General features: G+C 35.1%; 88 protein-coding genes and 1 tRNA gene (2 of these 89 cut by a window edge). 65 read left to right on the top strand and 24 right to left on the bottom strand.

Features of this window, described 5'->3' with window-relative positions:
- The 12 genes from QL232_RS24290 to QL232_RS24235 form a co-directional block, all read left to right on the top strand.
- Positions 1-678, top strand: the 3' portion of a protein-coding gene (locus QL232_RS24290) for an alanine racemase (protein ID WP_281616123.1). The gene continues 708 nt to the left of window position 1, outside the view; 678 of the gene's 1386 nt are visible here — the last part of the coding sequence; its start codon lies beyond the left edge, outside the window; it ends in the stop codon at positions 676-678.
- A gap of 99 nt (positions 679-777) precedes the next feature.
- Positions 778-2886 carry a CehA/McbA family metallohydrolase gene (locus QL232_RS24285; protein ID WP_281616122.1) on the top strand — a complete coding sequence of 703 codons (2109 nt, stop codon included), beginning with the start codon at positions 778-780 and terminating at the stop codon, positions 2884-2886.
- A gap of 13 nt (positions 2887-2899) precedes the next feature.
- Positions 2900-4534, top strand: coding sequence for an MFS transporter (locus tag QL232_RS24280; protein WP_281616121.1), 1635 nt, complete (start codon positions 2900-2902; stop codon positions 4532-4534).
- Positions 4535-4616: 82 nt separating this feature from the next.
- A complete protein-coding gene (locus QL232_RS24275; RefSeq protein WP_281616120.1) occupies positions 4617-4826 on the top strand; it encodes a hypothetical protein in 210 nt (69 codons plus the stop codon).
- 50 nt (positions 4827-4876) lie between these two features.
- Entirely contained in the window at positions 4877-5647 is a 771-nt protein-coding gene (locus QL232_RS24270) for an NAD kinase (protein ID WP_281616119.1), read from the top strand.
- 3 nt (positions 5648-5650) lie between these two features.
- A complete protein-coding gene (locus QL232_RS24265) occupies positions 5651-7111 on the top strand; it encodes an alginate export family protein (protein WP_281616118.1) in 1461 nt (486 codons plus the stop codon).
- The gene (locus QL232_RS24260) at positions 7111-7680 is read left to right on the top strand and encodes a hypothetical protein (RefSeq protein ID WP_168882053.1); all 570 of its coding nucleotides are present in this window, start codon (positions 7111-7113) and stop codon (positions 7678-7680) included. Before QL232_RS24265 ends, QL232_RS24260 begins: the two co-directional genes overlap by 1 nt.
- Positions 7681-8781, top strand: coding sequence for a BamA/TamA family outer membrane protein (locus tag QL232_RS24255; RefSeq protein ID WP_281616117.1), 1101 nt, complete (start codon positions 7681-7683; stop codon positions 8779-8781).
- 84 nt (positions 8782-8865) lie between these two features.
- Entirely contained in the window at positions 8866-10614 is a 1749-nt protein-coding gene (locus QL232_RS24250; RefSeq protein WP_281616116.1) for a glycoside hydrolase family 9 protein, read from the top strand.
- A gap of 136 nt (positions 10615-10750) precedes the next feature.
- Positions 10751-11221 (top strand): hypothetical protein, encoded by a 471-nt coding sequence (locus QL232_RS24245; protein ID WP_281616115.1) that lies wholly within the window; start codon positions 10751-10753, stop codon positions 11219-11221.
- 37 nt (positions 11222-11258) lie between these two features.
- Positions 11259-11726, top strand: a complete 468-nt coding sequence (locus QL232_RS24240) for a hypothetical protein (RefSeq protein ID WP_281616114.1) — start codon at positions 11259-11261, stop codon at positions 11724-11726.
- 175 nt (positions 11727-11901) lie between these two features.
- Positions 11902-13293, top strand: coding sequence for a PKD domain-containing protein (locus QL232_RS24235; protein WP_281616113.1), 1392 nt, complete (start codon positions 11902-11904; stop codon positions 13291-13293).
- 41 nt (positions 13294-13334) lie between these two features.
- Here the strand turns inward: QL232_RS24235 and QL232_RS24230 are convergent, their stop codons facing one another.
- Positions 13335-14489, bottom strand: coding sequence for a BamA/TamA family outer membrane protein (locus tag QL232_RS24230; protein WP_281616112.1), 1155 nt, complete (start codon positions 14487-14489; stop codon positions 13335-13337).
- A 331-nt stretch (positions 14490-14820) separates the two neighbouring features.
- On the opposite strand from QL232_RS24230, the gene QL232_RS24225 reads away from it, so the two are divergent.
- Entirely contained in the window at positions 14821-15318 is a 498-nt protein-coding gene (locus QL232_RS24225) for a GNAT family N-acetyltransferase (protein ID WP_281616111.1), read from the top strand.
- Between the two features lie 59 nt (positions 15319-15377).
- Here QL232_RS24225 and QL232_RS24220 read toward each other — a convergent pair whose 3' ends face one another.
- On the bottom strand, positions 15378-18656 hold the full coding sequence (locus tag QL232_RS24220) for an AsmA-like C-terminal region-containing protein (protein WP_281616110.1): 3279 nt from the start codon (positions 18654-18656) through the stop codon (positions 15378-15380).
- Between the two features lie 268 nt (positions 18657-18924).
- On the opposite strand from QL232_RS24220, the gene QL232_RS24215 reads away from it, so the two are divergent.
- The 17 genes from QL232_RS24215 (at position 18925) to QL232_RS24135 (ending at position 45297) form a co-directional block, all read left to right on the top strand.
- Positions 18925-19644: a hypothetical protein gene (locus tag QL232_RS24215; RefSeq protein WP_281616109.1), complete on the top strand. Its 720-nt coding sequence runs from the start codon at positions 18925-18927 to the stop codon at positions 19642-19644.
- Between the two features lie 147 nt (positions 19645-19791).
- Positions 19792-20775 carry a nitronate monooxygenase gene (locus QL232_RS24210; protein ID WP_281616108.1) on the top strand — a complete coding sequence of 328 codons (984 nt, stop codon included), beginning with the start codon at positions 19792-19794 and terminating at the stop codon, positions 20773-20775.
- A 164-nt stretch (positions 20776-20939) separates the two neighbouring features.
- Positions 20940-21308, top strand: a complete 369-nt coding sequence (locus QL232_RS24205) for a DUF423 domain-containing protein (RefSeq protein WP_281616107.1) — start codon at positions 20940-20942, stop codon at positions 21306-21308.
- A gap of 1 nt (position 21309) precedes the next feature.
- Positions 21310-23010 carry a single-stranded-DNA-specific exonuclease RecJ gene (gene recJ / locus QL232_RS24200; protein ID WP_281616106.1) on the top strand — a complete coding sequence of 567 codons (1701 nt, stop codon included), beginning with the start codon at positions 21310-21312 and terminating at the stop codon, positions 23008-23010.
- Between the two features lie 41 nt (positions 23011-23051).
- On the top strand, positions 23052-23855 hold the full coding sequence (locus tag QL232_RS24195; protein WP_168882040.1) for a rhomboid family intramembrane serine protease: 804 nt from the start codon (positions 23052-23054) through the stop codon (positions 23853-23855).
- A gap of 249 nt (positions 23856-24104) precedes the next feature.
- The gene (locus QL232_RS24190; protein ID WP_281616105.1) at positions 24105-25025 is read left to right on the top strand and encodes a rhomboid family intramembrane serine protease; all 921 of its coding nucleotides are present in this window, start codon (positions 24105-24107) and stop codon (positions 25023-25025) included.
- A gap of 233 nt (positions 25026-25258) precedes the next feature.
- Entirely contained in the window at positions 25259-26719 is a 1461-nt protein-coding gene (gatB, locus tag QL232_RS24185; RefSeq protein ID WP_281616104.1) for an Asp-tRNA(Asn)/Glu-tRNA(Gln) amidotransferase subunit GatB, read from the top strand.
- A gap of 46 nt (positions 26720-26765) precedes the next feature.
- The gene (locus QL232_RS24180; protein WP_281616103.1) at positions 26766-27869 is read left to right on the top strand and encodes a TlpA disulfide reductase family protein; all 1104 of its coding nucleotides are present in this window, start codon (positions 26766-26768) and stop codon (positions 27867-27869) included.
- A 222-nt stretch (positions 27870-28091) separates the two neighbouring features.
- Positions 28092-33275 (top strand): T9SS type A sorting domain-containing protein, encoded by a 5184-nt coding sequence (locus QL232_RS24175; RefSeq protein ID WP_281616102.1) that lies wholly within the window; start codon positions 28092-28094, stop codon positions 33273-33275.
- 305 nt (positions 33276-33580) lie between these two features.
- Positions 33581-39316, top strand: a complete 5736-nt coding sequence (locus QL232_RS24170; RefSeq protein ID WP_281616101.1) for a fibronectin type III domain-containing protein — start codon at positions 33581-33583, stop codon at positions 39314-39316.
- A 128-nt stretch (positions 39317-39444) separates the two neighbouring features.
- Complete coding sequence (locus QL232_RS24165; RefSeq protein WP_168882034.1) at positions 39445-39816, top strand: hypothetical protein; 372 nt, start codon at positions 39445-39447, stop codon at positions 39814-39816.
- A 69-nt stretch (positions 39817-39885) separates the two neighbouring features.
- Complete coding sequence (locus tag QL232_RS24160; RefSeq protein WP_168882033.1) at positions 39886-40794, top strand: bifunctional enoyl-CoA hydratase/phosphate acetyltransferase; 909 nt, start codon at positions 39886-39888, stop codon at positions 40792-40794.
- Positions 40795-40796: 2 nt separating this feature from the next.
- Positions 40797-41876 (top strand): butyrate kinase, encoded by a 1080-nt coding sequence (buk, locus tag QL232_RS24155; RefSeq protein ID WP_281616100.1) that lies wholly within the window; start codon positions 40797-40799, stop codon positions 41874-41876.
- Between the two features lie 65 nt (positions 41877-41941).
- A complete protein-coding gene (locus tag QL232_RS24150) occupies positions 41942-43135 on the top strand; it encodes an SAM-dependent methyltransferase (RefSeq protein ID WP_281616099.1) in 1194 nt (397 codons plus the stop codon).
- Positions 43136-43148: 13 nt separating this feature from the next.
- Positions 43149-43403: a hypothetical protein gene (locus QL232_RS24145; protein ID WP_168882030.1), complete on the top strand. Its 255-nt coding sequence runs from the start codon at positions 43149-43151 to the stop codon at positions 43401-43403.
- A gap of 151 nt (positions 43404-43554) precedes the next feature.
- Positions 43555-44019 (top strand): peptidylprolyl isomerase, encoded by a 465-nt coding sequence (locus QL232_RS24140; RefSeq protein ID WP_168882029.1) that lies wholly within the window; start codon positions 43555-43557, stop codon positions 44017-44019.
- Between the two features lie 255 nt (positions 44020-44274).
- Entirely contained in the window at positions 44275-45297 is a 1023-nt protein-coding gene (locus QL232_RS24135; protein ID WP_168882102.1) for a phenylalanine--tRNA ligase subunit alpha, read from the top strand.
- An 89-nt stretch (positions 45298-45386) separates the two neighbouring features.
- Here the strand turns inward: QL232_RS24135 and QL232_RS24130 are convergent, their stop codons facing one another.
- The gene (locus tag QL232_RS24130) at positions 45387-45920 is read right to left on the bottom strand and encodes an acyl-CoA thioesterase (protein ID WP_168882028.1); all 534 of its coding nucleotides are present in this window, start codon (positions 45918-45920) and stop codon (positions 45387-45389) included.
- A gap of 209 nt (positions 45921-46129) precedes the next feature.
- Here QL232_RS24130 and QL232_RS24125 point away from each other — a divergent pair.
- The 7 genes from QL232_RS24125 to QL232_RS24095 all read left to right on the top strand — a co-directional run bounded on the left by QL232_RS24125 (position 46130) and on the right by QL232_RS24095 (position 55561).
- A tRNA-Cys gene (locus QL232_RS24125) sits at positions 46130-46200 on the top strand.
- Positions 46201-46805: 605 nt separating this feature from the next.
- Positions 46806-48056, top strand: a complete 1251-nt coding sequence (locus QL232_RS24120) for a c-type cytochrome (protein WP_281616098.1) — start codon at positions 46806-46808, stop codon at positions 48054-48056.
- 60 nt (positions 48057-48116) lie between these two features.
- The gene (locus QL232_RS24115; protein WP_281616097.1) at positions 48117-51335 is read left to right on the top strand and encodes a TAT-variant-translocated molybdopterin oxidoreductase; all 3219 of its coding nucleotides are present in this window, start codon (positions 48117-48119) and stop codon (positions 51333-51335) included.
- Between the two features lie 67 nt (positions 51336-51402).
- Complete coding sequence (gene nrfD / locus QL232_RS24110; protein WP_168882025.1) at positions 51403-52830, top strand: NrfD/PsrC family molybdoenzyme membrane anchor subunit; 1428 nt, start codon at positions 51403-51405, stop codon at positions 52828-52830.
- A gap of 13 nt (positions 52831-52843) precedes the next feature.
- Positions 52844-53458: a DUF3341 domain-containing protein gene (locus QL232_RS24105; RefSeq protein ID WP_168882024.1), complete on the top strand. Its 615-nt coding sequence runs from the start codon at positions 52844-52846 to the stop codon at positions 53456-53458.
- A 26-nt stretch (positions 53459-53484) separates the two neighbouring features.
- Positions 53485-54180: a c-type cytochrome gene (locus QL232_RS24100; protein ID WP_281616096.1), complete on the top strand. Its 696-nt coding sequence runs from the start codon at positions 53485-53487 to the stop codon at positions 54178-54180.
- Positions 54181-54214: 34 nt separating this feature from the next.
- Complete coding sequence (locus QL232_RS24095) at positions 54215-55561, top strand: quinol:cytochrome C oxidoreductase (protein ID WP_281616095.1); 1347 nt, start codon at positions 54215-54217, stop codon at positions 55559-55561.
- Positions 55562-55634: 73 nt separating this feature from the next.
- Here QL232_RS24095 and QL232_RS24090 read toward each other — a convergent pair whose 3' ends face one another.
- The 8 genes from QL232_RS24090 to pbpC form a co-directional block, all read right to left on the bottom strand.
- Complete coding sequence (locus QL232_RS24090; RefSeq protein ID WP_168882021.1) at positions 55635-56234, bottom strand: hypothetical protein; 600 nt, start codon at positions 56232-56234, stop codon at positions 55635-55637.
- Between the two features lie 87 nt (positions 56235-56321).
- Positions 56322-56987, bottom strand: a complete 666-nt coding sequence (locus tag QL232_RS24085; RefSeq protein WP_281616094.1) for a hypothetical protein — start codon at positions 56985-56987, stop codon at positions 56322-56324.
- Positions 56988-57099: 112 nt separating this feature from the next.
- On the bottom strand, positions 57100-58239 hold the full coding sequence (locus QL232_RS24080; protein ID WP_281616093.1) for an alpha/beta hydrolase-fold protein: 1140 nt from the start codon (positions 58237-58239) through the stop codon (positions 57100-57102).
- Between the two features lie 85 nt (positions 58240-58324).
- On the bottom strand, positions 58325-59980 hold the full coding sequence (locus QL232_RS24075; protein ID WP_281616092.1) for a hypothetical protein: 1656 nt from the start codon (positions 59978-59980) through the stop codon (positions 58325-58327).
- Positions 59981-59997: 17 nt separating this feature from the next.
- A complete protein-coding gene (locus QL232_RS24070) occupies positions 59998-61293 on the bottom strand; it encodes a hypothetical protein (protein ID WP_281616091.1) in 1296 nt (431 codons plus the stop codon).
- Positions 61277-62008, bottom strand: coding sequence for a type III pantothenate kinase (locus QL232_RS24065; RefSeq protein WP_281616090.1), 732 nt, complete (start codon positions 62006-62008; stop codon positions 61277-61279). Before QL232_RS24065 ends, QL232_RS24070 begins: the two co-directional genes overlap by 17 nt.
- Before the next feature lie 115 nt (positions 62009-62123).
- Complete coding sequence (locus QL232_RS24060) at positions 62124-63944, bottom strand: sodium:proton antiporter (RefSeq protein WP_281616089.1); 1821 nt, start codon at positions 63942-63944, stop codon at positions 62124-62126.
- 55 nt (positions 63945-63999) lie between these two features.
- Positions 64000-66336, bottom strand: a complete 2337-nt coding sequence (gene pbpC, locus QL232_RS24055) for a penicillin-binding protein 1C (RefSeq protein WP_281616088.1) — start codon at positions 66334-66336, stop codon at positions 64000-64002.
- 252 nt (positions 66337-66588) lie between these two features.
- Between pbpC and QL232_RS24050 the strand changes: the two genes are divergently transcribed.
- Both QL232_RS24050 and QL232_RS24045 read left to right on the top strand, forming a co-directional pair.
- The gene (locus QL232_RS24050) at positions 66589-68181 is read left to right on the top strand and encodes a hypothetical protein (protein WP_281616087.1); all 1593 of its coding nucleotides are present in this window, start codon (positions 66589-66591) and stop codon (positions 68179-68181) included.
- 136 nt (positions 68182-68317) lie between these two features.
- Positions 68318-69589: a Glu/Leu/Phe/Val dehydrogenase gene (locus tag QL232_RS24045; RefSeq protein WP_168882012.1), complete on the top strand. Its 1272-nt coding sequence runs from the start codon at positions 68318-68320 to the stop codon at positions 69587-69589.
- Between the two features lie 38 nt (positions 69590-69627).
- On the opposite strand, the gene QL232_RS24040 is transcribed toward QL232_RS24045, so the two are convergent.
- On the bottom strand, positions 69628-70794 hold the full coding sequence (locus tag QL232_RS24040; RefSeq protein WP_281616086.1) for a DUF4421 family protein: 1167 nt from the start codon (positions 70792-70794) through the stop codon (positions 69628-69630).
- Between the two features lie 131 nt (positions 70795-70925).
- Between QL232_RS24040 and QL232_RS24035 the strand changes: the two genes are divergently transcribed.
- From QL232_RS24035 to QL232_RS24025, 3 genes are all read left to right on the top strand, one after another.
- A complete protein-coding gene (locus QL232_RS24035) occupies positions 70926-71549 on the top strand; it encodes a peroxiredoxin-like family protein (RefSeq protein ID WP_168882010.1) in 624 nt (207 codons plus the stop codon).
- 32 nt (positions 71550-71581) lie between these two features.
- The gene (locus tag QL232_RS24030; protein ID WP_168882009.1) at positions 71582-71920 is read left to right on the top strand and encodes a hypothetical protein; all 339 of its coding nucleotides are present in this window, start codon (positions 71582-71584) and stop codon (positions 71918-71920) included.
- A gap of 82 nt (positions 71921-72002) precedes the next feature.
- The gene (locus QL232_RS24025) at positions 72003-72752 is read left to right on the top strand and encodes a cytidylate kinase family protein (RefSeq protein WP_281616085.1); all 750 of its coding nucleotides are present in this window, start codon (positions 72003-72005) and stop codon (positions 72750-72752) included.
- Positions 72753-72813: 61 nt separating this feature from the next.
- Here QL232_RS24025 and QL232_RS24020 read toward each other — a convergent pair whose 3' ends face one another.
- The 4 genes from QL232_RS24020 to QL232_RS24005 are packed head-to-tail and all read right to left on the bottom strand — an operon-like array spanning position 72814 to position 74867.
- On the bottom strand, positions 72814-73227 hold the full coding sequence (locus QL232_RS24020) for a cytochrome c maturation protein CcmE (RefSeq protein ID WP_168882007.1): 414 nt from the start codon (positions 73225-73227) through the stop codon (positions 72814-72816).
- An 11-nt stretch (positions 73228-73238) separates the two neighbouring features.
- Positions 73239-73490: a CcmD family protein gene (locus QL232_RS24015; protein WP_281616084.1), complete on the bottom strand. Its 252-nt coding sequence runs from the start codon at positions 73488-73490 to the stop codon at positions 73239-73241.
- A gap of 12 nt (positions 73491-73502) precedes the next feature.
- Positions 73503-74168: a cytochrome c biogenesis protein CcsA gene (ccsA, locus tag QL232_RS24010; protein WP_281616083.1), complete on the bottom strand. Its 666-nt coding sequence runs from the start codon at positions 74166-74168 to the stop codon at positions 73503-73505.
- A gap of 24 nt (positions 74169-74192) precedes the next feature.
- Positions 74193-74867 (bottom strand): heme exporter protein CcmB, encoded by a 675-nt coding sequence (locus QL232_RS24005; RefSeq protein ID WP_168882005.1) that lies wholly within the window; start codon positions 74865-74867, stop codon positions 74193-74195.
- Positions 74868-75064: 197 nt separating this feature from the next.
- Here QL232_RS24005 and QL232_RS24000 point away from each other — a divergent pair, with 197 nt between their 5' ends.
- Entirely contained in the window at positions 75065-76033 is a 969-nt protein-coding gene (locus QL232_RS24000) for a hypothetical protein (protein ID WP_281616082.1), read from the top strand.
- A 126-nt stretch (positions 76034-76159) separates the two neighbouring features.
- Here QL232_RS24000 and ccsA (QL232_RS23995) read toward each other — a convergent pair whose 3' ends face one another.
- The 3 genes from ccsA (QL232_RS23995) to QL232_RS23985 all read right to left on the bottom strand — a co-directional run bounded on the left by ccsA (QL232_RS23995) (position 76160) and on the right by QL232_RS23985 (position 81117).
- A complete protein-coding gene (gene ccsA, locus QL232_RS23995) occupies positions 76160-78766 on the bottom strand; it encodes a cytochrome c biogenesis protein CcsA (RefSeq protein ID WP_281616081.1) in 2607 nt (868 codons plus the stop codon).
- 153 nt (positions 78767-78919) lie between these two features.
- The gene (locus QL232_RS23990) at positions 78920-80101 is read right to left on the bottom strand and encodes a hypothetical protein (protein ID WP_168882002.1); all 1182 of its coding nucleotides are present in this window, start codon (positions 80099-80101) and stop codon (positions 78920-78922) included.
- 23 nt (positions 80102-80124) lie between these two features.
- Positions 80125-81117, bottom strand: coding sequence for an OmpA family protein (locus QL232_RS23985; protein ID WP_281616080.1), 993 nt, complete (start codon positions 81115-81117; stop codon positions 80125-80127).
- Between the two features lie 198 nt (positions 81118-81315).
- Here QL232_RS23985 and QL232_RS23980 point away from each other — a divergent pair, with 198 nt between their 5' ends.
- Positions 81316-82041, top strand: a complete 726-nt coding sequence (locus tag QL232_RS23980) for an OmpA family protein (protein WP_168882000.1) — start codon at positions 81316-81318, stop codon at positions 82039-82041.
- Between the two features lie 81 nt (positions 82042-82122).
- Here the strand turns inward: QL232_RS23980 and sucD are convergent, their stop codons facing one another.
- On the bottom strand, positions 82123-83001 hold the full coding sequence (gene sucD, locus QL232_RS23975) for a succinate--CoA ligase subunit alpha (protein ID WP_281616079.1): 879 nt from the start codon (positions 82999-83001) through the stop codon (positions 82123-82125).
- Positions 83002-83175: 174 nt separating this feature from the next.
- Between sucD and yidD the strand changes: the two genes are divergently transcribed.
- The 4 genes from yidD to QL232_RS23955 all read left to right on the top strand — a co-directional run bounded on the left by yidD (position 83176) and on the right by QL232_RS23955 (position 86647).
- On the top strand, positions 83176-83397 hold the full coding sequence (gene yidD / locus QL232_RS23970) for a membrane protein insertion efficiency factor YidD (RefSeq protein ID WP_281616078.1): 222 nt from the start codon (positions 83176-83178) through the stop codon (positions 83395-83397).
- A 97-nt stretch (positions 83398-83494) separates the two neighbouring features.
- Positions 83495-84607, top strand: coding sequence for a C1 family peptidase (locus QL232_RS23965; RefSeq protein ID WP_281616077.1), 1113 nt, complete (start codon positions 83495-83497; stop codon positions 84605-84607).
- Positions 84608-84682: 75 nt separating this feature from the next.
- On the top strand, positions 84683-85135 hold the full coding sequence (locus tag QL232_RS23960) for an FdtA/QdtA family cupin domain-containing protein (protein WP_168881996.1): 453 nt from the start codon (positions 84683-84685) through the stop codon (positions 85133-85135).
- A 183-nt stretch (positions 85136-85318) separates the two neighbouring features.
- A complete protein-coding gene (locus QL232_RS23955) occupies positions 85319-86647 on the top strand; it encodes a tetratricopeptide repeat protein (protein ID WP_168881995.1) in 1329 nt (442 codons plus the stop codon).
- Positions 86648-86700: 53 nt separating this feature from the next.
- Here the strand turns inward: QL232_RS23955 and QL232_RS23950 are convergent, their stop codons facing one another.
- Positions 86701-87432, bottom strand: a complete 732-nt coding sequence (locus QL232_RS23950; RefSeq protein WP_281616076.1) for a porin family protein — start codon at positions 87430-87432, stop codon at positions 86701-86703.
- 113 nt (positions 87433-87545) lie between these two features.
- On the opposite strand from QL232_RS23950, the gene QL232_RS23945 reads away from it, so the two are divergent.
- Positions 87546-88430 (top strand): fructosamine kinase family protein, encoded by an 885-nt coding sequence (locus QL232_RS23945; RefSeq protein ID WP_281616075.1) that lies wholly within the window; start codon positions 87546-87548, stop codon positions 88428-88430.
- Positions 88431-88670: 240 nt separating this feature from the next.
- On the opposite strand, the gene QL232_RS23940 is transcribed toward QL232_RS23945, so the two are convergent.
- Positions 88671-89531 (bottom strand): NAD(P)H-binding protein, encoded by an 861-nt coding sequence (locus QL232_RS23940; RefSeq protein WP_281616074.1) that lies wholly within the window; start codon positions 89529-89531, stop codon positions 88671-88673.
- Between the two features lie 272 nt (positions 89532-89803).
- On the opposite strand from QL232_RS23940, the gene QL232_RS23935 reads away from it, so the two are divergent.
- The 5 genes from QL232_RS23935 (at position 89804) to QL232_RS23915 (ending at position 100074) form a co-directional block, all read left to right on the top strand.
- Complete coding sequence (locus QL232_RS23935; protein WP_281616073.1) at positions 89804-95797, top strand: starch-binding protein; 5994 nt, start codon at positions 89804-89806, stop codon at positions 95795-95797.
- 264 nt (positions 95798-96061) lie between these two features.
- Positions 96062-97969 (top strand): helix-turn-helix domain-containing protein, encoded by a 1908-nt coding sequence (locus QL232_RS23930; RefSeq protein ID WP_168881990.1) that lies wholly within the window; start codon positions 96062-96064, stop codon positions 97967-97969.
- Positions 97970-98072: 103 nt separating this feature from the next.
- Positions 98073-99176 carry an Mrp/NBP35 family ATP-binding protein gene (locus QL232_RS23925; RefSeq protein WP_168881989.1) on the top strand — a complete coding sequence of 368 codons (1104 nt, stop codon included), beginning with the start codon at positions 98073-98075 and terminating at the stop codon, positions 99174-99176.
- A gap of 36 nt (positions 99177-99212) precedes the next feature.
- On the top strand, positions 99213-99467 hold the full coding sequence (locus tag QL232_RS23920) for a NifU family protein (protein WP_168881988.1): 255 nt from the start codon (positions 99213-99215) through the stop codon (positions 99465-99467).
- A gap of 175 nt (positions 99468-99642) precedes the next feature.
- On the top strand, positions 99643-100074 hold the full coding sequence (locus QL232_RS23915; protein WP_281616072.1) for a hypothetical protein: 432 nt from the start codon (positions 99643-99645) through the stop codon (positions 100072-100074).
- A 73-nt stretch (positions 100075-100147) separates the two neighbouring features.
- Here QL232_RS23915 and QL232_RS23910 read toward each other — a convergent pair whose 3' ends face one another.
- Positions 100148-101440 (bottom strand): aminopeptidase P family protein, encoded by a 1293-nt coding sequence (locus QL232_RS23910; protein ID WP_168881986.1) that lies wholly within the window; start codon positions 101438-101440, stop codon positions 100148-100150.
- A gap of 108 nt (positions 101441-101548) precedes the next feature.
- On the opposite strand from QL232_RS23910, the gene QL232_RS23905 reads away from it, so the two are divergent.
- The 11 genes from QL232_RS23905 to QL232_RS23855 all read left to right on the top strand — a co-directional run bounded on the left by QL232_RS23905 (position 101549) and on the right by QL232_RS23855 (position 113273).
- Positions 101549-103075: a S8 family serine peptidase gene (locus QL232_RS23905; RefSeq protein WP_281616071.1), complete on the top strand. Its 1527-nt coding sequence runs from the start codon at positions 101549-101551 to the stop codon at positions 103073-103075.
- Positions 103076-103106: 31 nt separating this feature from the next.
- Complete coding sequence (locus QL232_RS23900; protein WP_168881984.1) at positions 103107-103679, top strand: hypothetical protein; 573 nt, start codon at positions 103107-103109, stop codon at positions 103677-103679.
- Between the two features lie 282 nt (positions 103680-103961).
- Complete coding sequence (locus QL232_RS23895; RefSeq protein ID WP_168881983.1) at positions 103962-105743, top strand: DEAD/DEAH box helicase; 1782 nt, start codon at positions 103962-103964, stop codon at positions 105741-105743.
- A 129-nt stretch (positions 105744-105872) separates the two neighbouring features.
- On the top strand, positions 105873-106262 hold the full coding sequence (locus QL232_RS23890; protein ID WP_281616070.1) for a GtrA family protein: 390 nt from the start codon (positions 105873-105875) through the stop codon (positions 106260-106262).
- Between the two features lie 2 nt (positions 106263-106264).
- Positions 106265-106651, top strand: coding sequence for a hypothetical protein (locus tag QL232_RS23885; RefSeq protein ID WP_281616069.1), 387 nt, complete (start codon positions 106265-106267; stop codon positions 106649-106651).
- A 140-nt stretch (positions 106652-106791) separates the two neighbouring features.
- Positions 106792-108636, top strand: coding sequence for a M1 family metallopeptidase (locus QL232_RS23880; RefSeq protein ID WP_281616068.1), 1845 nt, complete (start codon positions 106792-106794; stop codon positions 108634-108636).
- Positions 108637-108655: 19 nt separating this feature from the next.
- Entirely contained in the window at positions 108656-108970 is a 315-nt protein-coding gene (locus QL232_RS23875; protein ID WP_168881980.1) for a septum formation initiator family protein, read from the top strand.
- A gap of 202 nt (positions 108971-109172) precedes the next feature.
- Entirely contained in the window at positions 109173-110453 is a 1281-nt protein-coding gene (locus QL232_RS23870; protein ID WP_281616067.1) for a pitrilysin family protein, read from the top strand.
- Between the two features lie 38 nt (positions 110454-110491).
- Complete coding sequence (mltG, locus tag QL232_RS23865) at positions 110492-111547, top strand: endolytic transglycosylase MltG (RefSeq protein ID WP_168881979.1); 1056 nt, start codon at positions 110492-110494, stop codon at positions 111545-111547.
- 68 nt (positions 111548-111615) lie between these two features.
- A complete protein-coding gene (locus QL232_RS23860; RefSeq protein ID WP_281616066.1) occupies positions 111616-112314 on the top strand; it encodes an endonuclease V in 699 nt (232 codons plus the stop codon).
- Between the two features lie 110 nt (positions 112315-112424).
- A complete protein-coding gene (locus QL232_RS23855) occupies positions 112425-113273 on the top strand; it encodes a hypothetical protein (protein WP_281616065.1) in 849 nt (282 codons plus the stop codon).
- Positions 113274-113314: 41 nt separating this feature from the next.
- Here the strand turns inward: QL232_RS23855 and glgX are convergent, their stop codons facing one another.
- Positions 113315-115343, bottom strand: the 3' portion of a protein-coding gene (gene glgX, locus QL232_RS23850) for a glycogen debranching protein GlgX (protein WP_281616064.1). It continues 50 nt past the right edge of the window; 2029 of the gene's 2079 nt are visible here — the last part of the coding sequence; the start codon falls outside the window, past its right edge — the gene reads right to left on this strand; the stop codon is at positions 113315-113317.

Below are 115343 nucleotides of genomic sequence, written 5' to 3'. Positions count from 1 at the left end.
ATCAAAGAAATCCATGATGGTATCGGTAATAACTGGTCACCTGAAATCGTATCTGTTGGTGGTGGTTTCCCTGCTGAAATGGATAAAGAATCTAGAGTAGCAGTAACGGATTATGAAACACCTCATATGGAAGATTTCGCGAAAGTAATTACTGAAACTTTCAGAAATGGAATGAAAGCAATTGGTCTTTCTTCTGACGGTGTGATTCTTGAAATCGAGCCTGGTCGCGCGATGTACAATGAAAGTGGTATCCACTTATTTAAGGTACATAACATGAAACACGAGACGGCAAATGGTATGGATTATCAATGGGCTGAAACAGATACATCAGAGACTTTTTTAAGTGTTGGTGGTTTGAACGTTGTTCCTCCATTTGATTTGGTAGCATGTAACAAAGCTGATAAAACATATGATACTCCTGTTGATGTAGTTGGTATTACTTGTAATTATGATTGTTTGGCAGAACAGTACAAAATGCCTCAATTAGAAAAAGGAGATACACTAGCTTTCTTAAATACAGGTTCATATATCGAGCCTTATACATGTAACTTTAATGCTTTACCTCGCCCCGGAATGGTGATGGTCAAAGGAGATACCGTTGAGTGGGTGAAAACGCCGGAGACGCAAGAAGAGGTATTCTCAAGACACGTTGTACCAGAAAGATTGAAAGATATCTAATTCGAAAAATATGCTATGAAAACATCATTAACCCAGGACATATGTTCTGGGCTATTGATGTCTTAATAACCTCTCTATTTGATTACTACTAAGAAGAGAATGAAAAAAATACTACTAAGTTTATGTTGGTTGCTGACATTGCCCGCTTTTGCTCACCATCCTGATAATGCTTCAGGAACTTTTGAGTTAGACTGGCACACAAGTCAGATTGATAAAACCATTGCTACAGGTGTGTTCCAAACTATGGGATTACGTGTGGATAACGATCCATCAAGAGCAGGTGTAAAGGAAGAAGGAGGAGAAAAAATACTTTATGGTATCGCCTTAGGATTTAGTATTGCAGATCAGTTTGCATTTGATATTGACCAACAAGTAAAAGTTACTGTTGAGTTGAATGCAAGTAATTTAAATGAGTTTTTCTATGCTTATGATAGAAATGGCGTAGTTGAATCGGTACATAGGGTGGAGATTCCAGAAGGTACAAAGGGGTGGCAAACCTATGAATTTGTATTAGACCGAGCTCGTTTTGCAAATAGAGGTTATAGTGAAACGGATTTCGCTATTTCAGCAGGATTAGATATGTCAAATAAGCTACTTTTTATTCGAGATATTCAGTTCGAATTGATAGGGAAAGCAGCTAACCATAATCCTACAGGTAATCTTCAGCTAAATATCTTTGAAAAGAAATCAAAAGAAAGAATTGCTGCTCAAATCGGTTTGTATGATGCTACAGGAAGAATGCCACTTCCAACTGAAAATGCTATTGAACTACAGTTTTTTGAAACAAAAGTAAGATCTGTTGAAATCAGAGAAGAACTAGATCAGATTAACTGGCCAAATAAGAATCACTATACGATGTATGTAGATGGTTTCTATCAGGCAAATATACCAGCAGGTAAGTATACTCTGGTAGTGATGAAAGGACCCGAATATCCCATACTTCAAAAAGAAATCGAAATTAAAGAAGGCAAAGAAAACCCGATCAATATTCATTTAGAACATGTATTGGATATGCCTTCTAAAGGTTGGTACTCTGGAGATGTACATAACCACTTTTCAAGACAGAATGCAACTGCAAACCCGAATCAAATCGCTCATGCAAGAGCTGCAGATTTACATATGCACTGGTTGTATGCTTTGGGTAATTCAGTAACTACTCATTTTGATCAATATGCTTGGGGTAAAGAAGGACAATACAAAGAAAAAGATTACTTCATCGCTTCGGGGCAAGAAGACCCAAGAACAGACTTTTTAGGTCATGTATTGGCAATGGGACAAAATGAATTTGTTCGTTACCCTGATGAATATTTCCATTATGATAAAGTATCAAAAGAAGTACATAAACAAGGAGGTGTATTTGGAGTGGCACATATGGACTTTGCACAGTTCCAACAAAATATTGCTTTGGCCATGTTGGCTCCTGAAAATGAAATCGACTTCGTTGAAATTTTCCAATACCACTCACTTAATCTAAATGATTGGTATGCGTTCTTAAACCTCGGTTTTAAACTCAGTGCAGCGGCAGGATCCGATTGGCCTTATATGTCATTACCAGGAGCTGTAAGAACCTTTGTAAAAGTGGATGAGTTTACTCCAGATGCCTGGAATAAAGCATTACAAGAAGGTAAGTCTTTCGTTTCAAATGGACCAATGATCGATTTTAATGTGAATGGTCAAGATATTGGATCTACTTTAAAAGTGAAGAAAGGAGAGAATTTATCGATCAAAGCAAAGGGATATATTGTTCCTAGTTGGGATCTATTGAAGTATGCAAGTATCATCGTTAATGGTGATGTTGTGAAGGAGGTCGAGCTAGAAAAAGGACAAAAAGAAATAGATATTGATTTAGAATTATCGGCAGATAAAAGCTGTTGGATAGCGATAAAAGTGCATGGTGAGAAAGCACATGATATTGTGTTCCAAAGTGACTTCACCAAAAGAGTCCAAGCCCACACTTCACCTATCTATGTTGAAGTAGACGGACAGCCTACTTGGTCGAAAGAAAAAGCACCTCAGATTATTGATATGCTGATCGAAAGAATGGATCAAGTGAAGGAAATGAAGTATGAACGTCATGATAATGAAGCTTGGGAAAGTCCTGATCGTACCGAAGAAATGCTGGATGCTTTTCGTCCTTATTTAAGAACATGGATCGATCAGACCAAAGAGTTTTATATCAATAGAAAGAAAGAAATTGTGAGACCATAAATGAACTAAACAAATGAGCACACAAGAAAAAATGAATTGGAAACCGTTAATCGTAATCATCTTATCGATGGTGATGATGTACATTACATCCTTTAGTATTAACGTATTGATTGGACCAATTGTACAGGAATTAAATTGGTCGGTTTCTGGATTGCAGATGGTGATTGTATCTGCTTCATTGATCGCAGGAACATTAATGGTGACAGCGGGTAGGTTAGGTGATAAAATAGGGAAGAAGAAAGTTTTTCTAATAGGTTCTATTATCTATACTATTGGTCTAACGATCGTAGTATTGGCTCCAAACTCTACAATTTTCAGTATTGCTTGGGCATTAATTTGGCCATTCGGTATGGTGATGGTTATTCCAACGTCCATTGCCTTGATTATGTACTTCTACGAAGGAGCTCAAAGAGCTTCAGCATTCGCAATATATGGTGCAGTATTATCAATTATTTCTGCATTGGCACCAGTAGTAGTAGGTTATTTAGCTTCGATTGTATCATGGAGAATAGCTTTAGGTTTATCGCCAGCATTTGGTGTTTTGACCGTCATTGCAGCATTTACATTGCCAGAAACAGAGAAAGATTCTTCGATCAAAATTGATATTGTATCTGTATTCCTATCTGTTATTGCTTTCGGTACTTTCTTGATCGCAACAACAATGGCTTCAGAGTTTGGATGGTTAATGGAAAAGAGACCGTTTGAAATTGGAGGAACAGTAATTCCTTTAGGTGGGTTATCGATTGTACCTATCATGTATGCGATTGCTGTTGTTTTATTGATCATTTTCTTCAAGAGAGGAGCAGCGTTAACAGCTAAAGGAGAAACTCCATTGTTAAGTGCTTCAATTCTAAAGAACATACCTTTCTCTATTGGTATGACCGTTCAAGCTTTATTGTACTTCTTAATTGCAGCCGTATTATTTACAGTCTCAGTTTTTGTACAATCAGCTGCAGGGTTAGATTCATTTGATACAGCTTTAACCACTTTACCCATTTCAATTGGTGTGGCATTCACAGCTTTTGGAACAGCGAGTTTAGGGGAGAAAATTTCTCCAAAACTAATTGTGATCGTTGGTTTTATTATCATTTTGGGAGGTTCATTCTTATTGACTCAACAAGCGTCAGTAGATATGAGTTGGACTTCTACAGCATCTGGAGCTTTAGTTTTCGGTATTGGTTGTGGATTGGTTATGGCTCAAATTGCAACATTAACGATGATCAAAGTACCTTCATCACAAGATGGAGAAGCATCAGGTTTGTCGGAAACAATGAAAGAAATTGTAGGGCAAGGATTCGCGATTGCCTTTGCTGGATCTATCTTATTTGGTTCTGTCTATTCTAATATGGTAGATGGGTATGAGACTACTGAAGAGTTACAACTTTCTTCTGCAGATAAAGAAGAAATTATCATAGAACTGGAAGATACCTTTATGGAAATAACTCCAGAGCAAGAAAAAGTTTGGGTGGAAGAAAACTTACCGGAAAAAACAAAGGCAGCTTACCAAGAGATAGTGAATAACTCAGCGGAAAAAGCTTTCCAAGATACGTTTTTAATAGTAAGTATTTTCACTGTGATTTCTTTACTCCTAAGTTTCTTTTTACCTGGTGAAAAACTAGGTGCAACTGAAGAAGAGACTACAGCATAATAACTACCCTATCATAAGCTTTGGATGTATTTCTTTAGGCTTATGATAGTATATTTTTTCACAATATAATTTCAGATAACTAATGAAAACATTCAAAGGAGTATCTATCATTGATACAGATTGTAAGAAAAAAGAATTTATTATTGGAGCTCCATTTTTAGGTGATGAATCTAGAGAGATCGAAGAAGTCTATGTAGAAGATTGGCATCAGTACCCGCTCGTTATTGTAAAAACAAGCCTAGGTGAACAACATTTTGCTGATGTAGCATTTGAAATGTTGTACGAAGAATAAACAATTTTTAAATAATACGATCCATTCAATCCACTCATTCAAAACTTATTATGAAATATCAAAAATTAGCATTCTTAAAGTCAGGAAGTCCAAAATCGGAAGAGGCCTATAATTTATTATTAGCAAAACATGAGAACTATTCTCCTGAAGATGCAGATGTAATTGTAGCCTTGGGCGGTGATGGCTTCCTACTACAGGTTCTGCATACTTATCCTCATTTAGATAAACCAATTTTTGGTATGAATCGAGGTACATTAGGATTCTTATTGAATGAGTATAAAGATGATGTTGATTTACTTGAAAGAATTAATCACTCGCAAGATGTTCATCTATGCCCGATTTCAGTAGATATTGAAGATGATCAAGGTGAGCATTTTCATTATAAAGCATATAATGAAGTATCTGTGATTAGATATTCTGGTCAGAGTGCTAATCTGCAAATTTCTGTGAATGGAAAAGTAACCTTAGAACATTTAAATGCAGATGGGGTTTTAGTGGCTACCCCTGCAGGAAGTACAGCATATAACTTCTCTGCTCATGGCCCTATTATTCCACTGAATGCAAATTTATTAGCACTAACACCAGTTTCGCCTTTTAGACCTAGAAGATGGAAAGGGGCATTATTACCCAACGATGTAACTATCGAAATTAAAAACTTAGATCCTACCAAACGCCCTATTGGAGCTGCGGCCGATTCTAAAGAAGTAAAGAATGCAGTTCATGCTAAAGTTTGGCAAGACAAAAAAGATACACGACACCTACTATTTGACCAAGATCAATCCTTAGAAGATAGAATAATGTTAGAACAGTTTAGTATCTGATTCATGGTAAACTCTAAATGGAATATTTGTTTCCTTCTGATTTTTTTGATTCCACTTTTTTCAGAAGGACAGGATAGTCTTTCTTGGCCTTTGGAAAGTTATCAGGATCGTCGATATAAAGAAAATTGGAAATTAGATGATTGGTCAGAAAGAAGATCAAGAGCACAAGATTGGTCTGATTTAATCAAGAATGTACCCCTTTCTAATAATCACAAGATATGGGCTTCTTTTGGTGGGCAAGTAAGATTACGTTATATGCCTACAGTAAATGAAGAGTTTATGTCTCAGAATTCTGGATTGTTCACTTTTAGAACAAGGGCACATGCTGACATTCACTTTGGAGACAATTTTAGAGTATTTGCCGAAGGTATTTATTCCAATACTACCAAAGATAATAGCGACCGTTTAGGAGCAGGAACACCCGTAACTGATGGTGCTTTTTTAAATCTCTTTGCAGAATATAGATTTGATCTCTATAACAATACATTTATGGGTGTATGGGCAGGTAGAAGAGAACTTCAAGGAGGGCATGAAAGGTTACTTTCACCAGGAAACTGGCTTATAACACGACGTTCTTTTGATGGGGCAGGGTTTTATGTGGGGAATAAAAGTGATAAGCTTGTTGCCTTTGTGAGCAAACCTGTCATTCCTGTTCCAGATGGATACACAACAAGAGATGAGAATACAACATTTTGGGGAGTAAGGTATGAATCTATGGATGTCGCTTACTCTACAACTGCTGGATTTGGAGTGCCAAGTTGGTCTTCTTTTGATCGTACCTATTTTGAACCTTACTTCTATGGCTTACATAGAAATAATGCTGTTTATGAAGAAGGAACTGCCAATGAACAAAGGTATACAGCGGGTTTTCTACTTGCAGGTCCTATCAAAAGAATCTTTAACTATGAAGTAGAAGCGATGTATCAATTTGGTTCCTTCGGAGATCAAAACATTAGTGCCTACTCAATCACAACAGAGTTTGGTGTCTCTTTTCCTAAAGTACCACTTCAACCTCATGTATGGGTAGGATTTGATTATTCTTCGGGAGATCAAAACAAAGGAGACAATACCCTAGGAACATTCAATCCACTTTTTCCACAAGTCGCTCAATTTTTTGGTGAACATGGAGCGATGGATAGAAAAAATCTGACATCTATTTCTGCAAATATTGATTTCACTGTTTTCAAGATTGTAAAATCGAGGTTGACCTATTGGAATTTTCAAAGGTCGAGCTTAAATGATGCGGTTTATAACACATCAAATGGTATATTAAGAACAGGGGAAAGTAATTCTAGAGATTTAGGTGATTCTATGCAATTGTCCTCAGTGATTACTTTAAACCGACATTGGGAGATTTGTGCAACTTATAATTTTTGGGTTCCTGGACAGTATTTCTGGGATACACAATCAGGAAATGCACATACTCAACATTTCTTTATGCTTACAACACAGTTTACCTTTTAATGGATAAAAGACCAGTAAAAATCAATCAAAAGTATTTTAAGGAGTTCTTCTCTGTATTATTTGGGGTGATGTTCGCCTTATTTATCGATACTATGTGGAGTAATCACGAGCATAGTGTATTAGCTGAAAAAGCAACCCATGATATCTTGTTAGAAGTAAAAGAAAACCATGACAAGATGGACTCTTTAATCACTAGACATGAAGCAACCCAAAAAAAGATCCGACATCTGATAAAAGTAATTGAAGAAGAATTAGATACTGTGAATGTCGATAATGATTTGTCATTAGAATTTGAGTTGATAGAAGATACCGCATGGGAAACGGCTCAAATTTCAGGAGCGGTGACCTATATAAAGTTGGAGAAACTTTCTAAATATAATTCACTCTATAAAATGCAGGCTCTTTATCTAAATTTTATAGAAAAGTTTATGGAGCACTCATTTACAGGAATGCAATTGTTGACAGAGAGAGAGAAATTGGGTCAAATGGACTATTTCATTGAAAATACATTAATGACAGAAAAACGATTACTACTACAGTACGAAAAAATATTAGAAGGTAAAAAATAGATGAAATCCATCTGTGTACATATCTTTCTTTTTGTTTTAAGTATCACTTTGTCAAAAGCACAAGTAGATTCTGTAGAACAAAAAGTGTATAAGAATAATATCTTACCTTCCCCTACATTTACTTACAGTCCAAGAACTGATGTAGTGTTGGGGTTATACTTGTTGTATCAGTTTAAGTTTGATAGAAAAGATCACAACACAAGGCCTTCAAATATCAATATCTATTACGGGTCTTCGTATAAAGGGCAAAATTATTTGTCTTCCGAGCATACGATTTTGACCAATCATGAACAATATTATTTCAAAGGAATTTTTGAATATAAAAAAACACCTGAAAAACTATATCGCTTAGGTCCAGATAGTCCAAATGAAGAATGGGTAAATGCAGAGTATCATTCAATTGAATTTAAAGAAAGGTTTTTGAAACAGATCCAGCCCAAAATATTTATGGGAGCAAGAATACGATCTATCAATATTTTTGATGTCTCTTACCAAAAAGAATCTGGTGAAGCCATTGAACCTCCACCAGAATTACCTTATGCAGATGGTGGTAGTTATTTAGGAATTGGCCCTGTATTTATGTGGGACAAGCGAAACAGTATTTTAACTCCTACTAAAAATTACTATCTAGATGTAGCGGCTGTTTTCTATAAAAGCTTAATGGATAAAGGTTCCTTTTTTATCTTAGAAATAGATGGAAGGAGATATCATGATTTAACAAATGACGGAAAGAATGTACTGGCTTATCATTTACTTTTTAAGTCCACTTTTGGCGATGTTCCGTTTCATGAGCTTTCTATGATTGGAGGAAAACAGATCTTACGAGGATATGAATTAGGACGATTTCGTGATGACCATGCCATACAGTTACAAGCCGAATTCAGAAAGAATATTATAGGAAGATTTGGTGCTACTGCTTTTGTTGGTACCGGAACTGTATTTGATGAATTCCAGGATTTTCAACACTTAAAGGCTGCTTTAGGAGGTGGGTTAAGGTTTAATATCAATAGAAAAGATCCAACGAATGTCAGAATTGATTTTGCTTGGAGTGTAACAGATTACAATAAAGGTTTGTATATCACATTGGGTGAGGCCTTTTAAAAATGTAAGGCTTGTCATCAAAAATATCGCGATAATTGATCAAATTGCAAGGAAAACTAATGACAACTTTATCGTGAACTACTTATGAAGTCAAAACACCTTATTATCACTGTATTCGCACAACTTTTATTTATAACGAATATTTGTGCTCAAGAACACCTTTACTTATTTAATCAAGTGGGGTATTATCCTAATGCAAAAAAAATAATTACAGTCAAAACAAACAGTCCAAAGAAATTTAAGATTCTATCTGAAGATTTAAGCAAGGTGGTACTTAAAGGAACAACTACAGATGTTGGACGTTGGAAGTATTCAGAGGAAAGCTATGGTACGATCGATGCTTCTTCCATTAAAAAAGGAGGAAAGTATATTATTGAATTGGAAGGAGAACAGGCTTCTTATCCATTCGAAATTGTAGAAAATGCAGGAGAAACCTCATTATTAGCTAGTATTCATGCTTTCTATTTACATCGATGCTCTTCTCCTATCTTGGAAAAATTTGATGCTAAATACGCAAGAAATGGAGGTCATGATGATACCAAAGTATTGATTCATCCTTCTGCATTAAGAAATGGTCAAGATCCATCGACCACTATTTCTGCACCAAAAGGGTGGTACGATGCAGGGGATTATAACAAGTATATTGTTAATTCAGGGATTACAACATACAGCATGTTATTAGCTTATGAGCAATACAATATTACTTTGGATCAATTAGATTATAGTATACCAAAAGAGGAAAGTACTTTACCGCATTATTTGGATCAAATAAAATGGAATTTGGATTGGATGATGAATATGCAAGACCCCGTGGATGGAGGAGTATACCACAAGCTGACCAATGCTAATTTTGATGGTTTTGTAATGCCCGATCATGCTCAGAAGAAACCTCGATATGTGATTCAGAAAACTACTGCAGCAGCATTAGACTTTTCTGCGGTGATGTCTGTGGCCGCTAGAACTCTAGGAAAATTCAATAAAGACCTAAAACAACAATATACGAGTGCAGCCGTAGCAGCTTATCAATGGGCATTAGAGAATAATAATATAATCTATGATCAGAATAAACTAAACGAACAGTATTCTCCTAAAATTACGACGGGTGCATATGACGACAAGTATTTAGCAGACGAGTTTAATTGGGCTGCAGTCGAACTTTATATTTTAACAGGTGCAGAGAAATATTATGAAAAAGTAGATTGGAAGAAAGGAAAGTATAACCAAGTACAATCTTGGAGTAATGTTTCTTATTTACCAATATACTCGTTATTACTTCATCAAAAGGAATTAAAAACCTTACCAAAGGCAGATCTTAATTACGTAGAGAATATCGTACTGAAGAAAGCCAATGCCTTGATAAAAGAATATGAGCAATCGCCGTTGAAAGTATCCATGGGACAATTAGAAAGTGATTTCGTTTGGGGATCTAATAGCGTGGCTAGTAACCAAGGGATGTTACTCTTGAATGCTTATACCATTTCAAAAAATAAAAAATACTTAGAAGCTACAATAGCATTATCTGATTACATTTTAGGAAGAAATGCATTAGACTTGTGTTTTTTGACTGGTTTTGGTAGAGAATACCCAATGAACCCTCATCATAGGTTGTCATCTGCAGATGGTATCAAAGAGCCTGTACCAGGTTTTTTAATTGGAGGACCGCAAAATAATAGTAATCACGATGGTTGTAATTATTCTTCAAATTTACCTGCGACAAAATATATTGATGAGGAGTGTAGTTATTCGACCAATGAAATTGCAATTAATTGGAATGCATCTTTTGTGTATATGATGTCTGGAATCAACAATTATTTTAATCAGAAAAAGAAATAAACTTATAAATAAGTGAGAAAAAGACTTCGAACCCATAAGTCTTTTTCTTAATGAAACTAAATAATTCGAACGATTGAATAATAAAGCCGTTACTATTATTACAAACTCTCTTTGTTCAATGTAGACCTTAAAAGTCATGAAAAGATTAATAATAAATATCGTATTGGGTTTATGCTTTGGTTTCATTTTCACCTCTTGTGGAGGAAGAAATATCAACAGTGTAGTACCAAAAAGTACATCATTTGAATTTTCTCATGGAAGTGAACCAAGGTTAATTAAAGGACAAGTAAAAGACACCCTAATTACAACAATATATGTTCCTGGTAAGATTGTCTCTTTGGATGTAGAGATGCCTTACAAGAACGATTATTTACAGATAAATCTAGCAGAAAAAACAAAATCTCATTTCGAAGAGCAAGTACACAGCAGTTTACTTAGAAACAGAACGTACATGAATGTAAAAGGAAATGATGAGGCTGTAGTTTACTTAAATCCTGATGTTCTAAATGAATGGGAGGAAGGTAGACACTCTTTAACATTTGCTGTTTTAGATGAGAAAAACACATTTAAACAGATCGATTTATATGTAAATATTATTTCAAAATAACGCTTAAGATATCATTTAACCATTTATCATTATTACTATGAAAAAGATTCTAATTTCAGTACTTACTTTATTCACTTTAGTTTTTGCGTCGTCTTGTTCTAAAGATAACCCAACACCGAAAAATTCACCTACAATTAATTGTAAGACCATAGGTATATCTACTGCACAAGGTAATTTCACAAGAGGTATTTCTTTTGATGTACATGTACCTAATCAAGTAGAAAACTTAGTAGTTACGTTCCCTACTCTGGCAGGGCATGAAAATATCGTCAATTTGGCATTACCACCACAAGACCAAGAAGAATTTGAAGCACATGATATTTTACTATCTGGCAAAGTATATTTAGATGTTAAAGGAGCAAAATATGTGAACGTTGAAGTTCCTATGGAATATTTGAATAACCTGAAGCCAGGTGGATATCAAGTGATTCTTCAAGTAGAAGATAACAAACATGCAGCGGCAAAACATACAGTCGATTTAGCAATTAGTTCAAACTTGAATTAAGAGAACTTAATTTGATAATAAGGATGGATGCTTACAATAGGTAGGTGTCCATTTTTTTTGATATAGATCAATGTATTTTAAATAAAAGTTGGAATTTAAACAACATTTATTTTATTGAAGTCGTATACAATGTTACTACTATAGTTTACAATTACAAAAAATACTATTGTTGTTTATGAAACATATACTATACTTTATTGTTGGTGTTCTATCAATTTTTGCATTTTCATGTTCAAAAGATGAGCCACAGGCAAATTTACCTGCTAAAGCTCAAGCTACCTTAAGTGGAATAGATCATAATGCATTAGAATTAGTTTTAGAAAATAGATCAGAGAATCCGCCAGCTGAGGTTGATTATAAGTGGAATTGGGGAGATTCTGAAGAGTTTACCTCTGATAATAATATCAACGTATCTCATACTTATGGAACTCCTGGTGAATATACTGTCACATTAAAAATGATTGATATTGCCATTGATCAAGAAGTATCTTCAGTAACATATGATGTTACAATTGGTGAAGAGGTAAATGAGAATGGTATTCAAATTCAATTCAATCAATTGGAAGCAGGAGCATGGGATTACTCATTAAATTGGGAATATGTTCAAGGTTCTGAACCCAATCATGTTAAGGAAATGTATGTTAGTTTGGCAACTGATGAAGCATTTACCCAGTTATTAAACCCACTAAGAGGCATTGAAGTAGGGGCAATTGGGGAGGAAATAAAAGTAGAACCTTCTCAAGGCTTTGATGTTAATAATTTAGCTTCAGAGAGCACTTACTATTTCAAAATTAGATTTGTTGATATTTATGATCAACCTTCTGAGTACACAGTTGAATTGAATACAAGGAAAGTCGAAAAACCAACAATACGATTGGAAAATACAACGAATATGGTCCGTGTGTTTGTTCAGTCTAATAACCTAGTAAATAAATTAAACAAGGATTTTAATGAGATAATTGTTACTCCTAGTATAGATCTAGAGTTATTTGAAAAATCTGAAGACGGACTATCATTAACCTATTACAAGAATATTCAGGAGACAATCATTTTTGATGTTGAAGAGCAAGCTTATAATAGAGTTACAGTAGAAAAAGCAACAAGTTCTGATGGTATTCCTACGGGGTCTAAATCGTTATATTTTTCTCAGTCGGAGAATGGTCCATTAACAGAGATTTCTAAAGTAAGTTCTTTTGTAGAAGGAGGTAAAAGGTTCATATATATTGGCGATGAAGAGAATATTAGCACTACGTCAGCAGTCGGTATCTATTTTGAATTGAATGAGTCTTCTATTAAGAAAGGTGAAGTGATCGCGTTGAATTCTTCAAATACATTTGTGGTTACTGATGAAACTAATGGAGCACAAATAAGTTTGGAAGCGAACCCAGATGGTATAGAATCTTTCGGTTTAAGAATTATTGAAGAGGAAGAAAATACCTTTGATGCAGCTGTAGAATCAACTTCTAAAGAGAATGGGAAAAATCACTTGCTTTATTTTTCTCAACAAGATATTGCACCTAATGTAGAAGTGATGATCAACCAATTGATATTTCAGGTCAATAAATAAAAAAAAGTTCACTTGGTAATTATTACCAAGTGAACTTTTTTTTATCTAAACCAATTGCTACCAATGGTTAAATACCAAGCCCAAATTTCAGGGCCTTTTGCCACATCTATACCGGCATGGAGACCATAATCACTAGCTATTAAGTATCGGAATCCGCCACCTCCAGCAACTTTAGGATCTCCAAAGTCGAAAGCATTAATTTTTGGAGCAACAAATCCTGCTCCTACAAATCCTACAGCACTCCATCTTTTAAATACTTGCCATCTCCATTCTGTTTCTAGTGTTAAGGCATTATGTTCTTGATACCTCAAAGCAGGGATACCCCTTAATGATACAAATGGTAATTCATAAAAAGGAACATTGTCTCCCCATTTGCTATCAAACTTTACTCTATAACCAGAGAAGAGTTTTTCTTTGACGATCGGTTGATAGAAATAAGTACGGTGACTAAAGTTCCAATAGTCGTTATCCCCACCCAATGCTTTGGCAAAAATACCAAACTCAGTGGCAGTCATTATCCCTTTAAAAGGTGTAAAAGTATTATTCCTAGTATCCCACATGGCTACTACATTCATTCCTCCAAGGTTGGTTTCATCCTGTAGAGGTTCTACTTCTGGAATTTGCGTATCGAAGGTAATATTGTTATTGAAGTACACATAGTTTAATCCAGTGAAAAAAGGAAGCTTTGCAACAGGTCGAAATAAAAACTCCTGAAAAGTAAGAAACCCTTTCATGTTGAAAGCATATTTATCTTCAGAAATAAGTCCTGCACCATAAAATGTAAGGTTAATGTTCATATAGCCCAAAGCACCTGTATACCTTAACCGGTCATTAAGGTAAGACCCTTGGTGTGCTAACATCGTTACCCAAGTTCCATTTTCTGTATACATGCCAGCAACTGCTGTCAATACTGGTGGTAGGTTTTTACTGTTTTCAAAGTTATTTTCCCCTTCCTCTACTACTCTTTCTTTTTGATTACCATGAAAGTAGATACCAGCAAGTCCTCCACCAAAACCTACAGCAGGTTCAGTGATAACAATCGGAACAGGTAAGAAGCCGTATCCTGCATTTAGAAAACCACTTACATCAATAGCATGGTCGGTGGAATCGATAAAATATTCTTGAAATTTGCTTTGTGCTTTGATAAGCGTCGTCGACCCTAACAGAATACACAGAAGAAAGAAAGTTTTGTTCATATTGAAGTAAAACAATTAGGCAAAATGAATGATAAAGAGGAGGTATAAAGATAATCAACTATTAGAGATAAAAAATGCCTTTTCGTGATTTAGAAAAGGCATTGAATGTGTTTATTTATTTTGTTGTGATTGAATTCTTTTTTGATGATGGGACATAATATCAAAGGAGATGACAATGGCCTTACATGATAATGAAGCAATTTTAATACAATTAGAAAATATAGATTTCATGATTATTATTAATTATATAAATAGTATAGTATATTGTTTTTTACGTTGTTAGTCGAACGATTGTTCAATTTAATTAATACTTTTAACATTAATTACCTAAATGATGCAAACAAACCGAGTAAAGCTTTCATTACTAACCGAAGTCGATTTAGATGAACTGATAGTATTATTTAAAGAGCCTCATGTTATGGATTTCATCTTTCCAATGATTGATTTATCAGATGAGGAAAGAAAGAAAACACTTCAATCTAAAATAAAAGAGATAGAAACTGATGTGGGGTATTTCTGGACTGTTCGAGACCCAAAAACTAATGAATTAATGGGAATTGTCAATTTAAATCCAATACCAAGAACTCCTGAGAAGATGCAAATTGGTTGGATTTTCAGCCCACGTTTTGGTGGGAAAGGTTTAGCCTATGAAGCTTCAAAATTGATATTTGACTATGGAGCTAACATCAAAAAAGTATCCCCAATATATGCTGTCATTGAAGAAGGGAATTTACCTTCTGTAAAGCTTGCCAATAAGCTAGGTCTTACTTGGTTTGACTATTATATGGAAGAGGATCTTAAGGTCAATCTATATAAATGGGAAGTATAAAAAAGTCCACCTATGTATAATGAAGCATAGGTGGACTTTATTTTATTACAGACTAAAGCTTATTTACTTTTTTTGTCTTTTTTCTTCTTGTCTTTTCCTTTACCAAGTTTAATGCTGTAGTCGTCGATATTTCCTTCGATACGGACAGCAACGTACTTACCTCCGTCATCTTTTTGGATTTCGTCTTCTTCATCATCTTTCTTTTTCTTACCTCCTGTAAGTGTATTCCAAGCCACTGATCGAACAAGTTTAAATGGTACCTCTACCATATACTTCATGTTCATATCCAAGTGTTGCTCGCCCGTAAGATAAATTTGTCCTATGGTAGAGGCGATATCCATTCTTGGAATATAGAAAACACCATCTTTAACAGTGAAGTTATTTTCTACCTTATCGAAACGGATATTACTCATATCTTTATTACCAAAGTAACGAGCCATTGCTTCTAATGGACCAAAGTTAACAATACGTCCATTTTCTAAAGTCATATTAATATCTGCTGTAGTATGAGCTATATCTATAGTCAGATCATCATTTAAGCGAGCATTGGCCTTCATGGTACTATTTAAGATGCCATCAAAGTTTTTAGAGACATTGATCTTTTCACCTTCGTACTCTACTTCAAAATCAATTTTAGATAAATCGACATTTTTAAGTACGGCATCACCATCAAGGGTTACATTTTTAGGATCCTTCATATTTGCTAGGCCGGACATTTTCATGTTACCGATATCACCTAACTGTACTGAAATACCATCTAGTTTAACGGTCTGATCTCTCGAAGTAGATACTTTTCCATCAAAGTTTTTAATGTGCATATCCATTAACAGCATCTGTTTTACTTTTACATCTAATTCTAAATCAGGATACTTGATCGCAAAAATGTCAACAGGTTCTTCTTCTTGTATTTCAGTAGAACGAGAGGAAGATGACTCGGCATAGGTTTCTTCAGGTAGTGTCAGTTTTAGTAGCTCGTTAAAGTTTAGCATTTTGGCATCTACCTGGAACTTACCACTAAAGTCTTTTCTTGTGCTATCAGAAACGTTGTATAATTGAGCATTGAATGTCATATCACTTTGTCCAACTTTACCTGTAAAGTCATTCAGCATAATATTATCCCCTTGCTTCACCAATTCAAATTTAAAATCTCTAAATAGAAGTGGAGTGATACTTAAACGCCATTTCAAACCTTTCATCCAAATTTTAAAATCAGGTACTTTTTTACCAGAAAACAATTCTTGGTTGATAATATCAACACCCCCTTGAATTTGGAAGTTATTCATTTTTTCATCCTTAAATGTCTTTGGCACCAATAGAGAATCTCCGTATGTAAAGAAATCAACTACTCGCATAGAGCTTGAACGAATGTCAAATCCCGCATGAATTTGAATTGTTGAATCCTTGTAAATTACTCCATCATAGTTATCAAAGCCACCTCTGAAATAGAAATCTGATTTACCTATGTTTCCTTTTAAGTGATCGATACCAAGTGCTTTTGGAGTAATACCCATTAAACCAGAAACATTATGTATAGGCTGGAACTTGTCGAAGGATGTTTGAAGATTATTGATCGTTAATTTACCATAAGGTACGATCTTATAATTTTTTAAACTCTTACTGTTCGTTTCTAATGTAAAGTCGATATCAATATCATGTAAATTGTCAGCTAATGCGGCTGCAGCAGTATCTTGATACATCAAAAGTTCTTTTACTAAGAAGTGCTTCGACTGTAATTTTACATCAGCTTTAATATCAGTATCCATTCCTAATACATAGAAAATCAGGTTATCGATATTACCGTTGAATTTAAAATCACTCCCCGCCATATTTGCGGATAAATCTTTAATACCTAGGTGGTTTTCCCAGATATAGAAAATACCGTTGATATTTTTAGGTACTAAACCTGTTGGTACGTGTCTAACATAGACATCATCAATTTTCAGATATATTTTTTGTGAATTCTTTCCCGTTTGTAAGAATTGCTTTTTCTCTACATCAATATCATACTTTACTTTCGCATTGAAAGTGATTTTACCACCAAGACTATCAAAAGGAATATCTGTTAATAGGTCGTCGAAGCTTTCAAGAGAAAGATTAGCATCCCAATCTAATTCGATGTGTGGTTGTTTGATACCATTGGTAACATCCAAGCTTCCTCTAGTGTATCCATTCGTTGTTTCTAGGTTAAACTTATCTAAATGGAATTGCAGTTGAGATAAATCTGTTGAATCTCCAGTATTCAATGAGGCAGTAAAACTAAAATCTTTTACCCCATACGGTGTTTTTAAACTCTGAAGCGTAAATTTATCTAGACGAACGTTGGCCACAACTTTTGGTAAAGTAGCTTTAGATTTACCTGTAATCTTAGCATCGAATTCTAAACCACCCAAAGTACTCGAGTAGCTTTCTTTAATTTTTTCAACATCCATTTTACCATTAGCCAATAGGTTAACGATGTTCAGGTCTTTTTGGGATGCTTTTATATTAATATCAAGGTCGAGATCATTAGGGATATCTACTGTACCATCAAGATCAAACTCAGCTCCTTCAATAGCCATATGGCATTTTTGGATATTGATGATCTTTTGAAGGCGGTCAAAACTTAGATTTGTTTTCATTTCTAAGTGTTTATTACGCCACATCAATTTTTCTTTGTCTTTGATGCCAAGTAATTCAACATTGACATTTAAAGTATTTGAAATAATATTCTCATTATACGTCAATGAAGTTTTGATCTTATTGACCTGCATTCCAATACCTTTTTCAGTCAGTCCATTGTAAGCAATCACTTTGATGTTCTTAAGGGAGAACTTATCCAATTGCACCGCAAAAGCAGGAGGAGCCGCTGTTGTAGTATCTGCAGGCTCTTCAACTTGTGTTGTGTCTGTAAGATCAATACCTAATGCATTCGTTAAGTTGAAGGTACTGTCTTTATAAGAAAGTAAATTCAATTCGCCATCATGTAGTTTGATCGCTCCGATTTTTACATCGCCTTCAATCAAGGCAACGACATCAATAGATACAAAGAACTTATTTAACGCTGCAATAGGTCTCCCTTCTTCAGCTTCTGTTCTTATCGCTGCTTTCTTTTCATGATAGACAATACTATCTAACTGGAGAGTGAAATTGGGGAAATCTTCAAACGGGGCAATACCAATTTGCCCTATTTGTAAATCACCATTTTGTTCTTGATTGACGGCTTCAATAACTTTTGCCTTAATGGTAGCTCTATTAGCATAAAATAAAATGACGCCAATAATGAGTATCGCGAAAACGCCTAAAAGAGTAAAACCGAACCATTTTGCCAGTTTCTTTCCAATGCTGCTTTTTTGTTTCACAGTATAATATTTAAGGGTTTTATCTATTTGTGTTGATAGATTATTAAAAGTTCATTTATTATCATCAAAATAATAAATATCCTCGTTGTAGACATTTAAATTTAATACCTAAAGTGATTGATTACGAAGAGTGTGGTCATTATTTGATATAATTTTAATTTTGAAGAGGAATAATATTAGAAATTTATAAAATATATGTAATCGAAAAGAAGAATTTTTCGTAAAACACAATAGACATTACTCAAAAATCAACTTTTACCATTAAATAATGAGAAACTATACTAATCAATATGTTACTGAATCACAATCATCTAAAAAATGGAGTTGGAAATGGGAACTTACTAAATTTACTATCCAGATTATCTTTATCATGTTTAGCCTTTCATTGCCTTTTTTATTTTTGATACGAGGTGCTATTTACTTATATCATGAGTACAATATAAATACTTGGATTGGCTTAGTGGGAGGGATTACAATGTCAGCATTATGTATTTGGGCTTATTTTTCGATCATCTCTTTGATGATAGTGAATATTAAAAAAATAAGGTTCTCTCATTTAAAGTGGTCAGCAATCTCTGTAGCATTAATAGTCTTATCCTATGTTGTTTTTGCTTTGTTTTCATTCACAGGTAATAATGCAAAAAATGAAAAGATAAGAGCAGAATACACACAATTGCACCCTTACCTTAAAATTAGTGTAAGAACTTTCCTGTTTCTTGATAAAGGGATGTTGATAACAGATCTGTCTCGAACTCCTGATGATTATACTTCTATGGGATTACAGAAAAAAGGCAGATCGCTACATTACAAACAAAATACGGGTTATGTACATGCTATGGATTTAAGAACTAAAAATAGACCGTTTTGGATGGTATGGATGGCACAGTTGTATTTTAAGTCTTTAGGGTTTAATGCGGTCCGTCATGGGGGTACAGGTGACCACCTCCACGTATCTCTATCTATTTATGAAAGGCAAGGTTCATGGTAATAAGAACCATTGAAAATCAATAAGATTCAGTTCTATTTATTCATAATACCGTTTTTATTTTTTCTAAAAATTGTTGATCTTGTAGAAAATAAAATAGTATGCATGCATACTATTTTTTGATTAACTTACCAATTACACAACAACACTATGGAAAAAATTTCCACACCACTAACCGAGATGTTAGGGATTAAGTATCCTATCATAATGGCACCAATGTTTCTTGTATCCAATGCTGATATGCTAATTGCTGCGATCAACAGCGGAATAACAGGTACAGTTCCAGCCTTAAACTATAGAACAGATAAGGAATTTAGAGCAGCTATTCAACAAATTAGATCAGCAGCAGACGGTCCAATAGGGATTAACCTTATTGCTAACAAATCGAATGTGAGACTGAAAGAACAATTGGACACATGTGTTGAATTGAAGGTAGATTACATCATCACTTCTTTAGGATCACCAAGAAAAATTATTGAAAAGTGTAAGCCTGCAGGAATCAAAGTATTTTGTGATGTAGTAGATATACATTATGCTAAAAAAGTAGAAGAACTTGGTGCTGATGCTGTCATTGCGGTAAATAAAGAAGCAGGTGGACATGCGGGGCCAACAAAAGCGGCAGAACTTGTACCTGCTTTGGTAAATGCCTGTAATATACCAGTGATATCTGCTGGAGGGGTAGGTAATGGATTCCAATGGAAAGAAAAGTTGGATTTGGGAGCTGTAGGTATTTCTATGGGAAGCCCATTTATTGCAACAACCGAAGCGGGTGTATCACAAGATTACAAACAGGCATGTGTCGATTATGGTAGTAAAGATATTGTGATGACGACAAAGTTATCGGGTACGCCATGTACTGTAATCAATACTCCATACATGAAAGAGATTGGTACAAAGCAAAATTGGGTTGAATCAATTCTTAATAAAAATAAGACTCTCAAGAAGTTCGCTAAGATGCTGACTTTCTATAAAGGAATGAAAATGCTTGAAAAAGCAGCCTTTGGAGCGACTTATAAATCAGTTTGGTGTGCTGGTCCATCTATTGAATATGTAAATTCAATTCGACCAGTAAAAGAAGTTGTTGATCAAATGGTAGAAGAATTTGCTTCTGTAGGTGTGAAAAATCAAGCATAGGAAGTAACTTTACTAGAAATAAGATATGAATAACATTTTTGAAAAACGATTTTCTTTCGAGGAAGTCGTTTTTCTTGTTTCATAAGAAGAATATATTGAATCCTATGTATCTTGCATGGTAAACTAAAAAGATTAATTCTTTCAGGACAGCAATAACAAACAAAATGAGTAGAAATATCATTATCATAGGTAGCATTTTTTGTGCTTTAGCAGTAGCGATTGGAGCATTTGGAGCGCATGGTTTAAAAGGAGTTCTTGAGGCCAATGGTCGTTTAGAAACTTTTGAAACAGGTGTGAAATATCATTTTTACCATGGTTTAGGACTCTTACTTTTGGGAGCACTGGCTGATAAAATAGAACAAAACTGGTTAAAATGGGCTGCTGTATTTATGGTGATTGGTATCTTAATTTTCTCAGGGAGTTTATACATTCTATCTATCACAGGCATTAATTGGTTAGGTGCGATTACTCCAATTGGAGGTGTAGGTTTTATTGCGGCATGGATTGCATTGGCATTAGGTGCAAAAAAATAATATGAGTAAAAAATGGAACGTGGCTGCAGAGCCAGAAGAAAAATATATAAAAGAGTTGATGAAGCAACCTAATGTACCCATCTTGATTACCAAGTTATTGGCACAAAGGGGAGTGAAATCTTTACATCAAGCAAGAGATTATTTTCGACCTACTCTAGAGAAGTTACATGATCCTTTTCTAATGAAAGATATGGATGTGGCCGTGGCGAGATTAACGTTAGCCATAGAAAAGGGGGAACGAATTTTATTCTTTGGCGATTATGATGTCGATGGTACTACGTCCGTAGCTCTATTTATGCATTTCTTTAGAGGAGTTTATGATAATGTAGATTTCTACGTTCCAGATAAATATACAGAAGGTTATGGTGTTTCTGTTCGTGGTGTGGAGTACGCAGCGAAAACAAATTGCCAGTTAATTATCTCTTTGGATTGTGGTATCATGAGCCATGAAGCGATTGATAATGCTATTCATAGAAATATTGATTTTATTGTTTGTGACCACCACCAACTCGGAGATACTATACCTAAAGCTACGGCAGTTTTAAATCCTCAAAGACCAGATTGTGATTATCCTTTCAAAGGATTATCGGGTTGTGGTGTCGGATTTAAATTTCTTCAAGGTTTTTGCCAAAAACATGGAATTGACCCAACGCCATTGTGGCAACATTTAGACCTTGTTACTTTAGGTACAGCTTGCGATGTTGTACCTATGGTGGAAGAAAATAGAGTATTAGCACATCAGGGAATTTCTTACTTGAAAAAAAGTACAAAACCTGGAATTATTGCTTTACTACAAGTATTAAAAAAGGATCAAGCTACAGTTCAACTGAATGATTTAGCCTATAGTATTGGGCCAGTGATTAACGCAGCCGGAAGAATTGCTCATGCACAAATTGCAGCAGAATTATTGGCAACAGAAGACCCTAAAGAAGCTAATGAATTAGCCAATGAGCTGAATCGATTAAATCAGTTAAGGAGAAATTATGACCAAAAGATCACAGAAGAAGCACTAGAGATTGCTTCTAGTGAAGAGAATAAGTCAGGATTAGTTTTATACAAGGAAGATTGGCATAAAGGTGTCTTGGGCATTGTTGCTTCTAAGGTAGCGGAGAAAATTGGAAAACCGACAGTATGTCTTACCTTATCACGAGGAGAAGTGACAGGTTCGGGAAGAGCGATCGGAAAATTTGATTTACATGATGTTTTAAATTCTTGTAGTGACTTACTTTCTCAGTTTGGCGGACACACTTCAGCGGCAGGGTTGTCATTAAAAGAAGAAAATTTGTCAGCCTTTTCCGACAAATTTGATGAAGAAGTACAGAAAAAATTGAATGGAAAGGAATTTGTTTCTGAATTAAATATCGATTTGGAAGTTGAACTGACAGATATTACACTTTCCACTGCTAGTATCATCGATAAGATGAAACCTTTTGGGCATGAAAACCCAATGCCTCTGTTTGTTGCTAAGGGAGTAAAATCAACAGAAGTACCTAGGATACTAAAGGAAAGACACCTGAAAATGAAACTAATACAAAACGATGGAGATCAAGCCATCGATGCTATTGCTTTTAATCAGGCAGATCAATTAGAAATCATTACTTCAGGAAGTTTTGATATTGCTTTCAGATTAGAAATAAATGAATTCAGAGGAAGTAAAATACTTCAATTGAATATTAAAGAAATTCGTTCTAGTGTCGATTAACAAGTATATTAGAACTCATCTACGTTTACATATTACATTTTATGGGACAAAATCTCACTCCTAACGTTAAGATATTATTATTGATAAACCTGCTCATCTTTGGTGCCGTGAATTTAATTCACAGTATAGATGTAGTTGCTTTATTGGGGTATCATTACCCTAAATCGGAATACTTCCAAGTGTTCCAACCATTTACATATATGTTCGTACACAGAGATTTCGCACATATTTTTAGTAATATGTTTGCCTTATTCATCTTCGGACCAATGTTGGAAAATGTGTTGGGTTCAAAAAGATTTTTGATTTTATATCTTGTCACAGGTCTTGGTGGCGGTGCGTTGTATGGATTGGTCAACTTTGTTGAGATTCATCAAATGGAAGCTTCTGCAGCACAGTTTATTTTAAGTTCAACACCAGAAAACTTCTTGGCTTTCTGTCAAGATCATGCAGAAGTTTATTTACAGCACAATACAACTTTGTATAACTTTGCTGAAAGTATTTTCCCTGCAGATCCTAATAATCCTGGGTTACAAAAAGAAGCAGTTGAATTTGCTCGTAAGATCACAATCGATAGAATGAACATTCCTATGATTGGAGCATCAGGAGCGATCTTCGGTATATTATTTACGTTTGCGTACTTATTTCCAAATTTACGTTTGATGTTGTTGTTCCCTCCAATTCCAATAAAAGCAAAATACTTGGTAGGTGCTTATATTTTATATGAAACATATGAGCTTATCAATCAGAACCCAGCAGACAATGTTGCCCACCTAGCTCACTTGGGCGGTGCATTATTTGCTTATCTATTGATGAGACACTGGAAATATCAAAGTTACCAGAATTAGGAATACATAAAGTAGTGATATTCAAAGAACAATAATCTATGGATATCACTATTTTAAGAAAATTATTTGGGATATTTTTAAACAAATTATCTACAAATCAAATATCTAATAATAAACTGTACTTGTCCGATGATTGCATGAAATCACTTTTATTACTTGTTGATTTTATGTAAATTAAGTTACCTAATAAATAACCTTATAGAACAGTACAACATAACAGGTTGTCATTAAACCATTACAATATTACTTATGAACGGTTTTATCTCAGATTTAAAATATACATGGAACAAGCCGGGTAGTGGACTACTAAGATTGATCATTGTCAATGTAGTTGTTTATGTCTGTATGAGCTTACTGCTACTAGCACTTAAACTATCAGGTCTTGTTGACGTTTACTATGAATACATTTTTCCTAATGTAGCACTACCACCATCTGCTATTGACTTTGTTAAAGCACCTTGGACTTTAATCACATACTTCTTTATGCATAGTATGTCGGATTTCTTTCATATCCTTTTCAATATGTTAATCATGTATTGGTTTGGAATGATCTTCACAGAATTCCTCGGAGATAAAAAAGTGGTGGCTATCTACTTCCTTGGAGGTATTGCTGGTGGACTTGCTTATTTATTTATGTACAATGTAATTCCATACTACAGTGCTCGTATGGATATGGTAAGTGGACTTATCGGTGCCTCAGCAAGTGTATATGCTATTGTTGTTGGTTCTGCTGCAATTGCTCCAGATTATAAAATCAATTTACTATTTGTTGGCCCAGTAAAGATCAAATACTTGGCGGCGGTATATATTTTCTTGTCCTTAATTCAAACTGCAGGTGCAAACGCTGGTGGTGAAATTGCTCACTTAGGTGGAGCCCTTATGGGTTATGGCTATGTAGCTATTCTTAAAAAAGGAACTGATTTGGGAACGCCACTTTATAAAATTTCAGATTTCTTCTCTGATTTAATGTCTTCTGAAAAGAAATTGAAGGTAGTTCATAGAGGAGGAAAAAAGAAAACAAGTAAGAAAACTACTACTGCTAAAACAGGATCTCAACCATCACAAGCAACAGTAGATGAGATATTGGATAAAATTTCTGATAAAGGCTATGAAGGATTAACTCAAGAAGAAAAACAAATCCTTTTCAAGGCAAGTCAACGAAAACACTAGAAATTGTATTGAAAAACAGATATTTTTATTAATATTGTAATAAAATTCATTAAAAGTTATTTCTTTTTGTAAGGAATAACTTTTTTTGTTGAAAATATTTCAAATTGATTATCAATAGAACAGAAAAGAGGTAACCAAGGTTTAAAGATGTGATTATTGTCTAATGCTAACTACAAACGCTACAAATTACACTTCCTAAAAGGTTCATCTCTATTCGAGAAAAATATATAAGCATGATTGATCAGGCCACTTTAGAAAAGTATGAATTGGTTGTGGGTTTGGAAGTGCACTCACAATTAACAACAGCAAGTAAAATTTTTGCTTCGGATCCTACCACTTTTGGAGAAGATCCGAACGTAAATATTAGTGCAATCACTTTAGCTTTGCCGGGAACGCTTCCTAAGGTAAATAAAGGTGTGATTGAATCTTCTATTAAAATGGGATTGGCTTGTAATTGCCGTATCTCAGAATATCAGTTCTTTGATAGAAAAAATTACTTCTATCCAGACCTTCCAAAAGGATATCAAACAACACAAGATAAAACACCTATTTGTATTGGTGGGCATGTTGATGTAGTTACAAAAAATGGAGATCCGTTTACTGTAGTGCTTAACCGAATTCATATGGAAGAAGATGCCGGTAAGTCAACACACTTAGAAGGAAGCCCTGATACTTTGGTTGATCTAAATAGAGCCGGTGTTCCATTAATGGAAATTGTAACGGAACCTTGTATTCATGATTCTGCAGTGGCAGCTGCTTTTGTTGGTGAGATCAGAAAAACCGTTCGTTACCTTGGTATTGGTGATGGGAATATGGAAGAAGGATCTTTAAGATGTGATGCCAATGTTTCTGTTCGATTAAAAGGGTCTACTGAGCTTGGAGAAAAATGCGAGATCAAAAACATGAACTCAATGCGTAATATCCAAAAGGCCATTGAATATGAAATGCAACGTCAGATTCAACTTATAGAGAAAGGCGAGGAGATCATTTCTGAGACAAGAACTTTCAATGTAGATACAGGAAAGACGTATGGTATGCGTACAAAGGAAACATTAAACGATTACCGTTATTTCCCTTGTCCTGACCTTCCTCCAATGATTGTAAAACAGGAGTTGGTAGAAAAGATCAAGGCGGAGATGCCTAGCTTACCAGCAGAATTGATTAAGAAATTCACATCAGAATATAAATTACCTGAGTACGACGCCCGTTTATTAACAGAGGCAAAAGATTCAGCTCAGTACTTTGAGGAATTATGTTCTTCAACAAAAAATTATAAAGCGGCTTCCAATTGGATGATGGGCCCTCTGAAATCATTATTAAATGAGACAGGTGGTGACTTTGATGCTTTTCCAATTCGTCCAAAGCAAGTAGCGGAAATGATTGCATTGGTAGATGCTAAGAAAGTTAGCTTTGCCGCTGCATCACAAAACTTATTGAAAGCATTAGCTTCTAAGCCGGAAGTATCTGTAGAAGGTTTAGCCAAAGAATTGGATTTAATCCAAGATAGTGGAGATGATTTCTTACTTCCTTTAATTGACGAGGCAATTGCTAAATTCCCTGATAAAGCGAAAGCATACAAAAAAGGGAAAAAGAACTTACTTGGTTTGTTTATGGGTGAAGTCATGAAAATGGCAAAAGGTAAGGCAGATCCTCAAAAAACAAATCAATTACTTCGCGAAGCATTGGAAAAGTAAAGATCTGTGTATATTGCATAATAATAAATCATGTAAACAGACAGAAGTGAAAACATTTAAGAATAGTCTAATTTTATTACTAGCATTATTTGCTATTAGTTGCGGTTCTTCAAAAGAAAATGATACTAAAGCGGAATATCCTGCAAAGATTAGTATATCTGGTCAATTAGAAGGAATAGAAAAAGGTGCTAAAGTAATCTTATATTCAATTGAGAATGTTGGAGGCAAAAGAAACGTTGCTGAGACAACAGTAGATGAAAAAGGAAAGTTCTCTTTTGATTATACTGTTCCTAAAATTGGACTTTACACAATAAATATTGATAACCAAGCAGAGGAGATTCTGGTATTAGAAGATAAAGATTTATCTGTAAGCAGTGCTCCTGTAGGTTATGAAATTTCTGGTTCAAGAGAAAATGAGCTTCTTCATGAACTAAAAGAAATGTATGATAAGTACTCTGAAGAAGGTTCAAAACTTCAGCAGGAGTATGTGTCATCAGAAAATAAAGAAGAGGTAATCAAGAAGATAAAAGCAATGCAAGATGCTCAAAAGGCAGAATTGCAGCAGAAATTAAAGAAATTTGATGGTGCTTATGTATCTTTGGTGGTGCTTAACTTCTTAAACGATAAAGAAGCTTATTTTGATGTAATCAATGAAACGGTTGAAAAACTGGAGAAAAACTTTCCTGATGACCAATTAGTGAAAGAAGTATCTAAAAGTATTGATGCAATCAGAGCCACCAGAATTGGTGCTATGGCTACAGAGATTAATTTACCATCTGTTGAAGGTAAAAACATTGCGTTATCCGATTTTAAGGGAAATTATGTAATGATCGATTTCTGGGCATCTTGGTGTAGACCATGTAGAATGGAAAACCCTAATGTATTAAGAGCTTATAATAAATATAAGTCTAAAGGGTTTGAAGTATATGGTGTATCTATCGACCAAGATCAAAATGCTTGGAAACAAGCAATTCAGATAGATCATATTTCATGGACTCAGGTGCATGATACAAATAATGAGGCCGCTAAAGCTTACGGTGTAGAATCTATACCTTTCACTTTATTATTAGATAAAGAAGGAAAGATTATCGCTAAAAACCTGAGAGGTAATGCTTTAGAGGAGAAGTTAGAAGAATTACTAGGAAAATAAACATATGCTTTACAAATCACTAAGGTGGTTTGATGAATTTTAGAAAGGATATACTGTCATCATGCGGTATATCCTTTTTTGTTTTTGATCAGTTTCTTATTGTGGGTAGAGTGTGAAAAAAACTAAATTATAGTAATAGCTTACGTAATAAATGTTATTGCATATGATTCATTTAATTTAGTTAAGACAATTTTTTCGCAAACTTTAAACATTTACCTACGAATGAGAGTAAATTCACTTTACTTACTCCTGTTCATCTTTACCATCAGTTTACCCGTTGACGCTTATAACGACATAACAATTACTGGTGATGCAACTATTGGAGGTTGGGATACAGACTACCCACTCACGGTACAAGATGACGATCCAAACATTTGGACACTTGAGAACTTTTCACTGAAAAGTGGATATTTAAAATTTAGAGCAGACTATTCATGGGATAATAATTGGGGTGGCGACACTTTCCCATCAGGAACCCTAGTCTCTTACGGAAATGATATTTATGTAGATGTACCGGGAAGGTATGATATCACTTTCGATTTAAATGATAATTCATATAACATCGTTTATGTTGGTGAATTAAAATACAAAGAAGGATTGCTATTGACGGAATACAATGCCTTAAAAGACTTGGTAGAAAATATCTATTCTATCCAAGATGCACCAGGTTACAATTGGTTCGACCCTCACACTACAATCTACGGTTGGAGTGGCTTAACATTAAGAGATTCTGTCGATGAAGACGGGGTAAACTTTAGTGTAGTTGAAGGTATCGAATTTATTCAAAGTGATTTAGATGGTGGTGGATTTATGTCTTCAATAGGAGATCTTAAACACCTTAAATCTCTTCAATTGAACTTTAGAGGAGATGTATTTTTAAATGATTTTGATAATTTATCTGCTTTAACTCAGCTCAAGCATTTAAGGTTATCAGGGTCATATATTGATACAAGTAATTTAAGCTTCTTGTATAGCTTTCAAAATTTAGAAACTTTAGATTTATCAAGATGTTACATTGATTTTGATGCTATCAATTTATTGAATGAAAATGGAGTATTGGATAACCTTCAATCTTTCTTGTTCGCTAAGGATGCTAATAACAGGTTTTGGCCAGATCATGAATTAAGTGGAGATAATGCTGCCGTTACTTTATCTGTCTCAGGATACCCTGAAGATGAGTATTTGGTGAAATGGTTTAAGAATGGAGAATACCTTTCTGGAGAAGATAGTACGCATTATACTTACTCTGTGAACGAAAACATTGGTAACGTTTATTATGCAAGGATATATCAGAATAGCCTTCCAGAATATGGGATTCCAACAAGAGAGTCGAAAGAAAGGGGAGCTTCTATAACGTTAATTATCGATGGTTTTCCAGAAAATACCCCTCAAGGGTATAATATCTCTATCATTGGCAAAGTAGGTATTGATCATGAAAATGATGTATACTTTGATTACAACGAAGACAGTACTCTATTAATAGGCTATACAAATAGAATTATTGGTAATAATACGCTTAGCATTAGTATTAATAATTTTACTCCTTTTGTAGAGGTAGATGATATGGGAATTCCGGTGACTAAAAACCTTTTATTAGATACTGTAGCTGATTTTGGGACAATTTACCTTGAAGATATTTATGCATGGAAAAACGTACCTACAACTCCTACTTCTACATGCGAAACAGCGATAGATATTTTAGCTGGTAAGAATGAAATATTAGGTACACCAAATTGGTATAAATATGTTGCACCTTTTGATGAGCATCTTACAATTAGATATTTAGATGATACAGAAACGATACACCAGAGAGCTTATATCGATATCTACAGCGACTGTGATGAAACTTATAGAGGTGGTGTATACGGTTTTAAGGAGCAAACAATGGAGGTGAGTGAAGGTGAAATCCTTTACTTTAAAATCAACGCTGCAGAGTATGTTGCTTTTGAATTGGAATTAGAAGAGAAAGAAATTATTCGTCCTTCGGTTACATTTAATTTTGATGAAATTCCTGCAAATACACCTTCCCTAGATCAAAATACCGTCTATGCTATTGGTTCTAGAGATGGAGTGGAATTTATTGAACCATTAAATATTAATGAAGACTCTACTGGATACCAATTGATATTTCCAGAGTATACAAATGAGGTGTCATTTAAGTTACATATCGAGAATGATGAATTGTATAGAGCAGTAGATTCAAATGGTGATGAAGCTTTCTACCTTGTGAATTTCTTCGAGGAAAAGCATCAAACACTTGAAATCACAGATTGGAATTTTATCCCAAGGTTTGACAACTCTTTCGAAAACCCTGAAGTGATAGCTGAAGGTAGTAATATTAAAGCGTTTGGATTAACATCATGGTTTAGTTATCAAGCACAAGATGATAATATTATCACAATTGAAACTTTTGATAATACTTATAACAAAACACTTACAATCTATAAAAATGGAGGGTACGAATCCCAAAGTTTTGGAGCAGACCTAAAAGCTTCATTGGATGTGAAAAATGGGGATGTTTTAATCTTTGCTTGGGGATATGATAATGAACCAAATTCGGTAATTCGTCCATTTGGCTTTAATCTAGAAGTAAAGAGTTATCCAACAATCGTTGTTCAGAATTTACCAGAGAATACACCAGAAAACACAAAAGTTTGGGCAACAGGTGACTTTGATGGATGGAACCATAATTTTGCAACTAAAGAGTTGATCTTTAATGCAGATAGTAACTACTATGAGATCAAACTTCCATTAACAGAAGATAATCCAAACTTTACTTTCTTCTTGAAAGGTGGATCAAAGTTTATTGAATTAGATCAAGAGAATGAGGAAGTGGTAAGAAATATCTTAGATACACCTTATGAACCAAGAGTCTTTGTAGACGATATCTATCAATGGGTGGCTATACCACAAGCGGCAAACACATGCGAAACAGCATGGGATGTTGAATTGGGACCACAACATGTAGAAAGTACGGAGCAATGGTATGCGTTTACAGCTCCATCAGATGGAGAGTATTACATTAGAGAGAAAGGTGTTAATGTTGTCAATGGTCACGTAATGGCAGAGCAAGTATCAATTTTTGCTAATTGTAATGATGACCAATCATTAGCATCAGCAAAAGGAGCTTTATTGTATACTTTATCTCAAGGGGAAACGGTTTACATCAAATGGGAACATTACCAAGGAGAGGATGTTGCTTTCGATTGGTGGTTAGAACTGTATGACTTGTCTCTTTTATCTGAAGCAAATGGCTACCATTGGTTGCACCCTAAATTAATGACAAGAACTGGTGAAAACGAATACTATGTTGAAGAGTACTTTAAAGAAGGATCAGCTACATTCAACTTAAAAGATGTTTCTAATGCTTACATTGGTTATGATCAAGGTTCAGAGAAAATCGCTCAAGGTTTTTATGATAACATTCCGATGGAAATTGAAACATCAGGTATTTATGGGTTAACTGTAAATATTGCAGATGGTAGTTATTCTTATTCTTTCATAAAAGAATACATTACTCCTGTTTCTATTTCACCAAAATATTGGAGTCCAGATGAGGAAATCACTGTAACGATTGATTTAAAGCAGGAAGGTAGTATTCAAAATTATGAAGAGTTATATATATGGTCATGGGTTGATGCTGTAGATACAGTGTACAGTGCTATCACAAATAACGATTTTAATTTAAGTGATGTTGAAGCTCAGATGACGAAGAAAGAAAGAGGGGTATTTGAAATGACATTTATTCCTACTGAATTCTTTAATACAACAGCTTCAGAGATAAAAGATCATGGGTTTAAGTTCTTAGTAAAAGATCAAATGGGTTACGCTCAAACAGCTGATTTAGGTCCATTCTACAGTAGGGATATTCCTACTGTTACTGTTGATTTTAACCTAAATATGAATGTTTACATTACTGAGCAACTATTTGATATAGCGAGTGATCAGGTATCTGTTTTTGCTTCTCATGATGATGGAACAGATTTCCTAATTATGTTGTCTGATACTAATAATGATGGTATTTACACATTTTCATTAGAAAATGTAAATATTGGAGATTTGGAGTATACCTTTAGATTGTATCAAGATAACGATAGTATTGAAAACAATTCATCGTTCGATGTAAGCTTAGAAGAAGGTAAAGATGAATCATTCACACATTACTTCAATAATAAATCAGAAGCCAACCCTGAAGTGATCTTGGCAGTAAATATGTCTAGACAGGTGGAGTTGGATAACTTTAATAAAGCTGATCATACTGTAGCAGTTGAAGTAACTATTGATGAGGAAAAACTCACATTACCTTTAGAAGAAGATCAAGACGGAAACTTCTCAACAACACTTTTCAAATTACCATCTGGAGAAACTTATCTATATAAGTTTATCACATTAGATACAGATGAGAATACAGTTTTAGAGGAGTCGGAAAATAGATCATTTGTAATTGGAACAGGACAGCAAACACAACTGCATTGGTTTAATGATGAATTACCAGAAGAGAAATTTAATGCAACTTGGCTAGTGAATGTCAACCCAGCTATTTTAACGGGACAATTTGATCCGGCTACAGGTACAGTAGAAATATTGGGTAGTTTCAATGGGTGGTCAGAAGCAATTTCTCTAACTAGAGTAGAAGAAACTTCTGTCTATACTACTTCTATGGATCTTCCAAGCACAGTGATTTACTATAAATTAATAGTAGATGGTGTCGAAGAAGAATTTATAGGCCAAGGTCAAAGTGACAATAGATCTCACTATTTAACTTCTGAAGATACTACAATCAGTGTAGTTCACCAGTTTGAAGAAACTGTAAAGGTAGATGAAGAGGAGATCCAAGTAGTGACTTCTGATGATGGAACCGTACAAGTAGAAGTAGCAATTGAAGCTTTCGAAGAATTAGAAGGAGAGGTTACTTACCAAGTAATGTTGGCAGATGGTAGCCCATTGCCAGATTGGGTGATTTTTGATCCTGAAACTTTAACATTCTCTATTGATCCTTCTAAAGTTCCTTCTGGTACTAGAACGAACACTAGTATTGAAGACCTTGATATTATTGTATTAGCTAGTGATGAAGCAGGTAAGTCTGTTGCTGTAGAAGTAACATTGCCGACGGAATCAATTATTAGTGATGCAACAGATGAAGAAGATATTACATCTGTAGAAGAATTATTTGAAAACCCTTGGAAAGTATACCCTACTGAAGTGGATGCATCATTTAGTATTGAAAACCATACTAATGTAAATTATGAATATCAGGTTATTAATTTGAATGGTATAACATTGATTACAGGGTCTACTAATCAATGGAAAAAAGAAATTAATATCAGTACACTACCAAGAGGTATGTATGTGATTAAATTAAATAACGGAGACCAAAGTAATAGTTTTAAGGTGTTGAAAAAATAGAGACTTTTCGAACATTAAAATTATAAAATCTTATGGCAGTCTTATGATAAATAAGGCTGCCATTTTTGTATCTAAACCTTTATTATTCACTATTTAAAGTCTTTGTTTTACTTATCTAAGGAAGTCAACTACTTGTTTAGTAGTGTATTAAAAGATTTATTAAATTAAACTAACCCAAATTTTATCCCGGACTCAATCGTTCGACGAAGAATTGTATTTAACCTAATTTATTAACTCATTCCTTGTGACTGTTGTGGTTATGTTTAAAAAATCACAATGCACATTGTTAGACCTATACTCTACCCATGAAATTAACTCGCCAACAATGCTTAGGTGGAATCGTTGTATTCTTCCTATTGTTTGAGTTGACAACTATCTCAAATGCACAATCAACATCTCCTATCGATCACATAGAAGAAAAAGGGATGGTTTACTCAAAGTTCAAACGACAAAAGGATGACCCCGAAGCAAGAGCGAGGTTCGAACACATGCTGATTGAAAATCCCGAGACCCATCTGATTCCAGAAAATATAGAAGAACTAGAACATGCTTTTGCCGAAAGTGTGAAATGGAAAAATAAGAATTCTAGGTTTCGTTTAATCCCTCATTCACCTTGGAGACAAAGAGGACCGTTTAATGTAGGTGGTAGAACAAGAGCTTTGGCAATGGATAAATACAATGAAAATGTACTTTTTGCTGGAGGTGTTGCAGGCGGATTATGGCGTTCTATAGATGCAGGCAAATCATGGGTTAAAGTAACCACCCCAACCGATAGACAATCGATTACTTGTATAATTCAAGATCCCCGACCAAGTTATGCAAACATATGGTATTATGGTGCAGGAGAAGTATATGGAAACTCAGCATCAGGAGGAGGAGCATCCTACAGAGGTAATGGAATTTTTAAATCAACAGATGGTGGTATTTCATGGAATCCAATTGCCTCTACAGAAAGTGATCCTACCATTACTGAAGGTAACTTCCAATATGTATCCAGAATAGATATTACAGGGAATGGAACGCTGTTAGTAGCTCATTCAAATGGAGTTTCTCGTTCTACAGATAATGGGAAAAATTGGGAGGTTGTTTTAGATTACGAAAGTGTCAGATTTACTGAAGTATTGGTCAGAGGTGAAGGAACCGTTTTTGCAACTATCGCTGGGTATGGAATTTTCAAATCAACTGATCATGGACAAACTTGGAACGACATCACACCAACAAGTTTATTGTCAGGAAATTTCCAAAGAATAGTAATGGATTACGCTCGATCTAATCCAAATGTTGTTATGTTTTTTGCTCATACTCCAGGTGGTGGTATCAATAATCACAAGTTGCTAAAACTATTGGATAACACAGGCAGCTGGCAAGACTTATCTCAGAACCTTCCTGCATTTGGAGGATATGTAGGTAATCTATCACAAGGTTCTTATAATCAATATGTAAAAATTAAACCTAATAATGAGAATGTAGTTTTTATCGGAAGTACTAATCTTTATAGATCTGACAATGGTTTTACTTCACCCAATAATACGTATTGGATTGGAGGCTACTCTACAAAAAATAACGTAAGTATTTATGAAAATCATCATCCCGATAACCATGAACTGATCTTCTTTTCATCTAACCCTGACCGAGTGATCACTGCTCATGATGGGGGAGTATCGATTACTTCTAATGTGATGAATGAAAAAGTAGAGTGGGAATATTTGAACAATGGTTATTATACTACACAAGCATATGCAATTGCTATTGATGAAAAAACGGCTGGAGATAATCGCCTCATGGCAGGGTTTCAAGACAATGGCAAATGGTATAGCAATACAACAGATATTAAAGCCAATTGGATTGAAGAATATGCAGGTGGAGATGGTTGCTATGTAGCAATAGTTCCGGGAGAAGATACGCGATATACAAGTACTCAGTATGGGAAAATATTAAGATTTAAAGGTGAAGACCCTCAAAACCCAACAGACTTTGATGGCATTCATCCTAGAGATGCAAGAGGACAGCTATTTGTTAATCCTTACATCTTAGATCATAATGATCATAATGTGATGTATTACCCTGCTGGAAATAAACTGTGGTTAAATAGAACTCTTGGAGACATCAACTCTGGGTATACATTTAATGGCACAAGATCTGGATGGGAACAATACAGTAATGTAGCGACAAGTGGAACAATTACCGCATTAGACGTATCCACTTCATCAGCAAATAAATTATATATAGGAACAACCAACGGGAGTATTTATAAAGTAGATAATTCACTGAGTGAAACATCACAAGTAAGTAATATATCTGTTGATAAAGGACTGTCTAAAGGGTATGTATCTTGTATAGCAGTAGACCCCAAAGATGAAGACCATGTTTTGGCAGTATTTTCAAACTATCAGGTGCGAAGTGTTTTCGAAACAAAAAATGCCGGACAAACTTGGGTACATGTAACGGGTAATTTAGAAGAAAATGAAGATGGTTCAGGAGCAGGACCTTCTGTTCGTTGGATTGCTTTCCATCAACCCGAAAATGGTGAGTCAGGAATATTTTTAGGGACTTCGGTCGGTTTATTCTATACCTCAGCTCTATCAGAAAATACGGTGTGGAAACAAGAAGGGGAGCAGGAACTTGGAGATGCTGTAATTAGCATGATTAAAACTAGAGAAGATGGTTTGGTGGCTATTGGTACTCACTCCAACGGAATTTATACGGCCTACTATGGGATTTCAGATGTTCCGCCATCAGTGAAAAATCAAATCAGCAAAAGAGAATATACTGTAGGTGATATTAAAGAATCTTTTTTATTGAGTGATTTATTTGAAGATCCTAATGCCGATAAAATTACTTATCAAGTATCATCATCTAATGATCAGGTTGCTACAGCTCAAATCAATGGTGAATATTTAGAAATAATTCCATCAAAAAATAATGTAGGAGAAGCAGAAATTACATTAACAGCGTCTGCAAACAGCTTATCCACTGTGATGTATATTGATATAACTGTAAGTTCTATTACAGCCACTTTGGTGAGACAATCTTTGGATCAAGGATCAACCTATAGATCTCAATTTTTTACAGATTTTGAAGCTCCCATTTATAGTGCAGATGATTTTATAGTACCAGAAAATACAGAATGGGAAGTAACAGGAGTGAAAGCCTATGGCCATAGTTCAAACGATAATGAAACTATAGTAAGAGTATTTATTTGGGAAGATGATAATGGAAAACCATCAAGTAATGCCATCTACTCTTCAGATGATGTTACGATTACTCAAAAGACAGGTAGTGATATATTACATATGCTTGATACGCCAATTGTATTGCCTTCAGGGAAATATTGGATTACTGTCGCAGCCGTAATGTCCTATGCTAAAGATGGAAGCTGGTATTGGAAAGGGTATAATGGAGCATCTACAAAAGGCAGTCCTTTTCATATTATAGACCCTGCAGATTTATACAGAAGAGATTATATCCAATGGACTTCAAGTGCGGAAATATCGTATGCAAATACAGATTTAGCTTTTGATATTTTTGGAACATCTGAAAATGGAGAAAAACCATTAGCTATTTCTAACCTCAATGCTGTAGCTAGAGATAATGATGTTGTTGATTTATCTTGGGAGCATATATCAGAGGTTTCTGGGTATAATGTTTATAGATCATTCTCACCAGATAATGGTTTTGAAAAAGTAAGTACTGTAGATCCAACAAGCAATACTTGGGAAGATCTATCACAAAAGAATGAAGGAGCTACTTATTACTATCAAGTAAAGGCGTTTAATGCCAGTGGTGTTTCAAACACATCGCCAATAGTATCAGCAAGAATAAACCGAATTCCAAATCAAGTAACCGAATTGAAATCTTCTTTCTCATTAAATAGAATTGAAGTAGAATGGAAAGATGAAAGTAATGATGAAGATGGTTTTATTATTGAATATTCACTACACCCTAATAAAGGTTTTGTTCCATTAGAAAGAGCCAACAGAAATGCAACTTCATATGTAATAGATAATTTACCATATGGAGCGATGCAATATTACATAAGAGTTGCAGCATTTAATGGTGCGGGAGTATCAAGTTATAATTATACTTCTAGTTACTCATTGTTGGAAACACCTGGAAATATCTATTATGAAGAAATTTCTCCATCATCATTATTTATTTCTTGGAAAGATAATTCCGCTTTAGAAACAGGTTTCCTCATCGAATACTCCATTGATGAGGGAAAAACATTTCCATTTAGTTTTACGACGAATGTAAATACTGAGAATATTACGTTAACGGATTTACTTCCCAATATTACTTATTACTTCAGACTGAGTGCTATTAACGGAACAAATAATGGAGGTTTAAAAAGTCTGAGTCAGTTATTTGTGTATACAATGGGAGGAAGTTCAGGTCCACTGGCTCCGAAGAACCTGATTGCTTCAAAAAGTGCAGATAGTGTTTGTTTACTTTGGGATGATGTTATCATCAATGAATTGGGATTTACAGTTCTTAGAAAAGGTGTAAACGAGGTCGAATTTGAAGAAATTGCTGGATTGCCTTACAATACCACACAGTTTACTGATCGCCAAATTGAAGAAGGTCAAATCTATGATTATAAAGTTAGAAGCTTTAATGAAATAGGAGAAGAGACTTCGGATACTATCACTGTTGAGTTGCCGATTTTCGCACCAACTGATTTTACTGTGATGCGAAAAAACAATGCTAATTATCTAAAATGGAAAGATAATTCTCAAAGAGAAGAAGAATACCGTGTTTACAGAAAGCACAGAGATGGTAGTTTTATGAAATTAAAATCATTACCTGCTTCTGAAGCTAGTTTTGTAGATTATGCCACCCAAGAAAATTCAGAGTATACCTATAAAGTCGTAGCACTATTTAATGGGGCAGAGATTTCATCAAATACGTTTACGATTTCAACATCGGATAATGTGCCACAGGGGTTACACTCATTTAATGCGGTCGAAAATACTGATGGCAAGATAACACTAAGTTGGATCGATGGTCAAAAAGATGGAGATACTTATAAAATCTTCAGAAAGATTCAGGGAAGTTCAGACTCAACTTTTATCGTTCAGTTGGAGGCTTCCCAAGTGACAGCTATAGACAATACTGCAGCTCCGAATATGACCTATATCTATTATATTATTGAATTTAATGGAGCAATGCCAAGTACAGCAGTGTCAACATCTATCATGACCAATATTGATGCAACTTTACCATCAATGCCAGTAAATTTCACGGTTACCGAAGATGAAAATGGAGTGATGCTCACTTGGAAAGATATGGCTGAAAATGAAATGGGATATAATTTATACAGGGCCAATTTATCTGGAGGTACTGCTATGAAAATAGCCAACCTAAATCCAAATGCAGAAAGTTACTTGGATATTTCTGCTGATAGGGATGATGAGTATAGATACCTTCTTACTGCTTATAATTCAAGAGGGTATGCTCCACAAGTTGAAACAATTTTTAGTATGCGTACAGACGAAGATTTGGTATTAACACCACCATCAGATTTTAAAGCAATTGATGCAAGTACGTATGTACGCCTTGTCTGGGCAGATGATGTAAATAATGAGCATGGATTTAAATTGTATAGAAAACAGGAAGATGGTCAAGATACATTGTGGATCGGTTCAGTAACTGAAAATGTAAGAAGTTTCCATGATGAAGAAGAGCTCCTTATTGGGGACTATACTTACTATATCGCTTCATATAATGCTAAAGGAGAATCAGCCTTATCAGAATATAATTTCACTAAAGAAGCAATTTTAGCCAACGACGAATCGATGGTGATTGGAAGTTCTAAGATCTATCCCAATCCAAGTTCAGGTTATTTTAATTTGATTTTGAAAGATTCATGGAGTCAAGGAGCGTCTATAGATGTTTTTGCAAATGATGGACGTAAGGTATTTCAACAAGATATATCCACTATGTTTGCTGAGTTAGACCTTAGTCATCTATACCAAGGAACATATATTTTATTAATTCATGATGGAGAAAACCAAGAGCATATAAAAATTGTGAAGGAGTAGAGGAATGTAATAGAAGGAAGTTATTTTTTATGAAAAAGAAGACTTCCTTTACTGCAAATAGTATTCAACATAATAAATGTATCAATTCCATATTTTTCTTACTTATCTTCGTGGCAAATATGAAAAATATGAGAAATAGACTTAAATGGTTATTTTTTGTTGTACTTATCATGATGATAAGTTGTAGGTCTGCATCCCAAGTACAAATCGTAGGAGGAAGCGATGCAGATCAAGTAACAGGAAACAACAAGGGATTAAGGGTATCTCCAGGAACATGTGTTTTTTATGGAGAATTACTGACTGTTGAAGGAAATGGTGTCATCATTGGAGTTCAGTCTTTAGATGGTTGTGGTCCAGGTGTTACCAGATATCCGAAAGTAGGCACTAAGATATCAGCCCGATTTAAAGGTGAACTTGGCGCCTCAGTAGGTCAAAAAGTTCATGTGAAAGTGATGGAATTTGAAAAATCATTTTCTATCCTAGAGATTATCCCATTATAACATAGAAACCATAGAGCACTTTCGCTCAAACATATAAGCATAAAACCATTTTACTAACCATTAAATATTATGTTGAAAAGCATTTCTGAACTTGTAGAAATTCTCAATAATCAAACTACAAAAAGAAGACTTGTTCTTTGTGCAGCAGCAGATGATAATGCCTTGGAAGCAGTATATAAGGCATACAAGGAAAATATCATTGAGCCAGTTCTTGTCGGTAATAAAGATGATATCAAAACTTTATGTGAAGAACTCGGGTTTGAGTTCGGAAACGATGTTCAAATCATCCATAGAGTCGATTACAAGGAAATGGTGAAAGCAGCAGTTTCATTAATTCATGACGGAAAAGCAGACTTTTTAATGAAAGGTCATATTTCTACGGCAGAATTAATGAGGGGTGTTTTAAACAAAGAATGGGGACTTAAGAAAAGTAGAGTAATCTCTCATTTAGCTCTTTTTGATCTTCCAGCTTACCATAAGCCATTAGCTTTAACAGATGTAGCAATGAACATTGCTCCCGATTTGGATACAAAAATTGGTATCTTGAATAATGCGATCGGTTTCCTTCGTAAAATTGGTATCAAAAAACCTAAAGTCGCAGCTTTAGCAGCAGTGGAAATGGTTAACGAAAAAATGCCAGCCACTTTAGATGCAGCGCTTCTTACTATTATGGCCAATAGAGGGCAAATCAGAAATTGTGAAATTGATGGTCCATTAGCTTTTGATAATGCAATTAGTCAGGAATCGTCATCTCATAAAGGAATTAAAGGAGCTGTGGCAGGGAATGCCGACCTTTTACTTGTTCCAGATATCGAAGCCGGAAATGTTTTATACAAGGCTTTTGTCTTCTTTGCAAGTGCAAAAGTGGCGTCGATAATTTTAGGAGCAAAAGCACCAATTGTCTTAACATCAAGAGCTGATTCAATGGAAACTAAATTGAATTCTATCCGTTTGGCAGCTGCATCTATTGAGTTTTAATTATGAGTCATAAAATATTAGTCATCAATCCTGGATCCACTTCAACAAAAGTGGCGGTCTATGATGGTGAAAATGAGCTTTACACTCAAACATTACGACATTCTACTGAAGAATTGAACAAGTTTCAGGAAGAAGAAGAACAACTAAATTTCAGAAAGCAAAAAGTGATTGAATTTTTAAAGGAAAAGTCTGTTGCTCTTTCTGATTTAGATATTGTGATGGCGAGAGGTGGCCTATCAAAACCTATTGAATCTGGGGTGTATCTAGTAGATGAAGATCTACTTCACGATTTAAAGGAAACACCAAGAAAGCATGCTAGCAATTGGGCGGCTAAAATAGCATTTGATATCGCACAAGAAGGAAATGTACAGGCATGTATCGCAGATCCAGTAGTCGTAGATGAATTATCAGATGTTGCTCGTATATCTGGACATCCGAAGTTTCCAAAAGTTTCTGTTTTTCATGCATTAAATCAAAAAGCTGTTGCTAGATCATATGCGAAAAAAATCAACAAATCTTATGATGAATTAAGATTAATTGTTGTTCATTTAGGTGGAGGTATTTCTGTAGGTGCACACCTTTTAGGTAAAGTAGTAGATGTGAATCAGGCATTAGATGGTTCAGGGCCATTTTCACCAGAAAGGTCAGGTTCTTTGCCTGTAGGAGATGTAATTAGAGCTGCATTTAGTGGTGCATATACTCAGGAAGAAATGATTAGCATGTTAGTAGGTAAAGGGGGAATGACCGCCTATTTAGGTACTAACGATGCAAAAGAAATAGAGGATAAAGCGAAAGTAGGTGAAGAGGAAGAGTTAGCGGTAATGGAAGCCTTGATCTATCAAGTAGCAAAAGAGATATGTAGTATGACTGTCCCATTAGAAAATAAAGTAGATGCAATTCTTATAACAGGGGGAATGGCCTACGGGAAATGGTTGACAGATAAGATTACAGAAAAAGTAGCTCATATTGCTGATGTTGAAATTTTCCCTGGGGAAGATGAAATGTGGGCATTAGCTCTGAATGGTAATAGAGTGTTGAATAATGAAACAACACCGAAGAGATATGGCTCAACTGAATTTTAGAAACTTATATACATCTGATGAAAATTTAAACTGATCATCAGATGTATATTTATTTTTTATAATCAATGATAAACAAAGCAACCAAAGAATTTATTTTAAACAATGAAAAAGCCAATCCAACGGATGTGGTATTGATGTCTCAGAAACTAATTGATGTAGATAGCAAGGTAGCTGCACATCAAATAGTATCAAGACAAAAAGCCAAGAAGAAACTTCCGGCTTGGTATAACAACATTGATATAGAATATCCTGCGAAGGTACCTTTGGAGCAGAGTTCATCAGAAAGAGCAGCAAAGCATAAAGCAAGCTTAATCAAAGGAAAAACACTTATCGATCTCACAGGTGGAATGGGTGTAGATGATTGGGCCTTTTCATATTCTTTTGATCAAGTGATATATGCTGAAAGACAAGAGGATTTATCAGAAGTAACACAAAGGAACTTTAACGTCTTAGGAAGAGAAAACATTACTGTAATCAATGGTGATAGTTTGCAGTGGTTAGCAGAAAGTGATATTGAGTTAGACGCTATTTATATAGACCCGGCAAGAAGAGATAAGGAGAATAGAAAACTTGTTCGCATTGATGAATGTGAGCCAAATGTTTTAGAACACATTGACCTCTTCCAACAAAAGTCACCGACTTTATTGATCAAGTTATCTCCAATGATTGATATAAAACACACTTTACGTCAATTAGAGAAAGTAACGGATGTTTGGGTAGTGGCAGTAGATGGAGAATGTAAAGAAGTTTTGTTCTTGGTCGATTTTCAAAATCAGTTGGATAAAACCAATATTCATTGTGTTGATTTAAAGGGAAAGGAAGAAACTGTTACTTTTTCGTTTATTCATGAGGATGAAGAGTACTTAGAAGTAGAATTGGCAAGTGAATTGCAACAATATTTATACGAACCAAATGCTTCTGTCATGAAAGGTGGTGGCTTTAAAGTAATCGCAAGTCAATTTGGCTTGAAAAAATTACACCTAAACACACACCTCTATACATCGGATACTCTTTTAGAAAACTTTCCTGGACGAAGGTTTTTAATCAATAAAACAGTGCCTGTACAGAAAAAAGCGGTGAAGAAAGAAATCCCTAACGCTAAGGCAAATTTATCTGTGCGTAATTTTCCTCAAACAGTAGATCAGTTAAAAGCAAAACTGAAATTAAAAGATGGGGGAGATACCTATATTTTCGCTACAACAATACTAAACAACGAGAAAATTTTAGTAGTATGCGAACGTGTTACAACATCACAGTAAACTATCAAATCTTATGTACAAAACGGTATACTTAAAAACAAAGAAAGAATCTAGACGTACTACTTCTGATCGTCTAAGATCAGTGAAAGTAAGCGGAGACGGTACGGCTACTTTATTAGAAGAATGTGTGAACAAATATGCTGCAAAAGGTTATAAACTTGTAAGTGTAACGCCAATATCTTCAGCAAGTTCATCGAACGTAGGTTCAGGTGGCTGGGGTTTCAGTTATACGGATGGTTTAGTAGTACTTTTTAAAAAGAAAAAGTAGCTAATTAATTGATTACTAGTGTTGAATGGATAATTTTTCATTATACTTTTAAATAACTATTAATCAACTATTGTAAACCTTTGACATCTTTGTATTTTTGCACACGATTTTAGAGCGGGTGTTCGCTCTTAACATTCTAAAGTATAGACAAATGTCAGTAGCTGAAAAGGGAAAAAAAGTTAAAGTACATTACTTAGGTACTTTAAACAATGGTGATAAATTTGATTCATCTTATGACAGAAATGAACCAATCGCTTTCACTGTAGGTGCAGGTCAAATGATCAAAGGATTTGACGCAGCTGTAGAAGGTATGAAAGTTGGTGACAAGAAGTCAGTAAATATCCCATGTGACGAAGCTTACGGTCCTGCTCGTGAAGATTTAATCATCGAGTTCAAGCGTAGCGACATCCCTGCAGATATGAACCCTAACGTAGGTGATCAAATTGGTTTACAAAGCCCTCAAGGTCCAATTCCAGCAACTGTTGTTGAATTGACTGAAGAAATCATCAAAGTTGATGCTAACTCTCCAATGGCGGGTAAAGACTTAAACTTCGATATCGAATTAGTTGAAGTTTGTGACGACGCTGAGTGTGAGGACGGAAACTGCAACTGCTAGTTAAAGTGATTTATCGGGATTCGATTCCCTTTGAATATAAAAAACGCTTCATTACCGCTTGGTAAGGAGCGTTTTTTCTTTTTTATAAGAAAAGATTCATAAAAAAGTTGAACATAAATAGGTTTTTATGACCTAACTCGTGTTATACCATAAGAAAGTTTTTAAATTTGCGAGTTGAAGTGGGATGGTATTATATCTTACTTACTAATAAATTGAATTTTGTGTGGTTTGACCACTCTCAATATATAATTGGAAATTATGCTTGAGCAGATAAAAAAAATTGAAGAACAAATAGAGAAGGCTACAGCTGCAACTAAAGAAGAGCTGGAAGAATTCCGTGTAGGTGTTGTTGGTAGAAAAGGTATTATCGCTGATCTTTTTTCAAAAATGAAAGAAATCGCTCCAGAAGAAAGAAAGACTTTTGGACAAACAGTGAATGCTTTAAAAAACGCTGCTCAAGATAAATTTAATGAGCTTCAAGATACTTTAGAGTCTTTACAAGCTTCAGATATTGAGCACAGTGATTTAACGTTACCAAATATTCCTAACGAAATGGGTTCTGTTCACCCAATTACAAAAGTTCGTGAGGAAATTTCAAGAATCTTCGAGCGTGTTGGTTTCAATATCTCTGAAGGTCCAGAAATCGAAGACGATTGGCACAACTTCTCTGCTTTAAATTTCCCTCCAAATCACCCTGCTAGAGAAATGCAAGATACTTTCTTTATCGAGAAAGATCCTGATATTGCTCTTCGTACTCACACTTCTTCAGTGCAAGTACGTGTGATGGAAAATCAAAAGCCTCCAATTAGAACTTTATCACCTGGTAGAGTATACAGAAATGAAACTATTTCAGCTAGAGCACACTGTATCTTCCACCAAGTAGAAGGTTTATATATTGATAAGAATGTATCTTTCAAAGATTTAAAAGATACTTTATATTATTTCGCAAAAGAATTCTTCGGTCCTAATACTAAAATTAGATTAAGACCATCTTACTTCCCATTCACAGAGCCATCAGCCGAACTTGATGTGAGCTGTACTGTTTGTAGTGGTAAAGGATGTAACATCTGTAAGTATACTGGATGGGTAGAAATTGGAGGATGCGGAATGGTAGATCCAAACGTATTAAAAGCTTCGGGTATTGATCCTGAAGAATATACAGGTTTTGCTTTCGGTATGGGTATCGAACGTATGACGATGTTGAAATACAGAATCAATGATTTAAGGTTATTTACCGAGAATGATCTTAGATTCTTACGTCAATTCTCAGCTTTATAAGCAAAATTATAAATTAGATGAAATTAAAAAGGTCACCTTGTAAAAGGTGACCTTTTTATATATAAGATTAATGGTGAAGAATAGCTTTTCTATTCCGCTCCATTCTTGTAATCTTCAAATATTGAATGTAATGATGTGGCATCTTTTGCTTTGATCCTACCAGCCATCATCAATCTAACTTCTCTTCTCTGTAAAGCCCCCTCATAGAGTCTTTTTTCTTCCTTCGTTTCAGGTATAAGCTTTGGTACTGTGATCGGTCTTCCAGATTGATCTACAGCCACAAATGTGAAAAATGCGTTGTTTGTTTCTACCTTGGTCCCATTCGGAATATTTTCGCTCCAGACCCTAATAAAGACTTCCATAGATGAGTTAAATGCTCTTGTTACATGAGCTTCTAGAGTAACTGTATCGCCTAGAGCAGGAGAATGTTTAAAAGAAACATTATCTACTGATGCAGTTACGACAATTCTATTGGAATGTTTCTGAGCAGAAATGGCTGCGACCACATCCATTAAATGTAATAATCTACCACCCATTAAATTATTTAAAGGGTTTGTGTCGTTAGGAAGTACCATTTCGGCACTTGTTACAAATGATTCTTTTGCTTTTTTCTCCAATTTCATATGTGTTTAAATATATAGTTGGGCAAAAATAGATATTATAATTTAGTTCTAAATATGAATTATATCCCCGAATAACAATAAAATCAATTTATATACGAAATTACTGTTTTGGTATACAGAAACTTAAATTTTATTTACTCTTTTTTTTGAATATTCGTTTGGGAGATTAAAATTGATGTATTACTTTTGCATCGTCTTACAAGGTAAAGGGTGCCATGGCCGAGTGGCTAGGCATCGGTCTGCAAAACCGCGTACGGCGGTTCGAATCCGCCTGGCACCTCTATAAAGGCCCGATCTAGAAATAGTTCGGGCCTTTTTTATTTGCCCTAATTTCTTTCCCGTTACACATTTTAAAGTGCAAAATATAAGTTGATTCAGTGAGGATTTTCTAAGTTGAAACTTAGTTCACTTTTGAAAAAAATGGAAGTATTATTTTAAGATATTGATAACTTATTAGAGTAGTCTATTTAGTTTATAGTGTGTTCGTTTCTTGCTTCCAAATTCCTTTGATTAGCGATATCAACCCGTTGTTATTTTCAATATACCCTGTTTTTACTCTATTAACTTGAATATTTGTTCAACCGAGTATTTAAGCTTGTTAGCAAAATTTAAGAGTGTTGACACATTTTACTGATATTGATTATTAGTAAAAAGATGTCAAATGTCATTAAATTTTGTAATTTGGAATTATTCTAAACAAGAAAATATTGCACTATTTTACTCGTAAGTTGCTGAAATGAAAATGATTAGCGGTTGATATTTGTGTTTTTATCATTAAATGCCAATTTGTTTACAAGTTTGAAATAAGTTGTACCCGTATTAGTTTTGCACTCGAATGTACAATTGCATATTTCATCTAATTTTTTGTATAAAAACTTCAATGGTATGAGTATCGGCAGAAGTGTATTAAGGTTGCGTTCTATATTGGCAGTAGTATGCGGATTACTCTTGGCAAGCACATCAGTGTTTGGACAGGGTGATGGCATTCCTACTGATGAAGCAGCAATCTCGGCCGGGATGGAACTTTTCGATGGAAACTGTTCTTCCTGTCACCAAGTACACGAAAAGGGCGTCGGGCCGGCGCTGAAGAATGTTTATGAGCGTCGTGATGTCAAGTGGCTGACTAACTTTATCAAACATCCAGGTAAAACAATTGAAAGTGGTGATGCTTACGCAGTAGCATTATACGATCAGTTCAAACCTACTATTATGCCTAACCAAGATCTTTCAGATGAAGAGATCTTACAGGTTTTAGCATATGTTAAAGATGCGACGATAAAAGGTCCAGCTAAACCGGCAGCTGCAGCAGCAGACGCTACAGGTGAGGCAGCAGCAGCTCCTCAAGGTATGGTAGTTTCTTCTAACTTATTAGTTGGAGTGATTATCGGTTTACTAGTTTTACTAGGTGTAGTCTTAATTGTATTAGTAGTTTTAGCTAACGTTTTAACTCAATACTTAAGACAACAAAAAGGTCTTGATCCAGAAGATGAGGCATACATCAATGAGAAGTTTAGCTTAACAGCTATCTTCAAAAGCCAAATTTTCATCGGACTATCTTCTTTTGTATTCGTAATGGTAGTAGCTAAAGTAACTATTGATGCTTTATTTGCTATCGGTGTACAACAAGGATATGCTCCAGATCAACCAATCAAATTCTCACACAAGCTTCACGCAGGTTATTACGAGATTGATTGTAAGTACTGTCACACAGGTGTAGAAAAATCTAAAAACGCGAACATCCCTTCAGCGAACATCTGTATGAACTGTCACAACAGTATCCGTCAAAACTCGCCTGAGATTCAAAAAATCTATGCAGCGATTGAGAATGACGAGCCTATCCAATGGGTACGTGTTCACAACTTGCCAGATTTAGCGTATTTCAACCACTCTCAACACGTAAAAGTTGGTGGTGTCGAGTGTCAAACTTGTCACGGTGAAATCGAGAAGATGGAAGTAGTACAACAACATTCATTATTAACAATGGGTTGGTGTATCGACTGTCACCGTAAGACAGATGTAAACGCAAAAGGTAATGCGTATTATGACAAGATGGTAGAAATGCACGATGCTACTTCTAAAGAACCAATGAAGGTAAAAGACATTGGTGGTTTAGAGTGTGCTAAATGTCACTACTAATTTGTCGCTTTTTGGACCTTTTGTTCACTAAGCTTTCAACAGATTTTCTACAACAGAGAAATGGCAAAGAAAGAATATTGGAAGGGTGTTGAGCAACTAACCAACAACCCTGAATTTGTAAAATATGCTGACAAAGAATTCCCAGAGCATCTTCCTATTAAAGATGCTTACGGTGATAACTCGGAAGGGGAATTCAAAAGCAACAGACGAGACTTCTTAAAAGTAATGGGATTCTCTGTAGCTGCGGTTTCTTTAGCAGCTTGTGAAGCTCCAGTTAAGAAGGCTATTCCTTACCTAAATAAGCCGGAAAACGTTGATCCAGGTGTAGCAAACTATTATGCTTCAACTTTCTTCAACGGTTCTGATGCAATGCCTGTAGTAGTTAAGACTAGAGAAGGTCGTCCTATCTTTATTGAAGGTAACACATTCTCTAAGTATTCAAACGGTGCTATTACTGCTCGTGCGAATGCATCTATTATGGGACTTTATGATGAGTCTAGAGCAAAAGATCCTTCTAAGGGTGGTGTAAAAACTACTTGGAAAAAGGCTGATGCAGAAATCATCAAAGGTTTAAATGCAGCTGGTAAGGTAGCGGTAGTTTCAAACTCTATCGTATCACCATCAACTAAGAAAGTTTTAAATCAATTTGCAGATAAGTTTAACGCGGAAGTAGTAACATACGACCAAGACAACAACTCTGCAATTATTGAAGCGAATAAACAACAGTTCGGTAAAGCAGCTGTTCCTTCTTATGCATTCGGAAAAGCAGATGTAGTAGTTAGTTTTAATGCTGACTTCTTAGGAAACTGGGTAGCACCTGGTATTTTCTCTACAGACTTTTCTGCAACACGTAAAGTAGGACCAAACAAGAAGAAAATGTCTCAATTGTTCTCTTTTGAAACAATGTTGACATTAACTGGTGCTGCAGCAGATTACCGTTCACCTTTAAAACCTTCGCAAGAAGGATTGGCAGTAGCAGCTCTTTACAACGCAGTTGCAAAGGCTACAGGTAACGCTACTGTAAAAGGTACAATCAAAGACGCTAATATTTCACGTGCTGCTAAGGCATTGTTGAAAGCAAAAGGTAAGTCTTTAGTAGTTTCAGGTATCAATGATATCAACGTTCAACTTTTAGTGAACGGTATCAACCAAATGTTATCGAACTACGGTAAGACTATCGATTTAAATACTCCTCTTTACACTCGTCAAGGATCAGATGTTCAAATGAACAAATTTGTTGATTCATTGAAGGCTGGTAAATATGGTGCAGTTGTATTCTATAACTGTAACCCTGTTTATGATTACGCTAGAGGTAAAGAAATTGCAGCAGGTATTAAGAAAGCTAAGCTTTCTGTAGCGACAAATGATCGTTTAGATGCAACAGCTGCTCTTTGTACGTTCAATGCACCTGATACTCACTTCTTGGAAGCATGGAATGATGCAGAATTTAAGAGAGGATATTTCAGTGTAGCACAACCTACAATCAACAAAATCTTTAATACTCGTCAAGCTCAAGATTCATTCTTAACTTGGATGGGTTCTGAAGAAGAGTATGATGAGTTAGTGAAATCATTCTGGAAAAAAGACATTTTTGCACTTCAGTCTAGCGAAGGAAATGCACAGTCATTCTGGGTGAGATCATTACACAATGGTATTTTCGAAACAGAAAATACAGGTAGCTATAAATCTGTTCATGATGCGGGTTCAAGTGATGTAGATTATTCTGCTTCATTCGATGCTGCTTCAGCAGGTAACAAAGTAGCTGCTAAATTTAAAACTTCTTCTGATTGGGAATTTGTAGCTTACTCTGCTTCAGTAATGGGGCATGGTGCAATGGCTAACAACCCTTATATTCAAGAAACTCCTGATCCAATCACAAAAGTGACTTGGGGTAACTTCGTAGCAATCTCACCTGAGGATGCTAAAAAGTTAGAAGCTCATCAAGAGTTTGAAACTCAGAAGAAAGTTGTTGAGGTTACTACAAAAGCTGGTAAGTTCAAACTACCAGTAATTATGCAGCCAGGTCTTGCATCTGGTGTAGTTGCTGTAGCTTTAGGTTATGGTCAAGAAAAAGTAGGTAAAGTAGCTGCTGAGGCTGCTGGTTTTAATGCAATGTCATTATTATCAGCAAAAGGTCTTACGACTTATGCTATTACTTCAGGTGTTTCTGTTGTAGCAACTGGTGAAACTGAGCAAGTAGCTCAAACTCAAACTCATGAAACTATCATGAGCCGTGAGTCAATCATCCAGGAAACTACTTTAGCAGAATATGTGAAGAACCCTGCTGCTTCTCGTCATGAGGTAATGATTTCTACTTATAATGGAAAAGAAAAACCTACAGATATCTCAGCTTGGGATATTAATAATGACGGTTACAAGAAGGATGATCACAGACCGAAAGAACAAAAGCCAGGTACTGCATTATTGTGGAACTCTGTAACAGGAATCGAAGCTGATGTTCATGAATACCCTAATCACCACTGGGGATTAGCAATTGACTTGAACTCATGTGATGGTTGTTCGGCATGTGTAACTGCTTGTCATATTGAAAACAATGTGCCAATCGTAGGTAAAGAAGAAGTAATCAACCGTCGTGAGATGCACTGGTTACGTCTTGACCGTTACTACAGCCAACGTCCAGAAGAAGAATTTACTGAGGAAGAAAATGCATCATTAACGGATTATGCTAAAATGGAGCGTGCTGCACGTAACCCAGAAGTAGTATTCCAACCAATGATGTGTCAGCACTGTAACAATGCTCCTTGTGAGACTGTATGTCCAGTAGCTGCAACTACTCACTCTTCTGAAGGATTGAACCAAATGACTTACAACAGATGTATCGGTACTAAATACTGTGCGAACAACTGTCCTTACAAAGTACGTCGTTTCAACTGGTTCAAATACCATAACAATGAGGAGTTTGACTATCACATGAATAACGATTTAGGTAAGATGGTATTAAACCCAGACGTTACTGTTCGTTCTCGTGGTGTGATGGAAAAATGTTCTATGTGTGTTCAAAGAACTCAAGCAGGTAAGTTGAATGCTAAGAGAGAAGGCCGTCCATTGGTTGACTCTGACGTTTCAACAGCTTGTGCTTCTGCATGTGCGACTGGTGCAATCAAGTTTGGTGACTTGAATAACCCAGAATCTGGAGTTCGCCAACTATTAGAGGGTGAATTGAAAGAGCGTGCATACAATGTATTAGATGAAATCAATACACGTCCTAACGTTTACTACCTAGCTAAGGTAAGAAACAAAGACGCCAAGCACTCATAGAAACCTTCGAGTTAATCTCGAGGGTCTCGCAAATTAAGTTTAGTATTCATACTCTACATAAGATAAAATGCAGATTGTATCGAAAGTCCGTGAACCACTGGTAACTGGTGGTAAAACATACAAGGACATAACAGAAGATGTCTGTCGACCAGTAGAAGGTAACCCATCTATGGGATGGTTTGCTGGAATGGGCTTATCGCTTGTTCTTTTACTCGCAGGAGGTTACTATTTAGGTGACTTGTTGTGGTCAGGTATTGGTCGCTGGGGTCTTAACAAGACAGTTCAATGGGCGTGGGATATCACTAACTTCGTATGGTGGGTAGGTATCGGTCACGCAGGTACACTAATCTCAGCGGTATTGTTGTTATTCCGTCAAAAATGGAGAACATCAATTAACCGTGCTGCAGAAGCAATGACAATCTTTGCCGTAATCTGTGCCGCTATCTGGCCAGTAGTACACATGGGTCGTCCTTGGATTGGTGGTATTTGGGCATTACCATTGCCAAACACTTACGGTTCTCTTTGGGTGAACTTTAACTCCCCTCTACTTTGGGACGTATTTGCGATCTCGACGTATTTCTCGGTTTCATTAGTATTCTGGTTCATTGGTTTAGTCCCTGACTTTGCAACTATCCGTGACCGTGCTATTAAGCCAGTTCCTCGTCTGATCTACGGTATGCTTTCAATGGGCTTTAATGGTTCAGCGAAAACATGGATGCACTATGAAGCAGTTTCATTGATCTTAGCAGGTTTATCAACACCTCTAGTACTTTCAGTACACACAATTGTATCAATGGACTTTGCAACGTCAGTAATTCCAGGATGGCATACAACAATCTTCCCTCCTTACTTCGTAGCAGGTGCGATCTTCTCAGGTTTCGCCATGGTACTAACACTAATGTTAGTAACTCGTAAGTTGTACAAGTTGGAAGACTATATCACAATGGAGCACATCGAAATGATGTCACTAGTAGTTACAATTACTGGTTCTGTTGTAGGTATCGCTTATATTACAGAATTCGTTATCGCTTGGTACTCAGGTGTAGAATACGAACAATATGCATTCGTAAACCGTATGACTGGCCAATACTGGTGGGCATACTGGTCAATGATGGCATGTAACGTAATCTCTCCTCAAGTATTCTATGTGAAGAAATTAAGAACTAATATTCCATTTATCTTCTTTATTTCTATCGTAGTAAACATCGGTATGTGGTTCGAACGTTTCGTAATTATCGTAACTTCACTACACCGTGATTACTTACCATCATCATGGTTATACTTCCATCCAACGATTTATGATGTGATGTGTTATGTATTTACTTTTGGATTGTTCTTTACATTGTTCTTAGCATTCGCGAAGTACTTCCCAGTAGTAAACATGGCAGAGGTAAAATCAGTATTGAAAGATTCTGATTCTAAGGTGTACAAGTCTCGTCGTACTATTTCTAACGAAGTAGTTCCTGAGGCAGATAGAGTTCCAGTTGATCTATAAAAAGCATTTTGAGATGGAAAAAAACACAAATTATTTAGTAGGCGTTTTTGGTGATCAAGATGTACTTGTTAAAGCAGTAAAAGCTTTAAGAAAGAAAGGTGTGAAAATCTATGAGGTATTCACTCCATATCCAGTTCACTTCTTAGAAGATGCTTTAGGATATAAGCGTTCTTGGATGCCAAGAGCTGCTTTCGGATTCGGTGCTCTAGGTACAACTTGTGCTATCTTATTACAATCTTGGATCATGGGCTTTGATTGGCCAATGATTATCGGTGGTAAAGGATTTATCGCAATTCCTGACTTTGTGCCAATCACATTCGAATTAACAGTATTATTCTCAGCTTTTGGTATGGCGGGTTCGTTCTTCGTATCTCAAGATTTGAAACCTCACAAGGTTCCTCAAATTTTTGACCGTCGTCAATCTGATGATAAACATATTATGGCTATTGACTTAGCTACTAATTCTTTATCAGAAGATGAATTGAAAGCGTTGTTGCAAGAAGTAGGTGCTGAAGAAGTAAACAACAAAAGCTTCACTGAAAAAGAAAAGAAAGCCTCTTTCCTTGAGTATGTTGTTGACTTGTTTACTAAAGGAGTTACCGATTCTGCAAGAGAGTTAAAAGGATAATTGTTCACGAATTAAATTACGCAAACATGCGACGCAATAAAGTTGTAATGAAAGCGATAGCAATTGGTGCAGCAGCATTGGCGATGACAGGATGTAAGATTCAAGGTGACGGTAATTTTACTGGTCTTGAATATGCTCCTCAAATGTACCATTCTGTACCTTACGAGCCGCTTTCTCAGTTCACGTATGAGGGAATCGCGGGTGGCGTTTTGGAAGAGTTCTACTATCCAGACTTCATCAACTCAAACCCTTATAATGATTACTTCTCAAAAGGTGAGAAAAAAGTAATCAACGTTAAAGATCCAGTTGCTGGTACTGTAAAACGTCAAAACTTTACAGCAGTAACTAAGGAGGCTGCAGCTACTCCTGATCAAGAGTTATTATATTATATGGATATCTCAAAAGATCAAGCAGTTTGGGCAGCAGAAAACTTGAAAAACCCATTGGAGGCAACTCCAGAGGTAGTAGCTCAAGGTAAGCACCTTTTCACAGCTTACTGTATGCCTTGCCACGGTGAGGCCGGTGACGGTAAAGGTAAAGTAGGAAAAGTGTACGGTGGTGTAGCTAACTTGAAAGGTAAGTCTATCAAGAAAGCCACTGACGGACATATTTTCTTTGTAATTACTCACGGTAAAGGACGTATGTGGGCTCACAAGTCTCAGCTTAACCCACAAGAGCGTTGGGCTGTCGTGAAATATGTTAGAAAACTTCAAGGTAACTAGGTCGTCCCAACGATCCTAAACTATATTTAGAGATATGGCACACGTAGATGTAGATCTTAAGAATATTCAAGAACAGTTTTCTTTTGAAGGAAAACTGAAGAAGAACGTGTTGCTCATCGGCGGTATCGGTGTGGTACTGTTTGTGTTGGGTGCAATCTTCTTGATGATGGGCGGTGGTCATGATGATCATCATGCTGCAGTAGAGCATGCAACTGAGGTGGCTTCGGTTCACTCAGGTGACGCTCACGGTGACGCTCATGGCGGTGGACATCACGCTGAATTCCACTGGTATGATCGTATTATTGTTGATGTCTGGATGAGTGGTGTATTCTTCACAGGTGTAGCATTATTAGGATTTTTCTTCTTTGCTCTTCAATATGTTGCTAACTCAGGTTGGCCAACATTAATTATGAGAGTGATGTTGAACTTCCGTCAGTTTATTCCTGTAGGTGGTGTTGTTTTATTACTTACTTTCTTAGTAGGTTCTCATACAATCTTCCACTGGACACACGATGGTATTGCAGACCCTAATTCTCCTGCTTATGATGCGATCATTGCAGGTAAGACGGACTTCTTAAATACTCCTTTCTTCTTGTTCAGAATGGTTCTATTCGTTTCTGTTTGGACGTTCTTCGGTTTTGTTCTTAACAAAATCACTAAGCAAGAAGATTTAGACATGTCAGGTACTACAAAGTACTTTAGAAAAGCTCAACGTATTTCAGTTGCTTTCTTAATTTTCTTTGGTATCTCAGAGTCAATCACTTCATGGGATTGGATCATGTCTATTGATACTCACTGGTACTCAACATTATTTGGATGGTATATCCTTGCAGGTTGGTTAGTTACAGCTGTGGCATTTATGTCATTGTTTGTAGTTACTCTACAAGAGATGGGATACTTGAAGCATGTAAACGAGAATCACTTACACGATTTAGGTAAGTTCTTGTTTGGTTTCTCAATTTTCTGGTCGTACTTATGGTTCTCTCAATTCTTATTGATTTACTATGCGAACATTCCAGAAGAAACAATCTACTTTATTGATCGTTTGAGAAGTTCAACATATTCTCCTTTATTCTTCACTATCCTAATTACTAACTTCTTGTTCCCATTCTTCGTATTGATGACAAGAGATTCTAAGCGTAAGACGTTATTAATGAAAATTGTTGCTGTAGTAGTAATTTTCGGTCACTTCTTAGAATATGCGTTATTAATCATCCCAGGTACATTGAAGGAAAACGGTGGTTTCGGTCTTACTGAGATCGGTTCAGGTTTAATCTTCCTTTCTATCTTCTTATACTTGTACTTTACAGGTTTAAGCAAAGGCGGTTTAATTCCTCAAAATCACCCAATGATTGAAGAATCGGTTCATCACCATACTTAACAGGTGAGAACTTCGCTGATACTCAAAAAAACCTCATTCTCGTAAGAGTTTGAGGTTTTTTTATTTCGAGATTTTAATTGAATCTAAAACCGGCACTTAGACCTATCATATTATAAAATCCTCCAGCATGTTTAATACTAGATATATTACTTAATACTCTCTGTCCGATATAAACATTAGCAGTAGGTACTAGTCTTAGAAGTTTAAGTTCATTCAATTCTATCCCAAAAGTTGCTCTATACATGATGCCCTCAAGGTATTTGTCCATAAAACAGCCGCCTAAATCGAGTTCTACATATAAACAGTATTTACTATCAAAATCATCTCCTGTTCTGAAATGTAGATAATAAGTATTCATAGGCGCGAGCATATCGCGACCAGTAAAATATTGATTTTGCCAACCTATACCTATTAGTGCGGCTTTATCAATCGTATAATTTAATTGGAAATCGAATCCTCCAGAAAAGAAAGCATGGGGAATGTCTTCTTCTTTTCTATCTTCTAATGGGATATTATACCAGTCTTCATCCTCGTCATCAAAAGGACGCCACTGACCAGCAATTTCTGTAATAGCGAGACAGCTAAAGCTGACAGAATTGAAAAAATCTTGTTTTTGTTCTTGAGCGAATAGAATACTCGAGCTGAATAAAAATAGAATAGTAATGGGTTTCATGAAGAGTTGTCTAAAAAGAGATTTATAATTCTACTTATTTAGACAACTCATACATTATATAGATCAAAAACTCCTTTAAGAAAATATCTAAGAAGTGGTTTTTTTAGATATTTCAGTCTTTAAAAGGTTGATTTCTTCTTTTAAAATAGATATTTCTTTGACCAGTTGATCATATTCTAATTGATAATTATCTCTTTCTTTTTGAACTCTTTTGATATCAAATTCATACCATTCGGCAGAAGGGTTTTCATCAATGATTTTTTGATAATCCTCCATTCTAATTTGATATTGAGCAATTAATGAAGTGGTCTTCTTTTTTCCTTCTAGAGGCTTGATGTATTTTGTATTAATTGTAAGCGCCTGATCATTACTTGCTAACAAGGTATAAGTATGTTTTGAGTGATTAATGAGTTGAACGGTATCTCCTTGGTTAAAGAAATAATCCTTTTCTTCTTCTCTATTATTAATACTTATATCTTTTTTGATTGTTCCAAATACATGGTTGCTAGGAACAATAGAGGCTAAGTAATCTTGTACAGAATCTCTCTCTTGTTCAATGGTCTTTATTTGACGATTGAGTCCATAGATCATACTGTTTAGTGTAAGAGAATCAATACTGAAATGCTCTTGTAGCTCGTTAAGCTTACTTTCTTTTTCTGCTAATAGTTTCTCATTTGAACGGTAATTTTGAGCTTGTAGTGAACCGGTATATAAGCAGATAATGGTGAATATATAATATATATATTTTCTCATTTGATACTTTTTTGATGATATGAATTTTAAGCGGTACAGTTAAGGGAATAAAATAAGCCCCCCAACTCTGCAAAATTAATAGAATTAAGGGGCTTATTGTTTGAAATAAAACTTATTGTTTCTTAAAAAATATTTCTATTGCTTTCGGAAAGCGTTTAGCCCAATCTCCTTCGGAATGTCTGGCTTGTTTATCAACAACTACGAACAAGTCTTTATTGAGCTTATATCCTTTGTTCAGTAAAACTTTTTCCATTTTCTCAACTCCAGGTTGAAGAACGATATCAACTTGTTTTCCACCGTTATCAATATATAAAACAAGGTCTTTTTTAGGATCATTGATGATGGAGTTGATGTAATCAAATTCTTCATATTTGAAGGCTGGCGACATACAAATAGCACCTTTGAATACATCTGGATATTCCCATGCAATCATAAAACTAACCAGTCCTCCCATAGACGATCCTGCTACTAGTGTATTTTGCTTATCAGTCTTTGTTCTATAATTATCATCAATAAACTTTTTAAGATCAACAGCGAGTGATTTACGATATAATTTACCTTTTTCAGTATCTCCATAGTCATCTGTTCTATCTTGTGTACAGTAGGATCCGACGATAATGATTTCTTCAAGTTGATTGGCTTGAATTAAACTGTCTACGGTTTCATCAACCTGCCAGTCTACACCAAATGAACTTGTTTTAGGGTCGATGATATTTTGACCATCATGCATGTAAAGCACCGGATACCTTTTATCTGTTTTCGTATTGTAAGAAGGAGGGAGCCAAACGATAATATCTCTGTCGATTAGGCCATCATAATGAAATTTCTTATGGTATTTGACATGACCAGTAATTTGTCCTTGTATCTTTTTTTCTTCTCCTGTCGTCCATTGTTGAATATGAGTAACTATCGTAGTGTCATTATTAGGAGCAATAAACTCTTCATTTTGTTTTTCGACACCATTGCCATCAGCTGCTTGAAATTTCCAATCACCTAAAGCATATTTAAATTCAATTAATTTACCTTTTTCAACACTATGGGTGAATTCCCAATGAAGTTCATCTACCTTTTTCATGGTAACCACTGAAGGATTCCAATATCCAAGGTATTCTTGGTTACCAACGATATGGATTATTTTATCGGTTGGGTGATTTAATTCTACTTTCCATGTGACAGTAATCTCATCTTTATTGGAAGAGTTACAGCTAAAGAATAATATGAAAAGGAATGGTAGTATGTAATAATTTTTCATTTTCAATAGAGATAAAAGGTTATTAAAACAAATAAGCCTCATACTGAAGTAGTATGAGGCTTATTAGATCTATTCAAATTTTGAATTATGGACGAAGACGGATAGTTGTAGTACCGCCAATCCAACATCCAACGTTGATTGTTTTACCTTCAGCATAACCCTTAGCAGCTAATGTAAATACATCAGATTTAGTAGGGAATTGCTTTTGAGCTTGAGCCATTTTAGAAGAGTTACCTGCTTTTTTGTACATATCGTACGCAGCTAAGTAACATCCTTTTTCTTGTACGTTGTCTTCAGAAGACTCGAAACATTGTTTGAATGAAGTCATATACAAGTCACCAATGAAAGTATAAGCTTCAGAAGCAATATTTGAATCGTACTCAACAGCTTTATAAGCTTGTGCACGAGCTTGAGATTTTAAACCTTTCTTGTTGTAAAGTTTTGCAAGGTCGATAGAAGTTTCAGCTTGTTTAGCTGGATCTTCAGAATATAATTCGATTGCTTTCTCTTTCCACTCGATAGCTTTGTCAGTGTCACCTTTTTTGATGTATTGACCTGAGATTAAGTTTGCATATGCTGGAGTTGGCTCAGCATTGTAAACAACCTCTGCAGCTTGTAAGAAGTAAGGACCATCCATACATTTCTTACGGATAGAGTAACCAACAATTTTCTTAGCTGTTGATAAATCCTCAGGGTTAGCTTTGAATTTAGCACCTAATTTGTTGTTGATGAAGTCACAGTCAATGTTCAACATACCCATGATGTACTTGTCAGCCATTGTTTGGATACGTGACCATGCTTTTACGTCTTTTTCTTTTTTAGCTGCTTCAGCAATCTCTACGTTTTTAGTAGCAATTTCAGAAATGAAATCATACTCGTCCATTAACCAATCTTCGTTGTAAGACTTGTATTTTTTGAATTCTGGATCGTTTGCTTCAAAGTTTGCTTCTAAGTTTACTAACTCTTTTTCAGCAGCAGTCTTCTTAGCAGTATATTCTTTGATTTGAGCATCTGTATATTTTCCATCAGCATTTTCAATTACAGAGTTTGCAGTAAGAATTGCTGATTTTTGTGCTTTTGTCTTAGGATCTTTGTTGAAACCTTGAACTGCTTTTTTGTAAGCAACATGTAATTTTGCTACGATAGCAACGTATGCAGACATGTTAGAGTCGTCAGTTTTAACGCCATCTCTTTCTGCAATTTTGTGGTAGAAATCGTAGTAAGTAGGAAGGTTGTCGTTAAAGTCAGGACGATCTTTGTAATATCTGTAAAGGTATTTACCTTTTTCTGACTCCCATTTGTCAGGTGAACCGAAGTATTTACCTCTGTCATCATATAATTTAAGAACCATATCCTCATACTTAACGATAAGGTCTTTGTCCGCTGCATCTTTTTTCTTTGATTCCGTAGAAACTAAAGATTTATATAATTTTAATCCGTAGATATAAAGATTCTTGTGGATATATGGAGCGTTAGTATAAAGGTAATCGAAAGCATCTAGCGTTTCTTTGCTATAATTTTTTGCTTTCATGTTATCTGAGAAGAAAGTGTACTTAGATTTTGCTTCCTCTACATTTTCACCCCAGCAATAACCTCTTGCATCACATCCTTTTTTTACGCTACCATCGGCAGCTTTTTGTTCTGTTAAGCCATTATCTTTTGACTCAGTTGACTCCTCTTGTGCTTGAGCTACACCAGCTACAAACAAGAAACCTAATAGAAAAGTTGCTAACTTATTCATGTTTGAAATTCGATTGATTAGTTGATTCGACGCCTTACGAACCAGCGATCATTGATTGTTACACCTATATTTAATCTATAATGACGGTCTTCAAACGAAGAGACAGTTTGAATATCAGATCTCATCCATCCGTATTCACCAGATACTGATAGCGAAGAGAATCCCATTGGGAACTCAATACCTGCCGTCACTACATACTCTTTAATTTTTTCACCGTATGCTTGATAAGGAGTTTCTCCATATTGGAATCCACCTCTCCAAGTCAATCTCTTCCAATAACTTGAAGCTGATAAATAATCAGGAGTGTATTCAAAACCGAGGCCTACCTTAAAAGCATCGTATAAATCACTGGTACCGTCGTAATTAACGAACTCAGACCAGCTTTGTTTTTTGTAATCAATAGCGACTGCTAATTTTCCGACTAATTCGTAACTAATACCTACTGCGATTTCAGAAGGCATGGTTGCATTCTGAGAGTTATCAACAATAAGTGTATCACGATTTAATACTAAATCAGTTGTCGATCGTGTTTGTATATCCTCTAGACGTTTTACGCCAATTTGTTGCTCAAAAGTATATGTACCACCGAAGTTAATACGATGACCTTTTTCTTTAGGACCGAAGTGCTTTGAAAGATAGATACCAGGTTTATAAACCAATCCTCTATAGTTTAGACGAATACCTCTTGCTGAAATGAAGTCACTACTTCCGTTTAGTAATTCAGTTTTCGTTACTTTTTCAATAACACCTACGTTATATCCTAACTCTAAACCAACAGATAGCCATTTTGCTACTCTAAAAGCATTACTGAAGTAAACTTGGTTAATACCTCCTCTACCTTCATTCTGGATACCGTAATATCCAGCAGGAATGTTTTGTCCGTTGATTGGAGCATATAAAGTATCTGCTTGTGAGAATTTATAACTAACAACAGAGTAAGGTTTAAAACCAACACCCATTGTCCATCTTTGACTCACTGGAAAAGCAAATGTCATGTAGCTAAGACCTCCACCGTAATCTTGTTGTGTTTGACTCTCCGCAACTAAATCTCTTTGTTCTACATACATACCCACTTCGAATAAAGTAAGGTTGTTGTAAGTTAGAGTTGCAGGGTTTAACAAGTTAGAGTGACCATAACTAGCAAGACCTACACCTGTATATCCCATTCCCATATTTCTTACAGAAACAGGTTCTACTGGTTTACCTACTCCTAATGCTGTAAAAGGAGCGTTGCCTTGTTGTGCTTCTACCTTATTAGTGAAAGCGATGAATGCAAGGCAAGTGATTATGATATAATTAATTCGTTTGTACATGTAATCTCAGAATACTATCGATTCCTTTGAGAACCAGATTTCGGTCAGCAAAGATGCTTGAATTTAATTTAGATTCAAAAGTATTTGCTACTCCACCACACAACAAAGTCTTAATTCTGCCAAATTTTTTTTCATAACGAAGGATTGTTCCTTCTATTTCAGCAGTTAATCCATTGATAGCTCCTGAGAGCATACAATTTGTTGTGCTATTACCGACTAATTCTTGATCAAGATGTTCTACAGATATCATAGGCAATTTTGCCGTAAACGTGTGCATCGCCTTTAGTCGCATGTCAATACCTGGGGATATCGCACCACCAAGATATTCATTACCTTCTGTAATGAAATCAAAGGTTACACACGTTCCAATATCTATAACAAGACAGTTTGAATTAGGATAGATTTCTTGAGCAGCTGCAATTGCGGCTATTCTATCAACTCCTAAAGTAGTTGGAGTGGCGTATACATTCTTAAAGGGTAGGTGACTACCTGATGTTATCTCCAATACTTTGAAATCTTTTTTTAGCTGCTGAATCAAATTATTATCGTTTGAACCAACATTTGCGACCCCTATCCATTCACAAGAGAAATCATATAGTGCTTGAATAAGTTTAACGTCATCATCATAGACACCAACTTCTATTAATTCGTTGTCTTTGAAATAACCAACTTTAATCAAGGTGTTACCTATATCAATGGCTACTCTCTTGTTCATTCTTAACTATCTAAACTTATCTTATTGATAATTAGTAGTGTGCATTCTACATAATTACCTTTATCAAGTCTTTAATCAAAATTATTTCACACTAATTAACCTTAATAACAATGCTTTACGAATTTGTGAATTCTAAGTAAATTATTTCATCATCTTCGTTAATTTCACTTAAAGAATCCGTTACAGGAGTGATATAATGATTAGCGTGAAGTATAAATATTGGTAAATCAAATGTTGATAACAATTTTAATGATTCCTCTTGATCATAATACTGCTCTGATTTAACATTCTTTACAATATGTTTACGTCGTATAAGATGTGTTAAACCTATAAAGTCGTATTTGCCTTGGAATAATAGATGTTGGGGCTTTTGAAGCGTATTCATTCGAACTTCATTTCTCGAAGCAAGTCTAAAAACTTTGTTCATGCCCAATTCTGATGAGATCGTTCTATTACCGAGAATATTGATTTCATCGTTTGATGTAGTCGAGAAAAGTTGGCCATAAGCAGAGAAGTCAACAAATTCCAAAGCTCCTTCTGAAAGGATACTTCCTTCGTAAGTTTTAATTCCTTGTCCCTGGGCTTCTCGAATATTAGGTTTTGAAGTATCCGACATCATTACTGGAATGTCGTATTTCTTAAGAATTTTAGCAATGAATCGCCCTACTTCACTTGCTCCTAAGAATAGGATACCATTAGGTTCCTTTCTAGTTACCTTTAATGCTTTTGCTAATGGTTTTGCCGTAAGTCCTTGTATCACTACTGTACCCACAATAATCATAAATGTTAGTGGAAGAAGCATTTTGGCTTCCTCAACTTGCATTTCATTGATTGGAACACTACCTGTTGTTAATTTAATTGTAAACAATGAAGCGACACCTGCAGCAACAATCCCTCTTGGTGATATATAAGAGATGAAAATTCGTTCTCTCCAGGAAAGTGATGTCCCGATCGTACTGCTTAGGACAACTAAAGGCCTTATCACATATATTATAACGATAAATAATAATGCACTTTTTGTGTTGACTAATGCCAAAAGGTCATCCACCTGCATTCTTGATGAAAGCATTACGAACAAGAAAGAGATAAGGATAACAGTAATATCTTCTGTGAAATGTAAGATAGATTTAAGGGAGGCAACTTTAGAGTTTCCAATAATCATCCCATATACCGTTACTGCTAATAACCCTGATTCTGCATGCAACATATCGGATAAGGCGAAAGTGCCAATTACAGCTCCAAGAATGATGGTGTTTTTTAAATGTTCGGGTAAAATATTCCGATCATTCAACATCTTTATGGTGATAAAAGAAGCTACTCCTCCAACAAATAACCCGGCTAATGTTAGAAGAATAAAACCTTTTAATGCGAAAAATGTGAATAACTCGTTGGGTTGCCCTGATAAGACAAAGTCAAAAATTAAGATGGCTGTAAGTGCCCCGATAGGATCTATTAATATACCTTCCCATTTGAGAATTGTATTTATTCTATTATTGGGTTTAATATTCCTTAGCATTGGTCCTACGACCGTAGGGCCAGAAACGATGATTAGTCCTCCGAATAAAAAAGCAATGCGATAGCTAAAGCCCATAATATAGTGGGTCGCTAATGCACCACCTATAAGTGTTATGATCGTACCAAAGATTAATATTCTCCATATCACGCCACCTAGGTTTTTGGTTTCCTTAATCTTTAATGTCATTCCACCTTCAAACAGGATTAAACCTACTGATAAGTTGACTACATCGAACATTAAATCACCATGGAAAATTTTATCACCATCGATAAACTTAGCACCATCAGGTGTAAAGAGTGTAGATACTGGTCCAACTAGAAGACCAATTAATATTAAGGGGAGGATAGCAGGTATTTTTACCTTCCATCCAAGCCATTGTGCAAAAAAGCCTAAGCCAATTAATGAGGCAAGTTCTACCATTCTAACTGATTAAGTAATAGTTTTTGTCTGATTTTAACGATAATGAAATCTATTCCTAATTAACAAATATAAAAATCTCGTTGGTTCTTCCCTTATCATCAGTGCAGGATATTTTATTTTTTCCCACTTCAAATTGATAAAAAAATGAAGATTCTATATTTACTTTAGCTACATATTGGTCATTTACATACCAATAAATATAATCTACATCATTAGCCGTAATCGCCTGCAATTCTAGTTCAGTATTATGATCTAGGATATAATAAGTACGACCATCTATAGGGCTTGAAATCGTAGGAGGTTTACCTGAAATTGTATATTTGCATTTAGGGTTATGTGGTGGTGGAGTTTCAAAAGGTATTTTTTCATCGTTATAAAAACGTACCAATTGTTCTGGATAATTGTTGTAAAACTTCTTTTTATACCCTCCTTCTTTAGGCAAACATTTTCCACAATATGAGAAGGATTCTATCGGATTAATAAAATATAGTTTTCGATGTGAACATTTCTTGGTTAATGATACAGTAGGGATATAGCTATCTTCTATAGTATGATCACAGAAATATTCTGGAATTAAACCTGTACTGCTGCATACTAATCTTTCGAAAAGTTGATCTGGTATTTCAAATTCTTCTTTTTTTGAATTTACTGTTGGATATAAAGTTCTGAAAATATTAAAAAGCAGTGGTGTCGCTGTCTCTGCACCAGTTAAATCAGGAGAACCTTCGTTATTGAAGTTACCACACCATACACCTACAGTATATTCTTTATTGTAACCAATACTCCATGCATCTTTTCTACCATATGAAGTTCCTGTTTTCCAAGCAATGTTAGGAGCATTATTACTGTTTTGAGGGTTATTAGGTAAATCGGGACGTTTTAAATTAGAAAGTATTTCATATACCATATAATTACTTTCAGGACTTATTATCTGATAGTTAGCGGAATCCTTGCCAAAAGTACTTTTTCTTAGAGAGGAATATGTTCCTTTATTTCCAAATGAGGCATATAAACCCGTTAATTCTTCTAAAGTTACACCACAACCTCCTAGTGCGACAGATAACCCCAATCTATTTTTTTGTTGTGCTATACTGTTAAAGCCAGCTGAGATTAATTTGTTAGTGAAATGATCCACTCCAATTTCTTCTAATGTTGCTACTGCAGGTATATTCAAAGACTTTCCTAAAGCATCCTCAACAGTGATATAGCCTCTAAACTTTTCATCATAATTAAGTGGGCTATAGTTTCCAAAATCAGTAGGAACATCTAATATTTTAGTTTTCGGTGTGATAAAACCTCTGTCGAACCCAATCCCATAAATTAATGGTTTTAATGTACTTCCAGGTGATCTTTTTGCCTGAATTCCATCCACCTGACCAGCAAATTTATCATCGAAGAAGTCTTGAGAACCAACATAGGAGACGACCTCTCTAGTATGATTATCGATAATAATTGCGGCTGCATTATTAATCCCAATACTCCTTAATCGTCGAGCATATTTTTTTACTAAATCTTGCGTTTTTAATTGAGTATTAATGTTGATGTAAGTTTTGATTCTAGGTTCATCATAAAACCTGTTTGTCAGTTGTCTACTTAAGTGAGGAATTATTTTAGGGATACTTGTACGTTGAAGATTTATAGGTTCAACCTTTGCTGATTCTAAAGTATTCTCATCAATTAAATCACCTTGATAGTATCTTTCCAACCATTTATTTCTTTCTGAAACGATAAGATCTTGCTGTTTTCCTAATGCTAATGATGTAGGGCGATTGGGAATAATAGAGAGCATACATGCTTCTGCAGGGCTTAGAATTCCTGGGTTCTTTTGTAGATATAAAACAGTAGCAGCTTTGATGCCTTCTATATTACCTCCAAAAGGAATGATATTGATATACATTTCAAGTATTTCCTTTTTTGAGTAAGTACATTCAAGCTGAAATGCCCTAAACATTTCGATAATTTTATTGTAGTAGGTTCTTTCTTTTGGTTCTAGCAATCGAACAACTTGCATACTAATTGTGGATGCACCTGATGTTCTTTTATTACTATAAATATTATTGAAAAAAGCTCTAATTATTGCTAACGGATCTACACCTAAATGGTAATAAAAGTGTTGGTCCTCTTTATGTAAAATATTATCAATAAATAAAGGGTCTACTTCATCTAGGCTAGAATATAACCTCCATTTATCTTCATTATTGAGTGTTGCGCCAATAACTTCATTATTAGAAGAATAGAGTACTTGTCCATAATGTATTTTCTTTGGATAGGGAAAAAGGAAATGAACTACCCCGAAGATTAATAATTGTACTAAACTAAGAAACGTTAAAGTTTTAATTAGTTTTGTAGTTAACTGCTTGATTTTTATGCTTGTAAATTTAGTTTCTTTCAATATTACTCTTAATTTGAAGAATATCATTCTGTAAACAACAAGAGAGGAAACTTCTATTACTATGGAAGTAAACAAAGAATAAGAATAGTACAATTATCGTCAGTCTAAAAAACAGCATACTATTCTCTTGTAAATGTACATATTTTTATTCTACCCTGTAATAACCTAGTTAATTATTCTCATCAACTATCACACGCTTGGCCCATGAAGACATCGATAACACGATACACAACTATTAGTATATTAACCTTAATGCTTATCTCATCATCATTATTCTCTCAGACTTTTGAAGAACACACTATTCAGTTTCCAATGTTACATGAATATGATGGTTCTTACAGGTTAAATGAAATGGGAGAACAAGGTTTACTCGTTTTAAGAAATCGCTACGGAGGAGAAAAGAAAAATATCATTTCAGATATAGAGGTTACTTATGTTCAAACTGATTTTCAGAAAAAGTGGACAAAGCAGATTAAACTAGACCATTATGGAGATGTAATTTCTGATGGTTACGATGACGATTATGCTTATTTCTTAATGAAATCATCAGAATTGAATTATCAGGTTCTAAGAATTAGATTAGCTGATGGAGCTCAAAAAGTTTTCTACTATAAGAACGTAGAGAAAATGAAAGTAGACTATTTCTCTGTTGAAGATAACATTGCTTTCTTAGGTGGTTCTGCCAACAATTTACCTATCATAACTCATTGGGATCTAGAAGTAGGAACACGTAGAGTATTGTCATCAGTACACCAGATAAAAGGAGGAATTGTTTGTATGGAATACGATAGAGACGTCGATATGCTTACAGTTGTAATAAAAGCTCAAATGTCGAGTATACATCGAGGACTATATGTAATTGATTATTCAATAGATGGAAATATTCATAAACAATATTTTGAAGAAATTCAGAGAGAATACAATTATCAAACTTTTAGACCTTATCATAATTCAAGAGGTGAATTAGTAATGATTGGTACTTATGGTTTAGGTAATGAATCTGAATCTACGCAAGGAGTTTATTCAATGATTTTATCAAATAGAGGTTATCGATTAAATCCTAAATTTTATGACTTCTCATTCTTTAATAATTTCTACAGTCACTTAGATCAAAAAACGAAAGAAAAGAGCCAAGAGAAATTCCAGAAAAGAAGAGAAAAGGATAAAGTTGTTCCTTTACGTTTAGAAGTAATGCCTAATAGACTTCAGTTTATGAATGGTCAGGTAGTCTTTGTAATCAATGAAGTGAGTTTTATTTACCCATTTAATGAAACTGCAAAATACGCTGGAGATGGCTTTTATTCTAAAGCTGAAGTGCCTACTTTCTCAGGTTTTGTTCAGGATTATGACAATATGATTGTTAGAAAAGGGGAATACATTCCAAGTATGCTTGTGAATGAGAAGATGAAAGAAAACTATCCTTTCCCTATCGAATGTAATTTCAAAAGGGCTTTAGCTTGCGGTTTCGACTTTGAAACAGGAGAAATGCGTTGGGACAATACCTATTTGACAAGAAATCTGAAAACAGAACTACCTGTTGAACTTGTTGGTGCTTATGCAGATAATAGAAAGGTAGCATTCTTACATGTTAGCAGAGATAGTTATTTCTACAAAGTATCTGAAAGATTAGAGTATAAACACGATTGTCAGGTGATTTCATACAAGGATTATTCACCTGCTTATGAAATTGAAAAGTATACAAATGGAGGGTTGACGCATTGGTACGGTAATCATTTTATCCATACTGGAACTAAGAAAATTCAGAATCGATTATCGAAGAATGAATCCGATCAATACTTCTTTTTAACCTGTTTGTCCTACAGTAATAGATCATTAACTGATTAGTTTAATTAGTTGATATATAGTAGTTTAAAATATTTGTTGATTGAAATTTCACTAAATAGTTTGTTTATGTGACTACTTTTTTGAGTAATTTGTGTTATAAACGTACTATTTACACATATATAAACACACACTTGCGATGGGTTACATTGAACCAGCTCCGATTACAGATAAGGAGAATCCCTTTGAGTCGATGATGGAGCGATTTAATATTGCCGCTGAAAAACTAGGTCTCGATTTAGAAACTTACGAAGTCTTAAAAAGTCCAGCAAAACAGGTAATTGTTTCATTACCGATTGTGATGGATGATGGACATAAAAAAGTATTTGAAGGATACCGTGTAATCCATTCAAACACTCTAGGTCCTTCAAAAGGTGGCGTCCGTTATGATATGGATGTGAATCTTGATGAAGTAAAAGCATTGGCAGCTTGGATGACTTGGAAATGTGCTGTAGTAGACATTCCATACGGTGGTGCAAAAGGAGGGATTAAATGTGATCCTTCGAAAATGTCTAAAGGTGAATTAGAGAGGCTAACAAGAGCTTATACGGTAAAAATGTATGAGATCTTTGGGCCAGATATCGATATTCCAGCTCCAGATATGGGGACAGGTCCTCAGGAAATGGCTTGGATTATGGATGAATATTCTAAAGCTCAAGGTAAAACTGTTCAGGCTGTTGTTACCGGTAAGCCTCTAGTATTGGGAGGATCACTAGGTAGAGTAGAAGCAACAGGTAGAGGAGTGATGGTTTCTGCAATGGAAGCATTGAGAAAAATCAAAATCTCTCCAAATGATGCAACTTGTGCTGTCCAAGGATATGGTAATGTTGGTAGTAATGCTGCAAAACTTTTACACCAGAAAGGATTGAAAATTGTTGCTATCAGTGATCACACAGGAGCATTTTATAATCCTGATGGAATTGACCTCAGAGAGGCAAGTGAATACAGAGAAACATATAAAACATTAGAAGGTTTTACAGGTGGAGAATTGATCACAAATGATCAACTTTTAGAACTTGAAGTTGACGTTTTAGTACCTGCAGCAAAAGAAGATGTAATCAACAATAAAAATGCTGAAAATATTAAGGCAAAATTAATTGTTGAAGGAGCCAATGGTCCTACGGGAGCAAAAGCGGATAAGATTCTTCATGATAAAGGTATTGTTGTAGTGCCAGATATTCTTGCAAATGCAGGAGGCGTAACTGTTTCTTATTTCGAATGGGTACAAAACCGTTTAGGCTATAAATGGACTCGAGATAGAGTAAACAGGAGATCAGATAGAATTATGAAAGAAGCTTTTGAGAAAGTATTTAAGATTGCTGAAAAACATAATGTATCGATGAGAATTGCCTCATATATGGTAGCCATTACTAAAGTTGCTGATACTTATAAATTAAGAGGAAGCTTCTAAGAAATTTTAATAAATCAGTATGTATAGACCCTTTGGAGTTATTCTTCATTGGGTCTATTTCTTTTAGAATGAGTGCCTTTTCCACCTGTAAGCACTGTATTTATTGTACTGTTGATAACATCATTCGCCCATAAAACAGCTTTGTGTAAATTAGGTCCCATATTAAATCGATAACCACAATTGATCTCAAAACTTGTAAAGTAACTGATTGCTAAAAACTCTTGATTAAAAGTGTTAGGTAATGCACTATAACTAATTTCAGAGTTAATCTGCATCGTGATAAATAGCCTTTCTGTATTATATCCACCTGATGCTTTAAAGTCTAGTGCAGGAAGAAAAGAATAATGTCCATCACTGCCATCTTGTAAAGTGAAGGTTTGGTATTGACCTCCAGCTCCAATTCCAAGCATTCCTCCAACATAAAAACCTTTATACACTAGTACACCTGCAACACCTCCAATTGCCGTTAAATCAAACATTCTTAGCTTAGTCATTGTTCCATAAGTAGAATCAGGGTTTCTAGCTAATGGAGGTAAGAATGGTTCTAGGGCATTATAGTTTTCAGACCTGAATCTAAATTTATAATAAGTAGTAAATGCACTTCTTAATTGAATTTCCTTCTGTTTGAAAATAGCCTTATAACTAAATTTCTTATTATTAAATCGTACACCATGAAGGTTAATCGATCTAGTAATTATATCATCTCTAATTAATGGGGCAGGTGAGGTTTGTAAACTATCATAATACTGAGGGGTAGAATCTAAGAACCCTGAGTAACGATAATATTCAGCATCTAAATACCATTTCTTTACAAAGCCATCTACTCTTAAACGGAAAACACTTGATTTGCCATAAATGCTTTCATCGTATTGGGAATAGGGCGTTTGAACACTGGCTCTTACTCCAAGATTACCAAAAGAGAAACCGAGCCCAACCAAATAACTATTATTCGGTCTATAAACAATATCATTGGGTCTATTTCTACGGGTTAAACCATCATTATCCCACCATGATTTTGGGGGATAATTATTAAAAATAAGATTCAACTTTGAATTCGAGAAGTAAGCACTAAGACTTACTTTATCCATTATATCTCTAACATGAGAATTGTTTTGATGCAGCGAATCCATTGTACTTTGACCAAAAGTAGAACTTGTAGACAACCAAAATAGATAAAAAAGTAGCGTTTTAAGTATTTGCTGCATAATGGAAAAAATCAGAATACTCTCAAATTACATGATTTCATACTTTAATGAAAAAATATAAAAGATAATTTTTAACTTGATAAATAATTTTATAAACTCAATTACGGACAATAAAATAATCAGCTTATACCATGTTTAAACAATCTATCATTTCGATAACTTTTTTCCTGCTTTCATTCAATTTATTTGGTCAAGATGTTCCAACTAATGCTAATGATATATCGCCTCTACTAATTGGTGAAACTGTTCCACAAGTCTCATTAAGAGATGTAGAGAGCAACTTGGTTGATCTCTCAAAAATGATCAAGAAGAAACCTACAGTACTAATATTCTACAGAGGGGGATGGTGCCCTTATTGTAATAAACAGCTTGCTGGCTTAGGAGAGGTATCAGACTACTTAGTGAGTATTGGTTATCAAATCATTGCTATTTCACCTGATACTCCAGACCATTTATCACTAACTTATGATAAACACATGATGAATTACATGCTTTTATCTGACAGTGATATGGAAGCTTCTAAAAAGTTTGGTTTGGCTTATGAATTGGATGATAAAGCATTCAAAAGATTTTCAAACTTAGGAATGGACATTGTTACTACAACTGGAGAAAAACACCAAATGTTACCAGTTCCTGCGGTTTTCTTTGTAAAACAAAATGGAGAAATTAGCTTTGAGTATATCAACCCTAATTTCAAAAAAAGAATCAGTTCTACATTATTAGTAACTGCAGCTGAAACAATGGGAGGAGAATAACGATTTTATATATATCATAATTTAATTTTCAAATGCAACAGTTAGATCAGGAAGAAAAACAATTAGGAGGGAAAAGCTTTATTTCAGAAGCTTTAGGAAGTCATTTAATGGGGCTAAAAGAAAATGAGTTGAATGATACACGTTTACTCTACCTAAAAAGAAACGGTTATAATGCTTCAAAATTAAGTGTGGCATATCAAAAACAACAAGAATTGATCGAACAACATAAAGAGGCTTTCGTAAAGGAGATGAATCCTCCGATTGAAGAACACATTCCTCCGATGATCAATTCTATGTTAAATCCTTTGATGATTGATATTTTTACTTCTGAAGAAGAATTAGGAAAATATATCTTAGATAAGATCATTTAGGTTTGGTGATGACAGTCAATGTAAAAAAGTATATAAGTGTTTAAATTACATTTATATAAAAACACCTTAAAACATAACTGTTATGAAAGCGAATGTCCTCAATCAATTGATTAAGAATCTTGAGATGGAATTTAATCGTTCTTCTCATTATCGACCTAACTCTCAAGGAATAGTATTAACGATCTCCAGAGAGTATGGCTCTTCTGTAAAGAAAGTAGCTCAACTTTTGGTAGATCGGTTAAATAAGGAAGAAATAGGGTTTGACCTTTGTCCTAAAAAGTGGCTCCTTATAGATACCTCTGTGATCAGAGATTTATCTGAAGAATTGCATCTTGAATACAAAGATATTGCAGAATACGTTCCACAAGAAAAGAAAGGACTTATTGAGCAGTTGATTCATTCGTTTAGTCCAAGCTATAATAAGTTGGATGGTAAATTGGATAGTACCTTAAAGTCTATAATTCATGCCTACTTTGAAAGAGGTAATGTGATAATTTTAGGCAGAGGAGGAGGATTTTATGCTGAAGGGTTATCGAATGCTCTAAGGATTAAGGTGAATAGCAATTATCAATTTAGAATTGCAAAGATTATGGAAAATCACAATTTGGGTTTTCAAGATGCAAAACTCAAAATGTTGAAGTACTCTAAATTGAGAAATGATTTTCTGGAGCATATCGGAAAAGGTAAGAGAGAATCTTATGATACTGTAATTGATAGAACAAGACTTGATGATAGTACTTTAGCAGATTACCTTTTATCTTTTACAAATGCAAAAGTGAAAGACCTGAGAAGAGAAAAAGAAAAGGAACAGAAGCAAAAAGTTTCTGTATAAAATAGATAAGGCTCAATACGTAAATTGTATTGAGCCTTTTTATATTCTAGTATTCTTAGTCTTAAAGTTGTGTCTCTTCGTATTTAGAAGGACATTTCATTAAGATTTCTGAAGCAATAAAATCACCGTCTTTCTTTGCTCTACCAATCACCACTACTTTTTCAGATTTTTCAAAATCTCTCATTGAAGCAGGAGGAGAATAGCAAACGACTCTCTTCATTACATTTTTGTCATCAACAAGGTTAAAAGCCAAATAATTGGCGTCTTGGGCAGGATCGTATTGGATACCAATAACGTTTCCGTTTTTGTCTTTTTGAAGTTCACCAATAACATGAACTTTGTTTTCATCACCATCATGAGCTAATTCATAAGCTGTAGAGAAATCTACATATGCACTAGCATCTCCTGCAGTAACTACAAGAATACTAATCATAATACCAATGATGATCAAACCGAAAATATGTGACTTTTTCATGGGTGTAATTTTTATTTGTCGTTAACCAATTGTTCTAGCTTCTTTAATTTCTGGTCAGTATTGATCAAGTAAACAATCAATCCTACCCATAAAGTAACAATCACTGCAACTACTACATAGATTTTGCCATCAGCTCTCATAGCATCAGCCATTTCTACGCTATTATTTACATAATCACTTTCTGTTGTAGGGATTTTACCTTGAGCTAAGGTATTGACTATCAACATACCCCAAAGAAGTAAACTGGAAAATAACTTTTTCATCTATTATATACCTTAATCGTTTTCTAAAATAATGTTCTCAATTTTTTTGGCTCTTACTCTTAATTGAGTGAACCAGACGCCTATTAGTGTCCAACCTATTACTGCAGGGTAAAATACCATACGTAATTTACTATCCATGTCATAAGCATTAAAACCAGGGTTTCCACCATTACCAGGATGTAACGAATCAGTTAAACGAGGTAAGACGAAAATTAGTGGAATAAAAACAGCAAAAGCGAAGATATTCCAAATAGCACTTATTCTTGCTTTTTGTTCTTCATCTTTAAAAGCACCTCTCAGAATTACATAAGCGAAGTAAAACATTAAACCACCAGCAGCGGCGTTTTGTTTAGGGTCTCCACTCCACCAGTCACCCCAAGTGTATTTGGCCCAAACGGCACCAGTTAAAATACCTAATATACCGAATACTATTCCTGTATTTGTTAATTCATTAGCCCAGATATCGTCCTCAATTCTGTGATGTCTCAAATATTTAATTGAATATACCATTGAACCTAGAAGAACGAGAATCATTCCGAACCACATTGGAACGTGGAAGAATAAATTACGAATCGTTTCATTTAAAATCGCTAATCTAGGAACATCCATCAGGAGTCCGATAATCAGAGTGTAAGCGAGAAGAACTATTGCGGTGATTTTCCACCAAGCGCTTTTCATTTGTGAATTGTTTAATTTATTAATTTAACTCCTCCAAAGATACGGAAAGAGGAGATAAGAAACTGTAATTACAATAACATCAATAGCAAAAATAACTAAGAATTCGTCCATACTTTGACTACGGGCTATTCCGTCCATCGCATTTTTAGAAATTTTAATAAGCATTAATATCATTGGAAGGATTGCTGGTAGCCCTAATATTGCCATTAATGTATTGTTTCCTTGAACCTTGGAAGCAATACCAGATACCATTGTCAGTGATGATGCAAAACCAATGGCTCCTAAACACACACTGCCATAGAATAATAACGGGTCTTGTACAGGGTTGCCAAGTACAACACTATAAACCCCTAAGCCGAGGAATGCGATGATTAACATTAAGAAGGCATTGTAAATCATCTTGGACAAGATGATGGATTGGGGACTTACCATTTGGTAGTAATAGAAGAATCGCCCTTTTGCCTCTTGGTTGAAACTTTTAGCTGCTCCATTTAAGGCAGCAAATAATTGAATGATCCAAAAAAGAGTATTCCAAGTAATTGGAGATAGCTCCACTCTTTTTTGATTGAAACTCAGGTAACAAACAAAAATAGTGCTTACTGTAAATAATAATAAACCATTAAGATTAGACCTTTCTCTCCATTCTAACTCAACCTCTTTTCGGACTAATATTCCTATTTCTGCTATTATTGATTTCATAATCTTCTTTTCTGCTTCGCAAATTACCAAAAAATCAACAATACATCCAATTACAAAGCAACGGAACTTTTTTTGGCACTTTATATGCGATGAACATTTAAATATTCTTTAAAATTGATAGAATATTTTTCTCATAATTTGATTGAAGCGGAAAACTCCATCAATTTTGCTGTTGTAATGGAGGTATTAAATATTTTATGAAACAAACTTTTTTATACTTTGGTATTGTCTTTTGCTTGCTATTAGATGGATGTGTGCCCAAGGTTTGCCCAGCCTATGTGAGTGTCTTCTATCAAAAGGATGATCCCAATAGTTTGTATTACGTGAATAAGGCATCTAACCCTGATGGCGACTATTTTCTTCCTTTAGGAGATGATTCGACCATGACGGTTAAAGGTTCGTATTCCTATATTAGCTACTTCGTAGATGACTCTACTGCGAAGGAAGAAGAACTGTATGCTTCAAGAGAAATGGAGTGGAGTGGTACAGTGAAACCTAGAGGAGGCTTCTATGGAAAGCTAACAAACAAAGAAGAAAAACTGAGCAGTAAAAATTATCCTAACTATATTATTGGTTTAACAAAGAACCCTTATCCAGTAGTTGATGAGGATTCTACCATTGAATTTATAGCAGAAGATAGTGTATACCTGGTAAGTTCTAGTGATTCTCTTGAAAACTTAATGTTTGGTGGAGGTCCAGGTTATGATGACTCTATTGTAGCAAAGGAACTTCCCGATCAAAATGATGATGATGAAGACCTTGTTGTCAGTGACTCTATGCCTCCAATGATGTATGACGCAGAAGTATATCTACAGAAGTATGGTCATATTGTAGCAAGGGAAGATAGTATGAGAGCTGGTTTCTTTATTGTACCTGATTCAATGTATTTAGTAAAAAGAAAATGGTACGAGATCTGGAAACCTAAAAATTATATGATTCCAAAAAGAGTTCTGGATGAAAAATATAATAGTCAGTTAGCAAAATATGAATCAGATTCTTTATTGAAAGTAGCGAAAGAAGATTCATTAGAGCAGATCAGACTACAAAAGGAATTAGAAAAAGAGGAAGCAGCTGCAGCGGAAAGTCAAGAGGAAAATCCAATGGATAGTTTACCAGATGATGAACAAGATGCAAATACACCTGCTAAACCTGAAGAAGATTGGTAGTCAAAATATTTACTATTTCTTCTCTACCTAAGTATCCATAGGGTATTGTAGACATAAAAAAGAGCAATGAATAACTAGATTCATTGCTCTTTTTTATGTCTCTTTATTAATTAAATGTTGTATAGATTATACTAACACATTCTCTTTTTTATCAGAATTGATAGCGTTTTTACTTCCTTTATTCTTCTGTTTTGCCTCTTTAAAGCGTCTGTATGAAGAAATACCAGTACCTATACCTAATAAGATAGTACCTATCCAAAGGATACTGATGAATGGTTTCTCGACAGCTTTCATGATTACCCAATCCTTTTGAGTAGTTTCAGCAGTAAATACAAAAGAGTTTTCTTTAGGAAGAATTTCTTTTAAGACAACTCGTAAACCAAGCTCTCTGTCTGTTGAAGGTAGCATACCTGCTTCCCAATCTTCCATTACACCATCAATACCCATACGTTTTACTTTTGTAAGAATATATGAAGGTTTTAAATCAATACTTTTATTATTTCCTACTAAAACTCTAAGTGTTGCTTGTAAAGCGACATCTTCTGGTTTGATGTTATAGCCTGGAGCTTTTTCAAGTGGTTTTACACCATCAAAAATTACTACATAATCATTTAGGTAGGTAGTATCACCTATAGACATTTTCAGAGGGTCTTGCATTGTCCATTCTACTTCTTCATCACTTACAGCTAAGTTTGTTATGTGAGTATACATGTCCTTGTTCCAGAATGAGGCAATATCTGGAGATGGGATAGGTCCCATATCTTCATTATCTTGAACTCTAGGGAATAAGGAGAACATTTCTCCATCATCACTCTTATATTCGATCTCGTAGTAGATATTTTCATTGTAAATTTGGATTTCATCGCCAACTTGGGCTTTAGTCTCACCATCTACAATAATATCTTCAACAACTACTGCTTTATAAGGATCTGATGCCTTTTGCTTCACAAAGTCTTTATTGAAATATCCAGGGACATCTTGAGAAGTTAACCTTGGACCTTTGTATGTTAAGTAGTATTTACCCATTCTTTTCGAGTGACCTCTAAAAAGAAGGACATTCTCTTTGTTCATTTCCTCAGGGAATTCACTATTATAAATTCTACCTGAAGTATTCAACGAGATCACTTGTTCGTATCCAGAAGAACTTAAGATACCTAATAACATCAATGCAACCCCAATATGGCTGACAGAACCTCCAGATACAGCAATTTTACCTTTAGTATACTGAATCAATACTTGAGTATTTGCGACTAAACTGAATATTGCAGCGGTTAAAAGGATGATGTATGTAGGTTGGTGTACATTACCTAAAATGATGATTAATGCTGTAATCAACATAGTAGCTACATAAGGTACTGATAACGTACTCCAGATGTTTTCTTTATTTAGTCTCTTCCAGAAGAAGAATTGTGTTGTACCTGATACTAATGCTAATGCTACCGCAAACCAAAGTTGGAATTTAGTATAGAAAGCTACCGCATCAGCTGGAGGTGCAACATTTGATTCTATTCCAAAGTTAGAAAGAAGTGCATTCCAAGCAGGAATTGAAGTAGGTACTAACACTTGGAAACTCATAAGAGTTAATACTGTAGAACCTATGAATAACCAGAATTCTGGGCTATATGCAGATGCTTCTTCAGGATCTGAAGGCATACTTTTCCATCTTCCTACAAATAATACAATGGCAATTGCAGTAAAGAAGATAAGGTATAATAATAGTTGTCCTGAAAGACCTAAGTCTGTAAACGAGTGGACTGAAGCCTCTCCCAATACACCAGATCTTGTAAGGAACGTTGAATATAAAATTAAGATAAAAGCACTTACCACTAGAATCATACTAGTTTTTAAAGCAGCAAAGCTCTTATGTTGAATGATCATTAAATGAAGACCTGCTACTAAAATTAACCAAGGTACATATACTGCATTTTCTACTGGGTCCCAGTTCCAATATCCACCAAAGTTTAAGGTTTCATAAGCCCAATAAGCACCCATCATAATACCAATACCTAAAACGGAGATAGCTAGGATTACCCATCCCATACTTGGTTTAACCCAACCTTGGTAATCTTTTTTCAATAAAGCTGAAATTACAAATGCAAATGGAACTAATGTAAGAGCAAACCCCATAAATAAGGTAGGAGGGTGAATCACCATCCAAATATTTTGTAGTAATGGATTTAATCCAGTACCATCTTCGGGAACAAAATTCGGATTAGTAGCGAACACCGGAGCTTCAATAGCGTCTCTTAATAATATAAATGGAGAAGAGCCTATTTTTGATCCAAAAACTGTAATACCAAGCACCATTGAAATAAGGAAAGCTTGAACAGCAGCGACAATGAACATAACATCAAATTCCCAATCACCAGACTTTCTAATGATGAAAAAGGCAATTAGAACATGCCAAAACGACCAAACTAAGAAACTACCTTCTTGTCCTTCCCAGAAACTTGATACTATATAATAAGCCGGTAAGTTGTTTGAAGAGTGACTCCATACATAATGATATTCATAGTAGTGATTGAAAATCATATAGAATAGAATACATACAATACTGAAAACGGAAATACCATGGATGGTAAAAGAGCCTCTAGCAAGACTTTTCCAGCGTTGTTTCTCAACCTCGTTTTTTTCTATTGCTGTAAGGCGATATGAAATGGCAGCAATAATTGCAGTAACGAAAGCTACAATAATTGAAATATGCCCTAAATCACCAATGAAAGAGTGAATCATTTTGATTGTTATTTGATCTTGTGGGGTGTACGATCCCTTTTTTACAAAACTACAAAAGAGGTCAATGAACCCCTAATACCCTATACGTTATTAACTTTCCTTTTGATTTGAAAGTTTGATTGTTGTTGTAACGACTACAAATATAACATTTGTTTAGTCTTCTTGTTCAAATGGAAGGAAAATAGAGTGCCCTTCGACAACTTGTGGATTGAATTCTTGTATCAATTGAATACCTTCCTTCTGATTGTCATAATACATATCAGCAATCTTTTTTAAAGTTTCTCCTTTTTGAACCAGGTGTGTGCCTTTTACAGGTACGATAAACCAGTTCTCATCCATTACTACTTTTGCTTCAATAGCTAATGGATTATAGATATTGAATTTTTCAGCTATCTGGATTCTGTTGAAACGACTTCTTGTATCTCTAAAAAGAGCATACATTCTATAGCGTTCGTTGTCAAAAGCATCAAAGTCTCTTTCTGCGATAGATTGAATATGTTGTTTCTGATACCTTCTAAAAGCTTCAATTTCTTTTTCGGCTTTATTGAGTTTAGTCTGTAAAGAAGCTAACTCTTTATCTTTATTGGTGAGTTCTCCTTTCCAATTTACCTTGTTTTGTGTATACATGAAGATCACAAGGAGGGCAAAAAGTAAGAACCCAACAAAATTGTAGATTTGGTTTTTCTTTTGATTGGGGTTCGCTAATTTTTTATCGGCTTCTTTTTCATATGGAAAAACTTCTTGAAGTGCTTTTTCTCTATTTCTGCTTGGAGCATTATCTCTTAAAAACTCGCAAGGCAGAACTCCACAAAAAGCAATATTGTTATCCGTATTGTTCTGAATTAAGCTTTCGGCAATTACTTGTGGAAGGGAAGACGTAAATACCTGTTTTAAAGTCTTTGGCGGGGTATTAAAAAGTAAAGAAGCATTGCCTATAATTAGTATATCATCCTCATTTAATAAAAAAGGTGTAGCAACATTGGTGTTTTTTGTATGTGGAGGAGATAAAAAACGACCTTCTCTAAACACAAAAACTCTTAATTGACCATTTCGAGTGTGCCACATTCTTCGGTCTTTTAAATAGACAAGCACATAGTCATCACCTGCAAAATTTTTGATCGTATTTGCGGCTTCCTTTAAGGCTAATTGTGGTTTCTTACTTTCTTTGAAAGCACTGTCAACCGTTGATCTAGTTTGTTCGTCGTTATTTTTTGAAAGCATACAACCGCCGATTACAAGGCTGTCGTTACTTTCTTCTTGTAGCCAAACATGGGTGATATCTGCATTAGATGAGCTATCACCTAGAGTATATTTTTGTGTGGTTGCGATCGTCATTCTTGATGTGAAAAAATAAGTAATTATTCTAAATCACTTATTGAAAACATATATTCCACTCTACGGTTTTCTAGGTGCTTTGCATTTGAACATTTTACATTGTTTTTGCACCCATTTAGCAAGCGGTTTTCTCCAAACCCGTCTGCAATAATCCGCTGAGGTTTTATCCCATACGAAATTAAGCAGTTTTTGAGAGAGTTTGCCTGTTTTTTTGACAATTTTAAATTAAAATCGTCATCTCCTCTAGAGTCTGTATGACAGTTGATGATCAGTCGGTAATAAATATTTGACTTCATCTCACTAGCTATTGCTCTTAATTCCGTTTCTGATGATGCCGTTAACTTATCGGTATTTACTTCAAAAGGATACTCTTTAAGTTGTGTAAAGATTGAGGTTGGCAGTTGAATATCATGATCTATCTTGGGAGCCTCCACTTTGATCCGTTCTTGGAAAAGTAACTCACCGTCTTCACTTTTTAGGATGATGTGATAAATTCCATAATGCCCTACAATAATCTCAAAAGCGTTACTGTTAGATAATTCGATTTGGAAGTATTGATTTAATCTCACATCAAAAAGAGTACATTTTATATTTTGTTTGGAAGGAGGGTTGATAATCTTACCAGTGATGTTTGCATATCCATCACTCTTCTTCATGATAAACTGAACACTAATTTTTTGTTGTGGGCTAATATTATTTGTATTGATACTAAAAGCATCGTTGGTAGTTTCCCATCCATTTTTTTGACATAAAATTACAAACTTCTGATGATGGGGTAATTCTAAATTGAATTTACCATTTTTATCAGACTTACTTCGTTGATAGACTTTTAGACCATTGGTTCTTTGCGATGTATCTGCAACAAAAACAATCACATCTGCTTCATTTATAGATTTGTGTTTTTCAGAATAAACAGAACCAATAATTGAGATTTTTTGACTGCCAAAAAGTGAATTTGACGTAAGAGCAAAGGCTAAAAAGCAAAAAAAAGATAGGATTTTATATGAGTTAAACATTATCATTTATGGAGTCTGACTTATTTAAGCTTTCTTTTTTACCGTCTTTGGAAGATTTGAGAAAAGGCTGAATTGTAATAACTTGAGTAAGAAAATTTTATATATTACACAACTTATTATATTAACATACGTTATAAGTTTGTATATTTGACTTTGACTTCAAAATTATCCTATACCTAAAAAATGGTACTTTCTGTTATGCGATTTTCTCATTGTTATTATAGAAGAGCCCTACTTTTATGTGTTGCGTTGCTATCATCTTTTGCCTTAACTGAAGCTTCCAACAAAGAATTTACACTCAAAGGAATTTACGTTGATAGTGACAACGGGAATACCATTGAGGGCGTAAAGGTTTGCATTCAAAATATCAAAAGTGGTGCCAAGACTACGATCTATACCGACCAAAATGGGCAGTTTGTGATTACTCTAGAAGGAGAGGCAGAGTTTAAAGTATATGGTACAAAACCATTGTATTTTGATCAAGAAGAACATAATCTGACAACTATAGGTCTAACAGACGAAGAAATTATTGAAATGTCTTTTGCTATCGAAGAAGTACATTTTAATACACTTTATACATTGACGAACTTAGAGTTCGAAATCAATAGTCATTTTAATGTCATCAATGGTGAAGAACAAATCACTTTCCTATCTGATTTATTAAGAACAAATCCAGATGTTAAGGTGACCATTCGAGTACACTCTGATTCAAGAGGTGCAGATATTTATAATAAAGAAATGACACAAAAGAGGGCAGATTATTTAAGAGAAGTCTTGATGTCCAAAAAAGTAGCTGCTTCAAAAATTGACGCTGAAGGTATCGGTGAGGAAGAATTACTTAATGATTGTGGAAATGGTATTAAGTGTTCAGCAGGAAAACATTTAGAAAATAGAAGAATAGAGTTTATTCTTAGTAAAGGGTAAATCAAAAAAATATATTTTAGTTCAATAAAAAAGACCTTGATTCAAAAATCAAGGTCTTTTTTCATGTGCAGAAACTAGTAATTAAGCTTCTACTAATAATTTTGCAAGTGTTTCTCCGATATCAGCAGGAGACTTAGAAACAGCGATACCACATTCTTCCATGATACGCATTTTTGCTTCAGCTGTATCCTCGGCGCCGCCAACGATAGCTCCAGCATGTCCCATTCTTCTACCTTTCGGTGCAGTTTGACCAGCGATGAAACCTACAACCGGCTTAGGGTTGCCTTGTTCTTGGATCCACTTAGAAGCTTCAGCTTCATAGTTACCACCAATTTCACCAATCATTACGATAGCATCAGTGTCAGGGTCAGCCATTAGTAACTTAACAGCTTCTTTAGTAGATGTTCCAATAATTGGATCACCACCAATACCGATAGCTGTTGAAATTCCGTAACCCGCTTTTACGATTTGGTCTGCAGCTTCATAAGTTAAAGTTCCTGATTTAGAAACGATACCTACTTTACCTGGCTTGAAGATGAAACCTGGCATAATTCCTACTTTAGCTTCGCCTGGAGTAATTACACCCGGACAGTTTGGTCCGATAAGAGTAACGTCTTTGTCTGCTAGGTAGTTTTTCGCTTTAACCATGTCTGCAACTGGGATACCCTCAGTAATTGCAATAATTACTTTGATACCAGCATCTGCAGCTTCCATAATCGCGTCTGCAGCAAATGCAGGGGGAACGAAAATGATAGAAACATTGGCACCTGCTTGTTCTACCGCATCAGATACAGTATTGAATACAGGACGCTCTAGGTGAGTTTGACCTCCTTTACCAGGAGTTACACCACCTACTACATTTGTGCCGTAAGCAATCATTTGCTCGGCATGAAAACTGCCCTCAGATCCAGTAAATCCTTGAACAATTACTTTTGAGTCTTTATTGACCAATACACTCATGGTTGTGTTGGTTATTTGTTAGTAAATATTAATATTACCTTTTCGGTTGCAATTTATACAATTAGATTGTCAAAGTGAACAAAGATCATTCTTTTTCTTTGAAATTATCATTGTATAGTCGCTATATATGTGAAAATACGATTTTTAGTACAACTTATACCCGAATAAGCAAATATGAAAAAGGTTTTAACGCAGTTTTTTGTGATTTTAGTGAGAGGTTATCAATTATTAATCTCTCCTTATACTCCATCTTCTTGCAGATATACTCCGACTTGTTCTGAGTATACAGTACAAGCTTTGAAAAAGCATGGTTTAATTAAAGGAGGAAAGTTAGCGATCAAGCGAATTAAAAGCTGTCATCCTTGGGGAGGAAGTGGGTATGATCCAGTACCTTAACTTTTTTTGTGTTAATGATTAGAATTTAAGCTAACGTTTTTGTATTTTTAGTCTTATATCCATTAAATGTGATTATTTTATAGAAAAATATAAATAAATGAAGATTCTTTCGTTCAAAAACGTAATTGCTTCAGTTTTATTAGCCAGCGCATCAACATTGGGAGTAGTAGCCCAAGACAATTTGGTAGATGGGACTAAATTAAAAGTAGTTAACCAAGTCAAAACCACACCTGTAAAAAGCCAAGGAAGAACAGGTACATGTTGGAGTTTCTCAACAACGTCATTCATTGAGTCAGAATTAATGAGAAAAGGGAAGGGGGAATACGACCTTTCTGAAATGTACTTTGTAAGAAACACTTACCCTGTTAAAGCAGATAAATATGTTCGTCGTCAAGGAAAAACTCAATTTGGCGAAGGAGGATTAGCTCATGATGTCATGAACATTATTAAAGAGAACGGTTTTGTTCCTAATAATGTCTATGATGGAAAAGGAGGAAGTAAAGGTGGATATGATCATCAGGAACTTTTTGGTGTAATGGAAAGTATGTTGAAGACATTAGCTTCTTCAAAAACAGTTTCTCCAAAATGGAAAAATGCATTAGAAGCAGTATTGGATGCTTACATGGGAGCAACACCAACATCTTTTGAAGTAGATGGAAAATCGTATACACCTCAGCAATTTGCTTATGAAATGGATTTCAATCCAAGCGATTACATTGAGTTAACGTCTTTCACTAATTTTGATGATTATTCTCCATGTGTCTTAGAAATACCTGATAACTGGTCAAATGGAATATATTATAACTTACCACTTGCAGACCTTGAAAGAGTTATGGATAATGCTTTAGATAAAGGTTATTCTTTAGCTTGGGACGGTGATGTATCAGAGAAGTCTTTTTCACACAAACAGGGAAAAGCAACCATTGAAGAAGAAAATGGTAAAGAAATAAAAGTAACTTCAGAATTAAGACAAGAAGCTTTTGATTCTTACGTTACCACTGATGATCATCTTATGCATATCGTAGGTATTGTAAAAGATAATGATGGTAAAAAATACTATGTCACTAAAAATTCATGGGGGGCTAACTCAAATGATTTTGGTGGATACTTATATATGTCTGAAGGTTATATTCAAATGAAAACTGTATCTGTTATGGTCCATAAAGATGCAATTCCTTCTGACATCAAAAAGAAAATAGGATTAATTTAATCTGTATAGCTACTTAAATTACACTGGGACATCGTTCTCAGTGTAGACTTTTTTAATTTTTAGTAATTACGTGCGATGACTCTCAAGAAAAAAAGAATGATGAATACTGTGCCTAGGGTGATTGAACTTGAAGAGCATGGGTCATATAATATGGGTTTTCTAACTCCTGTCAATGAAAATAAGCAAATACCGTTTGCTATAAAAAGAGTTTTCTGGACACATGGAGCTAACAAAGATACAGTTAGAGGAAACCATGCACATAAAGAAACAGAAGAAGTAATTGTTGCTATTAATGGTTCTGTTGAGATTGAGGTAATTATGGAAGATATGAAGAGACAGGTGTTTATCTTAGATAATCCATGTCAAGCATTATATCTACCACCAAGAGTATGGAGAACTATTTATTTTAGCAAAGATGCAATTACATTAACTTTGGCATCAACTGACTACGATCCGGAAGATTATGAAAAGGATATGGTCAATTGGTTACAAAGAGACTATTCTGATGAGAAATTTTATGATCAATAATTAGATTTTGGAATAAAATTTGATTTTATTATTTAAATTTTCTTAATACTACTTCACTTAGGACTGTATCGCTAGGTGTTTTTTTCCGGTAGAAAATTGCTATCTACCAATAATTAGTTTCGGTAACACATGAAATGAATTTATTTGAACTTATACATTCATGTTCTTTTCTTTAATTATACCATGACTAGGACACTATTATATAAGATATTACTTACCTCTACACTAACTTTTTTTACTTTGAATGCTGCATTCTCACAAGAAAGTAAAGCTTTAGAGCATTTTGTAGAGGCGGAAAACTTACGAAAAGGAAACAAATTGATAGAAGCTATCGATGAATACACTCTTGCCATCAAATACGATTCAATGCAAGAGCAGTATTATCTGATGAAAGCTAAGTGTCAAGTTTCTGTTAATCAGTTTAATAATGCTATCAATACGTTTGAACAAGCGTTGGAATTCTTTCCTGAAAATGGATTTATGAATTATCAATTGGCTCGTTTATACATGCGTAAAGATTATTATGATGAAGCTATTGAGTATTATGATCAAGCTTATAAGCATTTATCAAATAGTAATAAGTCGCAGCGTATTAACTCCAAGAATCAAATCATTATGATTTTGTTTAAGGAGGAAGAGTACGATAAGATCCGTCCACATATCAACGACGTATTGAGTTTATCTGATAATAATTACATCGCATTATATTATTCAGGTAAGCTTCATAATATGAACGGTGAATATGAAAAAGCGGTTGAAGACATTAAACAGGCATTAAATTTCACTCCTAACAATAATAGTCAGACAGCAAGATTCTATTATGAACTTGGGTATGCTTATTACAACTTGGAGGAATATCAATTGCTGAATTCTGTGATAGAGAAAGCCAATTATGGATCATACCGAAAGTTAGTGGCTAAACTTACACCAGAATATAAGTATTGGATTGCGATGTGTTATTACCAAATATATGATTTTGATAAATCAACAAACTTACTGTTTGATGCATTGAAGCAAGATCATTCAAATGTTAAAGCACATGAACTTCAAATAAGAATTGCTGAAGTGACATCAGATAAGTCAGAACAGATTGATAAGGCATATATGATGATCGATAATCTTCAGGATAAGCATAGGAAATCAAAAATTTATGAAGATATTGCTAATTGGCAATTATCATCACAATTATATGATGAATCTGTTGAATCTTGTGATTCAGCATTAATCTTAGACGAATACAATTACAATGTGAAGTACACAAAGGCTGTAGCTTTATTTAAAATGAATAAACTACAAGAATCAATTGATGTACTGAACGAATTAGTAAATTATAATGGGTTGGATGTAAAGACGAAAGCAAAATATCACTTTACATTAGGAATTGCAGCAATGAAGAATGAGAAAGTTGATTTAGCGATCAACTCATTTAAAAGTGCAAAACTCGATAAGAACTTTAAGATTGCGGCAGATGATGCGCTTACTTACTTAGATACTAAAAAAGACAGTATCTAAAACTTTTACTATCAATAAAAAATCCCTCAAAATTAAAGTATGAGGGATTTTTTTTAGTCTCTTATTTCCCAACCGCTATCTGAGGCTGGTTCTTCTTTTGGTTTGTCTTTCCAACCACTAATTGGTAAAATATAGGAGAGCGTTACTCCACCAACAGTTGCTGTGGTTCTATTTGTAGAAGATCTATCTGCATTTTTGAGAACATCTGTCATACTTGCAGCAAACCTGCCTTCAAATTGAAAATGTCCAAATTTTGTCAAAATATTAAAACCAACACCACCTGCTAAATAAACGACAGCAGGGTTAGCTTCTCTTTCGTAATAATCGTAACGTTGATCGTTCAAGTCGCCAATCACTTCCTTTTGTTCTCCTACAAGAAAATCGAATTGCGGTCCTAATAGAATAACAAATTGAAAATTCTTCTTTCCAATATAGATGTTGGTTAGTGCTGGGACGGATATATAATTCATTGAGCGATCATATACGAATTCCGTCAGGTTTTCTTGATTATATTCTTTCCAACCAATTTTATTGTAAGTTGCTTCTAGCTGTAACCCAAAAAACTTCTCAGCATTGTATTTAAAAACAACACCAAATGTTGGAGCAGCTACAGGAGCCTGACTAATAGGGGCAGTTGTAAAAGCAACAGCAGATGAATAATAACCTCCTTTTATACCCGCAGCAATCCTTGGAGGATCTAACTTATTTTTTTGAGCATAAATGGTGGAGATACTTATCAAAATCAAGCCACAAGTAAAAAGAAACTTACGGAATATGGATTGCATGAATTAAAAAATCAAATTTGATGAACAAGTAAAGATAGTTATCTAATTAGTATATTCGTTAAAACCGAAAGAAATTATTCTGATTTGAACCTCTAATTATTACTGAATCTTAGATGAACACCATAAATAAAGCAGACCTCTATCAAAAGATATTAAACCAACATTTTGGGAATGATGTAAGGCTATCTGATACTTCTTCAATTACTGGTGGTTGTATTAATGAATCGATAAAACTGGATACTAACCAAGGGTCATTTTTTATTAAGCATAATAATGAAATGCCACTCTCATTTTTTGAAGCTGAGCGTAAAGGTTTAGAGTTGTTGAAGAAAAACTCATCATTTACAGTACCTAACGTACTAGCATTAGGTAAAGAAGAGAGGTTTAGTTACTTAATATTAGAGTATGTTGATAGTAAGCGATCGACAGAAAATTATTGGAAAGATTTAGGTGAGAAGTTGGCAGAGATGCATCAGGTATCGTCAGTAAAGTTTGGTCTAGATAGTGACAATTATATTGGGAAGCTACCGCAATCCAATACTACAACAAAAGAATGGCTTCCTTTTTTTATACATGAAAGGCTTTTGCCGCAAGTGCATTTAGGAATAAAGAATGGTTTTTTATCATCAAGCTATATTGATAAAATAGAGCGTTTAAGTGATCAATTAAAAGATTATTTTCCAATTGAGCAACCCGCATTTTTACATGGAGATTTGTGGAGTGGTAATACAATGGTAGGAAGCCAGGGTGAGCCTTGTTTAATTGATCCAGCTATTTATTTTGGCCATAGAGAATCAGAACTGGCTTTTACAACTATGTTTGGTGGTTTTGATGAATCGTTTTTCCATGCTTACTACGATGTTTTTCCTTGGGAAGAGGGGATTAAAGAAAGATTAAAGGTTTATAACCTTTATCCTTTGTTAGTTCATCTCAATTTATTTGGAAGAGGCTATTTATCTGAAATTGAAGATGTTTTGAATGTTATAGACAATTTCTAGCTTTTTTATCGATATGATTTTGTTATTCATCGAAAAAAAGCGGCCCTTAACCGAAATTAAATCTTTGTAAATAAAATATAATGTACTTTTGAGTATGCTTATTAGAAAAGCATCTAGGGTGACACCCGATGTAATGCTCTCTGTGGAGAATAGTTAAAAAAGATATTTAAGGATTATTTGGTTTAATTGTTAAGGGGAAAGAAACTTACTTTTTTAAGGTAAGTTTCTTTTATTTTTATATCATATAGAGTTTTCATTGTAAATAAACTCTAAAGGATTTTCGTAGATAAAATTAAACCCAATCTTATTGACGATTTTATCACTATTAATGATCTTGAAAGGAGGGGCTTTATCTTCCGAAGAAAAAGTAGGCATAATGTAATCACCATATTTTAATGATGCTTCATATACAGATTTCTTTGGAGGATGTTCAGGAGCAACAACATTAAAGACCTTATTCCAGCTGTTATGATCATTTACTTCTAATATTTTCATAATTGATCTTACCGCATCATCTCTGAAAGTGTAGTTCACAGGAATATCACCATAGCTAAGATCCTTTTTGCCATCAACATATTTTGCAGGAATTCTATCATAACCCATTAAACCTCCAAATCTTAAAACAGTAGCATCCAAGTCTGTATTGATCCTTAAGACTTCTTCGGCCATAGTAATTGCTTTGGATTTAGAGTGATGTGAAACTTCTGCATTCTCATTTATTTCCTTATTACTATTTTCATAAACACTTATAGAACTGCTATAAATTACCTTATTGACAGGCAAGTCTTCTATCAAGTCTTTAATAACTTTTATTTGTTCAGCATGATAAGTAACCATATTATGCTGTCTAAATCTTGGGGGTAGTAAAATTATGACTACATCGGTGTCTAGAAGGTCTTTTAGAGCCTCCATATCTTGACAAGTCGGAGTAAATTTTAGTAGATAAGCTTTTGCTCCTTTTGTGCGAATATCAATGAGTTTTTCTTCTGTACTTGTTGATGCTTTTACATTGTACCCTGCCTCTATTAATTGATCAATTAAAGGCATGCCCAACCATCCAGCTCCAATAATACTAACATTTTTTATTGCAGAGAATTCCATAATAGTCTGTCAAGTTTGAGTTTCTTATTTGATGTATGGAAGATAATAAATTCAGCATTACAAATTACCCTATCCTTCTGAAAAGTAACTGAAAACACTCAAAATGTATTAATTAGACCGTACCGGTTCTTCAAATGGTACGTTTTCATTTATCATGTACATCAAAAAATAATACCGGAGCGATTCAAGAAAATCAATCTTCTACATTGCAGAGTGTCCTTTACAATCCATGCCAACTGATTGGTATATCTTTTTAACTAAATGAAATGAAAATGAAAAAACTAACGAAAGGAGTGATAGGTATGCTCTGCTATTTGCTGTGCCTTTCCTATCAATCCGCTTATGCTCAACAGGCAGATGGAACCGAAGTATATTTACAAGGTTTCCATTGGGAATCAGCAGATGCTGAGAAAATGGACTGGTGGGCAAACTTAGACTCTAAAGTAACGGCTATTAAAGCAGCTGATATCGATGGTGTGTGGTTACCACCTTCTTCTGATGCAGCAGATCGAGCAGGCTACCTTCCTAGAAAATGGTACGATTTAAATTCAAACTATGGTACTCAGCAAGAATTGATAGACTTAATTGCTCATTTAAAAAGTGAAGGGATTATTTCTATCGCAGATATTGTGATAAATCACAGAGTAGGCTGTACCAATTGGGCTGATTTCTGTGAACCTGCTTTGGGGTGTAATGCAATCACCCAAGATGATGAGGTAAACGAACAATTTCCTGGACAAGGATGTGGAGATTGGGATACAGGAACGCCTTATAGTGCTGCTAGAGACATCAACCATAATGATAATGAAACAAGACAGGCAATTAAAGATTGGATGAATTGGTTGATCTCTGATATTGGTTATGCCGGTTGGAGATATGATTTTGTTCATGGTTTTGGAGCAGGTTTCTTTGCTGAATACAATAATGCAACATCACCTTATATTTCAATTGGAGAAAACTGGACAGGTGATACACAAGCGATTGTTAATTGGATGGATGGAGCACAAGGTACTTCTACAGCTTTTGACTTTCCTTTGAAGTTCGCATTGCATGAAGCAATGAATGGTAATTATGGAGCTTTAAATAATGGTGGTAAAATGCCAGGTATTGCAGGAGTTTGGCCGCAAAACTCAGTGACTTTCTTGGAAAATCACGATACTGAGCCAGTACGTCAAGGTGATCATCCAGGTAGTGCTTTCCCTAATGATCCTTCTTCAAATTCTCAAATACTTCAAGGATATGCTTATATCTTAACACATGCTGGATCTCCAATGGTGTTCTATTCTCATTTATTTGAGTATGGTTTGTATGATGATATTGCCAATATGGTAGCCCTTAGAAAAGCGAATGGTATTCATAGCACAAGTACTGTGAGTATCCAACAAGCTGATGGAAGCGGATATGCTGCAATTATTGATGATAAGGTGGCTGTGCGTTTAGGAAATACAAATTGGTCTCCTTCTGGATCAGGTTGGGTATTACAATCTGATGGATTAAATTATGCGATTTGGGATAAAGGTACAGGGGTCAATCAATCACCTATTGTAACAATTAACCCTCAAGTTTCTCAATCAGATAATCCTTTAGAAGTAGAATTAACAGTTTCTGATGATAGAGATACACAATTAGATATTTTTTATACGTTAGACGGCACTACACCATCAGTGTCTTCAACAAAATATAATGGACCTTTTATGCTTGCTTCTACTACGACAGTAAAAGCAATTTCTTTTGATGCTGATGGTAGGTCAGGGTACGATGAAAAGAAATTCTACATTGGTGAGCAATTACCGGAAATGTCTGTTTATGTTCGAAAACCATCAGGGTGGGGAACATTATATGCACATCATTGGGCAGCTGTACCAGCAGGAGTTATTGATGATACAGAGTGGCCAGGAGCTACAATGCAAAAAGTTGATGGTACTGCAAGCTGGTATAAAATAACTTTAGCAGGAGCTGAAAGTGCAAGCTTTGTTTTCCATGATTATAATGCCAATCAAGACGAAGATGTCACAATAAGTGGTTCATCATGGTATGATGGAGGAGTAGTAACTTCAACTTGCCCAGGAGACTGTCCGCCTATTGATGAAGATGTAACTGTTGAAGTGAATATTGCTCCATCATCAACATCATTCGACAATCAAATAGAGGTTGCTTTAAGTGGAACCCAAGGAGCAACAATCCATTATACTTTGGATGGAACAACGCCTAGTTCATCATCAGAAAGTTATACATCCCCAATCGTAGTTACTGAGACAACGACAGTAAAAGCTTTAGCGGTTTTAGGAGAAAATATATCAGAAGTAATTACGGCAACTTATAGCAAGAATGATATTATAGAAGATGATAAGCCAATTGCAAAAACTTCAGGTTTTACTTGGGATAATGCAACGGTATATTTCACTATGACCGACCGTTTCTATGATGGCGATCCATCAAATAATAATTCTTATGGTAGAGGAACGAATGGTAATGGACAAGGTTATACTGACGATTCTTCTGCGGGTGAATTTCATGGAGGTGATTTGAAAGGTATGACAGCCAAGCTAAAAGAAGGCTACTTTGAATCGATCGGTGTCAATGCTATCTGGATTACTTCTCCAGTAGAGCAAATGCATGGATGGGTTGGTGGTAGCTCTGATGGTTCATTCAGACACTATGGTTACCATGGATACTATGCAATGGACTGGACAGAAATTGATCAGAACATGGGTACTGAAGCAGACTTTCAAGAGTTTATTGATGAAGCACATAGCAGAGGAATCCGTATTGTAGTGGATGTGGTTATGAACCATACAGGATACGTAACGATGCATGATATGGAGCAGTACAATTATGGTACTGTAGATCCAGCATGGAGATCTTGGCAGCCGTCAGGTAGCGAATCTTGGCATTCGTATCATGAGAAGTTTATAAATTACGCAAATGGTGGTACTTGGATGACAAACTATTGGGGTTCTGATTGGATGCGTCATCCGGATATTGAAGGGTACGATGACTGTTCTTCAGGCGGAGGAATTGATAATTGTGTGGGTTTCTTACCTGATTTGAAAACAGAAGATATTGCACCGGTCAATATTCCTCCAATTCTTGTCAATAAATGGTCTCAAGAAGGAACACTTAGTCAAAAAACGGCGGAATTAGATGCCTTCTTTAATGAAACAGGTCTACCAAGAGTAGTGTCAAACTATATGATATTCTGGTTGACGGATTGGGTGAGAAAATATGGTATTGATGGTTTCAGAATAGATACAGCAAAGCATGTTGAATTAGAGAGGTGGTCAAGATTAAAGCAATATGCTATCGCAGCATTGAAAGATTGGAAAGCTGAACACCCTGATCAGGCTATGGATGATGAAGAATTTTGGATGACTGCCGAAGTATGGGGGCATGGTAAGAACAAATCAGAGTACCATACTGTAGGTGAGTTTAACTCAGTAATCAATTTTAACTTAAAAAATGATGCTAGAGTAAAAAGTAGAGATGCTTCTTCATTAGAATCTTTATTTACAGAATATGCGACAATTAATGATGATCCAACGTGGAACTCCTTAAGTTATTTATCATCGCATGATGTTGCTCCATTATTTGATAGAAATAGCTTGAAAGCTGCAGCTCCTGCTTTCTTATTATTACCAGGTGGTATTCAGATTTTCTATGGTGATGAATCGGGTAGACCTAGTGGTAATTGGGCTGATGAAGAGCAAAATACTCGTTCAGACATGAACTGGGGTAATTTTGATAATGCTCAACATGAAGTGTGGAAGAAATTAGGAACGTTCCGTAGAGATCACCCAGCAGTAGGAGCTGGTACCCATCAAAAAATTGGGGATGCACCATATACTTTTGTAAGAGATTACAATAACCAAGAAAAGAGTATTGCAGATCGAGTAATAGTAGCTGTTGGAGCCTCAGGAAATGTTGAATTCAATGTTGGAGATTATTACATGGAAGGAGATACTGTTGTTGACCATTACTCTGGAGCAACTGATGTTGTAACTAATGGTAAGGTTCAATTTACTGCAGATGCAGAAGGAATTATACTATTGTATAACCGTAATTATGTATTTGTATCTCGTCCAGTTGTAAGTATATCTCCAGATTCACAATATGATCCGAATAGTATTACGGTATCAATTTCTGCAGTCGATGCGGATGATCCTAACCCTACTATTTACTATACAACTGAAGAAAATGCAGATGCATCTAATTATTTAAATTGGAATGTTTACACTGCTTCATTTGATCTAACAGCTTCTGCAACAGTTACAGCAGTAGCAGTAAATGCAGAAGGGAGGTCTGGTTCCGCTTCGAAAAAATACGCTATTGGTCAGATCGACCCTATCAACATCTACTATTATAAGCCCGCTGCTTGGGGTAATGCCAATATGCATCATTTTGATGCTACTCCTGTGGGTGTTACCGAGGATACTGTTTGGCCGGGAGTCAGTATGACATCAATAGGTGAAGGCTGGTACCATGCTACTGTAACTGCCTTATCAACGGGTATAGTATTCAATGATAATGGAGGTGCACAATCAGATGACCTTTCAAGAGATAGAGATGGCTGGTATAAAGATGGTCAATGGACAGACACTTGTCCCGGAAATTGTCCAGGAGAACAACCTCCAACAGTTGCTATTTCTCCAAATGGAGGAAATTACCCAGAAGGGAATGTCTCAGTAGGTATTTCAGCTACAAATGATGGTATTATCTATTATACGATAGATGGAACAACACCAACAACGTCATCATCTGTTTACCAAGGTAGTATAGCGATTACTGGAAGTGAATTGGATGAAGTAACAGTTAAGGCAATTGCAGTCAATGAGGTAGGAACAAGTTCAGAAGTTGAAGCAACATTTACATTCAGACAAATCTCGACTCATACAGTTTATGTGAAGAACTATACACATATCTATTATTGGGATGTTGAAGAAGGTGGTGTTGTAACAGAAGCAAATCCTGTACAATGGCCGGGTATTGCCTTAGAAGATGCTTCAGAATTGGGTTCAGGTTGGAAAAAAATCACAATTGAAGGAGGTACATGTTCGAATGTTATTTTTAATAACTCGGGAAGTGCTCAGACAGGTGATTTATCAACTTGTGGAAATGAAGGTAAAGGATATGACAATGGAGTATGGGTTGAAATTGGAGAAGATACTACTTCACCTACTTTAGGTATGACTCCTTCATCATCTTTTTCAGGTCAAGGAGTAGTGACAATCACAGCAAGTGATAATAGAACAACTTCACCGCAGATTTTCTATACAATTGATGGTAGTACACCAACTAATTCTTCTTTGTCAGGTAATGGAACGGTTGAAATTACTTTAACTGAGGTTGGACAACATACAGTGAAAGCTTTTGCACAGGATGACGCTGGAAACGTTTCAGAGGTACAGTCTACTACTTACACTGTTGAGGAAGTTATTGGTGGTTTCAAAGTATATTTCCAAGGAGCTGAGAATCCATTGATTCATTATTGGAATGCTGAGCCAGTTGGAAGTTTTGCTTCAACAACTTGGCCAGGAGTAAGTCTAACTGCCGGTACAGATGGATGGTGGTATTTTGAATTTCCATCAAATGTCACTTCTGTAAATTTACTTTTTCATAATAACTCAGGTTACAAGTCTGCAGATCTGTCAAGAGATAAAGATGGATGGTACCGAAATGGTCAATGGTACGATGTTAAACCTGTAGACCCAACAGGATTAACAGTTCATTTTAAAAGTGGTTGGGGTGATGCTACAAAAATTCATTACTGGAACGCTTCAAATGGTGATGCAAGTGCATGGCCTGGAGAGAATATGATTTCAGAAGGAAACGGATGGTACCGTTATACTATTGAGGGAGCTACATCAGCAAATCTTCTATTTCATAATGGTAGTGGTTCACAAACTTCCGATCTATTCAGAGATATAGAAGGTTGGTATAAAGACGGTGTTTGGTACAACACTAATCCAGAAGATAGTGGTGCTAGATTAATCACTGCTTTACCATTGGAAGAAGAAATTGAATTAAACGTTTTTCCAACATTGGTAGACCACGAGTTATCGGTAAAATTAAAATTACCATTTGCTCAAGATATTGCATTATTTATGTATGACCTGAATGGTCATTTATTAGAAAAGAAAGAATATAACAACGTAGCACAAGGTGCTCATGTTTTCCAAATAGATATGAAAGATTTCACGACAGGAGTCTATATCATAAGGATGAGTTTGAATGATGAACTCATAACCAAGAAAATCATTAAGAAGTAATAGCTGAAGAGTGTACGGAATTTTTCTGTGCACTCTTTTTTATTTACCATGATTATGGAAGGTCTTGTATTGTAATATTTTACGTTGTTAATAGTTACTCAAAAGACTGTTTTATTAAATTATTCATGTAATTATCACATCTAATAATTATTTATCGGAAATCTTTTGAAACAATACCAAAGAAAAGCTTAAATTGTGTAACATTTTGGAAATGAAATAACAACACATCCTCTTGTCTTTTTTGAAACTAACGGTACTTTTTGAATGAAAAGATTAACTACAATATTCCATTTTACGTTCACTCTCGTATTTTCTACTTTATTTTTCACCTCAACTTATGTGACTGCAGAAGATCGAATTATTTTAACAGTAAAACATCTTCCAGATTACACACCAGAAAACTCCGCAATTTATTTAGTTACCTCGTACAATAATTGGGAGCCTAGTGATGAAAAATTCCAGCTAAAGAAAAATAAAAATGATGAGTATTTTATAGAAATACCATGGAGAGATCAACCCTTCCAGTATAAATTTACAAGAGGCTCTTGGGAAACTGTAGAAGGAAATGATATCGGAGAAATCAAACAGAATAGATGGTTCGATCCAGAAGGGCCAGAAAACATAGATGTTGTTATTTTGTCTTGGCAAGATATGGCAAAGAAATACCTCAATAGAGTTAAGGTAGTAGTCACTTCAGTTCCCGAGTCAACACCCTATGATGCAACATTGTATTTAGCAGGAGACTTTAATAATTGGAATCCAAGAGATCATGAAAGTAAAATGTCTTTGCAACCCGATGGAACTTATACCCTCACTTTACCTTTAGGATTGCATGAGTTTGATTACAAAGTCACAAGAGGTTCTTGGGAGTCTGTAGAAGGTAGAGCAAATGGTAGAGCAATTATCAACCGACATGTCAATATAAAAGAAGAAGGTTGGCGTTATGATATCAAAGTAAAAAGTTGGGAAGACCTTTCAGGAAACACCATGACTCCATACATGTTTTTATTACTGCTTGGAGCTTTTCAAGGAATAGTATTGATCTTATCCATGTTTGGAATTCAGGCCAATAACAGAGCTGCTAACGTAGTGTTAGCTACTTTAATTTTTATCACTTCAGTGGCATTGATTTCTAAGGTAGGAATGTATTATAGAGACTTCTTCCAACAACTACCAAAAATGTATTTAATGCCTGAGTTGATTCTGTTTTTATACGGACCAATATTCTATTTATACATTAATCAATTGATAGTTACTGAAAGTGTATCTTCTAAAGATTATTTTAAAGGCTTAGCACCGTTTTTTATACAGCTTACAGTATACTCACCTTTGTTAGCCATGCCGAAAGATGATTTTATTGATGCGATTGTTAACTATGATCTTAATTGGATTTTTAAAGTTGTAGGAGGTTTAGGCTTAATTTTTAATGCATATTATTGGTGGAAATGTCGCCATGTATTATTACAGCAAGAAAGAAATAGTGTAGAGGTTTTATCTGAAGATAGAAATCTTAATTATCTAAATGGTGTAATGACAGTATATGCTGCTTGTTTATGTATTTGGGTAATTCTATATGTTGTAGGTGGAATAGGCGAGATGTTATCTATGGATACTTTGCCATTAGTTGAATTACTTACAGATACGTTATGGTTAATCATTGCTTGTATTTCTTTTGTGATGGGATATTATGCTATGAATCAGCCTGAAATATTAAGGGTTTCTGAAGTATTGTCATTAGATAAACTACCAATAAAAGAGAATACCACCGAGGAGGTTAAACCTGAGAAAAAAGCAGAAGGGCTAACACCGGAATTAATTGAAATTAAAGATGCCTTAGCAGAGGAAATGAAAACAAAGTACTTGTATACAAACCCTCGCTTAACATTACCGGATCTAGCCAGAACATTAAATACAAATACTCACGATTTATCTAAAGTGATTAACGAAGGGTATAATAAGAACTTCTATGATTACATTAATGGTTATAGGGTGGAAGCATTTGTAAAAGAAGTACTTTCAGACGAAGCTCAAGAACTTACCTATTTGGGACACGCGTATAACGTTGGTTTTAATTCCAAAACGGCATTTAATAGGGCTTTCAAAAAAGAAACAGGTAAAACACCAACGCAATATTTTAATCAAAAAACGACCTATTCGCCTGTATCCAAATAAATTATTGTTGTTTAAACAGAATAAATCTAAATAAAGGTAAGGTTTACAAATTGTTTTGTGTTAATTTTGTGGTAATTAAACTGCAAAGGAATAGAACATTAGCATGGCTTACACGCAAGAAGATATATTAAAGGCTTTATCCACTGTTGAAGAGCCGGATTTAAAGAAGGATTTAGTTACGTTGAACATGATACGTGACGTAGAAGTTGAAGGAAATAAAGTATCTTTTACTGTAGTATTAACTACTCCTGCTTGTCCATTAAAAGAGCTTATTCGTCAACGTTGTGAAGATGCGATTAAAAGAGATGTTGCAGAGGATCTTGAGATCACTGTAAATATGACTGCCGAAGTAACTTCATTACAACAGAAAGGTCCTGTTTTACCAGGAGTTAAAAACGTAATAGCTGTATCATCTGGTAAAGGTGGTGTAGGTAAATCAACTGTTACTGCTAACCTAGCTTTAGCATTAGCAGAAACAGGAGCAAAAGTAGGTGTTATGGATGCTGATATCTATGGACCTTCTATTCCTACCATGTTTAATTGTGAAAATGCCCAGCCTGGTGTAGTCGTAAGAGACGGAAAGAATGTAATTATCCCAATCGAAAAGTATGGAGTGAAATTACTTTCTATTGGTTTCTTAACTCCTCCTGATAATGCTGTGGTATGGAGAGGACCAATGGCAAGTTCTGCAATTCGTCAGTTCTTTATGGATACGGATTGGGGAGACTTAGATTATCTTTTAATTGACCTTCCTCCAGGAACAGGTGACATTCACTTATCATTAGTTCAAACCGCTAAAGTAACAGGAGCAGTAATTGTTACTACCCCACAAAAAGTAGCCCTTGCAGATGCAGTTCGTGGTTACAAGATGTTTGCTTCAAAAGATGTAAACGTTCCAATTTTGGGTGTTGTAGAAAACATGGCCTATTTTACACCTGCTGAATTACCAGAAAACAAATACTATTTATTTGGTAAAGACGGGGGTAAAACTTTTGCTAGAAGATATGAAGTGCCATTTATTGGTGAAGTACCTTTAGTACAAAGTGTTCGTGAAGGCGGAGATGATGGTGTGCCAGTAGTAATGGAAGAAGGAAACCCAGCTGGAGGTGCCTTCGTAAAAATAGCTGAAGAATTAGCAAGAAATGTTGCTATTCGAAATGCAGAACTTCCTGAGACAGATAAAGTAGAAATTAAAACTTGGGAATAATTAAAACAGAATAACCACCTTTTGGGTACTATATATATGAGTCAAACACTATTAGAAAGAGTAGAGAAAGCTTTGGACACGATTCGTCCTTATTTAGAAGCTGATGGGGGGAACGCTAAGGTTGTTGAAGTTACTGAAGACGGCATTGCAAAAGTTGAACTTTTAGGTGCTTGTGGTTCTTGTCCAATGTCAGCAATGACTTTAAAAGCAGGAATTGAACAAGCTATCGTTAATGCTGTTCCTGAAGTAAACAAAGTAGAAGCAATTAATATGGAAGAGTTTGAAAGTTAATTTCATCTCAACATAATAATATATTAAAAGCATGTACGTCAACACGTATGTGCTTTTTTGTTTCAATATAATATGCTCGTAATCTGATAGTTTATGATTGTTTTATGAATGTTCTAAGCGTAGGGATACCGTTGTATATAATACGTTTAGGATGAACATTTTACTATAAGATATTATGAAACAATTTTTGTTGCTGACTACATTTTTATTTTTACAGCATTTCGGTTTTTCACAAGTGATTTCACAATTTAATTCTACAGAAGAACCGTATTATTTATTACAACATCCAGTAGTAAATGTGTTAGAAGATAATGCTCCCATTTCCACTTTTGATTTAGAATACATCAGTATTTATGGTAATGAGTTAATACTTATGGATTCAAATAAAGAATCAAAAGAAGTATTTCCATTGGAATATGTGTCTGATATTAAGTTTGGAGAGGAAGTAGATGTAGATTATAAATTAGACAATAATTTCCATCTTGTAGTAAAATACATACAGAAAGAAAACAATGTGAGTTGTGTGATCTCGATGTATGATGAAAATGAAGAATTAGTAATGAGAGTCAAATCAGATAAACTCTTTGATTCCTTTTATTACATGTAGAATATAAATTCAATAAAAAAGCCTATTCAACTAAAATTGTTGAATAGGCTTTTTTTATTAAAGTGTGATTAGATTATTTGCCCATAATCGATTCGATATCACTGACTTCAATTGGAATGTTCTTCATTAAATCGAATGGTTCACCTGATTCTTGAATCACATAGTCATTTTCGATTCTGATACCCATGTTTTCTTCGCGGATATAAATTCCTGGCTCAACAGTAAATACCATTCCAGCTTCAAAAGTTTTATATCTATGTCCATAATCATGAACATCAACACCAATATGATGAGATGTACCGTGCATAAAATACTTTTTGTATGCAGGCCATTTTGGATCTTCGTTAGCTACATCTTCTTTAGAGATTAACCCTAAACCAATAAGCTCTTCTGTCATCAACTTACCAACTTCTACATGGTAATCTACTAAGTTATTACCAGGTACAAGCATTTTTGCTGCCGCTTTATGTACTCTTAATACTGCATTGTAAACAGCCGCTTGACGCTCTGTAAACTTACCATTTACTGGGATGGTACGAGTTAAATCAGAAGCATAGTTACCGTATTCACAACCAAAGTCCATTAATAGTAAATCACCATCCTGACAGATCTGATCATTGTCGATATAGTGAAGTACACATGCATTAAAACCTGATGCAATAATTGGAGTATATGCATGGCGTCTAGAACCATTACGAACAAACTCATGAGTTACCTCAGCTTCAATTTCGTATTCTTTCACACCTGGCTTTACAAATTCCAATACTCTTCTGAAACCTTTTTCAGTGATATCACAAGCTTTTTGCATCACATCGATTTCATATTGAGATTTCACCGTTCTAAGATCATGCATGATCGGAGAAAGGCGCTCATATTTATGAAGAGGGTACATTTTTCTACACTCTTCAATAAAACGATCGTCAGGAGTTTGAACAGTTGTATCTGCTCTTAGGTGTTCGTTGGTATTTAAATAGATATGTTCACTATCAAATACCAAACCTTTGAAGATAGTATTGAACTCAGACAACCAGAAAACTGTTTCTATACCAGAAACTTCAGTTGCTTGCTCTTTCGTTAGTTTTGCACCTTCCCAAATAGCAATCTCCTCATTAGTTTCAATAAGGAATAGGATTTCTCTATGGGCAGGGTCTTTTGCATCTGGGTTAATTACCAAGATACTTTTTTCTTGATCGATACCACTTAGGTAGAAGATGTCAGTATGTTGGATGAAAGGCATAGTACCATCAGCACTTGTTGGCATGATGTCGTTAGAATTGAAAACCGCAACAGAATTTGGTTTTAAACGTTCAACGAAGCGTTTACGGTTCTCAATAAACAAGTTTTGATCGATTTTATCGTATCTCATCGGAAACTATGTGTTTATATGATTTTATTTATTTATTTTACTTTGAATTCGAATTTACTTCTTCCATTGATTTTTTAAAACTACATGACTAATAGACTGAAGAAACCGATGAATATTTTTTACTCATCGAGTTCATTATTAAATACACTCTTTTTGCTATTTTCTTGCTTAATGATCAATACAAGTGCTTTTTCTGAAGAATCAGAGCGCTATTGGATCATTTTTCAAGATAAATGTGATACTGAAAAGTTAGATTTTTTTAACCAATCAGTTTGCCAAAATTATCTTGATAGTTTAAATAATATAGGCTTTCAAGAAGAGACAGTATCCAATTGGTTGAATGCTGTAACGGTAGACCATGTTTCAAAATCAGATGCGAAATATCTAAAATCACTGTCTTTTATCAAAGAAGTTCGATCAGTCAATACACAATGGAAGTTAGGAGTAACAAGTACTGAGGAAACTTTAAAGGAGCAGAAGCAACAAGCGGCTTATGCTATCAAACAATTAAAACCAGATCCATTATATGAAGAACAACTGAATGGAGAAGGAGTAGCAGTTGGCGTAATTGATGCAGGTTTCTGGAATGCTAAAAAGAACGATTACCTAAAAAAATTGTTTGATGAAGGAAGGGTAAAAGGATTTAGGGACTTTATTACTCCAGATAGACATGAGACCTCTTTTTATTTCACTAAAGAAACAGGAAGTGATAGCCATGGAACGACAGTTTTACGTATGATTGCTGGAAAAGAAGGAAATATGCGTTATGGTTTGGCAGATCATTCTTCATTTTACTTAGCAAGAACGGATCATGGCGATTCGGAAACGAGGACAGATGAAGAAAATTGGATTGCAGCATTAGAATGGATGGTTGATTCATTGCAAGTGAAATTGATCAATAGTTCTTTAGGTTATACCAATGGTTTTGATGATCCTTCAGATAATTACTCTCCTAAGGAAATGGATGGTAAAACAAGTATGGTTACTCAAGCAGCGGAGTATGCTGTAGAAAATAAAGGAGTATTACTCATATTGTCCGCAGGAAACGAAGGTGATAACAATGCATGGAAAGTGATAAGTGCTCCGGCAGATGCTAAAGGAGTACTGAGTGTTGGAGCGACGACAAAGAGTGGATCTAAAGCTAGCTACAGTAGTATTGGTCCAAAAACGCTACCGTATGTTAAGCCTGAAGTCTCATGCTATTCTTTATTTGGGACATCTTTTTCAGCACCAGTCATTACAGGTTTAGCAGCTTGTTTATGGCAATATCAGCCAGAAGCTAGTGCAGAAGAAATTAAAGAAGCGATTATTGAGTCATCCAGTTTATATCCTTATGCTAATAATTATATTGGCTACGGAGTTCCTGATGCAGGAAAAGCCATGCAGCTTCTAAAAGAAGAGAAACCTAAATCAGCAGTTAAAGAGTTGAAAGCGACAGGTAAGAAAAAAATTACTTTGGAGGCTATTCCTGAAGAACATAGTATGGCCGTTTTGTTTCATAAGAAAGAGAATACTATTGTTATTAAGCAGGAATTTATATATTTGGAAAGAGATTCATGGAAGATCAAAAAAGTGAAAAAAGCTGAAAGCACTACTTTATGGACAGGAAAAAGACATATAGAGGTTTTTTGGTAAAATAAACACAAGCTTAACTTAATTATTATTTATGCATTTGTTCGTTAGAATCAGCCTAATTATTACTAGCATCAGTTTACTAACCAATTGTTCACAACTAGAGACCTTCGATAAGCAAGATCAAGTTTATTATTTTGATTTGAAGGAAATTATTGAAAACACTTCTACAGCTTTAGCGTCTTCTTCAGCAAAAGTGAACAAAGAGGTAGAATATGATGGTAAAAAGAATGTGATATCTTCTGATGAAATTGATTGGGAGAATGAATTAGAAATTTTTGCAGAAGCAGATATTAATCGTCCGATTTTTAAAGATAGTTATGCTGTCATAAAAAAAGAGGAGGGTAAAAACCATATCACAAGGTACGAAGCAAGTGGACCAAGAGAAAGTGTCCGTTGGCTCGAATTGAAAAAAAATACAGAAGGAAAAATCTTAAATGTTTCTTTCAAAATCAGAACAGATAATTCATTGTTTGAAACAGAAAAAAATGGTGAATTAGTTTTTGATGAGAATGAGATGCTTCAGCGTTATACACTCAAAGGGTCACAATCAATTGTGATATTAGGTGATAAAAATTATGAAATTATTGCTGATGTAGTGTATTAACAACGCTTTAGTTAAAACTGAAATTTCAGTTACCTTTTGAAAATATTTGATTAATGAAGGGCCTCAAAAGAGGCCTTTTTTTGTTAATAAGGAAAAATTTTGCCAATAATTTTACTGAAAAACAAACGATTGTGAAGCTTAGACCTAAAACCAATAATAAAACAATTACCTTTGTGGCCTATTAGATAAAATTCGTTAGCGCTTTTATCCGCATCTCATAGTTGTAGCTAGTCCGCTACAAACATAGCATTGTAAGGAGGGAAGCGTTCTAAAAAACACAACATGGCAAAATTTAGTGAATTAGGGCTGAAGCAAGAGTTATTAGACGCTGTTTCTGAGCTCGGTTTTGAACAACCAACACCAATCCAAGAAGAAGTAATTCCAACTCTTTTAACGGAGGAAACAGACTTGGTAGGTCTAGCTCAAACAGGTACTGGAAAAACTGCAGCTTTCGGCTTGCCTCTATTACATCGCGTTGATGTATCAGATAAAAGAACGCAAGGGTTAGTATTATGTCCCGTACGTGAATTGGGACTTCAGATCGCAAGAGATTTAGAAAATTTTTCAAAGCAAATTCCTGGTTTAAGAGTAGTAGCTGTTTATGGTGGCTCTCCAATTGACCAACAAATCCGTCAGATCAAAAGAGGAGCTCATGTAATTGTAGCAACTCCAGGTCGTATGGATGACCTTTTAAAAAGAGGTAAAGCAGACATTTCTCAAGTAGAGACAGTAGTTCTTGATGAAGCTGATGAAATGTTGAAAATGGGTTTCAAAGATGAGCTTGATGCAATCTTAGAAGGAACTCCAGAAGACAAAAATGTTTGGTTATTCTCAGCAACTATGCCTAAAGAGGTAGCTAGAATTGCTTCAAACTATATGTCTGAACCAAAAGAAGTAACTGTAGGCACAAAAAATACGGGTAACAAAAATGTAAAACATTATTGCTACTCTGTAAAAGCTAGTGATCGTTATGAAGCACTTAAGCGTATTGTAGACTACAATCCAAATATTTACGGTATCGTTTTCTGTAGAACGCGTCAAGAAACTAAAGACGTTGCAGAAAGATTGATGCAAGATGGTTACAATGCGGATGCATTACATGGTGACTTGTCTCAAGCACAACGTGATTATGTAATGGGTAAGTTCCGTCAGAGAACACTACAATTACTTGTAGCAACTGACGTAGCAGCCAGAGGTCTTGATGTAAATGACCTTTCACATGTAATCAACTACAACTTACCTGATGATATCGAAACGTACAATCACCGTTCAGGTCGTACAGGTAGAGCTGGTAGAGATGGTACTTCAATTGCAATTATCCACATGCGTGAGAAGCACCGTTTAAGATCTATCGAAAGAGTATTAAAGCAAAGTTTCATTATGGACCCTGTACCAACAGGTCCTCAAATTTGTGAGCGTCAGTTATTCCACCTAGTGGATAGAATCCATGACGTTGCAATGGAAGAAGATGAAATTGCTGCATACTTACCAAAAGTATACGAGAAGTTAGAAGACCTAAGCAGAGAAGAAATCATCAACAGATTTGTTGCTTTAGAGTTTAACCGCTTCTTAGATTACTACAGAGGGGCTAGAGATCTTAATGTTCCTGACAGAAGAGATCATACAAACAGCCGCGAAAGAGGTGAGAATAATCGTAGAAATGCTGAATCAGGCTTTACAAGATTCTTTATTAACCTTGGTAAGCGTGATGAAATCAGACCAAAAGACCTTATTGATTTAATCAACAAAGGTGTACAAGGTGACCGTATTGATATTGGACGAATCGATCTTAAGCAGAATTTCTCATTCTTTGAATTAAAAGAAGGTAGAGAAACAGATGTTGTCGGTGGAATGAGCAAATTAGATTTCAAAGGCCGTAAGATTGATGTTGAAGTTTCTAACACTGGTGGTGGCGGTGGAGACCGTCGTCGTGGTGGCGGAGGTCGTAGAAGACCATTCAACGGAGGTGACCGCCGCGGTGGTGGTGGAGGTTACAGAGGTGGAGATCGTCGCCGTCAAGGTGGTGGCGGTGGAGACCGTGACCGTCGTCGCAGAAGCAAGTAATTATAGATAAAAGTAAATGATGGGTAGTTAACTATTCATCATTTACTTTTTTGTTTGAAATGTAAATTTCATCTATTTTTCTAGCTCAATCAAACTGATTTATTCTTCGATTTTTTTAAAATAAGAGAAATGCAAGGAGAGGTCTTGTTTTGGAAATTCATCAAATTTGGTGTGGTGGGTTTTTCAGGTCTATTTGTGGACTTCGGTATTACTTATTTAGTTAAGGATATACTAAAAGGGCATAAATATTTAGCCAATAGCTTAGGTTTTATTTTTGCAGCAACATCCAACTATATCTTAAATAGAATTTGGACATTTGAGAGTAATGCAACAGATGTTGGTGTTCAGTATATAAAATTCTTCTCGGTATCACTTGTAGGACTTCTATTTAGTAATGCTATTATTTGGATCCTTCATGAAAAAGTGAAGATGAACTTTTATTTAGCCAAAGTAGTTGCTATTGGTGTCGTCGTAATATGGAATTTCTTTGCTAACTTGTTATTCACATTCACTGAATAAACATGTTACAAGACAAAAGAGATTATATTAAAAGACTGATCAAAGATTTAGAGAAAATGATACTTCGTTTTCAAGGTCTTGATTGGGTAAAATATAGAGAAGAAGTTGCTACTTCAGTAGAAAAATATTTAAAAGAAATTGTACAAATAGATCCAGAAGATGATGCCAAAGAAATGGCACTGAAAGTAATGGATCTATCACCCAAACTTAGGTACAATGAAATTGAGCTTTTAGCAGACGCACTCATTATCAAAGGAAAAATAGAAAATGACTCTAAATTTCTAGAATCAGCATTAATGATTTTAGAAAAGTTGGAAGTGGTCGATGTAATGACTTTTTCCGTTGCCCGTCATCAAAAAATCGAAGAATTAAAAACACTCCTGACTTAATTCAATTAAAAAAATAAAAAATTAATATTGATTACATCAAATTTAAATGAGAAAGCACTGTTAACTATCCATCGAAGTGTTTTCTTTTGTATTTTGCGTGATCAACTTGATTAACAAATAAAAGAGGAACTTTCATTCCCATGAAGCAGTATTTTTTCGCAGCAGTATTATGCACATTTAGCTTGATAGGTTTCGCACAACCTGATCGTTGGCAACAAAGAGCCAACTACAAAATGGACGTAGAGTTAGATGTAAACACTAACCGATTCCAAGGAACACAGAAAATAGATTATTATAACAACTCTCCTGATACACTAACAAAAGTGTATTATCACTTATTCTTGAATGCTTTTCAACCTGGAAGTATGATGGATGTTCGTTCAAGAACAATTGAGGATCCTGATGGTAGAGTAAAAGACCGTATTTCAAAATTGAGTCCTGATGAGATTGGTTACGAAAAGGTTATTTCATTAAAACAAAATGGTAAACCTGTAAAACATCAAACTGTAGGGACAATTCTAGAAGTTACCTTGAATAAGCCAATTATGCCTAAGTCAAAGGTTACTTTATCAATGGAGTTTGAAGGTCAGGTACCGGTTCAAATCAGAAGAACAGGTAGAGATAACAAAGAAGGTGTAAGATATTCTATGTCTCAATGGTACCCGAAATTAGCGGAGTACGATTATGAAGGCTGGCATCCAGACCCATATGTTGGGAGAGAATTTTATGGTATTTGGGGTGATTTCGATGTGAAATTAACTTTGGATGCTAAATATATGGTAGCCGCGACAGGTTACTTACAGAATGCAGAACAAGTTGGACATGGTTACGAAGGTATCAAAAAAGGTAAGCCAAAAGATGGAAAGTTAACTTGGCACTTTGTTGCACCTGAAGTACATGATTTTACTTTTGCTGCAGATCCTGATTATCAACATAAAATTGTAAAAATGGATGATGGTCCGGAGCTTCATTTCTTCTGGAAAAAAGATCAGGGTATTGATGATGTATGGAATAAATTACCTGCATACCTAGAGCAAGCCATCAAGTATACAAACAAGAGAGTAGGTAAATACCCTTATAAAGTATACAATGTAGTTCAAGGTGGTGATGGCGGTATGGAGTATGGTATGCTTACGCTAATCACAGGAAAAAGAAATTTAAATAGCCTTGTTGGTGTAACAGTTCATGAAATGTTACATAGCTGGTTCCAGTTTGTATTAGCAACAAACGAAAGCCTATACGCTTGGATGGACGAAGGTTTTAACTCTTACATTGGAAATGAGATAGAAGCACATGTGAATGGAAAAGAAAATGCACATGGAGGTTCATATAATTCATATTTCTATGTGGTAAAAAGAGGAATTGAAGAACCGTTAAGTACTCATGCAGATCATTTTGAAAGAAATGCAGCTTATTCTATTGCGTCTTACTCAAAAGGTGCCGTATTCTTACACCAGTTAAGCTATATCATGGGGCAAGAAACGTTTGATAAAGCATTCAGAAGATATTATGAAGAGTGGAAGTTCAAACACCCGAATGTAAATGATTTCATGAGAATCATGGAGAAAGAATCAGGACTTCAGTTACAGTGGTACAAGCAGTATTTTGTTTACAGTACTAAAACGGTAGATTATGGAGTAAAGAATACTTTCACTGAAGGAGATACAACGTATATCACTTTAGAGAGAGTAGGACAAATGCCAATGCCAACAGAAGTTAAAGTAACTTTAGATAATGGTGATGAAACAACATATTATATGCCTCTAAGACTAATGAGAGGAGGGAAAGAAAAGGAAATTGAAGGTAATTGGGTACAATTATCTGACTGGCCTTGGACACACCCGACATATACTATTGCGGTTCCAACAAAAGGTACTAAATTGAAAAGAGTTGAAGTTGACCCTACACACAAGGTAGCAGATATCGATAGATCTAATAATATCTTAGAGGTATCTTATGTTGTTGAAGAAGGGGCAGGCTTATAATTTTTGAAAGATATTCAGAATGGCAGAAACACCTAATAACCCGGAATGGTTAAAGTATTTCAAGAACTTTTACATAATAACTGGACTCTTATTTTTTATTTGGATAGCCTTCTTTGATAATGATAATTTGATTAAAAGAAGAAATCAGAAAAATAAAGAACAAGAATTGAAGAACCAGGAAGAATATTATGGAAAGGAGATTCTTGACTTAGAACGTAAGATGAAGGAATTAAAGTCTAATAATCAAACGTTAGAAAAGTTTGCAAGAGAAAAATACTTTATGCACAGAACAGGTGAGGATGTTTATGTGATAAAAGAGCTTGATGAAGATTAAATCAAGTAGATATAGAAAAGCCTTGTTTTTACTTAAAAGACAAGGCTTTTTTGTGTCTGAATACCAATAGATTTTATGGGCTTCTAAAATATTCATAACAAAAGAACTGAAACGATATTATTGATCTAATGTACTTCATTATTAAGATCTTAATAACTAAATTTGCAGGCTCATTAATGTGAGGTAGAGAATATAAAACCCAATGTATTGGGTTATTAACGGAGGGAAAATCAACTCGATGGATAAGAATTTTCAGATACACCGTCTTGATAACGGTATCAGAATCATACATAGACAAGTCAAAAGTACTAAACTGGCACATTGTGGTGTGGCTTTGAACGTTGGTAGTCGTGATGAAACCTTGGAACAACAAGGAATTGCACACTTTTGGGAGCATATGGCTTTTAAAGGAACCAATAAAAGAAAGGCGTATCATATTCTTAACAGTATAGATGCTGTTGGAGGTGAGTTGAATGCTTATACTTCTAAAGAGAAGATTCATTTTTATGCATCAACGTTAGTACAACATTTTGAAAAGTCGGTTGATATCTTATCGGACTTAACATTTAATTCTAGTTTCCCTCTAAAGGAAATTGAGAAGGAACGTTCAGTTATTTTAGAAGAAATGTCTCTTTATAGAGACGACCCAGCTGATGCGATTGGAGATGAATTCGATGAGATCATCTTCCCAAATCATCCTCTTGGTAGAAATATTTTGGGTACAATAGATAGCGTAAAGAGTTTTCAACAACAAGACTTTTTCGATTTCTTAGAACAGAATATTGATACGCATGAAGTCGTTTTTTCTTCTATCTCTAATCTTCCCTTCGAAAAGGTTGTAGCACTTTGTGAGAAATATTTTTCACATATTCCTGAAATGAGGAAAGATCGAACACGTATACCATTTACAGGTTATACACCGATCACAGTGGAAAGGAAAAAGCCTATTACACAATGTCATGTAATGTTGGGGGCAGAATCTTATGAGCTACACCACTCAAAGAGAATGACCTTCTTTCTTTTGACAAACCTTCTAGGTGGCCCTGCCATGAACTCTAGATTGAATTTAGGAATCAGAGAGAAATATGGATATGTATATGATATTTCTGCAGGATCTTCAGCTTATTTAGATAGTGGACAATTCAGTATCTATTTTGCTACAGAAGAGAAAAGTCTCAATAAATGTCTAAAACTAGTAGATAGAGAGTTGAGTAAGCTAAGAGATAAAAAATTAGGTGTTCAACAACTAAGGTCTGTAAAGCAACAAATAATGGGACAAATTGCGATGTCTGGCGAATCTAACCTATCTATAATGTTAGGTATGGGTAAAGCGCTGTTAGACAAAGAGAAATTTGAAACCATAGAAGAAGTATTTACGCAAATTCAGAACATTTCGGCGGAGGATTTATTAGAAGTTGCCAATGAAATGTTTGCAAAAGACCGCATAAGTACGTTGATTTACCGTCCTGAAACAAAACAGTAACCTCTAACCTAATTTTATAGAGGCTAAATAAGAGCAAAATGGTATCAAAGAACTTACGTATTTTTTTATTTGTAGGCTTTTCGGTGTTTACAATATCGATGATTGTCTATTTTTATCAAGTATTTTATACACCTAATGTTCAAGTAGGAAAACAAGCAGCAGTAATTAGAATTCCAAATGACGCAACGATAGATAATGTGTCGGATACCCTAATGAAGTACGATATACTTTCTGAGTTAGTTCCTTTCAGATTTGTATCAAAAGCTTTGAAATATAATGAGAATGTAAAACCCGGTTTGTATGTATTAGAGCCAGATATGACCAACATTGAGGCGGTAAGATATTTACGATCAGGGGCACAAACTCCCATCAAAATCACTTTCAATAATGCAAGAACATTGGATGATGTTGCCGAACGTTTTACACAGCGTTTAGAGATTACTCCAGATGAATTATTGGATGCAATGTATGATGAAGAATTAAAGGCAGAATTAGGTCTTGATTCTTTAACGATGAAAGTGATCTTTTTACCAAATACTTATGAGGTGTATTGGACAATCTCAGCAAAGAGCCTAGTAAAAAGAATGAAAAAAGAGTATGATAAGTTCTGGGATGACGCCCGTAAGAAAAAAGCGGAAGCTGTAGGACTAACTCCATTTCAAGTATCAGTGCTAGCATCAATTGTTGAATCTGAGACAATAAAGGCTGATGAAATGCCAAAAGTAGCTGGTTTATATATCAATAGACTAAACAAAGGTTGGGGCCTACAATCTGACCCAACAGTAGTCTTTGCAGCTGTTGAAACTGGAATGGTGAATGACTTTACTGATGTGAAAAGAGTTTTAAACAAACACTTAGCCATCAATTCTCCTTACAATACGTATAAGCATACGGGATTGCCTCCGGGACCAATTAGAATTCCTTCAACTCAAGCGATAAATGCAGTGTTAAACGCAACAAAACATAAGTACATGTATATGGTTGCTGAAGCTGATTTTTCTGGATATCACCATTTTTCAAAAACATTAAAAGAGCATAATTATTATGCTCGTAAATACCAGAATGCATTAAACAAAGCAAGAGTTTATAAATAAGAAATAAGAAAAAGCAGTAAGTTAATCCTACTGCTTTTTCCTTTTTTAGTAGAAGGGAAGAAGTATCTATGCGAAATCAAGAAAGAGATAAAGAACAAGAAGAATTAGCAGCTCAAGTAATTATATATGAAGACACAAATCACCGAATAAAATTTAAAGGTGAAGACGCTGTTTGTAGTATGGATGTGGCGTATACTGAAGATTGTGCTTTTGTCTCTTGTGATATTATTCGAGGAAAAACAGGTGAATGGATCAATACCTTTGTTACGGTTCATCCATTGCCGGCAACTCCTTATGAATCGGGTTATTTTGCATATTATGAAGGTCCATTATTAGAAGAATGCCTTCAGATTTTAAATAAGAAATATAAGTTTGTTCCTTCCATAGTGATTGTTGATGGTCATGGATTAGCACATCCTAGGAAGTTTGGAATAGCTTGCTGGTTAGGTCTAAGATTAAATATACCTACTATTGGTGTTGCCAAGAAGCCAATGTTGAAGTACAATACTCAACTAGGAGATGGGAAAGGAAGTATTGCACCGATGCTGTTGGACGATGAAGTAGTTGGTGTTGCATTTCGCTCGAACAAAGGAGTAAAACCGATTTTTATCAGCCCAGGTCATCTGATTAGTTTAGAGACATCAATTTATATGATCAAGAGGTTTCATGGTGAGTATAGAATCTTCGAACCTATTAGAAGAGCTGACCAAGCAGTGCGAAAAGCATCAAAAGGAGAAGAAGGAGACTATGAACTTATTGATTATTAAGATTTTTTATTGCTAAAAACTTTAAATAGTTTAAACTGAAACTACTCTTTAGAAGTATATTTGTTGTATATCAATCAAAATGTACACTATCACGAAAAGAGCTAGTTACCATGTTTGAAGTTACAAAAAATAAAGAGGTGAAAAATAGTAAACCTCGCACTATCTATTCTCAAAAAAATAAGATCCCTAAAGAATATCAACCTTTTATATTAGCAGTTGTATATGCTTTATTGATAACTTTTACGTCCTTAATTTTCAATAGTATTCTTGAGGTGGTTTTTAATGAGTCAATTTTATTTAAAACACCATTCTATATCACTGTATTCTTTATTGTGACGATGAGTCTATTATTGCCCATAAAAAAAGGAGATGATTTAAGTGATGAACAGTTTCAAACAGAGGAAATAAAAGGATTTTCTGTTGAAATCAAGAAAGTATCAAATAGAAAAAAATGGACTTCTAAAGAAGTAATCACCAACTTGTTAGCTAGGTCTTTAACTATTTTCATATCCTTTACCGTTTTCCTTTATTTTTATATTGGAGGCCAGCAAGTAGATAAATATGAAAGGCTTACATTCCATAATGTACACATTAAAGGTGTGGACAGTGTACAAGTAGCGATACGATTGTCAAGAAATACAAGAGATTCAGCTACTCCAGGAAGGTTTAAGGTGTTTAAAGACCCTTCTGTGTCAGAGAAAGGAACATATATTTACGAGGAATATACTTATGGTTTTCCTTATGAAATGATAGCCCCTGATAAAAACAGAGATGCTCAAAATGGTAAGAAATATCTAAAAGCCAAGAGAGCAAAAATCTTTGTGAAATGGTATGGTGAAGAATTATCTCCAGAGCAAGTGAAGGGGGCTTTGAAAGAAGTTTTACACAAAGAAGATATGAATAATTTACTACTTGAAAACTTTGGTGAAGTAGTAAAAATCGAGCATAAAACGATATAAAAATAAAAGGTCATCTTATCACCAGATGACCTTTTATTTTTTTAAGTTGATTTTAAAACAACAACCGACCTAGGTTGAAGGTGTTTATGCCCTGGTTTAATCACAGGGGCATCATCATACTCAAATATATCATGAGGCATTCTGTTGCCTGTATCTACAATACATTTCCATTCGGGTTGACTTGTGAATATTGTTGGTTCTGGAACCTCAAAATCCAGTGCTTCCCAGAATGTATTGACAATAATAAATATCTGCTCTCCAGTATTTGGAGAAGTAAGCATGTAGGCAATAGCATGCGAATTACCAGCCCAGTCAGGATTGTCGAAATCGACTCCATGCCATGTAATGATTGGACGGCGCGCTCTTGCTTTAGAACTCCAGAAACGCTCTGTTTGGAAGACCTGATGTTGTAAATTGAACTTGATAATTTTCTTTACAAAGTTCAACATCTCTTCATGGTGAATAGGATCATTCCAATTGAACCAGCTCAATTCATTATCCTGACAGTAGGCGTTATTATTACCATTTTGAGTCCTTCTCACTTCATCACCCATTAAGATCATAGGAGTACCCTGAGATAATAGTAGCAATGTGAAGAAGTTCTTTATTTGCTTTTGTCTTAAGTGATCGATCTCTCCATTATCTGTATCACCCTCATGACCATGGTTCCAGCTGAAGTTATCGTTAGAACCATCGTTGTTATTTTCACCATTGGCCAAGTTGTGTTTTGAATTGTATGATACAAGATCATTCATTGTAAAACCATCATGACAAGTGATGAAGTTGATACTTCTATTAGGATCTCTTTCTTCTTGATTTTGGAAAATGTGATGTGAGCCTTCAACACAACCCGCGAAAGAGCCAATAAGGTCATTATCTCCTTTTACAAATCGTCTTAAAACATCTCTATAAACTCCATTCCATTCACTCCAACGGTCACCAACAAAAGATCCTACTTGGTATAGACCAGCGGCATCCCATGCTTCAGCAATCATTTTAGTACCCGCAAGGATTGGATCAGATTCAATTTCCCATAAGATTGGAGGGTTGTCTGTCGGATTACCTTCTTCGTCTCTTGATAAAACGGAAGCTAAATCAAAACGGAAACCATCAACATGCATTTCAGATACCCAATAGCGAAGAGAATCCATAATCATTCTTCTCACTACAGAGTGGTTCGCGTTGAATGAGTTTCCACAACCAGAGAAATCTAAGAATTTGTAGTTATTTTTCTTATCGAGGATATAGTATGTACTAGCATCTAATCCTTTAAAGTTTATCGTTGGCCCCTCTTCAGGGTTTACTTCAGTAGTATGGTTATATACAACATCCAGAATAACTTCAATACCTGCTTTATGTAAAGCTTTTACCATATCCTTGAATTCTCTTACTGGGCTAGTTGGATCATTTTTATCCATAGCATAAAGAGAGTGAGGAGCAAAGAAGTTAATAGGACTGTATCCCCAGTAGTTGATGCGGTTTTTTGGAGCATCATGTGGGTCAAACTGATAAATAGGTAAGAGTTCAACTGCTGTAATACCTAATTCTTGTAAATAAGGAATCTTCTCAATCAAACCTTCATAAGTACCTCTTTTTTCATCAGAAAGGCCAGAAGAAGGGTCTTTGGTAAATCCTTCAACATGCATCTCATAGATGATAGTTTTCGAATAAGGTTTTGATAACGGTTTATCTCCCTCCCAATCATATTCAGAGTCGTCAATAACGATACTCTTTAGTGCATGTAAGCAATTGTCTCCGGGGCGAATGCATGCTTTTCTAGAGTAATTCTCTGTCATACATACAGCCTTCGCATAAGGATCCACTAAAACTTTACTACCGTCAAACCATGAACCTTTTTCTGGAATATAATCACCAAATGCTCTATATCCATAAACCTGACCATGTCCAACTCCCTCAACAAATACATGCCAATAATAAAAAGTCTTATTTGTTTCAGGGTTTAAACGGATCACATGAAACGGACGTGGACTATCTTTGTCTGCAAATAAGAGCAGTTCGATAGCAGTTGCACCTTTAGAATAAATACAGAAGTTTGTTCCTTTATTAGTT

This window comes from Flammeovirga sp. SubArs3 (assembly GCF_947387565.1).
GTDB lineage: Bacteria > Bacteroidota > Bacteroidia > Cytophagales > Flammeovirgaceae > Flammeovirga > Flammeovirga agarivorans.
Note: the sequence above shows the minus strand (reverse complement) of the source record. Positions and strands in the feature narration are given on the sequence as shown.

Coding starts and splice junctions, on each gene's coding strand:
- QL232_RS24285 (WP_281616122.1), top strand. CDS start 778: ATGAAAAAAATACTACTAAGTTTATGTTGGTTGCTGACATTGCCCGCT.
- QL232_RS24280 (WP_281616121.1), top strand. CDS start 2,900: ATGAGCACACAAGAAAAAATGAATTGGAAACCGTTAATCGTAATCATC.
- QL232_RS24275 (WP_281616120.1), top strand. CDS start 4,617: ATGAAAACATTCAAAGGAGTATCTATCATTGATACAGATTGTAAGAAA.
- QL232_RS24270 (WP_281616119.1), top strand. CDS start 4,877: ATGAAATATCAAAAATTAGCATTCTTAAAGTCAGGAAGTCCAAAATCG.
- QL232_RS24265 (WP_281616118.1), top strand. CDS start 5,651: ATGGTAAACTCTAAATGGAATATTTGTTTCCTTCTGATTTTTTTGATT.
- QL232_RS24260 (WP_168882053.1), top strand. CDS start 7,111: ATGGATAAAAGACCAGTAAAAATCAATCAAAAGTATTTTAAGGAGTTC.
- QL232_RS24255 (WP_281616117.1), top strand. CDS start 7,681: ATGAAATCCATCTGTGTACATATCTTTCTTTTTGTTTTAAGTATCACT.
- QL232_RS24250 (WP_281616116.1), top strand. CDS start 8,866: ATGAAGTCAAAACACCTTATTATCACTGTATTCGCACAACTTTTATTT.
- QL232_RS24245 (WP_281616115.1), top strand. CDS start 10,751: ATGAAAAGATTAATAATAAATATCGTATTGGGTTTATGCTTTGGTTTC.
- QL232_RS24240 (WP_281616114.1), top strand. CDS start 11,259: ATGAAAAAGATTCTAATTTCAGTACTTACTTTATTCACTTTAGTTTTT.
- QL232_RS24235 (WP_281616113.1), top strand. CDS start 11,902: ATGAAACATATACTATACTTTATTGTTGGTGTTCTATCAATTTTTGCA.
- QL232_RS24230 (WP_281616112.1), bottom strand. CDS start 14,489: ATGAACAAAACTTTCTTTCTTCTGTGTATTCTGTTAGGGTCGACGACG.
- QL232_RS24225 (WP_281616111.1), top strand. CDS start 14,821: ATGATGCAAACAAACCGAGTAAAGCTTTCATTACTAACCGAAGTCGAT.
- QL232_RS24215 (WP_281616109.1), top strand. CDS start 18,925: ATGAGAAACTATACTAATCAATATGTTACTGAATCACAATCATCTAAA.
- QL232_RS24210 (WP_281616108.1), top strand. CDS start 19,792: ATGGAAAAAATTTCCACACCACTAACCGAGATGTTAGGGATTAAGTAT.
- QL232_RS24205 (WP_281616107.1), top strand. CDS start 20,940: ATGAGTAGAAATATCATTATCATAGGTAGCATTTTTTGTGCTTTAGCA.
- recJ (WP_281616106.1), top strand. CDS start 21,310: ATGAGTAAAAAATGGAACGTGGCTGCAGAGCCAGAAGAAAAATATATA.
- QL232_RS24195 (WP_168882040.1), top strand. CDS start 23,052: ATGGGACAAAATCTCACTCCTAACGTTAAGATATTATTATTGATAAAC.
- QL232_RS24190 (WP_281616105.1), top strand. CDS start 24,105: ATGAACGGTTTTATCTCAGATTTAAAATATACATGGAACAAGCCGGGT.
- gatB (WP_281616104.1), top strand. CDS start 25,259: ATGATTGATCAGGCCACTTTAGAAAAGTATGAATTGGTTGTGGGTTTG.
- QL232_RS24175 (WP_281616102.1), top strand. CDS start 28,092: ATGAGAGTAAATTCACTTTACTTACTCCTGTTCATCTTTACCATCAGT.
- QL232_RS24170 (WP_281616101.1), top strand. CDS start 33,581: ATGAAATTAACTCGCCAACAATGCTTAGGTGGAATCGTTGTATTCTTC.
- QL232_RS24165 (WP_168882034.1), top strand. CDS start 39,445: ATGAGAAATAGACTTAAATGGTTATTTTTTGTTGTACTTATCATGATG.
- QL232_RS24160 (WP_168882033.1), top strand. CDS start 39,886: ATGTTGAAAAGCATTTCTGAACTTGTAGAAATTCTCAATAATCAAACT.
- buk (WP_281616100.1), top strand. CDS start 40,797: ATGAGTCATAAAATATTAGTCATCAATCCTGGATCCACTTCAACAAAA.
- QL232_RS24150 (WP_281616099.1), top strand. CDS start 41,942: ATGATAAACAAAGCAACCAAAGAATTTATTTTAAACAATGAAAAAGCC.
- QL232_RS24145 (WP_168882030.1), top strand. CDS start 43,149: ATGTACAAAACGGTATACTTAAAAACAAAGAAAGAATCTAGACGTACT.
- QL232_RS24140 (WP_168882029.1), top strand. CDS start 43,555: ATGTCAGTAGCTGAAAAGGGAAAAAAAGTTAAAGTACATTACTTAGGT.
- QL232_RS24130 (WP_168882028.1), bottom strand. CDS start 45,920: ATGAAATTGGAGAAAAAAGCAAAAGAATCATTTGTAACAAGTGCCGAA.
- QL232_RS24120 (WP_281616098.1), top strand. CDS start 46,806: ATGAGTATCGGCAGAAGTGTATTAAGGTTGCGTTCTATATTGGCAGTA.
- QL232_RS24115 (WP_281616097.1), top strand. CDS start 48,117: ATGGCAAAGAAAGAATATTGGAAGGGTGTTGAGCAACTAACCAACAAC.
- nrfD (WP_168882025.1), top strand. CDS start 51,403: ATGCAGATTGTATCGAAAGTCCGTGAACCACTGGTAACTGGTGGTAAA.
- QL232_RS24105 (WP_168882024.1), top strand. CDS start 52,844: ATGGAAAAAAACACAAATTATTTAGTAGGCGTTTTTGGTGATCAAGAT.
- QL232_RS24100 (WP_281616096.1), top strand. CDS start 53,485: ATGCGACGCAATAAAGTTGTAATGAAAGCGATAGCAATTGGTGCAGCA.
- QL232_RS24095 (WP_281616095.1), top strand. CDS start 54,215: ATGGCACACGTAGATGTAGATCTTAAGAATATTCAAGAACAGTTTTCT.
- QL232_RS24090 (WP_168882021.1), bottom strand. CDS start 56,234: ATGAAACCCATTACTATTCTATTTTTATTCAGCTCGAGTATTCTATTC.
- QL232_RS24085 (WP_281616094.1), bottom strand. CDS start 56,987: ATGAGAAAATATATATATTATATATTCACCATTATCTGCTTATATACC.
- QL232_RS24080 (WP_281616093.1), bottom strand. CDS start 58,239: ATGAAAAATTATTACATACTACCATTCCTTTTCATATTATTCTTTAGC.
- QL232_RS24075 (WP_281616092.1), bottom strand. CDS start 59,980: ATGAATAAGTTAGCAACTTTTCTATTAGGTTTCTTGTTTGTAGCTGGT.
- QL232_RS24070 (WP_281616091.1), bottom strand. CDS start 61,293: ATGTACAAACGAATTAATTATATCATAATCACTTGCCTTGCATTCATC.
- QL232_RS24065 (WP_281616090.1), bottom strand. CDS start 62,008: ATGAACAAGAGAGTAGCCATTGATATAGGTAACACCTTGATTAAAGTT.
- QL232_RS24060 (WP_281616089.1), bottom strand. CDS start 63,944: ATGGTAGAACTTGCCTCATTAATTGGCTTAGGCTTTTTTGCACAATGG.
- QL232_RS24050 (WP_281616087.1), top strand. CDS start 66,589: ATGCTTATCTCATCATCATTATTCTCTCAGACTTTTGAAGAACACACT.
- QL232_RS24045 (WP_168882012.1), top strand. CDS start 68,318: ATGGGTTACATTGAACCAGCTCCGATTACAGATAAGGAGAATCCCTTT.
- QL232_RS24040 (WP_281616086.1), bottom strand. CDS start 70,794: ATGCAGCAAATACTTAAAACGCTACTTTTTTATCTATTTTGGTTGTCT.
- QL232_RS24035 (WP_168882010.1), top strand. CDS start 70,926: ATGTTTAAACAATCTATCATTTCGATAACTTTTTTCCTGCTTTCATTC.
- QL232_RS24030 (WP_168882009.1), top strand. CDS start 71,582: ATGCAACAGTTAGATCAGGAAGAAAAACAATTAGGAGGGAAAAGCTTT.
- QL232_RS24025 (WP_281616085.1), top strand. CDS start 72,003: ATGAAAGCGAATGTCCTCAATCAATTGATTAAGAATCTTGAGATGGAA.
- QL232_RS24020 (WP_168882007.1), bottom strand. CDS start 73,227: ATGAAAAAGTCACATATTTTCGGTTTGATCATCATTGGTATTATGATT.
- QL232_RS24015 (WP_281616084.1), bottom strand. CDS start 73,490: ATGAAAAAGTTATTTTCCAGTTTACTTCTTTGGGGTATGTTGATAGTC.
- ccsA (WP_281616083.1), bottom strand. CDS start 74,168: ATGAAAAGCGCTTGGTGGAAAATCACCGCAATAGTTCTTCTCGCTTAC.
- QL232_RS24005 (WP_168882005.1), bottom strand. CDS start 74,867: ATGAAATCAATAATAGCAGAAATAGGAATATTAGTCCGAAAAGAGGTT.
- QL232_RS24000 (WP_281616082.1), top strand. CDS start 75,065: ATGAAACAAACTTTTTTATACTTTGGTATTGTCTTTTGCTTGCTATTA.
- ccsA (WP_281616081.1), bottom strand. CDS start 78,766: ATGATTCACTCTTTCATTGGTGATTTAGGGCATATTTCAATTATTGTA.
- QL232_RS23990 (WP_168882002.1), bottom strand. CDS start 80,101: ATGACGATCGCAACCACACAAAAATATACTCTAGGTGATAGCTCATCT.
- QL232_RS23985 (WP_281616080.1), bottom strand. CDS start 81,117: ATGTTTAACTCATATAAAATCCTATCTTTTTTTTGCTTTTTAGCCTTT.
- QL232_RS23980 (WP_168882000.1), top strand. CDS start 81,316: ATGCGATTTTCTCATTGTTATTATAGAAGAGCCCTACTTTTATGTGTT.
- sucD (WP_281616079.1), bottom strand. CDS start 83,001: ATGAGTGTATTGGTCAATAAAGACTCAAAAGTAATTGTTCAAGGATTT.
- yidD (WP_281616078.1), top strand. CDS start 83,176: ATGAAAAAGGTTTTAACGCAGTTTTTTGTGATTTTAGTGAGAGGTTAT.
- QL232_RS23965 (WP_281616077.1), top strand. CDS start 83,495: ATGAAGATTCTTTCGTTCAAAAACGTAATTGCTTCAGTTTTATTAGCC.
- QL232_RS23960 (WP_168881996.1), top strand. CDS start 84,683: ATGACTCTCAAGAAAAAAAGAATGATGAATACTGTGCCTAGGGTGATT.
- QL232_RS23955 (WP_168881995.1), top strand. CDS start 85,319: ATGACTAGGACACTATTATATAAGATATTACTTACCTCTACACTAACT.
- QL232_RS23950 (WP_281616076.1), bottom strand. CDS start 87,432: ATGCAATCCATATTCCGTAAGTTTCTTTTTACTTGTGGCTTGATTTTG.
- QL232_RS23945 (WP_281616075.1), top strand. CDS start 87,546: ATGAACACCATAAATAAAGCAGACCTCTATCAAAAGATATTAAACCAA.
- QL232_RS23940 (WP_281616074.1), bottom strand. CDS start 89,531: ATGGAATTCTCTGCAATAAAAAATGTTAGTATTATTGGAGCTGGATGG.
- QL232_RS23935 (WP_281616073.1), top strand. CDS start 89,804: ATGAAAAAACTAACGAAAGGAGTGATAGGTATGCTCTGCTATTTGCTG.
- QL232_RS23930 (WP_168881990.1), top strand. CDS start 96,062: ATGAAAAGATTAACTACAATATTCCATTTTACGTTCACTCTCGTATTT.
- QL232_RS23925 (WP_168881989.1), top strand. CDS start 98,073: ATGGCTTACACGCAAGAAGATATATTAAAGGCTTTATCCACTGTTGAA.
- QL232_RS23920 (WP_168881988.1), top strand. CDS start 99,213: ATGAGTCAAACACTATTAGAAAGAGTAGAGAAAGCTTTGGACACGATT.
- QL232_RS23915 (WP_281616072.1), top strand. CDS start 99,643: ATGAAACAATTTTTGTTGCTGACTACATTTTTATTTTTACAGCATTTC.
- QL232_RS23910 (WP_168881986.1), bottom strand. CDS start 101,440: ATGAGATACGATAAAATCGATCAAAACTTGTTTATTGAGAACCGTAAA.
- QL232_RS23905 (WP_281616071.1), top strand. CDS start 101,549: ATGAATATTTTTTACTCATCGAGTTCATTATTAAATACACTCTTTTTG.
- QL232_RS23900 (WP_168881984.1), top strand. CDS start 103,107: ATGCATTTGTTCGTTAGAATCAGCCTAATTATTACTAGCATCAGTTTA.
- QL232_RS23895 (WP_168881983.1), top strand. CDS start 103,962: ATGGCAAAATTTAGTGAATTAGGGCTGAAGCAAGAGTTATTAGACGCT.
- QL232_RS23890 (WP_281616070.1), top strand. CDS start 105,873: ATGCAAGGAGAGGTCTTGTTTTGGAAATTCATCAAATTTGGTGTGGTG.
- QL232_RS23885 (WP_281616069.1), top strand. CDS start 106,265: ATGTTACAAGACAAAAGAGATTATATTAAAAGACTGATCAAAGATTTA.
- QL232_RS23880 (WP_281616068.1), top strand. CDS start 106,792: ATGAAGCAGTATTTTTTCGCAGCAGTATTATGCACATTTAGCTTGATA.
- QL232_RS23875 (WP_168881980.1), top strand. CDS start 108,656: ATGGCAGAAACACCTAATAACCCGGAATGGTTAAAGTATTTCAAGAAC.
- QL232_RS23870 (WP_281616067.1), top strand. CDS start 109,173: ATGTATTGGGTTATTAACGGAGGGAAAATCAACTCGATGGATAAGAAT.
- mltG (WP_168881979.1), top strand. CDS start 110,492: ATGGTATCAAAGAACTTACGTATTTTTTTATTTGTAGGCTTTTCGGTG.
- QL232_RS23860 (WP_281616066.1), top strand. CDS start 111,616: ATGCGAAATCAAGAAAGAGATAAAGAACAAGAAGAATTAGCAGCTCAA.
- QL232_RS23855 (WP_281616065.1), top strand. CDS start 112,425: ATGTTTGAAGTTACAAAAAATAAAGAGGTGAAAAATAGTAAACCTCGC.